The organism is Streptomyces sp. NPDC029292 (assembly GCF_055569295.1).
Map to the genome: position 1 here is coordinate 1,380 of NZ_JBVHXR010000003.1, position 115,343 is coordinate 116,722.

The window sequence follows — 115,343 nt, forward strand, 5'->3', positions numbered from 1 at the left end:
GTGGTGGGTTCCGCCGCGATGACCGGAGCGACTTCCGGCGTGACGACCGCCGAGGCGACGACCGTCCGGCTCCCCGTCGCGAGGGGGACCGTCCGACCTTCCGTCGCGACGACCGGCGCGATGACCGACGAGACGACAGCCGTGGCGGTGGCGGCTTCCGTGGCCGCGACGACCGTGGCAGCGGCGGCCCGCGTCGTGACGACCGGGGCGGTCGCCCCGGCGGCTTCCGTGGCCGTGACGACCGTAGGGGCGACGACCGCCGCGGCGGCGGCCGTTTCCGCGACGATCGGGACCGTGACAGGGACCGCGAGCCGATCAAGCGGCTGCCGATCCCGGATGACGTCACGGGTGAGGAGATCGACGCGGACGTACGGCAGGAGCTGCAGAGCCTGCCCAAGGGACTTGCCGAGGATGTCTCCAGGAACCTGGTGATGGTCGCCCGGCTCATCGACGAGGACCCCGAGGGCGCGTACGCGTACTCGAAGATCGCTCTGCGCCTGGCGTCCCGCGTCGCCGCCGTACGCGAGGCGGCCGGTTTCGCCGCGTACGCCAACCAGAAGTACAGCGAGGCGCTCGCCGAGTTCCGGGCCGCGCGTCGTATGACCGGCAGTGTGGAGCTGTGGCCCGTCATGGCGGACTGCGAGCGCGGTCTTGGCCGGCCCGAGAAGGCGCTGGACATGGCCGGTGCGCCCGAAGTGCACAAGCTGGACAAGGCCAGTCAGGTCGAGATGCGGCTCGTGGCCGCCGGCGCGCGGCGGGACATGGGGCAGCTCGAAGCCGCCATCGTGACCCTCCAGAGCCCCGAGCTCGCCTCGAACTCCGTGCAGCCCTGGACCGCGCGCCTGCGCTACGCGTACGCCGACGCGCTCCTGGCCGCCGGTCGTGAGGGCGAGGCGCGCGAGTGGTTCGCGAAGGCCGTCGAGTCCGACAAGGACGGCAGCACGGACGCCTCCGACCGGCTCGCCGAGCTGGACGGCGTCGAGTTCGTCGACGCGCTCGTCGAGGAGCAGGACGAGACGGCGACGCAGACGGCGGCGCAGGCCGAGTCCAAGGCCGAGACGGAGATCGAGACGGAGATCGAGTCCGAGTCCGACATTGAGGACGAGGACGAGGACGAGGCGGAGGACGAGGCGGAGGACGAGGCGGAGGACGAGGCGGAGGACGAGGCGGAGGACGAGGCGGAGGACGAGGCGGAGGACGAGGCGGAGGACGAGGCGGAGGACGAGGTCGAGGTCGATGACGAGGCTCCGCAGGCCGCGCAGACCCCGGTCGAAGGCGACGACGAGGACACTCCGCAGAGCTGACGTCAGGCATACGCGGTAACAAGGTGAGGGCGGGACTCCAGAACGGAGTCCCGCCCTCACCCGTTTCAGAGCGTCAGCGTCAGCCTCCGAGCGAGAGTGCCCGCAGCACCAGCCCCGACGCCGGCTTCGGGCCGAACGACGTCGACTTGCGGGGCATCGTGACGCCCTGGCGGGCAAGGTCGCGTACGACCTCCTCGCGGACCGGATGCATCAGGACGGCCGTACCGCCGTCGCGCTCCGCCTTCTCGACCGTGGCGGTCGTGTCGTGGATGTACGCGATGTGCGCGGGCGAGTCCTCCGGGATGCCCCAGACGTGGTCGAGGAGCGTGGCGTGCAGGACCGCCGCGTCCAGGGTGCGCCAGGCTTCGGGGCGGTCGGCCGGGATCGTACGGGCGAGCAGGTCCGGGTCCGGGCGGTCGACCAGGTGGAACGTGCCGTCGCCCGCGAGGAGGAAGGCGTTGCCGTCGGCGGCCGCGTCCGCGAGGGCCTCCAGGGCCTCGGGGAGGGACACGGCCAGGTGGCGTACGCGGAAGGATTCCCCGAGGGCGGCCAGCGCGTCGGCGACCGGCAGACGGTGCAGCAGGCGGTGGATCGCCCGGACGCGCAGGGGGTAGCGCGCGGTGTCCACCAGGAGGACCAGGCCGTAGTCCCAGGGGCTGGGCGAGGGGTGCTCGGCGCGCAGCCGCAGATACGTCGCCCAGCGGTGGTGGCCGTCGGCGATGAGTGCCTGGTGGTGGCAGAGATCTGACCGGATCTCGGCCAGTTCGGCCGGGTGGGTGACCGACCACAGACGGTGACTGAAGCCGTCCTCCGTGGTGGTCGAGAACAGCGGCGGGCGCTGGGCGGTGCGCTCGATGACGGCGGCCGTGCCGACCCGGGAACCGTTGCCGCGGTAGGTGAGCAGCAGTGGCTCGAGGTTGGCGGAGGTGGCGCGCATCAGGGCCGCGCGGTCCGCGATGACGTGCGGCATCACGTCCTCGTGCGGGAGGACGACACCGTCCGACGGCTCCGACAGGCGCAGGGCGCCGATGATGCCGCGTTGCAGGATGTTGCCGTCACGCTGCTCGTAGACGTACAGGCCCGGCTCCGGGTCGGTCGTCAGGACGCCTTCCGACAGCCAGCGGCGCAGGGTGGCCGCCGCCTGCTGGTTGCGGGCGGTAGGGGTGCCGTCCTGCGGGAGGATCAGCCGGACGATGTTGTGCGGGTCGGCGGATTCGAGCTCGAGCAGACCGTCGGGTCGTACGACGACGTCGTACGGCGGTGATGTCACGGCGGAGAGACTGCCGACCCGGTCGGGGTCGTAGCGCAGGCCCCGGAACGGGGTGAGTTCGAGCCCGTCGCACTTGGGTGTTTCCTCCGCGGGACCTGCATAGTTCATTGAGGCATCGTAAGTGTGTCAGTGGCATGCGCGATGATCGGGGGAAAGGGATCGAACGAGGAGCGATGTGTAATGAGCCAGACCGTCAGGACGCGGCCCGAGGGCAGTGGGCAGGCCCTGAGTGAGGCCTACGACACGGCGCTGCTCGATCTGGACGGGGTGGTGTACGCGGGAGGGAACGCGATCGCGTACGCCGTGGAGTCCCTCGGCACGGCCCGCTCGGGCGGGATGCATCTCGCGTATGTCACGAACAACGCGCTGCGCACGCCGGACGCGGTGGCCGGGCATCTGACGGAGCTGGGGATACCGACGGGGGCATCGGACGTCATCACCTCGGCGCAGGCCGCGGCCCGGCTCATCAGTGAGCAGGTGCCCGCCGGTGCGCGTGTGCTGGTCATCGGTGGCGAGGGGCTGCGGGTCGCGCTGCGTGAGCGCGGGCTTGAGCCGGTCGAGTCGGCCGACGACGATCCTGCGGCGGTCGTGCAGGGGTTCGGCGGTCCCGATCTGACCTGGTCGCGCTTCGCGGAGGCGTGCTACGCCATCGCGCGCGGGGTGCCGTGGTTCGCGTCCAACACCGACCTCACGATCCCGAGCGCGCGCGGGATCGCTCCGGGCAACGGCGCGGCGGTGGAGGTCGTACGGATCGCCACGGGCGCCGAGCCGCAGGTGGCGGGCAAGCCGTTGCCCCCGATGCACCGCGAGACGATCCTGCGGACCGGGGCCGAGCGGCCGCTGGTCGTCGGGGACCGGCTGGACACGGACATCGAGGGCGCGTTCAACGGCGAGGTGGACTCGCTGCTCGTGCTGACCGGCGTCACGGACGGCGCGCAGCTCCTGGCCGCCCCACCGCAGCACCGGCCGACGTACGTCGACGCGGATCTGCGCGGACTGCTCACCGGTCAGCCGGAGGTCGTCGAGGCGGGCGAAGGGTTCCGCTGCGGCGGCTGGACGGCGACGGCCGGGAGCGAGCGGCTGGAGCTGGAGGGCGACGGCGAGGCCCTCGACGGCCTGCGGGCGCTCTGCGCGGCGGCGTGGACGGCGGCCGGGGAGGGGACCTGCGAGCTGGACGGAGGGAAGGCGCTGGCGCGGCTGGGGCTTTGAGAGCCAGTGCATCCGCGCATCTGCGCGGCACGCCGTCCTCGCGCTCACCGCGTCCGCGGACGCCTGGCGCGGCGTCGAGGCGGTGAGCGCGGGGCCGAGGCGGTGAGTGCGGGGCCGAGGGGGTGAGGTGTCGGCGCCCAGGACCATGCGCACTCGCGCACCCGGGACCCGGGCCGCTCAGCACGCCCTCGGGACCCGGGCGGCTCGGTGGCGGTGACAAGGGCTCCTGGCGGCTCGTCAGCGGCAACACGGACACCTGGTTGGCCCGTCGGCGGTGGCACGGGATCGAGGTGCGTTGCGAGGGTAGGCTAACCTAACTGCGTGTTGGTCGACAGTCCTCCTGAACAGCGCGCGGAGACCGCCCCCGCGCCTCCAACCCGTCGGGCGATACGTGCCTTTGGGCTCCTCGCTTCCGTGGGCATCCTGGCGCTCGTCGCCCTCGCGAGCGTCGCGATCGGTGCGAAAGCGCTGCCGCTGGACCAGGTCTGGCACGGCCTGTTCCACGACTCGGGGACATACGCCGATGTCGTGGTCGCCGACCGGGTCTCCCGTACCGTCCTCGGACTGCTCGTCGGCGCCGCGCTCGGGCTGTCCGGTGCCGTTCTTCAGGCGCTCACCCGCAATCCGCTGGCCGACCCCGGACTGCTCGGCATCAATGCGGGCGCGTCCGCCGCGGTCGTCACCGCCATCACGTACTTCGGTGTCACGAGTCTGAGCGGCTACGTCTGGTTCGCCTTCTTCGGCGCGGCCGCGGTCGGGGCGCTGGTCTGGTTCCTGGGCGGCAGCCGCGGCGCGACCCCGGTGCGGCTCGCTCTCGCGGGCACCGCGATCAGCGCCGCGCTCTACGGCTATCTGCAGGCCGTGATGATCACGGACGATGCCGCGCTCGGCAAGATGCGCTTCTGGACGGTCGGTTCGCTCGCCTCGGCCACTGACACGACCATCAAGCAGGTGCTGCCGTTCCTCGCGGTCGGCATGATCGTCGCGCTGGCTCTGGCCCGGCCGCTGAACGCCGTGGCCATGGGCGACGACACCGCCCGCGCACTCGGCGCCAATCTGAACCGCACCCGTGCGCTGTCCATGGCCGCGGCGACCGTGCTGTGCGGCGCCGCGACCGCCGCCTGCGGGCCGATCGTGTTCGTCGGGTTGATGGTTCCGCACGTCGTCCGTTCCTTCACCGGGCCCGATCTGCGCTGGATCCTGCCGTACGCCACCGTGCTCTCGCCCGTGCTGCTCCTTGGCGCCGATGTCGTCGGACGGATGGTGGCGCGGCCGGCGGAGCTTCAGGTCGGCATCGTCACCGCGGTTCTCGGCGGCCCGGTCTTCATCTTTCTCGTACGACGGCGGAGGACGGCGCAGCTGTGACGACCACACGTAAGCCGACGCTCTCGACCCGGTCGATCCGTACGCGCGGCGGGCTGTCGGTCCCGCTCGACATCCGGGCGTTCACTGTCGTCGTCCTGCTGCTGGTGGCCGCGCTCGCCGCGAGCGTCGTGCTCATCGGCACCGGCGACTTTCCGATTCCGGCCACCGACGTCCTCAAGACGCTGGTGGGCAACGGGGACGCGGGCCAGGAGTTCATCGTCAACGAACTGCGGCTGCCGCGCGTTCTCGTCGGCCTGCTGGTGGGGGCCTCGCTGGGGCTCGGCGGGGCACTCTTCCAGTCCATCTCCCGCAATCCGCTGGGCAGTCCGGACGTGCTCGGTCTCGGGCAGGGCTCGACGGCCGGCGCGCTCATCATGATCGTGCTGTTCTCGGGGAGCGCGACCCAGGTCGTCCTCGGGGCGCTCGTCGGCGGACTGGTGACCGGTCTCGCCATCTATCTGCTCGCCTGGAAGCGAGGAGTGCACGGTTATCGACTGGTCCTGGTCGGTATCGGTGTCTCCGCGATGGTCACGGCGGTCAACGGCTATCTGCTCACCAAGGCAGACATCGTCGACGCGGCCCGCGCGATCGTCTGGATGACCGGCTCGCTCAACGGCCGTGACTGGGCCCAGGTCTGGCCGCTGCTCATCATGTGCGCCGTCCTCGTACCGCTCGTCCTCGGCCATGCGCGGGGGCTGCGCATGATGGAGATGGGTGATGACGTCTCGTACGCGCTCGGAGTGCGGGTCGAGCGGACGCGGCTGCTGCTGATGCTGTCCGCCGTGCTGCTCACCGCGGGGGCCACCGCCGCCGCGGGCCCGGTCGGCTTCGTGGCGCTCACCGCGCCGCAGCTCGCGCGGCGGCTGACGCGTTCGCCGGGACCGAACCTGGTGCCCTCGATGTGCATGGGCGCGACCCTGCTGATCGTCGCCGACTGGGCCTCGCAGCGGGCCTTCGGTGCCGACCAGCTGCCCGTCGGCGTCGTGACCGGAGTCCTCGGTGGCGTCTATCTGCTGTGGCTCCTTGTCACCGAGCGGAAGGCGGGCCGGATATGAGCGCCCCCGTGCAGCGGGATGTGAGCACCCCCGTGAACGAGAACACCCAAAGGAGCACTGTGAACCGCCTGTCCGCCGACAACGTCACCCTCGGCTACGACCAGCGCGTCATCGCGGAGAAGTTGTCGGTGGAGATCCCCGACAACTCCTTCACCGTGATCGTCGGCCCGAACGCGTGCGGCAAGTCGACACTGCTGCGCGCCCTTTCACGGATGCTCAAGCCCTCGGAGGGCCGGGTGCTGCTCGACGGCCAGGTCATCCAGTCGATGCCCGCGAAGAAGGTGGCCCGCACGCTGGGGCTGCTGCCGCAGTCGTCCATCGCGCCCGACGGGATCACGGTCGGCGACCTGGTCGGCCGGGGCCGCTATCCGCACCAGGGGCTGCTGCGGCAGTGGTCGACGGAGGACGAGCGGGTCGTGCAGGAGTCGATGGCCTCGACGGGCGTCGCTGAATTGGCTGATCGCTATGTCGACGAACTCTCCGGCGGCCAGCGCCAGCGTGTCTGGATCGCCATGGCGCTCGCCCAGCAGACACCGCTGCTGCTGCTCGACGAGCCGACCACCTACCTCGACATCCAGCACCAGATCGACGTGCTCGACCTGTGCGCCGAACTCCACGAGGAGCAGGGCCGCACCCTGGTCGCCGTGTTGCACGACCTCAACCACGCGGCCCGGTACGCCACTCACCTCATCGCCCTGCGCGACGGCGAGGTCATCGCCGAGGGCGCGCCGAACGACATCGTCACGGCCGAGCTGGTGCAGGACGTCTTCGGGCTGCGCTGCCAGGTCATCGACGACCCGGAGACGGGGACGCCGCTGGTGGTGCCGGCGGCACGCAAGGCGCGTGTGGTGGCAGCGGCGACTACAGAAGGGTCCTGAGCCGGAACAGGTCGCGCAGGCCCGCCTCCAGCTTCACTCTGCCCGAGCCCCAGGCCTTCGCGAAGTTCAGGTCGCCGTTCACCATCGCGACCAGGTCGTCGCCCTTCATGGTGAGCCTGATCTGCGCCTTCGCGTGAGGGGGGTCCCCCCGGACGGAGTCCGGGGGAGGGCCCTGGAGGGTGTCGAGCACCTCGATTCGGCCGTCTTTGAGACGGCCGACGAAGGTGATGTCGAGGTCGGTGATACGGCAGCTCAGCGAGCGGTCGAGCGCCGCCGCGCTGCGTACGTCGCCCTCTGCGCCCGCCATGTTGTCCGAGAGTTTGTCGAGTGCGGTGCGGCACTCCTCAATCGTCGCCATCGTGATCGACGGTACCGCAGCGCTTCGCGGTAGCGTCGGGGCATGAGCGACGCATGGCCGGAGACCGAGGTCCGGCAGGATGTGAGGGCACCGGAGCCCGGGACGGCCGCCGGGCCGGAGGCCGGGCTGGGTGCCGGGCCTGCGGTGGGGCTGGGTGAGAGGCCTGCGGTCGGAGCCGGGCCGGAGGCCGAGGCGGGTGCCTGGCTTGCGGTCGGACCCGCGCCGGACGGCGCGCCGGACGCCGCGCCCGCGGTCGGCCCCGAGAACCCGGACGCCGGGCTTGCGGTCGAACCCCCGTACGACCCCCCGTACGACCCAGCCGCCCCGGCCCCGCTGAACGTCCCCCGCACCCCCACCGGCAACGCCGACGTCGAGGCCCAGCTCGACCGGCTGGCCGATGCCGACCACCTCGCCACGGACGGACACGTCGAGGTGTACGAGGATGTACACGGGGGGCTGCGCGACGCGCTCACCGCGCTCGACGTCCGCCCGGGACCTCCGGCGCCCCCATCGACGTACAACAGCAGGAGCTGAACCAAACGTGGCAGGAGTGGCACGCCGCCGTCTCGACGCCGAGCTGGTCCGCCGGAAGCTGGCGCGCTCGCGCGAGCATGCCAGCCAGTTGATCGCCGCGGGGCGGGTCAGCGTCGGCAAGACCCTCGCGACCAAGCCCGCCACCCAGGTGGAGACCGCGGCCGCGATCGTGGTCACCCAGGACGACAGCGACCCCGACTACGTCTCGCGTGGCGGACACAAGCTCGCGGGCGCCCTGGCAGCCTTCGTGCCGCAGGGGCTGAAGGTCGAGGGTCGGCGTGCGCTGGACGCCGGAGCGTCCACGGGTGGCTTCACCGACGTACTGCTGCGCGCGGGCGTCGCCCATGTCGTCGCCGTCGACGTCGGCTACGGTCAACTCGCCTGGTCTCTGCAGAGCGATGAACGCGTCACCGTCAAGGACCGTACGAACGTACGCGAGTTGACGTTGGAGGCGATCGATGGGGAGCCCGTGGATCTTGTCGTCGGGGATCTGTCCTTCATCCCGCTCGGACTGGTGCTGCCCGCCCTGGTGCGGTGCGCGGCGCCGGATGCCGACCTGGTGATGATGGTCAAGCCGCAGTTCGAGGTGGGTAAGGAACGACTGGGGAGCGGCGGTGTCGTCCGCAGCCCCGAGCTGCGCGCCGAGGCCGTGCGCGGAGTGGCCGAGCGGGCCCGGGGGCTGGGGCTCGGAGTGAAGGGTGTGACCGCCAGCCCGCTGCCCGGACCCTCGGGCAATGTCGAGTACTTTCTGTGGCTGCGTGCCGGGGCGCCCGAACTCGACCCGGCCGACGTTGACCGTGCTGTGGCGGAGGGGCCGCGTTGACAGAGACCCGAGCTCGTACTGTTTTCCTGCTGGCCCACACCGGGCGGCCGGCAGCCATTCGCAGCGCCGAGCTGGTCGTCCAGGGGCTGCTGCGCTCCGGGATCGGCGTACGGGTGCTGGAGGCGGAGGCCGCCGACCTGCCCCTGCCGCCGACGGTGGAGCTCGTGAAGGAGGCCACCCCGCAGTGCCTCGACGGGTGCGAGCTGCTGATCGTGCTCGGCGGTGACGGAACGCTGCTGCGCGGCGCCGAGTTCGCCCGTGCCTCCGGCGTCCCGATGCTCGGCGTCAACCTCGGCCGCGTCGGCTTCCTCGCCGAGGCCGAGCGCGACGACCTCGACAAGGTGGTCGACCGGGTGGTGACCAAGGCGTACGAGGTCGAGGAGCGCATGACCGTCGACGTCGTCGTGCACCGCAACGGCGACATCGTGCACACCGACTGGGCCCTGAACGAGGCGGCCGTGCAGAAGGTGTCGGCCGAGAAGCTCCTCGAGGTCGTCCTGGAGATCGACGGGCGGCCGGTGACCGGGTTCGGCTGCGACGGCATCGTCTGCGCGACCCCGACCGGCTCCACGGCGTACGCCTTCTCCGCGGGCGGGCCCGTGGTGTGGCCGGAGGTGGAGGCGCTGCTCATGGTGCCGATCAGCGCACACGCGCTGTTCGCCAAGCCGCTGGTGACCTCGCCGGACTCCGTGCTCGCCGTGGAGGTGCTGCCGCACATTCCGCCGGGCGTGCTGTGGTGCGACGGGCGGCGCACGGTCGAACTTCCGCCGGGGGCCCGGGTCGAGGTGCGGCGCGGCGCCGTGCCGGTGCGGCTCGCGCGCCTGCACCACGCGTCGTTCACCGACCGGCTGGTGGCGAAGTTCGCGCTGCCGGTGTCGGGGTGGCGGGGGGCGCCGCACTAGGCGCCGGCCGTTGGAGGCCCGGCCTGCTCCCGGCCGGGCCAGGCCAGGCGCGCTCGTGCCCGCGCGGCAGGCCCGGGCCAGGAACCTGTCCAAGACACAGCCCAGAACCTGCTCAGGATGCAGCAGCGCCGTCGCGTGGACGGCGGCGGCAGGGGCCCGCCCGGCCACGCCCACGGCGTACCGGGCGGGGCCTGGTGCCGATCGCGCGGACGGTCCGTCGGTGCTCGTCGGTGCTCGTCGGCGCCCGTCGTCACGAGCTCCGAGGTCGCCGCGCTCACCGCCGTGGAAAAGGTGATGGATTCCCCGCCATGAAGGGGCGCCGCAGGATTTGGGCCGGAAATCTCCGCTTTCCGGCCCACCCCCTCGGGTGACACCGCCCCTCTTCGGGCCCTCGCCACCTGCGCCTTCGCACAAGCAGGGCAGGGCCCGTCGCACATCGGGTCCCTGACCTCGTAAGGTCTTGTCCGTGTTGGAGGAGATGCGGATACGGTCGCTCGGAGTCATCGACGACGCGGTCGTCGAGTTGTCGCCCGGCTTCACCGCCGTGACGGGTGAGACCGGTGCGGGCAAGACGATGGTGGTCACCAGCCTCGGGCTGCTGCTGGGTGGGCGCGCGGACCCGGCCCTGGTACGGATCGGCGCCAAGAGCGCGGTCGTGGAGGGGCGGATCGCCGTACCCCCGGGCGGGACCGCGGTCGTACGGGCCGAGGAGGCGGGAGCCGAACTCGACGACGGGGCGTTGTTGATCAGCCGGACCGTTTCGGCCGAGGGGCGCTCGCGGGCGCACCTGGGCGGGCGCTCGGTGCCCGTGGGCGTGCTGGCCGAGCTCGCCGACGAGCTGGTCGCCGTGCACGGCCAGACCGACCAGCAGGGGCTGCTCAAGCTGTCCCGGCAGCGGCAGGCGCTCGACCGGTACGCGGGGGACGCCGTCGCCGCCCCGCTCGCCAAGTACGCGGGGGCCTACCGTCGGCTGCGGGCCATCTCGGCCGAGCTGGACGAGATCACCACGCGCGCGCGTGAGCGGGCCCAGGAAGCCGACATGCTGCGCTTCGGGCTCGACGAGATCGCGGCGGTCGAGCCGCGGGCCGGCGAGGACGTGGAGCTGGCCGCAGAGGCGGAGCGCCTCGGCCACGCGGAGGCGCTCGCGTCGGCCGCCACCGCCGCGCACGCGGCGCTCGCGGGCAATCCCGAGGACCCCGAAGGCATCGACGCGGCGACGCTCGTCGCGGGGGCCCATCGGGCTCTGGAGGCCGTACGCGCGCACGACTCCTCGCTCGCCACGTTGTCCGGGCGGATCGGGGAGATCAACATTCTGCTGCGCGATGTGGCGGGGGAGCTGGCCGGGTACGCCGACGACCTCGACGCGGATCCCTTGCGGCTCTCGGCGGTCGAGGAGCGCCGGGCCGCGCTCACCCAGCTGACCCGCAAGTACGGCGCGGACATCGACGCCGTGCTGGCGTGGGCCGAGCAGGGCGCCGCGCGGCTCCTCGAACTCGACGGCGACGACGAGCGGATCGACGAGCTGACGGGCGAGCGGGACGCGCTGCGGACCGAACTGGGCGGGCTCGCTCAGGCGTTGACGGAGGCCCGTACGGAGGCCGCCGAGCGGTTCGCCGCCGCCGTGACCGCCGAGCTGGCCTCGCTCGCCATGCCGCACGCGCGCGTGTCGTTCGAGATCCGGCAGACCGACGACCCGGAGGGCGTGGAACTCGGCGGGCGTACGGTCGCCTACGGCCCCGCGGGCGTCGACGAGGTCGAGCTGCTGCTCGCCCCGCACCCTGGTGCCCCGCCGCGGCCCATCGCCAAGGGAGCGTCGGGCGGTGAGCTCTCGCGGGTGATGCTCGCGGTGGAGGTTGTCTTCGCCGGTACGGATCCGGTGCCGACGTATTTGTTCGACGAGGTCGACGCGGGCGTCGGTGGCAAGGCCGCGGTCGAGATCGGGCGGCGGCTCGCCCGGCTCGCCAAGACCGCGCAGGTCGTGGTCGTCACGCATCTGCCCCAGGTGGCCGCGTTCGCCGACCGGCAGCTGCTGGTCGAGAAGACCAACGACGGGTCGGTGACTCGGTCCGGGGTCAAGGTGTTGGAGGGCGAGGAGCGGATTCGCGAGCTGTCCCGGATGCTGGCGGGGCAGGAGGACTCGGAGACGGCTCGGGCCCACGCGGAGGAGTTGTTGGCGACGGCTCGGTCTGACGGATAGCCGCCGCCGGCGGGGCGGCGGCTTCCGCTCCGCGCCGCTCCGCTCCGCGCCGCTCCGCGACGTGGCCTTGTCCGCTCTGCGGTGCGAGCTTTTGCCCGCTCCATGGTGCGAGCCTTTGCCCGCTCCGCGGTCCTGCTCTCCGCCGCTCCGCGGCGGTTTCCCACCCGCCTGCCCCTATTGGCTGCTCCGCAGCCCCCGCAACCGGCCCACTCCGTGGGCCCATAAGGTGGCGGCCATGTTCACACGTACGGCCAGGTCCACCGCTTTCACGCTCGCCGCAGGCGCCACGCGCGCGGGAATCGCCGCCTTGCGCTCCAACGCGCCGGGCGGCCCCGCCCGTTGGGAGCGCAAGAACTACGCCGGACGGACCGTCGAGCTGTACGCGGGCCCCGCCGCTGCCCTTGGCGCGGCGCTCGGGGCCACGGCGACCCACCGGGCCGCCGGGTTCGCCGTACTCGCCGCCGGTGCGTGTGGTGCGCACGACGATGTCGCCGGAGTGGGCGACCCCCGTCGTGGGATCCGGGCGCACCTGGGTGCCCTGCGGGACGGTGAAGTGACCAGTGGGACGGTCAAGTTGTTCGGGATCTCGGCCGCGGGGCTGGTGGCGGGGGCGATGCTCAAGGAGCGGGCCTTCGACAAGCTGCTCGCGGGTGTCGTGATCGCCGGGACCGCACACTTCGTCAACCTCGTGGATGTGCGTCCCGGGAGGGCCGCGGGTGCCGTGCTCGCCCTGGGGGCGCCCGGGTTGCTGCGGGACGGGGCCGCGGGGCGGCTGTCCGCCGCGGCGATGGGAGCCGCCGCGGCTGTTCTCCCCGACGACGTCGGCGAGCGCGCGATGATCGGCGACACCGGTGCTCACGCGCTCGGCGCCGCCCTGGGCACCGCCATCGCCGCGGGCAACGGCCGTGCGGGGCTCGTCGCCCACGCCGCGGCGCTGGTGGCCGCGACGGTGTACGGGGAGGAGGTCAGCGACGCGGCGCGATCCCTGGGGTGGGCGACGGGGTGAACGAGGCGGACGCTCCCGGCGCGCGCCAGAGCCGGCGGGCGCGCGCCGCCCGGCGATCCGGAGATGGAGCGCACGCGTCACTCGGCGATCCGGAGGCGGAGCGCACGCGTCACTCGGCGATCCGGAGGCGGAGCGCACGCGTCACTCGGCGATCCGGAGGCGGAGCGCACGCGCCACTCGGCGATCCGAATCCGTCGAGTAGGCCCCCGGCGTTCCGGAGACTGTGCAGGAGGCGCGCCCGGTGTCCGGAGGCGGCGGGCACGCGCCCCCGACGTTCCGAATTCTTGTCGAGTACGCCCCGCGCGCCGGAGGGTGCGGGCACGCGCCCCGGCGTCCGGACAGTAAGCGCGCGCCCCCGGCGTTTCCGAGTTCGTCGAGTACGCCCCCGGCATTCCAGAGACAACAAGCACGCGCCCTCAGTGCTCCGGAAAGAGCTCCGGAAAGGGCAAGCGCACCCCCGGACAGCCCACCCCGACAAGCCCGCCCAAAAACACCGCACTTCTCACTCACATGAGTGACTGAACCCGCCGAGTTGGCCGTCGCACCGCAACCCCGGTCCGGCGGCGGTGCCGGAACACCCGTGCGGCCTGGCATCCTTGGCGTAGTACGCGGAGCACGATGTGCGGTACACCCCCCTCTCCACGATCCTTCTGTACGTTTTTCGTGACCGTCCGACGCCGAACCAGGAGCCCCGGCCACGTGAGCCACGTGAGCAGCCACTCACCGCAGGGCCAGTCGCCGCTGCGCACCGTGCAGGTGCTCGGCGGCGGGAGTGCGGGCAGCAGTGCGCATGTGCGGTCGCTGGCCTCGGGGCTCGTCGCCCGGGGCGTGCGGGTCACCGTGTGCGCCCCCGTCGAGGCCGATCACGCGTACGGGTTCACCGGCGTGGGCGCCCAGCACGTCCCCGTGCCACGGAGCAGCGACCCGGCGTCCGTGGCCGCGCTGCGGACGGCCTGCGCGGACGCCGACCTGGTGCACGCGCACGGGCTGCACGCCGCGCTGAGGGCCGCGCTCGCGCTCAGCGGGCGGCGCGTCCCGCTCGTCGTCACCTGGCATACGCGCTCGCACGCCGAGGGGGCACGGGCCCATCTGCTGCGCCTCCTCGAGCGGAGGGTCGCCAAAGCGGCGGCCGTGGTCCTGGGGACCTCGTCCGACCTCGTGGACCGGGCGCGCAGCAGGGGAGCACGTGACGCGCGGCTCGCCGCGGTCGCCTTCCCCGCGCCGCGCAAGACCGTAGAGTCCGGGGACCCGGACCGGTTGCGGCACAAGGCGCGGGCCGAACTCGGCGCCACCGACCGGCCGTTGCTCATGGCCGTCGGCTCCCTCGACCGGCACCGCGGCTACGACACCCTGCTGGACGCCACGCGCGCGTGGCGCCACCTCGTCCCCGTGCCGCTGCTCGTGATCGCGGGGGAGGGGCCGCTGCGGACGGTTCTGCAGCGCCGTATCGAGGACGAAGGGCTGCCGGTCCGTCTGATCGGGCGGCGCGACGACATCACGGAGCTCCTCGCCGCCGCCGATCTCGCGCTGCTTCCCAGCAGTTGGGAATCCCGCTCCGTCCTCGCGCAAGAAGCCCTCCACGCGCGCGTGCCGCTCATCGCGACCGCCGTCGGCGGCATCCCCGAACTGGTCGGCGACGCGGCCGAACTCGTCCCCTACGGCGACCCGGAGGCGCTCGCCGCCGTCGTCGTACGCCTCCTCGACGACCCCGCGCGCCGGGAACTCCTCCAGGAGAGGGGCGCCCGACAGGCCGCCACCTGGCCGACGGAGGACGACACCGTCGCGCAAGTGCTCAGCGTCTACGACGAGTTGACCCAGCCCAGACCTCTTCCCTGATGCCGTGAAGCACACGCCTCCAAGGCGCGTGCCTCTAAGGCCCACGCCATTAAGGCGGCGTGCCTCAAGGCACATGCCTGCGTGCCCGCAGTGCCAGGCTCAACGCCAGTACCGTCTGTGGGTCGTCCAGGTCGGTGCCCAGCAACTCACCGATCCGTGCGAGGCGGTTGTAGAGCGTCTGCCGGTTGAGATGCAGCTCGCGGGCCGTCTCCGCCTTGCGGCCCGCGTGCGCCAAGTACGTCTCCAGGGTGGGCAGGAGCGGCGGCTTGGAGCGGCTGTCGTGGTCGCGGAGGGGGCCGATCGCGCGGTCCACGAAGGCCGCCAGGTCCGGATGGTCGCGCAGCCGCCACAGCAGGAGGTCGATGTCGAGGCGTCGGGCGTCGTACCACGGGCGGTCCGACAGGCCCTGGGCCGCCGTCGCCGTCTCCGCCGCGTGCCGCAGGCCCGCCGAGGCCGCCGCCCAGCCGCCCGCGACCCCGACCACCACCACCGGCGGCTGCGCGCCGGGGCGTTGCATGCCCGCGCGCTCCACGCCCGCCCGCAGCGCCGCCGCGACCCGGTCCGCCACGGCCGAGCGCTCGGACTCCGAGCGCAGGCCCAGGAGCAGCGGGACACGGCCCTCGACGGGACGTACACCCAGCAGCACCGGCACCCCCACCGAGGCCAGTTCCTCGGCGACCGCGCGTGCCAGGACGGCCCAGCCGCCGCCGGGGGACAGTCCGTCGGCGAGCCGCATCACCACCGGCAGGAGCGGGCTGTTGCCGGGCTTGAAGCCGAGCACGCGGGCCTGCGCCGGAGCGTCCTGGGCCTCGATACGGCCCTCGGCGAGGTCGGTGAGGAAGTCGCCGCGCCCGCGCGCCGCCAGTTCCTCCTCCTGGCGGGCCTGCATCAGAACCACGGCCAGGATGCCCGCGGCCCGCTCCGCCGCGATCCGGTGCACCGGGGCGACCGGGGCGCTGACGGGCAGCAGGACCAGCCGGGCCCGTACCGAGCCGGTGCCGGGGCCGCCACCGGGCACCTCCACGAGCGTCGTCCCGGCGGGCGGCTTCTCCTTGTGCTGGCCGCGCAGCCCCTCCCAGACCTGGAGCGGATCGGCGCCCGCGGCCCCGGCCCCGGCGGCGTACAGGAGCTGTCCGTCCGCCGTCTCCAGGAAGACGGGATTGCCGCTGAAGTCCGCGAGGATGCCGAGGACCTGAGGCACACCGCCCCCGCCGAGGAGGGCCTCGGTACAGCGCCGGTGCACCTCCTCGGCCTGCTGGAGCAGCGCGTAGTGGCCGTTGACGATCTCGGTGTGGATCTCCTCCGTGACGGCCACGAAGGGCACCTCGCGGTGCAGCTGGACCAGCGGGAGACCGGCGGACCGAGCCGTCTCCACGAGGGCCGCCGGCAGCCGGGTGAAGCGCGGCCCGAGCTCCACCACCAGTGCCGCGATGCCGCGCTCGGCCAGGGTGCGGACGAAGGCACGCTGTTCGGCCGGGCGGGTGCCGAGGCCGTATCCCGTGGTCAGGAGCAGTTCGCCGCCCTTGAGGAGCGAGGCGATGTTCGGGACCTCGCCCGCGTGCACCCAGCGCACGGTGCGCTGCAGCCGGTCGGCCCCCGCGAGGATCTCCGGCAGCCCGCTGCGCAGTCCGGGCAGCTCCAGTGCTCGCTGCACGGTGATTCCGGCGCCCTGGGTGTCGTAACGGCTGTCCATGCACCGGACGCTACCTGCGGAGACGTTCCGAGGGCATCTCCGACCAGTTACGGAAGGCGGCGCGGGCGGCGCTCAGCCGGGCACCGGCCCTCAGCCAGGCACCGGACCGTCCTCGACCAGGCACCGGACCGTCCTCGACCAGGTACCGGACCGTCCTCGACCAGGTACCGGACCGTCCTCGGCCAGGCACCGGACCGCCCTCGGCCAGGCACCGGACCGCCCTCAGCCGGGCACCGACCTCCAGCCAGGCACCGGCATGATGTTGTGGTTGAAGCGGAAGACGTTGTCGGGGTCGTACTCCGCCTTCACCGCCGCCAGGCGCCGGGTGTTCTCGGCGCCGAGGCCGGCCACGACCCGGTCCGCGCCCTCGTTCCCGATGAAGTTGAGGTAGACGGCGCCGGTGCTCCACGGCTGGACGCCCGTGCGGACGTCCTTGACCCACTGGACGCACCGCTCGTCGTCGGCCGGGTCCTCCCAGATGCAAAAGGGGTGCACGGCCCAGGGCGCGTTCCGGTAGGGCACCGGGAAGCGGGCCGGGCCCGAGGCGATGGCGCCACCCTGCGGGAACAGGGCGTGCCGCGTGCCCGTGCCCGTGCCCACGGGCAGGGCGTTTCCGAGGGCGCAGAAGACGTCCGCGAGCTCGTCGGGCAGGCCCGTCAGATACTCCGCCGACCAGTAGTTCCGCATGCCGGGCGGGTCGTCGAGCATGCACTGGAAGTCGGCGTAGGGGAGGGCGGTGACGAACTCGGCCTCGTGGGGCAGCGCCAGCAGCGGCTGGGCGAGTGTGCGCAGGTCCTCCTCGCCGCCCGCGTACGCCAGGAGCGCGCCCGCCAGCAGCTTGCCCACCAGGTGCTTGGGGATGAACTCCTCGGGAGGACCGGTCAGGTAGATGACACCGCCGCTGAACTCCGGCGGACCGGTCGCGATGATCTCGCGGAAGACGCGGACCACGTCCGGGCCGGCGTCGGGCTGGTACATGAGCAGGGCGATCGAGAACTCGGGAAGCTCGTGCAGCTTCAGCGTCAGCGCGGTGGCGACACCGAAGTTCCCGCCGCCGCCGTGCAGCGCCCAGAACAGCTCCGGGTTCTCCTCGCCGGTGGCCCGGACGGTCGTGCCGTCGGCCGTCACGAGTTCCACACCGAGCAGGTTGTCGACGGCGAGGCCGCACGACCGGTCCAGCCAGCCGTTGCCGCCGCCCAGCACGAAGCCGCCGACACCGGTCGTCGAGACCCGCCCTCCGGTGGTCGCCAGGTTGTAGGGCTGGGTGGCGCGGTCGAGGTGGCTCATGGTCGCCCCGCCCCCGATCCGTACCGAATGGGATCCGGGACGGACCGTCACGTCGTGCATCCGACGCAGATCGACGACCAGGCCGCCGTAGTTGAGCGACATGCCCGCCACGCTGTGGCCACCGCCACGGACCGCGATCGGCAGGTCCAACTCCCGCCCGAAGCACACGGATCGGACGACATCGGCCTCGTTCGCGCATTGCGCGATCACGGCCGGACGCCGGTCGATCATCGCGTTGAAGATCGTCCGGGCGTCGTCGTACCCCGGGTCCTCCGGGGCGAACACATCACCGGCCAGATCCGCGCGGAGCGCGGCCAGAGCCGCGTGCGCCTTCGAGGAAGGAGCCACGGCAGCCGCCCCCTTCCAGCAGGGGACAGGACTACTCCTCAGCGTAGGCGCGCGCGGCTGCTCGGGCTCGGTCAGCCGCCGTAGGCGCCCGAAGCCGTCAGACGCAGGGCCGTGTCGATGAGCGGAACGTGACTGAACGCCTGCGGGAAGTTCCCGACCTGACGCTGCAGCCGCGGGTCCCACTCCTCTGCGAGCAGACCCAGGTCGTTGCGCAGGGCCAGCAGCTTCTCGAAGAGCTTGCGGGCCTCGTCCACCCGGCCGATCATCGCGAGGTCGTCCGCCATCCAGAACGAGCAGGCGAGGAAGGCGCCTTCGTCGCCCTCCAGGCCGTCCACGCCCGCGTCCTCGCCGGTGGTCGGGTAGCGCAGGATGAAGCCGTCGGAGGTGGACAGTTCGCGCTGGATGGCCTCGATCGTGCCGATCACGCGCTTGTCGTCCGGGGGCAGGAAGCCCATCTGCGGGATCAGCAGCAGCGAGGCGTCCAGCTCCTTGGAGCCGTACGACTGCGTGAAGGTGTTCCGCTCCTTGTCGTAGCCCTTCTCGCACACGTCCCGGTGGATGTCGTCGCGCAGCTCGCGCCACTTCTCCAGCGGACCGTCCGCGTCACCGGACTCGATGAGCTTGATGGTGCGGTCGACGGCGACCCAGGCCATCACCTTGGAGTGCACGAAGTGGCGGCGCGGGCCGCGGACTTCCCAGATGCCCTCGTCCGGCTGGTCCCAGTGGTCCTCCAGGTAGCGGATCAGCTTCAACTGGAGGAGCGAGGCGTAGTCGTTGCGGGACAGGCCCGTCATGTGGGCCAGGTGCAGGGCCTCGGTGACCTCGCCGTACACATCCAGCTGGAGCTGGTGCGCGGCGCCGTTCCCGACCCGTACGGGGGTCGAATTCTCGTACCCGGGAAGCCAGTCGAGCTCCGCCTCGCCCAACTCCCGTTCGCCCGCGATGCCGTACATGATCTGCAGGTTCTCCGGGTCGCCCGCGACCGCGCGCAGCAGCCACTCGCGCCAGGCGCGCGCCTCCTCGCGGTAGCCGGTGCGCAGCAGCGAGGAGAGGGTGATCGCGGCGTCGCGCAGCCAGGTGTAGCGGTAGTCCCAGTTGCGTACGCCGCCGATCTCCTCCGGGAGCGAGGTCGTGGGTGCGGCGACGATGCCGCCCGTGGGCGCGTACGTCAGGGCCTTCAGCGTGATCAGCGAGCGGACGACGGCCTCGCGGTAGGGGCCGTGGTACGTACACTGCTCGACCCACTCGCGCCAGAAGTCCTCGGTCGCCTCAAGCGACTGCTCCGGCTCGGGCAGCGCGGGCGGCTCCTTGTGCGAGGGCTCCCACGAGATCGTGAACGCGATGCGGTCACCCGGTGCCACCGTGAAGTCGGCGTACGTGGTGAGCGCCTTGCCGTACGTCTCGCAGGCGGTGTCGAACCACACCGAGTCGGGACCGGCGACGGCCACCGTCCGCCCCTCGTGCTTGTGCACCCAGGGCACCACCCGGCCGTAACTGAAACGCATCCGCAGCGCGGAGCGCATCGGCACCCGGCCCGTGACGCCCTCCACGATCCGGATCAGCTGCGGCGCGCCGTCGCGCGGGGGCATGAAATCGGTCACGCGGACCGTGCCGCGCGGGGTGTCCCACTCGGATTCGAGGATCAGCGAGTCGCCGCGGTATCTGCGGCGCGCGGCCGTCGGCGGCTGGGCGTCGGACGCGTGCGCCGGGCCGAGCCGCCAGAAGCCGTGCTCCTCGGTGCCCAGCAGGCCGGCGAAGATGGCATGCGAGTCGAAGCGGGGCAGGCACAGCCAGTCGACTGTGCCGTCCCTGCAGACCAGCGCCGCCGTCTGCATGTCTCCGATGAGTGCGTAGTCCTCGATGCGCCCGGCCACGTGCATCTCCAGTCGAACGGCCACGTCGCCCCCGAGGGGCGGTCGCTCTGCGGTCAAGGGATCGTTGGTAGTGCGTCGCTGCGAAACGTCAATTGTCGGTGCGATGGTCGGTGCCATTGTCGTCTCGAAACGAACTGACGAGCTCGCATTGTTCCGGGATACGGGCGGGGATGGTGCCGTGTTGCCGGTCGGGCTCGGCAGCGAGTGTCCGAGCAGGATACGACGCACCTGGAAGATCCGCGTGCCGCTCCCGGTATCCCGGCTGAGCCGATCGAGTGAGGCCGTGCGGTGTCCGTGGCGACGTGTGCGCGGAGCGTGGCCGGAAGCGGCCTCGTCCTGTCGCTGATACCCTGGTAGCCCGTGGACCGGTGGGCAAGAAACCCCCGAACCGCAGCGACGGCGCCTCCGGAAATCTCCGGACACCACGCCGGTACGCACCCCAGACCGCGACCACGGGAGCCCCCTCTTGGCCATGCCGCCCGCTGCTTTTCGAAACAGCACAGCCACGACGACCAAGCACATCTTCGTCACCGGGGGTGTCGCCTCCTCCCTCGGCAAGGGCCTGACCGCCTCCAGCCTGGGCGCGCTGCTCAAGGCGCGGGGTCTGCGGGTCACCATGCAGAAGCTCGACCCGTACCTGAACGTCGACCCGGGCACCATGAACCCGTTCCAGCACGGTGAGGTGTTCGTCACCAACGACGGCGCCGAGACAGACCTGGACATCGGTCACTACGAGCGCTTCCTCGACGTGGACCTGGACGGCTCGGCCAACGTGACCACCGGCCAGGTGTACTCGACGGTCATCGCCAAGGAGCGGCGCGGCGAGTACCTGGGCGACACGGTTCAGGTCATTCCGCACATCACCAATGAGATCAAGCACCGCATCCGCCGCATGGCCACCGACGACGTCGACGTCGTCATCACCGAGGTCGGCGGCACGGTCGGCGACATCGAGTCCCTGCCGTTCCTGGAGACGGTCCGCCAGGTCCGTCACGAGGTCGGCCGCGACAACGTGTTCGTCGTGCACATCTCGCTCCTCCCGTACATCGGCCCGTCCGGGGAGCTGAAGACGAAGCCGACCCAGCACTCGGTTGCGGCGCTGAGGAACATCGGTATCCAGCCGGACGCGATCGTGCTGCGTGCCGACCGCGAGGTGCCCACCGCGATCAAGCGCAAGATCTCGCTGATGTGTGACGTCGACGAGGCGGCCGTGGTCGCGTGCATGGACGCCAAGTCGATCTACGACATCCCCAAGGTCCTGCACACCGAGGGCCTGGACGCGTACGTCGTCCGCAAGCTGGACCTGCCCTTCCGCGACGTGGACTGGACGGCCTGGGACGACCTGCTCGACCGCGTCCACAACCCGCTCCACGAGATCAACCTGGCGCTCGTCGGCAAGTACATCGACCTGCCCGACGCCTACCTCTCGGTCACCGAGGCGCTGCGCGCCGGCGGCTTCGCCAACAAGGCCCGCGTGAAGATCAAGTGGGTCACCTCGGACGACTGCAAGACCTCGGCAGGCGCCGCCAAGCAGCTCGGCGACGTCGACGCGATCTGCATCCCCGGCGGCTTCGGTGACCGCGGTGTGTCCGGCAAGGTCGGCGCCATCCAGTACGCCCGCGAGAACAAGATCCCGCTGCTCGGCCTGTGCCTGGGCCTGCAGTGCATCGTGATCGAGGCCGCGCGCAACCTGGCCGACATCCCGGACGCCAACTCCACCGAGTTCGACTCCGCCACCGGCCACCCGGTCATCTCCACCATGGCCGAGCAGCTCGACATCGTGGCGGGCGAGGGCGACATGGGCGGCACGATGCGGCTGGGCATGTATCCGGCCAAGCTCGCCGAGGGCTCCATCGTGCGCGAGGTGTACGACGGCAAGGAGTACGTCGAGGAGCGCCACCGTCACCGCTACGAGGTGAACAACGCCTACCGCGCCGAGCTGGAGAAGAAGGCCGGTCTGCAGTTCTCCGGCACCTCCCCGGACGGCAAGCTGGTGGAGTACGTCGAGTACCCGCGCGAGGTGCACCCCTACCTGGTCGCGACCCAGGCGCACCCGGAGCTGCGCTCCCGCCCGACCCGCCCGCACCCGCTCTTCGCCGGCCTGGTCAAGGCCGCCGTGGAGCGCAAGACGGGCAAGTAACACAAGGGTTGTACGGTGGCCGGGGTGCGTGCCTTGCGGGGTGCGCACCCCGGTTTCCGTTACCGGTACCGGCTTCTTTTGCACGTGTGGGAGGACAGGCATGACGATCAAGGACACCGCCGAGGAGTGGGAGGTCCGGGCGAGCGAGACCCCGTTCGTCGGGAACAAGACCTCCGTCCGCACCGACGACGTGGTCATGCCCGACGGATCGGTCGCCCGCCGCGACTACCAGGTCCACCCCGGCTCCGTGGCCGTCCTCGCCCTCGACGACCAGGGCCGTGTCCTGGTGCTGCGCCAGTACCGCCACCCCGTGCGCCACAAGCTCTGGGAGATCCCGGCCGGACTGCTCGACATCCCCGGCGAGAACCCGCTGCACGCGGCCCAGCGCGAGCTCTACGAAGAGGCGCACATCAAGGCCGAGAACTGGCGCGTGCTGACCGACGTCTACACCACGCCCGGCGGCTGCTCCGAGGCCGTCCGCATCTTCCTCGCCCGCGATCTCTCCGAGGCCGAGGGGGAGCGCTTCGAGGTCGAGGACGAAGAGGCCGACATGGAGCTGGCCCGGGTCTCCGTCGACGAGCTCGTGCGTGGCGTGCTCGCCGGTGACCTGCACAACAACTGCCTGGTCGTCGGCGTCCTTTCGCTGGTCGCCGCGCAGAACGGCGACGGACTCGACGCGCTGCGCCCGGCGGAGGCGCCCTGGCCGGCGCGGCCCTTCGAGGTCTGACACACCCTCCGGCTCCCCGCTGACACCCTTCCGACGCCATCAGTCCTACGATCGCTTGATCCGATCGGGGGACGTGTCCGCCGCGCTCCGCACGGATCGTCGCAGAGCGTGAACTAGGCTCGGAAAACGCCCCGTCCGGAGTCCCGGCGGGCTGGCGCGCGCAGTGGGACGGGAGTGTGGCCCGTGACGGATCAGGCGGTGGACAACGGCGGCACCAAGGTGTCGTCCAGGGGGCAGCGCCCGGCTGCCGGGTCCGCTCCCACGGGGAGTCAGTTCCTCGGCCGCACAAGAGAGTTGAAGGAACTCCGGGCCGACATCGAGCGCGCGGGCCTGGACACCCTCTCCGGTCGCAAGGCACCCCGCGCGCGCGTGCTGCTCATCGCGGGCAAGCCCGGCTCGGGCCGCACCGCGCTCGCCGAGGAACTCGTACGGCAGGTCGCCGAGAGTTACCCCGACGGCGTGCTGCGCGCCCGGCTCGCCGAGCCCGACGGCACCCCGGTGCCCACCGAGCGCGCCGCGCGGGAGCTGCTCACCGCCCTGGAGCTGCCCACGCCGCCCGGGGCGGGCGCCGACGACCTCGGCGAGGCCCTGCGCGAGGCCCTCGCCACTCGCCGCGTACTGCTCCTGCTCGACGACGCGGCCGACGCCGGGCAGGTCGACGCCCTGCTGCCCGACACCCCGGAATGCCTGGTCGTCGCCGTCTCCGGGGGACCACTGACCGGCATCGCGAACGTCCGCCCCTGCACCCTGGGTGGTCTGGACACCAAATCCGCCCTGGAACTCCTCGACCGCTTCACCGGCTCGGTGCGCATCACCGTCGACCCGCTCGCCGCCGAGGGCCTGGTGGAGCTGTGCGCGGGCCAGCCCGCCGCCCTGGTGCTCGCCGGGGGCTGGCTCGCGGCCCGCCCCCAGTCGGCGGTCGCCGACCTCGCCAAGAAGCTGCGCACCGAGAGTGACGAGGGCTCGCCGCTCGCCCGGGTCTTCCGGGTCTCGTACGCCTCGCTGCCGGTCACTGCCGCGCGGATACTGCGACTGCTCTCGCTGGCCCCGGCCGGTCTCGTCGACCCGCACACCGCGTCCGCGCTGGCCGGCTGCTCGGTGGGCACCGCCCGCGCCGCGCTCGACGACTTCGCCGGGCTCGGCCTCGTCCGGCTCGTCGAGTCGCCGCTGCCGCAGTACGAGGTGCCCGGCTGCCTGCTGCCGCTGCTCCGCGCGCTCACCGAGACCCACGACCGCCCGGCCGAGCTGCAGCTGGCCCGCGCCCGGATGCTGGAGCGGACCGTACGGCTGCTGGCGTCGTGCCGCGCCATCACCGAGACCGACAGCTCGCCCGCCCGCGAGAAGCTCGCCGGAATGCCCCGCGCCCTGCGCTTCCCGACCCCCCGGGCCGCAGCCGACTGGCTGCGCATCCGGCAGCCCGCCCTGCTGGCCGCCGCCCGCCTCGCGGTCGCCGACGGGGAGCTGGACACGCTGGCCCGCCGCCTCATGGCCGCGCTGGTGCGGGCCATGGTCGCGCACGTCGGTACGCAGGCCGCGGCGCCCGAGCTGTATGGCATCCACCAGCTCGTCCTGGACGTCGCCGAGCGCCGCAGCCTGCCCCGCGAGAAGGCCGCGGCCCTGCTGAACCTCGCCGACCTGGACGCCCAGACCGGCCGGACGGCCGAGGCGCTCGCCCGCTACCGGGCCGCACTGGACGCCGGACGCGCAGCAAATGACCCGTATGCGACCGGGCGCGCGATGGAATCCGTAGGCGGCGCCCACCAGGAGCTCGGGGACTACGACCGGGCCGCCGACTGGTACGGCAGGGCGCTCGCCCAGCGCCTCGCGCGCGACGAGCGCGTGGACGCCGCCCGGCTGTACGGCCGTATCGCCACCGCACACACCTACGCGGGCCGCTACGGCGAGGCGCTGCGCAACTGGCGCGCCGCCGTCACCGGACACCGCAGGAACGGAGATGTGGCCGCCCAGGCAAGGGCGTTGAGCGAGCTGGGGCGCGTCCAGGAGTACGCGGGACGGCCCGAGGAGTCACTGCGCACCTGCCAGGAGGCGGTCGAGTGGGCGCGCCGCGCCGAGGACGTGCGCCTGCAGGCCGCGCTGCAGCTCCGACTGGCCGACACTCTGGACCGGCTCGGCGACCCGGCGGCCGCCCGGCTGCACCGCGGTGCAGCCGGGCGCATGCTGGGTAACGAGCTCCCGGAGAGCGCGATGGCCATGGAACAAGGCACTAACGCCTACGAAATCCGCAGTACATCCGCAGAAGATTGATGCATTGAAAGGCTAGACAGAGAGAATCCCTTCATTAGACTGGCTCCGCCGCGTTCTTTCGTGGTGTCTCCCGGTGTGCTCCCGTACGTCGGGTATGACATGCATTGCCTGGCTTGCATCGCCTCGGCATGCATAGCCCCAGAACCCTCTGAGTCAAGGACCGTGATCGACGTGAAGGTCGGCATCCCCCGCGAGGTCAAGAACAACGAGTTCCGGGTGGCCATCACCCCCGCCGGCGTGCACGAGCTGGTGCGCAACGGCCACCAGGTCTTCATCGAGCAGAACGCCGGCGTCGGCTCCTCGATCACGGACGACGAGTTCGTCTCCGCCGGTGCGCAGATCCTCGGCACCGCCGACGAGGTCTGGGCCACCGCCGACCTGCTGCTCAAGGTCAAGGAGCCCATCGCGGAGGAGTATCACCGCCTCCGCAAGGACCAGACCCTCTTCACCTACCTGCACCTGGCCGCATCCAAGGAGTGCACGGACGCCCTCCTGGAGTCCGGCACCACGGCGATCGCGTACGAAACGGTCGAGCTCCCCAGCCGCGCGTTGCCGCTGCTCGCCCCGATGTCCGAGGTCGCGGGCCGCCTCGCCCCGCAGGTCGGCGCCTACCAGCTGATGCGCGCCAACGGCGGCCGTGGCGTCCTGCCCGGCGGTGTCCCCGGTGTGCTGCCCGCCAAGGCCGTCGTCATCGGCGGCGGCGTCTCCGGCTGGAACGCCGCGCAGATCGCCATCGGCATGGGCTTCCAGGTGACCCTGCTCGACCGTGACATCAACAAGTTGAAGGAGGCGGACAAGATCTTCGGCACGAAGATCCAGACCGTCGTCTCCAACGCCTTCGAGCTCGAGAAGGCCTGCCTCGAGGCCGACCTCGTCATCGGTGCCGTCCTCATCCCGGGCGCCAAGGCGCCGAAGCTGGTCACCAACGAGCTTGTTTCGCGGATGAAGCCGGGAAGTGTCCTTGTCGACATCGCGATCGACCAGGGCGGCTGCTTCGAGGACTCGCGTCCCACCACCCACGCCGAGCCGACCTTCCCGGTCCACAACTCGGTCTTCTACTGCGTCGCCAACATGCCCGGCGCGGTGCCCAACACCTCGACGTACGCGCTGACCAACGCCACACTGCCGTACATCGTCGAGCTCGCGAACCGGGGCTGGGTCGAGGCCCTTCGCCGTGACCCCGCGCTGGCCAAGGGCCTCAACACCCATGACGGCAAGGTCGTTTACCGCGAGGTCGCCGAGGCGCACGGTCTCGAGCACCTCGAGCTGGAGACCCTGCTCGGCTGAGCCCCGGCGCGGCCCCGCGCCGCGCTCCGAGTCGACTTTTCAGCTGACTCCGGGATGACAAAAGGCGATACGTCAACATAGATCGTCAACACCGCGCACCCGGCCGGACCTTGCCCGACAAGGTCCGGCCGGATGTGTGTCGGGTCACTTTGCGGCACTCGTTCAACTCGCCACGAAGGTAACTCTTTAACCGATTCGCACACCCGTGAAACCTGCTGTGCGACGGCCTTACGCCCTTGACAGAGGGGTGTTCGGTTGCCGACACATCGGGTCGGGTCCGGCGGATTGTGTTGCTGCGGACCGGTGACACGCCATAGAGTCGCCAACCGTCGGCATGGTGCCACGCTGACCTATCTAGAAGTTTCCTGGTCACCAAGGAGGTAAGACGACTTGTGAATGAGTCGACATTTTCTCCCGGGGGTGGTCAACCAGGAATGCCGGCGCGGGGCCAGAGCCCCACGGGGCTCGAGGCTGTCGGCTCCGTCGCTGTCCGAACCTTCGCAGCCCAAAAGAGTCCCCGGATGACTCAGACAGCACACCCGAGCATGGATGGCCATCACGTGAACGCCATGGCCGGCAACGGAAGTGGCGAGAACCGCACCCACTTCGCCGACTACGACGAACTGCCCGAGGGGCACTTCTACGACCCCGACGCCGAGTACGAGCCCGATCCCGAGTACGCGGCCACGCTCGCGCCGGACGCGGCCCGTCAGCGCCGTGAGCGCGTCGGCCCGACCGGGCGCCCGCTGCCGTACTTCCCGATCCCGGGCCCGCTGACCGACCACGGCCCCGCGAAGATCATCGCGATGTGCAACCAGAAGGGCGGCGTCGGCAAGACGACGTCGACCATCAACCTGGGTGCCGCGCTCGCGGAGTACGGACGCCGGGTCCTGCTCGTCGACTTCGACCCGCAGGGCGCGCTCTCGGTGGGCCTCGGCGTCAACCCGATGGAGCTCGACCTCACCGTCTACAACCTGCTCATGGAGCGGGGCATGGCGGCCGACGAGGTGCTCCTGAAGACGGCGGTCCCGAACATGGACCTGCTGCCCAGCAACATCGACCTGTCCGCCGCCGAAGTGCAGTTGGTGAGCGAGGTCGCCCGTGAGTCCACGCTGCAGCGCGCCCTGAAGCCGCTGATGGCCGACTACGACTACATCGTGATCGACTGTCAGCCCTCGCTCGGCCTGCTCACCGTCAACGCCCTGACGGCGGCTCACAAGGTGATCGTGCCCCTGGAGTGCGAGTTCTTCGCCCTCCGCGGTGTCGCGCTGCTCACCGAGACCATCGAGAAGGTCCAGGAGCGGCTCAACCCCGAGCTGGAGCTCGACGGCATCCTCGCCACGATGTACGACTCCCGCACGGTGCACAGCCGTGAGGTGCTCGCGCGCGTGGTCGAGGCGTTCGACGATCACGTCTACCACACGGTGATCGGCCGGACCGTCCGCTTCCCGGAGACCACCGTCGCCGGTGAGCCGATCACCACGTACGCCTCCAACTCCGTCGGTGCCGCCGCTTATCGCCAGCTCGCCAGGGAGGTGCTCGCCCGGTGTCACGCCGAGTGAGTCTGCCGGGGGCCGACGAACTGTTCCGTACCACCGGGGGAATGGCGCTCCAGGCGTCCACACCCTCGCGCCGGACCAACGGCGAGGCCCGGGTCCCGGCTCCCGCGGGCGAGAGTGACGCGGCCGCCGCCGGGGAGGACGCGCCGCAGTCGGTGCCCGTCCAGGGCGGCGACGGCGAGGGCGACGAACATGTCGCGGCCGACGCCGAGTCCGACGCGGGGGAGTCCCGCAGCCGGGGTGCGGCTCCGGAGCGCTCCGGGCGGCGTCAGACGGCGCAGGAAGGTTCTGCCGCCGGGCAGCAGTCCCGCAAGCGCCAGCGCGCCGCCAACCGGCGGCCCAGCGGGCGGGAGCGGCACGACGAGAAGATCACGGTGTACGTGTCGGCCGAGGAGCTCATGGATCTCGAGCACGCCCGGCTGGTGCTCCGGGGTGAGCACGGGCTGGCCGTCGACCGCGGGCGGATCGTCCGCGAGGCGGTCGCCGTCGTGCTCGCGGATCTTGAATCCCGGGGGGACGCGAGCATTCTCGTGCGACGGCTTCGCGGGCGGTAGGCGGTAGCCTGCGAGCGCCATGCCCTCGTACGACGCCTCAACCCCCTCCTCCGGCCCCGCCGGCCGTCGGCGTGTCCTGGGGCGGGGCCCCGGGGCGGCACCGGTCCCCGTCGAGGAGCCGGTCGCGCCTCAGGTCGTGCCTCCGGTGGAGACGGTGCCCGATCCGCCTGCCGGCGACGTCGGTGGAGCCACCGAGGAACGGCCCGCTGCGGAAGTCGGAGCGACCGAGGAACCGACCGCTGCGGAAGCCGGAGTCACCGAGGAACCGACCGCTCCGGAAGTCGGAGCCACCGGGGAATTGACCGCTGCGGAGCCCGAAGGAGCCACGCAGGAACCGCCCGCTGCCGAGCCCGAAGAAGCCAGTGACGGTGTCTTCAAGGTGCGGCTCTCGAACTTCGAGGGGCCCTTCGATCTGCTGCTTCAGCTGATCTCCAAACACAAGCTCGACGTCACCGAAGTCGCCCTCTCCAAGGTCACCGACGAGTTCATGGCGCACATCAGGGCGATGGGGCCGGACTGGGACCTGGACCAGACGACCGAATTCCTGGTCGTCGCGGCCACGCTGCTCGATCTCAAGGCCGCGCGGCTGCTGCCCACCGCCGAGGTCGAGGACGAAGCCGATCTGGCGCTGCTGGAGGCGCGGGACCTGCTGTTCGCGCGGCTGCTGCAGTACCGCGCGTACAAACAGATCGCGGACATCTTCAACGCCCGCCTCGAGGAGGAGGCCCGCCGCTGCCCCCGTACCGTCGGGCTCGAAGCCCATCACGCCGAGCTGCTTCCCGAGGTGGTCATCAGCATCGGGGCGGAGGGATTCGCGAAGCTCGCCGTGAAGGCGATGCAGCCCAAGCCCAAGCCGCAGGTGTACGTCGATCACATCCATGCCCCGCTGGTCAGTGTGCAGGAGCAGGCCGGGATCGTGGTGGCGCGGCTGCGGGAGCTGGGGGAGGCCAGTTTCCGCGACCTCGTCGAGGACACCGACGACACGCTGACCGTCGTGGCCCGCTTCCTCGCGCTGCTGGAGCTGTACCGTGAGAAGGCCGTGGCGCTCGACCAGGAGGACGCCCTCGGGGAGCTGGTCGTGCGCTGGACCGGCGGGGACAGTGACGAGCAGCCGAGGGTGACGGACGAGTTCGACCGGCCGCCCGAGGAAGCCAAGGACGACGCCAAGGAAGACGCCAAGAAGGAGAAGGCGTGAGCGAGGAGACCACCGAGATCCCGGCAGGGCTGCGCACCGTCGCCGACCTCGATCTCAAGCCCGCCCTGGAGGCCGTCCTCATGGTCGTGGACGAGCCCGCGACCGAGGAGCACCTCGCGAAGATCCTGGAGCGGCCGAAGCGGCAGATCGCGGACGCGCTGCGCGAGCTGGCCGACGAGTACACCGTCCAGGGCCGCGGCTTCGAGCTGCGGCTCATCGCGGGCGGCTGGCGTTTCTACACCCGGCCCGAGTACGCGACGGCCGTCGAGCGCTTCGTTCTGGACGGGCAGCAGGCCCGGCTCACCCAGGCGGCTCTGGAGACGCTCGCGGTCGTCGCGTACCGCCAGCCGGTCAGCCGTTCGAGGGTCTCGGCGGTCCGCGGAGTGAACTGTGACGGTGTGATGCGCACCCTGTTGCAGCGCGGTCTGGTCGAGGAGGCGGGCACGGAACCCGAAACAGGTGCGATCCTGTACACGACGACGAACTACTTCCTGGAGCGAATGGGCCTGCGCGGTCTGGACGAGCTCCCGGAGCTCGCGCCCTTCCTCCCCGAGGCGGACGCGATCGAGGCCGAGACGCTGGAAGGGGTCCCGTCGTTCGATCCGGATGCACCGGATGCAGATGCAGACGACACGACGACGACGGAACTTTGATGCGAAGCAGTGGCAGTGGCAGTGGCAGGAACAGCGGGCGCGGCAACCCCCGGGGGACCGGTGGGGGCGGCAGCGCTCGGGGGACCGGTGGGCGCGGCTCCCAGCCGAGGAGCGGGGCAGGGCGCGACGACAAGCCGAAGCGCGAGAGCAAGCCCCGTCCCGAGGAGCGCCGCTACGACGTGGGCCCCGGCGCCTCCAAGGACGGCCCGAAGTCCGGGCGCGGCGCGTCCGCGCGCGGCGGCGCCAAGGGTGGCCCCAAGCAGGGCCAGCAGCGCGGCGGCCGTACGGAGCCGGCGCGCTCCCGCGAGTACGAGACGCGGGCCGAGGAGCGAAACCGGGACCGGTACGCGGGCAAGAAGGACATCAAGCTGCCCAAGACCTTCCCGGGCGCCGAGCAGGAGGGTGAGCGCCTGCAGAAGGTGCTCGCGCGCGCGGGCTACGGTTCGCGGCGCTCCTGCGAGGAGCTGGTCGAACAGGCCCGGGTCGAGGTCAACGGCGAGATCGTCCTGGAGCAGGGTCTGCGCGTCGACCCGGAGAAGGACGAGATCAAGGTCGACGGGCTGACCGTGGCCACGCAGTCGTACCAGTTCTTCTCGCTGAACAAGCCCGCCGGTGTCGTCTCCACCATGGAGGACAACGAGGGCCGTCAGTGCCTCGGCGACTACGTGACGAACCGCGAGACGCGGCTCTTCCACGTGGGCCGGCTCGACACCGAGACCGAGGGCGTCATCCTGCTCACCAACCACGGCGAGCTGGCGCACCGCCTGACCCACCCGAAGTACGGCGTGAAGAAGGTTTACCTCGCGCACATCGTGGGCCCGATCCCGCGCGACCTGGGCAAGCAGCTCAAGGACGGCATCCAGCTGGAGGACGGGTACGCGAAGGCGGACCACTTCCGGGTCGTCGAGCAGACCGGCAAGAACTACCTGGTCGAGGTGACCCTCCACGAGGGCCGCAAGCACATCGTGCGCCGCATGCTCGCGGAGGCCGGATTCCCGGTCGACAAGCTGGTGCGCGTGGCCTTCGGCCCGATCACCCTGGGCGACCAGAAGTCGGGCTGGCTGCGGCGTCTGTCGAACACCGAGGTCGGCATGCTCATGGCCGAGGTCGGCCTCTAGGCCTCGCGGCCCCGCGCGTACGACGGCCGGTCCCGGAACTTCTCCGGGGCCGGCCGATTCGTTTTCGCCGCTCCGCCGGTCTGTACCGGTGAGCGAAGGGAGCGGCGATGGCTGCGACGACGGACCGCGACGAGTTCGTACGGCTGACCGATCCGTACCGGCGGGAGCTGCTCGCGCACTGCTACCGCATGCTCGGGTCGGTCGACGACGCCGAGGACCTCGTCCAGGAGACGTATCTGCGGGCCTGGCGGTCCTACGACGGATACGAGGGCCGGGCGTCCTTGCGCACCTGGCTGCACCGGATCGCCACGAATACGTGTCTGACGGCTTTGGAGGGCCGGGTGCGCCGTCCGCTGCCCTCCGGGCTCGGCGGGCCGGGAGACGCGCCTGAGGAGCCTCTGAGGGCCCCCGCCACGGATGTCCCGTGGCTCCAGCCGCTGCCCGACGCGCTCGTCGACCCGGCGACCGTCGTGGCGGCGCGGGGAAGCCTGCGGCTCGCGCTCGTCGCCGCGCTGCAGAACCTGCCGGCGCGGCAGCGGGCCGTGCTCATCCTCCGGGACGTGCTGGCCTGGCGGGCGTCCGAGGTCGCCGCGGTGCTCGACACCTCGACGGCGGCGGTCAAGAGCAGCCTCCAACGCGCGCGTGCCCGGCTCGACGAGGTGGCGCCCGACGAGGACCTGGTGACCGAGCCCGAGGACCCCGGGGACCGCGAGCTGATCGACCGCTACATGTCGGCCTTCGAAAACGCCGACATGGAGGCCCTGCTCGGGCTCCTCCAGGACGGCGTCGAGCTGGAAATGCCGCCCCACTTGGAGTGGTTCAGCGGCACGAAGGACGTGCTGCGCTTCCTGGGAGCGCGTGTCGGCGAACGGGGACGTGTGCGGATGGTGCCCACGCGGGCCAACGGGCAGCGCGCGGTGGGGGCGTACGAGCGGGGCGCGGACGGCGCGTACCGGGCGCACTCCTTGCAGGTGCTCGACGTGCGCGCGGCACGCGCCCCGCAGGTGTTCGACGCACGCGCCCTGCACGTGCCCGGCGTACGTGCCCCGCACGTGCCCGGCGTACGCGAGGTGCGCATCGCGCGCATCACCGCCTTCCTCGATCCGGACCTCTTCGCGCGCTTCGGGATGCCGAAGGTGCTGCCGCAGGTGCCGTCGTGAACTCCGGGGAGCTGCTGGAACGCTCGCTCGCGTATGCCCTGGGAAGCGTCGCCGCCGTGGTGCCCGGGAGCCTCCGGCGGGCCACGCCGTGCCCCGGGTGGGACCTGGGGGAGCTGCTCCGGCACCTCGACGACTCGGTGGACGCGCTCTACGAAGGCGTCGCCGGGGGGCGCGTGGGGCTGTGTCCCGCGCCGGGCGCGGCCGATCCCGTGTGCGCCTTCCGGGAGCGGGCGTGCGCTCTGCTGGGGGCGTGGGCGGTGGTGTCGGGGGAGGTGCCGTCCGCCGAGCGCGCCGTGGGCGTGGGTGATCGGTCACTGGAGCTGGGGCTCCTGGCCGCCGTCGGCGCCGTCGAGATCGCCGTGCACGGGTGGGACGTGGCACAGGCCTGCGGGCAGTCGCGGCCGATTCCGTCGGCGCTCGCCGCGGAGCTGCTCCCGGTGGCGCGGTGCGTCGTCGCGGACGCGGACCGGGGCGTGCGCTTCGCCGCGCCGGTCGGCGTGCCGTCGTCGTGGCCCCGGCCCGACGACCGGCTGCTGGCCTTCCTCGGCCGGCGCCCGAGCCCGCCGCGATTCCTTTCCGGGACGGGGCCGGTCTGCCTCTCGTGAGTGATCTCGTGACCTCACGAAAGGAAACGTCATGGCTGACACCCTGCGGGCCCCGGTCCGTGAACCAGCCGCCGGAGCCGCGCCGCCACGCCGCGCGTGGACCGTCGTCCTGGCCGGACTCGGGGCGCTGCTCTGCTCCCTCGACGTGGTCGTCGTCGCCACCGCGCTGCCCGCCCTGCGGGCCGACTTCGGGGCGAGCCTGTCCGACCTGGAGTGGACGATCAACGCGTACAACCTGGTCTTCGCCTGCCTCACCCTGACCGGCGCCGCGCTCGGCGACCGCTTCGGGCGACGGCGCATGTACGTCGTCGGGCTGGCCGTCTTCACGCTGGCCTCGGCCCTGGCGGCCCTCGCGGGCGGCCCCGGGCAGCTCATCGCCGCGCGCGTGGTCCAGGGCGCCGGAGCGGCCGTCCTGCTCCCGCTCACCCTGACCCTGATCAGCGACGCGTTCCCGGCCGAGAAGCGCGGCGTCGCGATCGGCGTGTGGGGCGGGGTGACCGGGCTCGGCGTGGCCGCCGGACCGGTGCTCGGCGGCGCCGTCACCGAGGGCCTGTCCTGGCAGTGGATCTTCTGGCTGAACGTGCCGACGGGGCTCGCGATGCTTCCCCTGGCTGCCCTCAAGCTCCGCGAGAGTTACGGTCCCCGCCCCCAACTCGACGTCGCGGGGCTGCTGCTCGCGGCCGTGGGCCTGACCGGTCTCGCCTGGGCGCCGGTGCGGGCGCCGGAGGCGGGCTGGGGGAGCGCCGAAGTGCTGGGCGCGCTGGCCGCCGGAGTCGTCTTCGTGACGGCCTTCCTCGGCTGGGAGCGGTCGCGGGCGCGCTACCCGATGCTGCCGCTCGCGCACTTCAGGCGGCGCGGCTTCTCCACCGCCAACGGCGCCGTCTTCCTGATGTTCATGTCGCTGCTCGGTTCCCTGTTCATGATCACGCAGCTCTTCCAACTCGGCCTGGGCAACTCCCCGTTGCAGGCCGGCGTCCGGATCCTGGTGTGGACCGGTATGCCGCTGCTGGTCGCGCCGCTCGCGGGCGCGCTCGCCGACCGGTTCGGGAACCGGCCCTTCATGCTGGGCGGTCTCGTCCTCCAGGCGGTGGGAATCGGACTGCTCGCCCGGCAGGTCCAGCCCGGTGTCGGCTACGGCAGCCTGGTCGTGCCGCTGATCATCGCCGGGATCGGCATCTCCATGGTCTTCCCCACCGTCGCGAACGCCGTGACCTCGTCGGTGCCGCCCGGTGACGCGGGCGTCGCGGCCGGCGTCAACAACGCGCTGCGCGAGCTGGGCGGGGTCTTCGGAGTCGCCGTCGCCGCGGCCGTGTTCACGCGGTACGGGGGCTACGGCTCGCCGAAGGCCTTCGTCGACGGCTGCGGACCCGCGCTGTGGGTCTCGGCGGGGGTCTCGGCGGCGGGGGCGGTGGTGGCGGCGCTCGCACCGTCGCGCGCCCAGCTCTGAAGGGCGGCGATTTTCCCGCACCCGGGCATAAATACCGGAACTTTCCCGCGCCCAGGGCTTGTTGGCGCCCACTCACCGCTTTATAGTCGTAATGACTATAGTCAGTATGACTATAAATAGGGGGTGGGTGGGCGTGCACGCACGCGAAGGCCGCGCGCCCGGCGGCCAGGTACCCGAGGGCTACGACAAGTACGCGTTCGAACCCTTCGCCGTCACCGTCGACCTGGCCGTCCTGACGGTCCGCGCGGGCGTGCTCCAGGTGCTGCTCGTCGAGCGGGGGCAGGAGCCGTACGTGGGCCGCTGGGCGCTGCCCGGCGGCTTCGTGCTGCCGGACGAGTCCGCGGAGACGGCGGCCCGCCGCGAACTCGCCGAGGAGACCGGCCTGTCGGACGTCTCCGGACTCCACCTGGAACAGCTGCGGACCTACAGCGAACCCGGCCGCGACCCCAGGATGCGGGTCGTCTCCGTCGCGTTCGCCGCGCTGCTCCCGGATCCTCCCGAGCCGCGCGGCGGCGGCGACGCGGCGCAGGCCCAGTGGCTGCGGTACAACGCACTCGGTCCGCTCGCCTTCGACCACGACCGGATCCTCGCCGATGCCCACGAACGCGTCGGCGCCAAGCTCGAGTACACCTGTCTCGCCACTTCCTTCTGCCCGCCCGAGTTCACCCTCGGAGAGCTGCAGCAGGTCTACGAGACTGTGTGGGGCACCGCCCTCGACCGGCCGAACTTCCGGCGCAAGGTCCTCGCCACGCCGGGCTTCGTCGAGCAGGTCCCGGGCGCCGCGCGTCTCACCGGGGGCCGCGGCAAACCGGCGGCGCTCTACCGCGCGGGCGACGCCAAATCCCTGCACCCACCCCTGCTGCGTCCCACCTCGGAAGGACGGCCCACATGACCACCACGACGCTCGCCAAGCGCGCCGCCACCGGATCGCTGCTCGGTCTCGCCCTCGGCGACGCGCTCGGATCCCCGACCGAGTTCAACTCCGTGCCGGCGATCCTCGACAAGTGCGGGCCGTGGCGCCGGATGGAGCTGCCCAGGCCCGCGAAGGTCACGGACGACACGCAGATGACGCTGGCGCTGGCGCGGGGGCTGCGCACGGCCATGGACCGCGGCCTGCTCGGCCCGCTGCGGATGGAGCGGCCGGTTCGCGAGGAGTTCGTGAACTGGTACCAGTCGCCCGACAACAACCGCGCACCCGGTCGCACCTGCCTCGTCGCCTGCAACCTGCTGAAGAAAGAGGGCCGCCCCTGGCAGGAGGCCAGCCAGATCGGCTCCAAGGGGTGCGGCGCCAACATGCGCGTGGCGCCCGTCGGGCTCGTACGAGGGCTGAGTGACGAACAGCGCGCGGGTGCCGCGCAGTTGCAGGCCGCGCTCACCCACGGCCATCCCACCGCGCTCGCCGCCTCGGACCTCACCGCACACGCGATCTGGCTCCTCACCCAAGGGGTCGAGCCGATGGGACTCGTCGGCCGGCTGCGCTCGTACGCGTACGAGAACCGCCACCGTTACCACTCCCGCTGGCTCGGCGACCTGTGGACCCGCGGCCAGGACCCCACGCCGGAGCACTTCATCGGGCGCGGCTGGGACGAGTGCCTGGAGATCCTGGACCACCTGCGGCACGCCGTGCGCACCGTCTCGCCCGAGACCGACCCCTGTCTGGCCACCGGCGGGGGCTGGGTCGCCGAAGAGGCGCTCGCCACCGGCCTGCTGTGCTTCCTGCTGTTCGTCGACGAGCCCCTCGCCGCCCTGCGCCGGGCCGCCTGCACCTCCGGCGACTCCGACTCGATCGCCTGCCTGACGGGCGCCTTCGCGGGCGCCTACCACGGTTCGGACGCCTGGCCGACGTCGTGGGCCGACCGGATCGAGTACCAGGGCGACCTGATGTCGCTGGGGGCGCTCTGGGACGCGTGAGGGAGATCTGGGACGCTGCAGGGATGACCGACGTCCTCGACCTCGACCTCAAAGCCGTGGTGGCCGAACAGCCCGACCCGGTGCTGTTCGCCACCGTCTCCGGGGCGCACTTGTACGGCTTCCCCTCCCGTGACTCGGACGTCGACCTGCGTGGTGTCCACCTGCTGCCGGCGGCCGAACTGGTCGGGCTGCGCGAGCCGGAGGAGACCCGGTCGCGCATGTGGGTCCGTGACGGCGTCGAGATGGACCTGGTCACCCACGACCTGCGCAAGTTCGTACGGCTGATGCTGCGGCGCAACGGCTATGTGCTGGAGCAGCTGCTCTCGCCGCTCGTCGTGCACACCACCGACGCGCACCGCGAACTGGCCGCCCTCGCCCCCGGCGTCCTCACCCGCCATCACGCCCATCACTACCGGCCCGCCGCGGAGCGGCTGATGTCAACGCCGCGACGACGCAGTGGCGGCTGTTCGAGAAGACGGACGAACTCAAACCGCTGCTTTACACGTTCCGCGTGCTGCTCACCGGCATCCACCTGATGCGCAGCGGCGAAGTACAGGCCGATCTGCCCACGCTCGTCGGGCAGGTCGGGGCTCCCGCGTATCTGCCGGACCTGATCGCCGCGAAGGCGGAGCGGGAGCACGGGGCGGCGGACGTCGCCCACGCGCGCGTGGAGGACGACGTGGAGCGGCTGCACATCCTGCTGGAGGAGGCGCAGGCCGTCTCAGCACTGCCGGACGCTCCGTCCGTGTACGACGCCCTGCACGCGTTCGTCGTGCGGGTCCGCCTCGACGGCTGAGGCGCGGCGCACGCGGATCACGAAGTCCTCCACCCGGGCCAGGTCCGGCTCGGGCGGGAGGGGGCTCCCCGCCGCCGCCTCGTCCGCCTCGGTCGCCAGGCGGGACATCCAGGCCTCGAACCGCGGCCAGGGGACCTCGCCGCGCTTGACCGCCAGCAGTGGCTCGCGCTGGTCGCCGACGTCGATGGTCAGGGAGCCGGTGCGCAGCAGGTCGCGGGAGCTCATCAGGAGGCGCAGGAGGTGCATGGCGTGTTTCCAGCGCGGGGCGCCATGTGCGCGGACGTCCGCTTCCAGCTTCTTGCGCTGGCCCAGGGCATAGCGGGCGAAGGTCTCGTGGGCCCGGCGGGAGAGGAACGCCGCGCGGAGAGCCAGGAGTTCGCGGCCCGTGTCGTCGACGGACTCGACGAGGGGGGAGTGCAGGCACTCCAGGATGTTCGGGTTGGCGCGCAGCGCGAGGGTGCAGAAACGCTCCAGCTCCCAGCTGAACTGTTCCTCCGCCGGACCCTCGACATGCGTCGGCGGCTTCTCGAAGCGCCAGAAGAGCGGGGTCGGGGCCAGGAACACGCCCCGGCGGTCGGTGTCGCTGGCGTCCGTGGCCAGGCCGAAGGCGCGCGAACCCATCACGCAGGAGTAGATCATGTGGTCGCGCACCATCGTGTGGTCCCGCACCAGGGCCTCGGAATGCATGTCCCGGAGCGTACGTGGCCTCTCACGCCAGGCGGATCGAATTTCCCTCCACCGTGATCTGCTTCGCGGGCAGCGGACGCGTGGCCGGGCCGTGGACCACCGCGGCGTTCTCGATCTTGTACTTGCTGCCGTGGCAGGGGCAGTTGATGGTGCCGTCCGAGACGGTGCTCACCGTGCAGCCCTGATGGGTGCAGATGGCCGAGAAGGCCTTGAACTCGTCCTTCTTGGGCTGGGTGACCACGACCTTCTGGTCCTTGAAGATCGTGCCTCCGCCGACCGGGATGTCGGTCGTCTTGGCGAGCGCGTCACCGGCTGCCTGGGCGCTGCTGTTGCTGTCGCCGTACTTGCTGCACCCCGCGAGCAGGGTGGCGGCCGCGCCCGTTGCGAGGACCGTGCGTCGCGCCGGGGGGTTCGTCATGTCGTCACTCCGAACGTGCGGAAGAACCAGAGAGCCGACGTCAGCCAGATGGCCGTGAGGACGCTGAAGACGAGTCCCCCGACGATCGGCAGCAGCCAGCCGGGCAGTCGCTCCGAGCGGAGCAGGAGCATTTTGGCACTAAATGCCCCAAAGAAGAAGCAACCCAGAAGCGAGTGCCACAGCACCCGCGGCTCGTACGTCTGATAGCCCAGCGCGTACAGACAGTGCACGGCCACCGGCACCGCCACCAGGAACGCGACCCGCCCCGACCAGCGGTGCAGTACCGGCGCCCAGCTCGGCCCCGGCAGCTTCCCGTAGACCATGAACGCCGAAACGAGCTGGACGAGCGCGAAGGCGAATGCCGTTGTCGCCAGCCACGACTTCACCGCGCCCGTGCTGCTGAACCCGGCGAGGTTGAAGGCGGTGCCCGCCGGGTCGTGCACCTTGCCGTACACGCCGAGGCCGACCGCGACCGCCGCGGCGACCAGGGCCGGGACGAGATAGCGGGCGGGCTGCGGGCGGCGGTGCGCGGGCTGGGGAGAGGGGAAGCCCTGGGTGGCGGCGTTCGGGTCCACGGTCATGATCGGCTCCCTACGGAGGAGGGCGTCGGAGGAGCAGGCTGGAGGGGAAAGCCGGAGGAGAAGGCCGGGAAGAGCGGGTCAGGGGGTCACGGGTCGCGCGGTGAGCGTCTGGCCGTCGATCGTCACGGCGCCGGTCTCCGGGTCGATCCGGGGCGCCGCCGAGCGCTTGCCGTCGCGGTCGAGGATGCCGACCTGCTTGCCGCCGGGCAGCACGATCCAGCCGCCGTCCAGCTTCGCGCCGCGCACGGTGGCGGTCGCCCGGTACAGCCCGGACGGCTTGACCGCCTTGTCCGCGGTGAATCCGTAGCGCCGGCCGCCCAGGTCGACGGTGCCGCGGATCTGCTTGCCCTCCTTGAGCGTGCCGTTCAGCTCGGCGCCCTGCTTGCCGGTGAGCTTCATGGTGCCGTCGTCCTTGACGTCGCCCTTCAGCCACGACTCCTTGTCGTGCCCGTCGCAGAAGTACGCGATCGCCTTGCCGTCGCGCAGCGAGACCGCGACCGCCGAGGAGTCGTCGTCGGTACGGCCCGCGTAGTCGGCGTTCGCGGGCGCGCTCTTCGAAGGAGACGGGGTCGGTGACGGCGTCATCCGCGTGGGCGTCGGGCTCGACGACGCCTTCGGGCTGGGCGATTCCTCCTGGTACGACGACGCGCTCTTCGTCCCCGTCGTCGCGTTGAGCGACAGCATGAACAGGCCGAGCAGCAGGCCCGCGAGAAGAGTGAGAAGGGGTCCTGGACGCTTCATGCGGGCCTCCCCCGAGGCGAGTCTCCTGCCATGAGAGCGGACCCGTGCCCCCGCGTCCAGAGGCGCACGGGTGTGTTCTGACTACAAGTGGCGGAATAGGGCGATTCGAGTGACATTGGCAGAATCTGAGGCCGGGCGGTGACCTACCCCCGGCCGCACTCTCGAAAGGCGTGACCATGGCGGGTAATGATCTCGGCAGCCTGCTCGGCGGTCTCCTCGGCGGAGGCGGCCAGGGCGGCGCCTCCGGCGCGGGCAACATCCTGGGCGCCCTGCTGGGGGCCATCGGCGGTGGCGGCGGCCAGGGCGGCAACAGCCAGCTCGGTGGACTGCTGGACATGCTCACCAAGTCCGGCCTCGTGGAGCAGAAAGACTCCTGGGTCGGCACCGGCGAGAACCAGCAGGTCACCGGCGCGCAGATCCAGCAGGCGCTGCCGGACGAGACCCTCAAACAGGTCGCCGAACAGGCCGGAGTCACCGCGGACCAGGCGGCGACCCAGATCGCCCAGGCCCTGCCGCAGGCGGTCGACAAGCTGACCCCGAACGGAGAGGTTCCTTCCGGTTCGCTGGAGGACCTCATCAAGGCGCAGCAGGTCTGAGCCCAGCCCGGTGCGCGGCGACCGTCTCGTCAGGCGGGCGCCGCGCACCCGCGCGTTGCGCGCTGACTACGCTGGTGTGACAAGACATGTACGCAGATCAGCAAGGAGCAACACCGTGGCGGTACGAGCGGTCCGGGGCGCCGTCCAACTGGAACGGGACGAGGCCGGGCACATGGACGAGCAGGTCAGCGAGCTGCTCACCGCCGTCCTGGAGCGGAACGAGCTCACCACGGAGGACCTGATCAGCATCTGGTTCACGGCCACCCCCGATCTGCACTGCGACTTCCCGGCCGCCGCGGCGCGCAAGCTGGGCATCGTCGACGTGCCGCTGATCTGCGCGCAGGAGCTGGACATCGAGGGCGCGATGCCCCGAGTCGTACGGGTCCTCGCGCACATCGAGTCCGACAAGCCGCGCGCCGGCATCGTGCACGTCTACCTGGGTGCCGCGGGCGCGCTCCGCAAGGACATCGCCCAGTGAGAACCGCACTCGTCATCGGAACCGGGCTGATCGGTACGTCCGCGGCCCTGGCGCTCGCGGCACGCGGCGTCGTCGTCCACCTCGTCGACCACGACCCGGAGCAGGCCCGTACGGCGGCCGCGCTCGGCGCCGGCACGGACGAGACGCCCGACGGTCCGGTGGACCTCGCGATCGTGGCAGCGCCGCCCGCACATGTGGCCGCGACCCTCGCGGACGCCATGCGCCGCGGCGTCGCGCGCGGCTACCTCGACGTGGCCAGCGTCAAGGGAGGCCCGCGCCGCGAACTGGAGGCGCTCGGCCTCGACCTCTCCTCGTACATCGGCTCGCACCCCATGTCGGGCCGCGAGAAGTCGGGTCCGCTGGCCGCCACCGGTGACCTCTTCGAGGGGCGCCCCTGGGTCCTGACGCCCACCCGCGACACGGACACCGAGGTCCTGAACCTCGCCCTGGAGCTGGTGTCGCACTGCCGTGCCGTCCCCGTCGTCATGGACGCGGACGCCCACGACCGTGCCGTCGCGCTCGTCTCGCACATGCCGCACCTGGTGTCCAGCATGGTCGCCGCGCGCCTGCAGCACGCGGAGGAGGCGGCGGTACGGCTCTGTGGCCAGGGCATCCGTGACGTGACCCGCATCGCGGCCTCCGACCCCCGGATGTGGATCGACATCCTCTCCGCGAACCCGGGCCCGGTCGCCGACCTCCTCGCGGACGTCTCCGCAGACCTCGACGAGACGGTCCAGGCCCTGCGCGCCCTCCAGTCCTCCGACGAGGCCAAGCGCCGCGAGGGCGTCACCGGCATCGAGGACGTCCTGCGCCGCGGCAACGCCGGGCAGGTCCGCGTTCCCGGCAAGCACGGCTCCGCTCCGCGCACCTACGACGTGGTGGCCGTCCTCATCGACGACCAGCCGGGCCAGCTGGCCCGCATCTTCGCCGACGCGGGGGTGGCCGGGGTCAACATCGAGGACGTACGCATCGAGCACGCGACCGGGCAGCAGGCCGGTCTGGTCCAGCTGATGGTGGAGCCGAAGGCGGCACCGGTGCTGAGCACGGCGCTGCGGGAGCGGGGCTGGGCGCTGCGGCAGTAGCGCCCTTGCCCAGGGCCCGGGAAGGGCCAGTAATACGGGGTCCGCGGAGCCAGTAACCTTGTGCGGGGCGCGATCGTGTCCCGTACAAACCTCCGCTCCGCACCAGGAAGGTGTCCCCACCGTGGAAAACGGCGCTGCCCGGACCGCCCCGGCTGTGATTGTCGCCATCGACGGCCCCTCCGGCACGGGCAAGTCGAGCACCTCGAAGGCCGTGGCCGCGCAGCTCGGGCTGAGCTACCTGGACACCGGGGCCCAGTACCGGGCGATCACGTGGTGGATGGTGAGCAACGGGATCGACATCACGGACCCGAGCGCGATCGCCGCGGTCGCGGGGAAGCCGGAGATCGTCTCCGGGACCGACCCGTCCGTGCCGACGATCACCGTCGACGGGACCGATGTCGCGGGTCCGATCCGCACTCAGGAGGTCACCTCCAAGGTGAGCGCGGTCAGCGCGGTGCCGGAGGTGCGCGCCCGGATCACCGAGCTGCAGCGCTCGATAGCGGCTTCCGCCGGGACCGGGATCGTCGTCGAGGGGCGTGACATCGGCACCACCGTGCTGCCCGACGCCGACCTGAAGATCTTCCTCACCGCGTCCCCGGAGGCGCGTGCCGCCCGCCGCAGCGGTGAGCTGAAGGGTGCCGATGTGCACACCACCCGCGAGGCTCTGCTGAAGCGGGACGCGGCCGACTCCAGCCGCAAGACCTCGCCGCTCGCCAAGGCGGACGACGCGGTCGAGGTGGACACCTCCGACCTCACGCTGCAGCAGGTCATCGAGTGCGTCGTCACCCTCGTCGAGGAGAAGCGGGCCGCCAAGTGACCGCACCTTCGGAGCGGGGCGCCGAGGTCGGGCGCCGTATCGGCGTCGGCCTGATGTACGGGCTGTGGAAGCCGCGCGTCCTCGGCGCCTGGAAGGTCCCCGCGACCGGCCCGGCGATCCTGGCCGTGAACCACTCGCACAACATCGACGGCCCGATGGTCATGGGCGTGGCGCCCCGGCCCACGCACTTCCTGATCAAGAAGGAAGCGTTCATCGGCCCGCTCGACCCCTTCCTGCTCGGCATCGGCCAGCTGAAGGTGGACCGCGAGACCACCGACCGCACGGCGATCACCGACGCGCTGGGCGTCCTCGACAACGGCGGCGTCCTGGGGATCTTCCCCGAGGGCACCCGGGGCGAGGGCGACTTCGCCTCGCTGCGGGCCGGGCTCGCGTACTTCGCGGTACGCAGCGGGGCGCCGATCGTCCCGGTGGCGGTCATGGGAAGTTCTGAGAAGAACAGCCGGTTGATAAAGGGGCTGCCCCCGCTGCGCAGCCGGGTCGACGTCGTCTTCGGTGACCCCTTCGAGGCGGGCGACGGCAGCGGACGGCGTACCCGCAAGGCGCTGGACGAGGCGACCGCCCGCATCCAGAAACAGCTGAGCGCCCACCTGGACCACGCCAGGCGTCTGACCGGACGCCCGGAAAACGCCGGGCGCCCCACCGGGCACTAGGCGACACTTGAGTAGTGGATCACCCGATATGCGGGCGGTCCACCGATCACCACGAATGAACGACGAGGTACGGACTTCATGAACGACCACATCCAGCCCGAGGGCTCGGCAGAGCACGAGCACGGGGCGCTTGGCGATGCCGAGTACGCGGAGTTCATGGAGCTCGCCGCGGAAGAGGGCTTCGACATCGAGGACGTCGAGGGCGCGATCGAGGCGGCGGGCCACGGTCCGCTGCCCGTCCTCGCCGTCGTCGGCCGCCCGAACGTCGGCAAGTCGACCCTGGTGAACCGCATCATCGGCCGTCGCGAGGCGGTCGTCGAGGACAAGCCGGGCGTCACCCGCGACCGCGTCACCTACGAGGCCGAGTGGGCGGGCCGCCGCTTCAAGCTCGTCGACACCGGCGGCTGGGAGCAGGACGTCCTCGGCATCGACGCGTCCGTCGCCGCGCAGGCCGAGTACGCGATCGAGGCGGCCGACGCGGTCGTCTTCGTCGTCGACGCCAAGGTCGGCGCCACCGACACCGACGAGGCGGTCGTACGCCTGCTGCGCAAGGCCGGCAAGCCCGTCGTCCTGTGCGCCAACAAGGTCGACGGCCCGAGCGGTGAGGCCGACGCCTCGTACCTCTGGTCCCTCGGTCTCGGCGAGCCGCACCCCGTCTCCGCGCTGCACGGCCGCGGCACCGGCGACATGCTGGACGCCGTCCTGGAGGCGCTGCCCGAGGCCCCGGCGCAGACCTTCGGCACCGCGGTCGGCGGCCCCCGCCGCATCGCCCTCATCGGCCGCCCGAACGTCGGCAAGTCGTCCCTGCTGAACAAGGTGGCCAACGAGGACCGCGTGGTCGTCAACGAGATCGCGGGCACCACCCGTGACCCGGTCGACGAGCTGATCGAACTCGGCGGCGTCACCTGGAAGTTCGTCGACACGGCGGGCATCCGCAAGCGCGTCCACCTCCAGCAGGGCGCCGACTACTACGCCTCGCTGCGCACGGCCGCCGCCGTCGAGAAGGCCGAGGTCGCGGTCATCCTGATCGACGCGTCCGAGACCATCTCCGTGCAGGACCAGCGCATCGTGACGATGGCCGTCGAGGCGGGCCGCGCGATCGTCCTCGCCTTCAACAAGTGGGACACCCTCGACGAGGAGCGCCGCTACTACCTGGAGCGGGAGATCGAGACCGAGCTCCTCCAGGTGGCCTGGGCGCCGCGGGTGAACGTGTCGGCACGCACCGGCCGTCACATGGAGAAGCTCGTCCCGGCGATCGAGACGGCCCTGGACGGCTGGGAGACCCGCGTCCCGACCGGCCGGCTGAACGCCTTCCTCGGCGAGCTCGTCGCCGCCCACCCGCACCCGATCCGCGGCGGCAAGCAGCCCCGCATCCTGTTCGGTACGCAGGCGGGCACCAAGCCCCCGCGGTTCGTGCTCTTCGCTTCCGGCTTCATCGAGCACGGCTACCGGCGCTTCATCGAGCGCCGGCTGCGGGAGGAGTTCGGCTTCGAGGGGACGCCGATCCATATCTCGGTGCGGGTGCGCGAGAAGCGCGGCGCCAAGAAGAAGTAGCGACAGCGGGAAGACAGCGGGAGAGGGACGGCTCCTCAAGGAGCCGTCCCTCTCCCGCTGTTCCGTTCAGAGCCCCCTGCGCGGCGCGGGCGGCAGCGCGGCCGGGATGTGGTGCATTCCCGTGCTGTGCTGCCGCCCGTTCGTCTGCCAGACGGCGGTCGTCGTCGTGGTGTGACCGTGCAGCGCGGCACTCTGGCGCGCGGAGTGCGCACCGGCGCTGTAGGAGCTGTACGAGTTGTGCGAGCCGTACGAGTGCGAACTGTGCGGGAGGCTTCCGAAAGCCGTGAAGCCCATGTTCTCTTCGCCGTGGCGGTCTCCGGGCAGGGCCCTGAAAGACCTCACCCACTCGGCGGAGAGCGCGTCGTAGATCGGCGTGGCCGATGGACCGCCCGGAGGGTCCTCAGCAGATCGCGCGGACGGGATCGGCTGGAAGGGCTGGCGGCGGGGGACGTCGTAGGTGTGCACGTATGTGCCAACGACCCCGCCGCTCAACGGATGCGGCCACCGTGTCGCTTTCGCAGGTCAACGGGAGCGTACGGCGCCCCGAAGGGGGCGCGGGGCTGTGCCGTCATGCGCCTCCGCCGTGTGGGCGTGCAGCCACGTATGCCCCGCGGCCGACGACCGTGTGGGCGTGCAGCCACGTATGCCCCGCAGTCAGCGACCGCGCGGGCGCGACAAGCCGCGTACGCCCCGCGGCCAACGACGCGCCCGCGGTTTCCCTCGCCGCGCCCGGCGGAGCGCTCAGGTGCCCGCGAGCGGCATGGCCGAAGCGACGAGCTTGCCGTTGGCCGCCGCCTTGTCCAGCGCGTCGCGCAGCAGGTCCTCGCGGGGCTGGCGGCCGATCGAGCCGACCGGGGCGGCGAACAGCAGTACCTGCTGGTGCTTGTTGGCGGCCGCCCGCCAGCTGTCGGCGACCTGGAGCGCCTGGTGCGCCTGCCACCAGGCGACGGGCGAGCCGCCGCCGGTGCCCGGCTGCAGCACGGCGTGCAGCTGGCCCATGGCGAGCAGCACGGACCAGCCGTGCAGCACGGGCGGCACCGAGTTCAGCTCGGTCAACGGCATGAAGCCCTGCTCGATGAGGAGGGGCAGGAAGTCGTCGCCGATGTCGGTCGAGCCGGGGCGCACGATGGGCCCGGTCGGCTCGACCACGAGCGCCGGGTGCAACTCGCCGCTGATCAGGACGAGTCCGCTGGTCACACCGAGCACGGCCTGCTCGGGGGCGGCCCCGGCGGGTGCTCCGTCGGGGTGGATCGAGCGGACGGCGCCCTGCAGTTGCTCCTCGGTGACCTGGACGACCTGTGAGGGCAGACAGGTGGCATGGGCGAAGGCGAGGACAGCGGTCTCGTCGCCGATGAACAGGACGGTGCTGGTGCGCTCCTGTTCCGAGTCGCCCGGGGTGCGGCAGGACGTGCAGTCGTAACTGCCGGGGGCGTTCTCTCCGGCGAGCAGCCGGTCGGCTTCTTCGTCGCCGATCTCGGCGCGTACGTCGTCGCTGACGTCGAGCATGCGCGGCACGGTGGCTCCTCGGGATGCGGTGCGTGGCGGTGCCGGGTGGCTCCCGGCCCATGAACCCGGGGGGTCCCCGGCTCATGAAGATGACAACGGGCGATCTGTGGCCGGAGTCACGCCCGAGAACGAACGGAATCGAACCATCCGGCGCGCAGGGTGAGGCAGCCGGCGGAATCTGTTACTCCGAGTCAACTTCTCGGATTTCCAAGGAAGTTGACTCGGTGAAGTGGGTCACAGATCACCAGGGCGACAGGTCGACAAATCCGGAAATCACCCAATGAAGTGGGTGGCCGAAAGTCGACGATACTCGCGGTAACGGCTAACTGGCCTCGAATGATAAGGAGTTGGTTGATATCGGGGCGACAAGCTCCCTAGATTCCTCGACCGTGTGCAACGAGCACCGCTCGGGTACGTCCGCCGGCCGAACCAAGCCAGCTCGCAGCACAGCCTCCGGCGGACGGGGCGGAGCGCGACGACCGCGTCCTACGCGCCGGGAGTCGTGCCCGGCCTTGGGGGACCCCGGGTGATTCGAGAGGGAACTACATGTCCGCATGTGCCGAGAACACTCACGAGAATGGTCATAAGGCGCGTACGACGCGTACGACCGCGGTCCTCGCCGGGGCGGCACTGCTCGCCCCGTTCGGACTACTCGCCGCGACCGGCGACGCCGCCGCGGCCGACAGTGGAGTGTGGGACCGCATCGCGAAGTGCGAGAGCGGCGGGAACTGGCACATCAACACCGGCAACGGCTACTACGGAGGACTCCAGTTCTCCGCCGGCACCTGGCGCGCGTACGGCGGCACGGCCTACGCGTCGACCGCCGACAAGGCATCCAAGGCCGCGCAGATCGCCGTCGCCACCAAGGTCCAGAACGCACAGGGATGGGGCGCGTGGCCCACCTGTTCGGCGCGGGCCGGAGCGTATGGAAGCGCGCCCGCATCCTCGGGCGCCGGGTCGGCCGGAGGGTCGGCCACCACGAAGTCGACATCCAAGTCGGCCCCGTCGAAGTCGAAGCCGTCGAAGACGCCGGCACATCCGTCGGGCCACACGAACCGCGACGCGTCGCGCGGCGACTACACCGTCCGCAGCGGCGACACGCTGAGCGGCATCGCCGCGCGCAACGGGACCACCTGGCGGAAGATCTACGCCGCCAACAAGGCCGTCATCGGCGGTGATCCCGACCTGATCGTGCCCGGCCAGCGGCTCGACCTCTGAGTCCCGCTCCCCCCGTCCCGGGCACGGGGCCCCGCCCGGTCCTCCGACCGGGTGGGGCTCCTGCGGGGGCTGGCGCGGCTCGACGCGCCCGGACGGCCCGCTGCATAGCGTGGGTCGATGCACCCTACGTCTCACCGGCGCATCCGGTACGCGGCCGCCCTCGTCGTCGTCCTGGTCCTGTTCAGTCCGCCCTGGGCGCAAGCCGCGCAACCGCCCCCGCTTCCCGGGTCCCAGGCGGTACGGGTGTCGTACGACTGTGCGAAGGACCAGTGGCCCTGGGGCTGCATCGCCGAGTGCGAGAGCGGCGGTCGGTGGGACGCGAACACCGGGAACGACTTCTACGGAGGGTTGCAGTTCTGGCAGCCCACCTGGGAGGCGTTCGGCGGGCTCGCGTACGCCCCGCGCGCCGATCTGGCCACGCGCAAGGAGCAGATCAAGGTCGCCGAGGAGGTGGTGGCCGCCCAGGGGTGGGGAGCCTGGCCGGTCTGTTCCAAGAGGTACAAACTCCAGGGCCGTATGCATGTGGTGAAGGCCGGTGACACCCTCTCGTCGATCGCCCGCAAGTACCAGGTCAAGGGCGGCTGGAAGGCGCTGTACAAGGCCAACGAGCAGATGGTCGGGTCCCATCCGAACCGGCTGAGCATCGGCACGCTGCTCGTCATCCCGAAGGGTTCGGGCGGCGTCCGGGTCTCGGCCCCTGCCCAGTTCGGGCCGCCGCTGTTCCCCCGGTCCACCCTGCCCACCCTGTCCATGCTGTCCCCGCTCTCCGACCCGCCGCTTCGGCCGCCTCCCCGCTGAACGCGACCGCGCCACGGCGCAGTTCATGGATGTACGTCGTCCGGCCCGCCCGCTCGCGCAGGCCGGGCGGCAGCCGCTGCTCCGCGACCACCACGCACGCGTCGAGGCCGCTCAGCAGCTCGTACGTCCGTGCCGCGACCGTCGGTGACATGCCCTGCGCGGGTTCGTCGACGAGCACCACGCGCGCGCGTGACAGCAGGGCGCGGGAGAGGGCGAGCATGCGCTGTTCGCCGCCGGAGAGGGTGCCGGCGTGGCGGGGGAGGAGGGGCTGGAGCTGGGGGTAGGCGTCGAGGGCGGGTGCGAAGTCATGTTTGGGGGCGGCCAGTGCGAGGTTCTCTCGGACCGTGAGCGAGCCGAAGACCGCCCGGCGCTCCGGGACGAGACACAGTCCGCGCCGGGCGCGTTCGTATGCCGGCACGCGGGTCACGTCGGTGCCGTCCCAGACGACGGCACCGCCGGACAGCGGCACGGTTCCCGCGAGGGCGCGCAGTGCGGTCGTACGGCCGGAGCCGTTGCGGCCCAGCAGCACGGTGAGTCCGGGGCCCGGGGCGACGACGGTGACGCCGTGCAGGGCCTCCAGGGGGCCGTAGCGCACGCGCGCGTGGCGCAGGGCGATGCTCATCCGCCTGTCCTCGTCTCGAGTACGCGGTCGGCCGGGCCGGAGGTGACGATCCGCCCCGCCGCCATCACATGGACCGTGTGCGCCAGGTCGGCGACCAGATCGAGGTCATGCTCGACGACGAGCAGGGCCATGCCGTCCGCGGTGAGGGCCCGCAACACGCGGGTCAGCGCGGTCACTTCGGCGGCGTCGAGTCCGGCCGCCGGTTCGTCCAGCAGCAGCACGCGCGGACTCCCGGCGAGCGCCCGCGCCAGCTCGACGCGTCTGAGCGTCCCCGTCGGCAGCCCCGCCGCGGGCAGCGCCCGCACCGGCCCGTCGAGCCCGAGCAGCCGCAACGCCCGCTCCGCGGCCTCCGGATCGGCTATCCGTCCCTGCTCGGCGCCCACCCGAACATTTTCGGCCACGGTCAACGAGGGGAAAACCGCCAGCTGCTGAGAGGTCCGCGCGATCCCCAGCCGGGTACGCGCGTGCGCGGCCAGCCGGGTGACGTCCCGCTCCCCGAGCAGCACCTGCCCGCCCGAGGGGCGCAGCGTCCCGGCGAGACAGTGGAAAAGGGTGCTCTTTCCGGCGCCGTTGGGGCCCACGACCGCGGTGACACGTCCTGGGCAGATGTCGAGGTCGGCTCCGTCGAGGGCCGTGAAGCCCCCGTAGACGACACGGAGTCGACGGGCGCTCAAGGTCGGGGAGGTGGCGGGGGCCGGACACGGGTACGAACGACGGGGCTTGACTCGGCGCGGGGCGGTGGAGGCGGGGACGGGGGCAGGGGCGGGCTGCGTCGTGCCGTCCAGCAGCTCGGTGTCGTCCGGTCGCCTCGGGGGGTTGCCTGGGTCTTGGGCGGATGTGTCGTGGTGCGGGTGTGGGGTGTTGTCCGGTCGGCCTTGGGGCTTGCCCGGGTCTTGGGCGGATATGCCTGTGTGTGGAGGGTCGGCCGCTCCGCTCGGGAGTTCACCCGGGGCTCGGGCGGGCGCGGCGCCGCGCGGTTGCGCGGTGTCGTCCGTTCGACGCGGCGCCTCGCCGGGCTCCTGGGCAGAAACATCGCTCCGCGCTCGTGCCGCGCCTCCCGGCCGCTCGGCGCCCTTCGCACTCCCGGCGCCGGGCCATCCGCCAATGCCGGGCGACGCGGCGGAGGGACCCAGCGCCGCGCCGCTCGGCCGGTTGGGCTCGGTTGGGTCGTGTCGGGCGGTTTGCGGTTCGGGCGTGCGCGGATGTTGGTTCTCGGTGGGCTTGGGTCCCGTGTTGCTTGGCCGGTTGGGCTCGGCCGGGGCGCGTCGGCCGGTTTGCGGTTCGGGTGTGCGTGTATGTCGGTGCGCGGTGGGCTCGGGTCCTGTGGCGCTTGGCCGGTTGGGCTCGGGCGGGTTGTGCCGACTGGTTTGCGGTTGGGGTGTGCCTGGATGGGGGTGGTCGGTGGGCTCGGGTTCCGTGTAGCTCGGCTGGACTGACCCGGCTGGGCGTCCGCGGAGCCCGAGTGCCCCCGGACGCCGCCGCCCCGGCGTGCCCCACCCAGCGCTCGCCGCCGCCGTGGGCCCCGCCAGGACAACCCCCTTGGTTCTCCCCGGCTCCGTCGGTCGCAATTGCCGTCGCACGCGGGTCCCCAGGGGTGTCAGGGTCGCCCGGCGGCGCAGGCGCAGTCGGGAGGCTGCGGTACGCAGTGCTTCGTACGGGCCCCCGGGGAAACGTCCGACGAGCACCGCCAGGACCCCGATCAGGGCCGCTGCCACTCCGCCGCGCGCGCCCGCGTCGAGACCCACGAGCAGGGCCGCGGCGGCCAGGGCGCCGAGCACGCTGTCGGCGCCGAGGACGACGACCGCCGCGAACCACAGGAGCCCGCGGACGGGGTCGTAGGCCGTCGCGTCGAAGGCGCGCAGGCCCATGCCGAGCATGCCGCCGCCCAGCGCGGCCAGGGCGGCGCCCGCCACGAAGGCGGTCAGTTTGAGGGCCGGGACGCGGACGCCTGCCGCCGACGCGCCCGACTCGTGGTCGCGCATGGCGGCCAGGGCGCGGCCCGTACGGCCTTGGCGCAAGGCTGCGGCGGCCAGCAACGCGGCGGCGAGCAGCACGAGTTCGAGTACGTAGTACGCGCGGTCGCCCTCGAAGCCCGCCGGGCGGCCGAGCGACAGTCCCGAGGTCGCGTACGGCTGGGCGAAGACGAAGCGGCTGACCCCCACGCCCACCGCGAACGTGGCCAGGGCCAGCGCCAGCCCGTGGCGGCTGATCGCCGGCCAGCCCGTCAGCAGACCCAGCGGGGCGACGAGGACGACGGCGACGGCCAGGGCCGTCAGTTCGGGGAACGCGGGCAGACCCGGGAAGCGGCCCGCCGCCAACAGGGCGGTGAAGAGGGCGCCCAGACCCGCGTACGCCGCCTGACCGAGCGAGATCTGGCCGCCGCGGCCCGTCACGACGACCAGCGAAAGCAGCACCACGCCCAGCGCCGGGACCTGCACCGACGTATGCAGGTCCGAGCCCGCGAAGCCCAAGGGCAACAGGAACAGGACGACGGCCACGATCCACGCCCCCGGTGGCGTCGCCACCCGGGCCGTCGCCGTGCGCGGGAGCGCGTCGCGGGTGCCGATGCCGGGGAGCACGAGGGCCGCGATCAGCAGCGCGACCACGAACAGGTTGGCGCCCACGGCCTGAAGCAGCGGTTCCGCCCAGCCCGAGGGATGCAGACGGGTCAGCTGGCTCTGGGCGACCCCGAGGCCCAGCGCCACCACGACGGCCACCGGGAGACTGCGCATCCGGGCGGCCACCGCGACCGCCATCACCTCCATGACGAGCAGCGGCATGCCGTACGGGTCGAGGCGCACGTACGGAGCGAGGAGCACCCCCGTCAGGCCCGCCGTGAACGAGCCGAAGGCCCAGCCCGCCGCGGCCACCCGGTCCGCGTCGATGCCGCCGAGTACCGCGAGCGAGCGGTCGTCGACGACGGCGCGCAGCTCGGTGCCGAAGCGGGTCCAGCACCGGGGGGTCCGGGGGTGTCCCCCGGAAGAACGAAGTATGGCCCCCACGCACACGGTCAGCGCGACCGCCACCGCCAACTGCCCCCACGGATCGGCCGACACCAGTGTCGGAGCGTCGGCCCGCGCCCCCGTGCCCCACACCAGGGCGGCTCCGCCGACCAGCAGGACGAAGACGCCGATGGACGCGACGAGGGTCTGCGCCGGGTCGCCGCCGAGGACGGACAGGGGGCGGAAGACGAAGCGTTCCAGGGCCATGCCGATGGCCGGGGCCACGAGAAGGAGGGTCACCGAGGCGCCCAGCGCGAGCGGCCAGCCCCACTCGACCGTGAACTGGCGCAGCAGATACGCGCACACCATCGCGATCGCGCCGTGCGCGAAGTTGAGCACGCCGGTCGCCCGGTGGGTGACGATCAGCCCGATCCCGGTGAGCGCGGCAGCACTGCCGACCGAGAGACCGGCGAGGGTGAGGTCGTACGTCAGCGACGCCATCAGTCACCCGGATCGGCGGCGGACGGCTCATCGGCGGCGAACGGCTCACAGATCGGGCACGGCCCCAACTCCCCGCTCGCCAGCACCCGCGAGTCCACCGGCACGGCCTCCGCCTTCCCGGCGACCAGCGGGCAGTCCGCGCGGTGCCACAGCGTGCCGCCCGGCACCATCAGCAGCTCACCACTGGTGGCGACGGGCGTGGCCGCGGTCTGACCGGACTCGTCCGCGTCGGCGGGCTCGGCCGCCACGAGCAGCCCGTACAGCTCCTCGACGCGCGCCGCCGCCAGCGCGTTCCTGCCGTGCGTGAGCAGCACCGCGCCCGCGATGATCAGCGCGGCCCCGGGGACCGTGCACGACGCGAGGTACGGCAACTGCCGCTCCGCGTACCGCTCGCCCGAGATCCCGTACCAGCCGATGACGCACAACACCGCTCCGGCGGCGAGCGCGGCCCACCCGGCCCACAGGACGGGGTGCACAGTCCGCAGTCGAGCTGTCCGCATCCGGGCTCCCATGTCATGTGTCTGTCCATGTCAGCCAATGGCTTGCACTATGCCTTCTGGAAGCTGACCCTGAAAGCACCGGGCGCAGATGGCCCGGACGGACACCCGGTGGTGAGCCAGATGGTTCTCGGGAGCGACGTCAGGCGGGGGAACGGCCGGGGGGTGGCAGCGGCGGTCGTACTCATCTTCGCCGCGGCCCTCACCGCGTGCGGGGACGACAGCGGCGGCAAGTCCACGGCGGTCCCCACCCCCTCGGTCGAGAAGTCGACCAGTACCCAGCCCAGCGCCACGGCCCCGTCCGATCCGACGGCGGCCGCGAAGGAGATCCAACAGAACTGGGAGAAGTTCTTCGACCCGGCCGTCTCCCAGAAGGACAAGCAGGCCGTTCTGGAGAACGGCGACCAGATGACCAAGGTCCTGCAGGGCTTCAACGGCGACAAGCGGGGCCAGCAGGTGCAGGCGAAGGTCGAGAAGGTCGAGTTCACCTCGCCGACCGACGCGAACGTGACGTACTCGCTGACCCTGAAGGGCGCGACCGCCCTGCCGGGCGCCTCCGGGACGGCCGTCGAGCAGGACGGCACCTGGAAGGTCTCCGTCAAGACGCTCTGCGCGCTGGTCCAGTTGAGCGGCAATGAGTCGCCGGGCCCCGGCTGCTGAGTCGGCTGCCCTGGGCCTGCTGCTCCTGCTGTTCCTGCTGAGCACGGCCTGCGGCAGCCGCCTCCCGGAGAGCGACTTCGAGAACCGCTCGACACCCACCCGGCAAGGCACCGCCCCGATCAGCGTCGGCATCATCACCAGCGCCACCAGCCCGGTCGGCGGGTCCGCCTTCACCGGACCACGCGACGGGGCGAAGGCCTACTTCGACCGTCTCAACGCGCGCGGCGGCATCGGCGGCCGCGCGGTCGAGGTGCACCTGTGCGACGACGGCGGCAGCGGCGTCGGCAACAACGAGTGCGTGCACCAGCTCGTGGACGAGGACAAGGTCGTCGCCCTCGTCGCCACCACCGCCCTCGACTACGCGGGCGCCTCCCGGGTGTCCCACGCGCGCGTGCCCGACATCGGCGGCCAGCCCATCGGACCGGCGTACGACACGTATCCGCACCTCTACGGGATCTACGGCAGCCTCTCGCCGCGCAACGGCACGACCGGCTGGGGCGGGAAGCTGTACGGCGGCACCGAGGTGTACCGCTACTTCAAGCGCGAACAGGGCGCCCGGACGGCCGCCGTGATCTCCTACAACCAGTCCGCCTCGGCCGCGTACGCCCGGCTCGTCGCCCAGGGGCTGAAGGCCGAGGGCTACAAGGTCGTCACCGAACAGGTCGACTTCGCCCTGCCCAACTTCCGTGCCGCGGCCGCCGACTTGAAGGATCAGGGCGCCGATCTCGTCTTCGACGCCCTCGATACGCACGGCAACGCCCAGCTGTGCAAGGCCATGGACGACGTCGGGGCCAAGGTCATCGCCAAGGTCACCAACGTGCAGAACTGGACGTCCACCGTCCCCGAGGACTACGCGGACTCTCCGCGCTGCCGCAACGCTCTGTGGGTCACCGGGGCCAGCCGCAACTACGAGGACACCGGGCAGCCTGCCGTACGGGAGTTCCGTGACGCGACCCGGTCGCTCACGACGCACTCCCAGTGGCAGTTGGAGGGCTGGGCTGCCGCCATGTGGTTCACGGACGCGGCCGAGTCCTGTGCGGTGACGGGCGTCACGCGTGCGTGTGTCGACGGGGTCATGGATCGGGGGGAGCGGTACACCGCCGGTGGTCTGCTGGTCCCGGTCGCGTACGAGCGCCTTGCCGAGCCGCCGAAGACCCGTAGGACGTGTCTCTCGGTGGCCCGTTGGGAGGACGGCCGGGGCTGGGTCTCCCAAGGGGACATGAACAGCACCTGCTTTGAGGTGCCGCAGCTGTCTTATCGGCCTTGAGGGGCGGCCGACGGGTGTTTCGCCCCCGCCGCCCCTACCCTTCCCGTACCGGGGGGCTGCCGCCCCCAGGCCCCCGCTTCGGCCTGAACGGTCTCGTCCTCAACCGCCGGACGGGCTGAAAGATTTCAGCCCGTCCGGCGGTTGAGGAGCCCGCACATCACCGCAACGAACCGAACAACCCCCTGATGTCCCCGGTCAGCAGCTCTGGCTGTTCGAGGGCGGCGAAGTGGCCGCCGCGGTCGAACTCGGTCCAGCGGACGATCGTGTTGGTGGGCTCGGCCCAGCGCCGGATCGCGACGTCCTCGGCGAAGTTCGCGACGGCGGTGGGCACGTCGGAGCGGGTGGTGGGGAACCAGTCGCCGGAGTGGCTGTTCTCGTAGTACATGCGGGCCGCCGAACCGGCCGTGCCCGTCAGCCAGTACAGCATCACGTTCGTGAGCAGCGTGTCCCGGTCGACGGCGTCCTCGGGCAGCTCGGCCGAGGAGTGCGTCCACTCCTTGAACTTCTCGGAGATCCAGGCGAGTTGGCCGACGGGGGAGTCGGTCAGGCCGTAGGCGAGGGTCTGCGGGCGGGTTGACTGGATGGCGTTGTAGCCGAAGCCGTCCGTCGTGAACGTCGCGATGCCGGCGAGGCGTTGCTGCTCCTGGTCCGTCAGCTCGGCCCGCACCTCGTCCGGCACGGGACCGAGCGGGATGAAGCCCACCGAGGCCGCGTTCACATGGACGCCGATCACCGACTCGGGTGCGATCCGGCCCAGTTCGGGCGAGATCAGCGCGCCGAGGTCGCCGCCGTGGGCGCCGTACCGCTCGTAACCGAGCCGTCGCATCAGCTCGGCCCACGCCCGTGCCGTACGGCTGACGTTCCAGCCGCGCTCCCGGGTGGGGCCGGAGAAGCCGAAGCCCGGGATGGACGGGATGACGAGGTGGAAGGCGTCGGCCGGGTCGCCGCCGTGGGCGCGCGGGTCGCTGAGCGGGCCGATCAGGCTGAGGAACTCCACGATCGAGCCGGGCCAGCCGTGTGTCAGCAGAAGCGGCACGGCGTCCGGCTCGGGCGAGCGGACGTGCAGGAAGTGCACCTGGGCGCCGTCGATCTCCGTGACGTACTGGGGGATCTCGTTCAGCGCCGCCTCGTGCTTGCGCCAGTCGTAGGCGCCCCGCCAGTACGCCGTCAGCTCACGGACGTACGGCAGGGACGCCCCGTACTCCCAGCCGGCGTCCGGCAGTTCGTCGGGCCAGCGGGTCAGGTCCAGGCGGGTGTGCAGGTCGGCCAGCTGGGCCTGGGGAATCTCGATCCGGAAGGGGCGCACGGTGTTGTCTGCCATGTCCTGAACGCTACGGACCCTTGCGGACAGCTACTGTCCGCAACGCCTGGCAGACTCGGAACCATGTTGGAGACATCGGCACGACTGCTGCGCCTGCTCTCGCTGCTGCAGGCCCACCGCGAATGGTCCGGGGCAGACCTGGCGGACCGCCTCGGCGTCACCCCCAGGACCGTCCGCCGCGATGTGGACCGGCTGCGCGAGCTGGGCTATCCGGTCAACGCCAGCCCCGGCACGGGCGGCGGCTACCAGCTCGGCGCGGGGGCCGAACTGCCGCCGCTGCTCCTGGACGACGACGAGGCGGTCGCCGTGGCGGTCGGGCTGCGTACGGCCGCCGGGCAGGGCATCGAGGGCATCGGCGAGACCTCCGTACGCGCCCTCGCCAAGCTGGAACAGGTGCTGCCGCACCGGCTGCGCCGCCGCGTCGGCGCCCTGAACGCGTTCACCGTGCCGATGCTGCGCGGTCCGCAGCCCTCCGCCGTCGACCCCGCCGTCCTCACCGAGCTCGCGGGCGCCTGCCGTGACTCCGAGCGGCTGCGCTTCGAGTACCGCGACCACGGCGGCTCCCCGACCCGCCGCAGCGTCGAACCACACCGCCTGGTGTGCACCGAGCGCCGCTGGTACCTGGTCGCCTGGGACCTCGACCGTGACGACTGGCGTACGTTCCGGGTGGACCGCATCACGCCCGAACCGCCGCACGGACCGCGCTTCCCGCCCCGTACGCCACCGGCCGAGGACCTGGCGGCGTACGTCTCCAAGGGCATCTCCACGCGCGCGTACGCCTCGCACGCCGCGATCAGGCTGCTCGTGCCCATAGAGCAGGCGGCCGAGCGGATCTCGCCCTCCGCCGGGACCCTGGAGGCCTCCGGGGAGGACAGCTGCATCCTGCGCACCGGAGCCGCGAACCTCGACGTGATGGTCATTCACGTGATGCTGATGGGCTTCGAGTTCGAGATCCTCGAACCCGCCGAGTTCACCGAGGCGATCAGGACGGCCCGGGACCGGCTGTCCCGGGCTCTGGAGCGGGCTTCGTCGGGATCGCCGCATACGAGGGATGGTGCAGGTCGAACGCCGGGGACTCGGAGCGGATCCGGGGCAGCGTGACGAAGTTGTGCCGGGGCGGCGGGCACGAGGTCGCCCACTCCAGGGAGCGCCCGAATCCCCACGGGTCGTCGACCTCGACCTTCTTGCCGTACTTCGCGGTCTTCCAGACGTTGTAGAGGAACGGCAGGGTCGAGAGGCCCAGCAGGAAGGCGCCGATGGTCGAGATGGTGTTGAGCGCCGTGAAGCCGTCGGCGGCCAGATAGTCCGCGTAGCGGCGCGGCATGCCCTCGGCGCCCAGCCAGTGCTGCACCAGGAAGGTGGTGTGGAAGCCGACGAAGAGCGCCCAGAAGTGGATCTTGCCGAGCCGTTCGTCGAGCATCTTGCCGGTGAACTTGGGCCACCAGAAGTAGAAGCCGCCGAAGGTCGCGAAGGCGACCGTGCCGAAGACGACGTAGTGGAAGTGGGCGACCACGAAGTACGAGTCGGTGACATGGAAGTCGAGCGGCGGCGACGCGAGGATCACCCCGGTCAGACCGCCGAACAGGAACGACACCAGGAAGCCGACGGCCCACAGCATGGGTGTCTCGAAGGAGAGGGATCCCTTGAGCATCGTGCCGGACCAGTTGAAGAACTTCACACCCGTGGGCACGGCGATCAGGAACGACATGAACGAGAAGTACGGCAGCAGCACCGCGCCCGTCGCGAACATGTGGTGTGCCCACACGACCACCGACAGACCGGTGATGGCCATCGTCGCGGCGACCAGCGTCAGATAGCCGAAGATCGGCTTCCGGCTGAAGACCGGCAGGATCTCCGTGATGATCCCGAAGAACGGCAGCGCGATGATGTAGACCTCGGGATGCCCGAAGAACCAGAAGAGGTGCTGCCACAACAGCGCGCCGCCGTTGGCCGCGTCGAACACCACCGAGCCGAACCGCCGGTCCGCCTCCAGGACCAGCAGCGCCGCCGCGAGCACCGGGAACGCGAAGAGGATGAGGATCGAGGTGAAGAGGGTGTTCCAGGTGAAGATCGGCAGCCGGAACATCGTCATGCCGGGGGCCCGCATCCCGACGATGGTCGTAATGAAGTTCACCGCGCCGAGGATCGTGCCGAAGCCGGCCAGCGCGAGGCCCATGATCCACATGTCGGCGCCGATGCCCGGCGAGCGCTCCAGGCTGTTGAGCGGGGCGTAGGCGAACCAGCCGAAGGCGGCGGGGCCGTCGGGCACCAGGAGCGAGCCCAGCACGATCAGGCCGCCGAAGAGGAAGAACCAGTACGACAGCATGTTCAGCCGCGGGAACGCGACGTCGGGGGAGCCGATCTGCAGCGGCATGATCTCGTTGGCGAACCCGGCGAAGGTGGGGGTCGCGAACAGCAGCAGCATGATCGTGCCGTGCATGGTGAACAGCTGGTTGAACTGGTTGTTGTCCATGATCTGCAGGCCGGGCCGGGCGAGTTCGGCGCGCATCAGCAGCGCCATCAGGCCGCCGATCAGGAAGAAGGCGAACGACGTGATCAGATAGAGGTGGCCGATCTTCTTGTGATCCGTGGTGGTCAGCCAGTCGACGACCAGGCGCCCCGGCTGCCTGGTCCGTACGGGTCGCGCCGTCGCCTGCGCGGTGTCCGTCCCCATCGCTCGCCCCTTCGCCATCGCGTTCTGGGCCTGCTGAAGCTCACGCCATGATGCTCGCGCCGCCCGTGCTCCGACAGAGGGCGTGCGGGGGTTCTGTGGCGGAACCGTGCATTTCCCATGCGGCGTCAGCTTCTGCGACACGCCCCGGAATCGGAATGGAAAGGCGTCGCCGCACGGCCGGATCCGCACATTTCATTGGGCTATTCGGGATGGCGTCACGGTAGTCCCGAATTACGTTCGAAGGGGTGCGGAACACGTAGGGAACCCCTCGTACGTGTGACGGAGTTCGGCCGAAACGCGTGTCGTGATCCTGTGACAGAAGCGTGACCGGAGAGGGATAGGTGACGCTTGGTGGCGGGTTCGGGCTTCCCCGGCCGGAGCATGCCGCCTAACGTGGCGGTCATGGCACCCATTCCCTCCCCTCCCGCAGAGCCCCAGGACAGTCCGGAGAGTTATGTCGGGCTGGAGGCGAGCAGCGCCGAGCGCCGCGCCCGGGAGCGCGGCTGGTCCTCGGTGCGGTCGCTGCCGCCCGGCGCGATCATCACCATGGAGTACCGCTTCGGTCGGCTGAACTTCGAGGTCACCGACGGCAGGGTGACCCGCTGCTGGAAGGGCTGACGGCACCGTGGATGTGCGAAGGCCCCCGGCTCGTGACGAGCCGGGGGCCTTCGCGGTGCGGGGAGGCTGTGCGTACCGGCCCCGCTGTCCTGTTGTCCTCAGCCGCCCGCCATGGGGCGGGCCGAGGCGGTCGTGGTCCCGCGCGGCACACGGTCCGAGTGCGGCGGACGGCGGCTGCCGACCGGCGTGACCGGGGTGCGCTCCGAGCGGGCCGTGTGCGGCCCGGGGGCCAGGTGGACGGAAGCCCGGGGCGCGCGGGCGGCGCCGACCGTCTCGCGGACCGGCACCTCGCCGTCCGCTCCGGTGGGCTGGGTGACCATGACGGGCGCGCCGACCGGCGCGGACGCCGGGGCAGGCAGGGCACGGCCGCGACGGGCGCGCCAGGAGTCGCGCAGCGAGAAGATCCCGGCCTCGGCGCGGGCGATCAGCGGCTCGACCCAGGGCAGCGCCAGCAGGATCAGCAGACCGGCGGCCCAGCCCAGGAGCACATCGCTCAGCCAGTGCGTACCGAGATACACGGTGGTGAGGCCGACGCCGAGCGAGGTCACGGCGGACAGCGCGGACAGCCAGCGGCGGGCTCTCGGGGTCGAGGCCAGATAGGCCAGGATTCCCCAGGTCACGACGGCGTTCGCGGTGTGGCCCGACGGAAATATATCGCCGCCGAGACCCATCTCGTTCGAGCCGATCGTGATGGCGTAGTGCGGGCCGAGACGGCCCATGCCGAGCTTGGCGGCGCCGACCGTGATGTTGAGCAGCAGCAGCGAGGCACCCAGCGTGAGCAAGGGGCGCAGGGTGTGCTGTCGCCAGGCGCGCCAGCCCAGCCAGGAGGCGACCATCACGGCGGTGGGGCCGCGCTGGCCGAGCACCACGTAGTAGTCGAGGAACGCGTGGATCTCCGGCCACTGCTGGTAGGGCCGGAAGAACATGACCTGCCAGTCGAACCGGACCAGCCACGATGTGATCGCCACGGCCCACACGATGGCCAGGTAGAAGGCCAGGGTGGCTCCGAAGAGCACAACCCTGTGCCGGCTCATGACCGGCACATCAATGTGGGCCGGTCGTTCCGGCTCACGGTCCAGCCGGGCGAAGACCCGGTCCAGACGGGTGAGGTTTCGTTCGGTACGCACTCAATGGACGTTACAGCGAGTGAGCTGTGTTCCAGGTCGAATCACTCGCTTTGTGATGACGATGTGATGTGGGATTCCTCTCAGAACCATGTCTATTTCCAACGAATCCCCAATCGCCGACCTTCGGACCCTTCAATTCCATTGATCTCACACAGCTTAATTTTATAGCGCTTATATATTCGTTCACCGAATCCTGGGGTGGAATTCTCCGGCCGCTCACCGGGCGTCAGGAAGTCGATCATGGAGGCCCGGAGCCGTTCAGCCAGAAGGCCCCGTAGACCGCCGAGGCCACCGCCACGCCGCCGAGAACCAGTGCTGACCTGGACGTACGCAGCCGGGCCAGGGCCAGTGCGAGGGGCAGCAGCAGGGGGAAGGCGGGCAGCAGGAGGCGCGGTTTCGAGCCGAAGTAGCTCGACGCGCACAGGGCGAGCGCGGTGACGATCCCCGCGTACACCAGGAGCGGCAGCGGCTGACCCTGCCGTACGCACGTCACGTACAGCCAGACCACCAGCGCGACCCCGACGATCAGCCCGACGCCCGCCAGGGCCGACGGGAACGACGTGAACTTGTCGCCGACGAAGCGGGCGAAGGCGTACCCGCCGTCGAAACCGTTGCGCCAGCCCGCCTGGACGTCGAGATAGCCGAGCGGGCCCTTGCCGGTGCGGTGGCCGACCCACAGGACGTACCCGGCGGCGCCGAGGGGCGCGAGAAGCATGCCGAGGGCGCGCCGCCAGGTCGGTGCGCCGTCCGGTCGGGGCGTGCTTCGGTCCCGTACGGAATCTCCTACGAACGAGGTGATCGCCGCCACCCATACGGCCGCGACCACCGCGGCGCCCACCGGGCGGGTCAGCCCGGCCAGCGCGGCGAGCAGGCCCGCCGTCAGCCAGCGTCCGGTCAGCACCGCGTAGAGCGACCAAGCGGCGAGCGCCGTGAAGAGGGACTCGCTGTACGCCATCGACTGCACGATGCCGACGGGCAGCACCGCCCACACCAGCGCGGCGCAGACGCCCGCCCGCCCGTCTCCCGCCACCGCCCTTCCCAGGCCGCGCTTCGCGCCGTCCTCTTTTTGCCCGTACACATGGTCCGCGACCGCGAAGATCCCCCAGGCCGCGGCCGGCGAGGCGAGCGTGCCGACCAGCAGTCCCGAGTCCGCGTACGACAGCGGGGTGATCGCCGAGACGAGCCGCTCCAGCCAGGGCAGCAGCGGGAAGAACGCGAGATTGGAGTGCACGTCGCCGTTCGGAAGGCGGACCTCGTAGCCGTAGCCGAGGTCGGCGACGCGGGTGTACCAGAGCGAGTCCCAGCGGGCCGTCAGCAGCTTGTACGCGCTCTTGCCGTTCGCCGCGCTCCACACCGCGAGGACGATCAGGCCCAGGGCGCGCACGGCCGCGTACCCCAGCAAGGCGGGCGCGGCCCTGCGCAGGGCGCCCTTGCGGGGAGGCGTCGCGACAGGCGTCTCAAGATCGGTCACGGGCTCGATTATCGAGGGCACCCGGAACCGGCCGACGCTCCCGGGCGTGGTGCACCAGGGGGGAGCGTGGCGCACGCCACACGCTCGGCGAGGAGAACGTGAGAGGTGTGCCACGCGTCATCGGCGGGAACTCGCGTACGCTGACGGCTCACTCGCCTTTGTTGCGTGGGCCGGGATTCCGCTCCCCCAGGCCGCAACCCCAGGGAGTCCCCACCCTGCGGTTTCGCCGAACGCGAGGGAACATCTGGGAGGTACGTACATGTCCGGGACGACCACGGCCGCTGCGCGATGCCGTCGGGACGCCGGGGCCGGTGCCAACCGCTGGGTCGTCCTCGTCGTCCTCTGCGTCAGCCTCTTGCTGGTCGCCCTCGACGCCACCGTGCTGCATGTCGCGGTGCCCGCCGTCACCGAGGACCTCAAGCCCGGCGCGATAGAGCTGCTCTGGATCGTCGACATCTACCCGCTCGTCTGTGCCTCGCTGCTCATCCTCTTCGGCACGCTCGGTGACCGCGTCGGCCGCCGACGGATTCTTCTCCTCGGATACGCGCTCTTCGGCGTCGCCTCCGCGATCGCGGCCCTCGCCGACAGCGCACAGGTCCTGATCGGGGCACGTGCCCTGCTCGGCGTCGGCGGCGCGATGATCATGCCCGCGACGCTGTCGATCCTGCGGCAGGTCTTTCCCGACCGGCGGGAGCGGGCGCTCGCGATCGGTATCTGGAGTGCGGTCGCCGCGGTCGGCGCCGCCGTCGGGCCGCTGCTCGGTGGCTTCCTGCTGGAGCACTTCTGGTGGGGGTCCGTCTTCCTCATCAACATTCCGCTGATGCTCGTCAGCCTGCCGATCGGGCGGCTGCTGCTGCCCGAGTCGAGGGGCGACCGCAACGGTCCTTGGGATGTGGTGGGGGCTTTGATGGCCGCCGCGGGGCTCTTCGGGCTCGTCCTCGGCGTGAAGCGGCTCGGTGGCGGTGAGGCGCCGTTCAGCCCGTTCACGCTGGTGCCGCTGCTCGTGGGCGGTGTGCTGATGGCCGGGTTCGTGCGGCGGCAGCGGCGGCGTGCGCATCCGCTGGTCGATCTGCGGATGTTCTCGCGGCCCGCGTTCAGTACGTCGGTGGGGTGCATCGTCCTCGCGATGCTCGCGCTGGTCGGGCTCGAGCTGATCGCCGCGCAGTACTTGCAGCTCGTGCTCGGGCTGTCGCCGCTGGAGACCGGGCTGCGGCTGCTGCCGCTCACCGTGGCGGCGATGGCCTCCGGGCTCGCCGGGGCGAAGATGCTGCGGCGGTTCGGGCCGCGCGCGATGGTCTGCTTCGGGTTCTGCCTCACCGCGGCCGCGGTGATCACGCTCACCGCGATGGGCGCGGACGACAACACCGGGCTGCTGCTCTTCGGGTTCGTGCTGCTCGGGTTCGGGCTGGAGACGACGCTGTTCGGTGCGTACGAGTCCATGCTGAGCGAGGCGCCGCCCGCGCAGGCGGGTGGCGCCGCCGCGATCGGCGAGACCTCGTACCAGCTGGGCGCCGGGATCGGCATCGCGCTCCTGGGGAGCGTGATGAACGCGGCGTACGCGCCCGGGCTGTCGTCGGTTCCGGGTGTCCCGGCGGCCGACTCCGCGGCGGCGGGGCACTCGCTGGGTGAGGCGTACGACGTCGCCGCGCGGCTTGGCGGGTCTCGGGGAGATGCCCTGCGGCATGCGGCTCGGGATTCCTTCGTGCACGGGCTGCATGTGACCTTGCTGGTCAGTGCGGGGCTGTTGCTGCTCGGGGCCGTGATGGCGCTGCGGTTGCCGCGGGTCATGGAGTGCGGGGCGCCCGCGGCGGGCCCGGCGATTCCCGCGCCTCGGGAAGTCGCCGAGTCCCGCGTGTCCGCATAGTTCTCCCGCCCGTGCGCGCCCGTTTCTGTCCCGGTTACAAGTGCTGGTCTCCCGTGGGGCGGTACGCCGTCGGCGGCTGTCGGTTCATGGTGAGGGAAGCGGCCTGGACTTGCGGGACACTGCGTCGTAACGTCGGCCCGAAGCCGTAACTAACACTGCTAGTTTTAGCGTGCCGGAGGTCTTGCCATGTCCGCGTCCTCGAAGCTCCCGCCCTTCGACCCCGCTGATCCGCTCGGCATCGACGACCTCCTGGACCCTGAGGATCTGGCCATCCGTGACACCGTGCGGGCGTGGGCCGCGGACCGTGTGCTGCCCTACGTCGCCGAGTGGTACGAGAAGGGGGAGCTGCCCGGGATCCGGGAGCTGGCACGGGAGCTGGGCGGGATCGGGGCGCTTGGGATGTCGCTGAAGGGGTACGGGTGCGCGGGGGCGTCCGCCGTGCAGTACGGGCTTGCCTGTCTGGAGCTCGAAGCCGCCGACTCCGGGATTCGGTCGCTGGTGTCCGTGCAGGGGTCGCTCGCCATGTACGCCATCCACCGGTTCGGGTCCGAGGAGCAGAAGCAGCGGTGGCTGCCCTCCATGGCCTCCGGCGACGTCATCGGATGCTTCGGGCTGACCGAGCCCGACCACGGTTCCGACCCCGGCTCCATGCGGACGTACGCCAAGCGCGAGGGCGGGGACTGGCTCCTCAACGGGCGGAAGATGTGGATCACCAACGGGTCCGTCGCCGGGGTCGCCGTGGTGTGGGCGCAGACCGACGACGGGATCCGCGGGTTCGTCGTGCCCACCGACGCCCCCGGGTTCTCCGCTCCCGAGATCAAGCACAAGTGGTCCCTGCGGGCCAGCGTCACCAGCGAGCTGATCCTCGATGACGTACGGCTGCCCGCCGACGCCGTGCTGCCGGACGTGACCGGGCTGAAGGGACCGCTCAGCTGTCTCTCGCACGCGCGGTACGGGATCGTGTGGGGCGCGATGGGGGCGGCGCGGGCCAGTTTCGAAGCCGCCGTCGAATACGCCAAGACGCGCGAGCAGTTCGGACGGCCCATCGGCGGCTTCCAGCTGACCCAGGCCAAGCTCGCCGACATGGCGGTCGAGCTGCACAAGGGAATTCTGCTTGCCCATCACCTGGGGCGGCGCATGGACGCGGGACGGCTCCGTCCCGAGCAGGTCAGCTTCGGCAAGCTCAACAACGTACGAGAGGCGATCGAGATCTGCCGGACCGCTCGTACCATCCTCGGCGCCAACGGGATTTCCCTCGAATACCCCGTGATGCGGCACGCCACGAACCTCGAGTCGGTGCTCACCTACGAAGGCACCGTCGAGATGCATCAACTCGTGCTGGGCAAGGCGCTCACCGGACTCGATGCCTTCCGGTAGAGACCGTGAAGACCCCGGCGGGCAGGGCCGGTGAGCGGCCCTGCCTCAGCTCTGGTTGAAGAAGCCGTCCGTTCGACGACCCGAGGCCTCGCCGCTGACGATCTCCGTGTTGGCAGGGGTCAGCAGGAAGACCCGGGTGGCGACCCGCTCGATCGTGCCGCGCAGGCCGAAGGTCAGGCCGGCCGCGAAGTCCACCACGCGCTTGGCGTCGGCGGGCTCCATGGACGTGAGGTTGATGATGACCGGGACACCGTCCCGGAAAAGTTCGCCGATGCCGCGTGCGTCCCGGAAGCTGTCCGGGGTGACCGTGCCGATCCGGCGGCCCTTCTCCTCCGCCGTCTCGGACGCGACCTTCACGCGTGGGTCGGTGACCCAGGCATCGCCGGATTCCTGTCCCTCGGCGTAGTTGTCGTCGTCGTAGTAACGCTCGTCATCGTTGTCGTCGACGAGGCCAAGCCAGGCACTCGCCTTGCGCACCGATCCCATGGACGCCTCCTCTCACAGCGGTCTTTCTTGCTTTCCGCATCCCCATGGTCGTCCATGATGCGGATGTCGCGCCAAGTGGATAGACGCCGCGCGGGGGTTTCGTGACGGTACTGGTGCACAGCGAATACGTCGAGAGCCCCCGTCCCCCAAGGGTCTTGCTGTGTACGGCTGCTGACTGAGAGTGAAATATGATTTCTCACGGCGTTCGGGTGACGGGCGGGGCGTACGGGTGAACGAAGTGGTCGATACGATGCCGCAGCTCAACGTCTTACGAGCCACGGGGGAGTGTCGTGTTCGGAATGGTGAGGCCCTGCAGCCATCGGCTCGGTGAGGGGCTCAAGACGCAGTGGATGGCGCATTTGTGCGGGCTGTGCCTCGCGCTGCGCGGGGACCACGGTCAGTTCGCGCGGGTCGTCACCAATTATGACGGGCTGCTGATATCGGTTTTGACGGAGGCTCAGGCCGAGCGGACGACGGGATGGCGGCGGACCGCCGGGCCCTGTCCGTTGCGTGGCATGCGGACCGCGTCCGTCGCGCAGGGCGAGGGCGCGCGGCTCGCCGCGGCCGTCTCGCTGGTGCTCGCCTCGGCCAAAGTGCGCGACCACGTGGCGGACAGGGACGGGTTGTTGGCGCGCAAGCCCGTGGCACTCGCCGCGCGCCGGGTCGCCGCGAGCTGGGGCAAGGCCGGCGCGCGTACGGGATCCGACGTGGGCTTCGACACCGCCGTGCTGGTCGACGCGGTGGACCGGCAGGTCGGGATCGAGGCGCTCGCCGGGCTCGGGACGCCGCTGCTGACGGTCACCGAGCCGACCGAGACCGCGACCGCCGCGGCCTTCGCGCACACCGCCGTCCTCGCCGGGCGGCCGGGCAACGCCGAGCCGCTCGCCGAGGCCGGGCGGCTCTTCGGGCGGCTCGCGCATCTCCTGGACGCCGTGGAGGACAGGGAAACTGACGCCGCGTCGGGTGCGTGGAATCCGCTGACGGCCACCGCTACGCCGCTGGGCGAGGCGCGGCGGCTCGCCGACGACGCCTTGCACGGGATACGGCTCGCGCTGCGCGAGGTGGAGTTCACCGACTCCAAGCTGGCGCATGTGCTGCTCGCCCATGAGCTGGGGCGGTCGGTGGACCGGGCGTTCGGGACGGCGGGGTGCGGTCACTCTCCCGAGGGCTCCCTCGGGCCGGCTCAGCAGGGTGGGACTGCTCAGCAGGGTGGGCCGTACAGTCCGCAGAGCCCCCACGGCCCCCACGCCCCCCACGGCCCTTACGATCCGCAGAATCCGTACGTCGGCGGCGGCAACCCCTTCGGCGGCGGGCCCTCCTCCCAGCCGCCGGGCCCCGGCAAGCGCGGTTTCTGGGCGGGCTGCGCGGCCGCGATCGGGCTGTGCTGCACCTGCAAGGTGTGCTGCGCCGACGAGTTCGAGGGGCCGTGGTCGCGCAAGAAGCGCGAAGGGTGCCTCAGTGACTGCGACTGCAACTGTGACTGCTGCGAGGCCTGCGAATGCTGTGAGTGCTGCTCCTGCTGCGACTGCGGACTGTGACGCCGTATACGGCCGCGCAGGGGACTGCGCGGCCGGTCGGGTTTGACCTGCGGGTCGCAGAGGCTCGCGTTTCCGGAGGGTAAAACAAAAACATGATCGGGTGACCGCTGTGCCGTGAGGGTCGTTGGTTGGGCGCAGAACCATTTCTACCCTGCCAACAACTCGTCCTCCCCATAAGGCACTTCAGTGGACGTCACACCGAAAGCGACGACCGGGCCTGTGCTCGGCGCCCGCGGCGGGACGGGCCGTCCGGCTCCCCGCACCATCCGCACCAGGCTCCTCAGGATCCTGACCCTCGCCCTCGCCGTCCTGCTCGCGCTGCTCGGAGCCGCGGCGGCCGAGCAGATCGCGACCTACCGCAACGCGGCCGCCACCGCCGACAACGCACGCCTGGAGATCAGTCTCCAGGGCGTCGTCCACGAGCTGCAGAAGGAACGCGGGCTCACCACCGGATACGTGGGCGGCGTATGGCAGTTCAAGTCCAAACTGTCCGCGCAGCGCAAGGCGACCGACACGGCGCGGGGGGAGCTCGACCGGGCGCTCAGCGGCCGTCGCGACGCGGCGGCCGGGTCGGTCCGTGAGTCCCTCGGCCGGCTGAAGGGCCTCGCCGGGATCCGCAAGGACGCCGACGACGGCACCGGCGTGGTCAAGGACACCTTCGACTACTTCACCACCACGATCACCGTCCTCGACCGGCTCGGTCTCGGCCTCGACGACGTCCACGACGGAAAGCTGCGCGACGCCTACCAGGCGCTCCAAGTCCTCGGCAACGCCAAGGAGTTCACCGGCGAGGAGCGCGCCATCGTGCTCGGCTCGGTGCGCGCCGGGCGTTTCGGCGGCGACGACTACAGCCGGTTCATGGAGATCCGCGCCGGACGGCTCGCCGCGCTCGACGCGTTCCCGCGCGCGGCCACCGACACACAGGGGCGGCGCCTGGACGCGGCGCTCACCACGCCCGACGCCGAGCGCGCGCTGTCGTACGAGAGCGTCGCGGTGCACGGCGGCGGGCAGCTCAGCTCGAGCCGGATTCCGCCGATGGCCTGGTGGGACAGCATGACCTCGACCATCAACGGGCTGCGGGACGTGCAGATTTCACTCGGCGCGGATGTCGAGAACCGGGCCGCCGAGCTGGAGAGCGGCGCCCAGCGCGACCTGCTGCTGTTCGTACTGCTCGCGCTCGGCACGATCGCCGCACTCGGCGCGCTCGCGCTGGACTGCGTACGGTCCGTGTCCACGCCGCTCACCGATCTCGCCCAGCAGGCCCGCGACGTCGCCGGCCGGCGGCTGCCGCAGGCCGTGGCCCGAGTGCAGGCCGCCTCCTCGGGCGAGAACCCCGAGCCGCCCGCGCCGCTCGCCGTGCCCGACAAGGCCGGGGCCGAGGTCCGCGAGGTCGCCGAGGCCTTCGACCGGGTGCAGCGCGCCGCCTTCGACCTCGCCACCGAGCAGGCCGTGCTGCGCCGCAACGCCACCGACTCGCTGGTCAGCCTCGGCCGCCGCAACCAGAACCTGGTACGCCGTCAGATCAGCTTCATCAACAAGCTGGAGCACGAGGACGCCGACCCGGCCACCCTCGCCAACCTCTTCGAACTCGACCACCTCGCCACCCGTATGCGCCGCAACGCCGAAAGCCTGCTCGTACTCGCCGGTGAGTCCAGCCCCCGGCCCTGGGCGACTCCGCTGTCCGTCACGGACGTGCTGCGGGCCGCGCTCTCCGAGGTCGAGGAGTACCGGCGGGTCACCCTGCGCCGGATCGAATCCGCGTCCGTCAACGGGTCCGTCGTCGTCGAAATCGCCCATCTGCTCGCCGAGTTGATCGAGAACGCGCTGAGCTTCTCGCCGCCGGACTCCGATGTGGAGATCGAGGGGCGGCGCACCAGCGCCGGATATCTGGTCGCGATCGTCGATCACGGGCTGGGCATGGACACGCAGGCGATCGCCGAGGCGAACGTACGGCTCTCCGGCACCGCCAGCTTCATGGCCGAACCCACCCGGTTCCTGGGCCACTTCGTGGTCGGCGCGCTGGCTCGCAAGTGCGGGATCGAGGTGCGGCTGGGGGAGGCGCCGGCCGCCGGCGTCGTCGCCCGGGTGCTCATTCCGACCACGCTGCTCACGGAGGAGGCGCCGCCGGTGACCGCGGGATCCAAGGACAAGGCGGCGCTGCCGGGACCGCGGACCGAGGCCTCCCCGGTCGCGGGCGCCGGACAGCTTGTGCCGGTCCCGGCGGGCCACGCCGGAGCGGGCGCCACGGGCTACGTCACGGCGGGTGGCGCCCTGGGCGGCGCAGCCGCGGCGGGCGGGGGCGCGGCGAATGGGGGGAGTACGCCGCGCGGTGACGCGACGCGCGGGGGTGCGGCCCCTGGGGGCGCGACGAGTGGTGGCGCGGTCGCCGGCCATGACGGTCCGGCGTCGCGTAATGCGGATGAGCCCGGCCGGCGGAGCGAGTCCTCGCGCGGCGGTGCCTCCGCGGCCCGTACCCGCAACGGGCTTGTCAAACGGCCGCGCCGCAGCGCGATTTCGGCGGCCGTCAGCGAGACGGACCGCCCGACCCGCCCGGCCCCCTCCGAACCGACCCCCGACCGCAGCCCCGAGGAGATCTCCGGGATGCTCTCCACTCTGCGCAGTGCCCACATGCGGGGCGGGATCAGCGTGGAGAAGGAGAAGGAGCGGGACGCGGCGAGCCGCGCGGGTGAGGCCACCGGCGGCGTGGCGAAGGCCGCCGACTGGAGCCGTACCGACGGTGGCGCGAAGGTCCGCGAGGGGCGCGGTACCAGCAGCGCGGCCGAGGCTGTGGAGGAAACCGCCGCCTGCGCAAGCCGCCGCGACAGCGCGGCCCAAGTCGCCGAAGAGACCGGCATCGACGGAACCGCAGTTGACGCAAACGCCACTGACGCAAACGCCACTGACGCAAACGCAGTTGACGCAACCGCCCTCGACGAGACCGCCGGCGGCAACTCGCACCAGAAGGGCCGTCACCAGTGACCACCGTCGACACGCACAACGACTCGCGGACCTTCAACTGGCTGCTCGCCAACTTCGTCCGGAACACCGACGGGGTGCGCGATGCCGTCGCGGTCTCGTCGGACGGGCTGCTGATCGCGGTGTCGGACGGGCTCGGGCGGACCGAGGCCGACCATCTCGCGGCGATCGTGTCCGGGCTGAGCAGCCTGGCGCGCAGCGCGTCCAAGCGGTACAGCTTCGACGGGGTGAAGCTGATCATGATCGAGATGGGGCGCGGGTTCCTGCTCGTCTCGGCGATCCGGGACGGCAGCTGTCTGGGCGTCCTCGCCGACAGCAGCGGTGAACTCGGCCTGGTCGGCTACGAGATGGCGGTGCTCTCGGAACGGGCGGGTGATCTGCTCACCCCGACGCTCATCGCCGATCTGCGCCAGGTGTTGCCACGGTGAGCGGCGAACGTCCCGTGGAAGGCCCGGAGGACGCGACGTTCGTGCGGCCCTTCATCATCACCGGGGGCCGGTCCGAGCCCGCCCAGGCGGATCTGCGCCTGGAGACGCTGGTCGTCACCGTCGGCGTATCCGACGAACCGCTCGCGTTCGAGCGGCAGCAGATCGTGGCGCTGTGCGAACAGCCCATGACCGTCGCCGAGATCGCCGACGCCGTCGGAGTGCCGCTCGGCGTCGCCAAGGTGCTGATCTCCGACCTCGTCGTCTCCGGACGGCTGGCCTGTCAACAACCCGCGGAGCTGCCGCTCCACACGCTCGAGAGGATCAGGGACCATGTCCGCGCGCTCTGACAAGATCGTGCCGCTGGCCGTGAAGATCGTGGTCAGCGGCGGACTCGGGGTCGGCAAGACGACCTTCATCGGCGCCATCTCGGAGATCGAACCTCTCGACACGGAGGCGGCGATCACCCAGGTGTCGGTCGGCGTCGACTCGCTCGACGGGGTCGAGTCCAAGACCACCACGACCGTCGCGCTCGACTTCGGGCGGATCACGCTCGATCCGTCGATCGCGCTGTATCTGTTCGGTACGCCCGGACAGGACCGGTTCTCGTTCCTCTGGGACGACCTGGTGGAGGGCGCCCTGGGCACGGTCGTCCTCGTCGACACCCGCCGTATCGAGGACTGCTTCCCGGCGCTCGACTACTTCGAGGCGCACCGAGCGCCGTTCGTGCTGGCGGTCAACCGCTTCGACGGGGCACGGCGGTTCGTGCTCGACGAGGTGCGGGAGGCTCTTGAACTCGCGGATGACGTACCGCTGTTGGAGTGCGACGCCCGCGACCGGGCCTCCGTACGCGATGTCCTGGCCGCGCTGATGGACCGGGTCATCGGGGCGCGTACGAGTCCACGACGGCGTACGGCCGCGCTCGCACGCTAGGTACACCTCTCCGGGTTCCGTCCCGCCACCCGTGCGGGACGGAACCCGGGTTCTCGAAGCCTCAGTCCTTGATCTCCGGCGGTGAGATCTGCGACTTCTCGATACCCGAGCCGGTCGTACCCCATTTCTTGAGGATCTTCTGGTACGTCCCGTCGGCGATGAGCTTGTTCACCGCGGCCTGGAAGGCGGGCGCCAGCTTGGTGCCCTTCTTGAAGGCGAAGCCGACGTCGAGGCGGTGGTACTCGTTGAGGAACTTCACGCCCTCCTGGTGGGCGACCGCGTAGCGCAGTCCGTTGATCGTGCTCATCACGATGTCGCTGCGGCCCTGCTGCAACGAGGACCAGATCGCGCCCTGTTCGCTGTACGTCTGCACCTTGTACGCCGTCTTGCCCGCGGCCGTGCAGACTTTCTTGTTCTCCTCCAGCGTCGCCTCGAAGGTCGTCCCCGCTCCGGTCGCCACGTTCAGCCCGCACAGCTGCTTCAGGTCGGTGACGGCCTTGAGCTTGCTGTCCTTGCGGGTGGCGAAGCCCTGGCCGTCGTTGATGTAGGTGACGAAGTCGATGGTCTTGCGGCGCTCGTCGGTCACACCGAAGTTGGAGGCCCCGAAGTCGTACTTGCCGCTGTCGAGGGCCGGCAGGATCGCCTCGAAGCTCGCCGACTCGTGCTTCAGCTCGATGCCGAGCGTTTTGGCGACCGCGTCCGCGAAGTCGACGTCCTGACCGGCCAGGGTCTTGCCGTCCGCCAGGTAGGAGACGCCGGGCGGCTGACCCGAGACGCTGATCGCGGCGGTGAGGCCGGTGACTCCCGAAGGCAGCAGCTTCGCGGCCGCCTCGTCCTTCTTGACGGACGAGACCACGTCGGTCGTCGGGATCCCGTCCTTGTCGACCGCGGCTTGGGCGTCGGTTCCGCCGGAGCCCGTGCCTCCCGAGTCACCGGAGCCGCAGGCCGTGAGCAGCAACGCCGCGGAGGTAACCAGGGCAAAGGGGATGAAGTGACGGCGGCGGAGCCGCGAGGACGTACTCATGGCGTACGGATCTCCTGAGCAGACGGAAGGCAGGAAGGCAGGAAGGCAGGAAGAGGTGAGCTGAGTGCGCGAGGGGAGGGGAAGCGCGGATACGCGTGTGAAGGCGTGGGCAACGGCGCTCAGGCGCCGGATAAACGCAGAAGGCGCCCGTAGGACAGGGCGCCGGAGGTCAGCTCAACAGGATGCGGACCACACGCGACCGAAGTCGATGTGGGAGCGCGTGACCAGCCACTGCTGCGAATGCATGAGCACAAGTGGAACAGGCATCCGTTTCCGCGTCAACTGACTTGAGACGTACGGCTCACAGTATGGACAGCCTTGACAGTGAGGGGAAACGGCACCGTAGTCTCGACGGACGGCCCTGCTGAGGGGCTCGGCCGTACGGCGCCCTCGCGGCGCCCCGTGTGAAGGCACCCGTGTGTTCGACTCGACGCATCACGGAGCCTTCGCATGTCCTCCGACACCCTTACCAAGGTCGCCGCCACCGCACCGGAAGACGCGGCACCTTTGCGCATCGTCCCGCAGCGCCGTCCCGGCCAGTGGACCGCCGCCGTCGTCGTGCTGGTCCTGCTCGGGCTCGCCCTCAACTCCGTCGTGCGCAATGACGCGTTCCAGTGGGACGTCGTCGGCGACTACTTCACCTCGGCCTCCGTACTGCGCGGCCTCTGGCTCACCCTCTGGCTGACCGCGCTCGTGATGGTGCTCGGCTTCGCGCTGGGTACGCTGCTCGCCGCGTTCCGGCTGTCCACCAACCCCGTTCTGCGAGCGGTGAGTTGGGGGTATGTCTGGCTCTTCCGGTCGATGCCGATCCTGGTGCAGCTGCTGTTCTGGTTCAACATCGGCCTGCTGTACCCGCAGATCCTCGGCGTGAAGACGGTGAACCTGCTCGGCCCGGTCACGGTCGCCGTCGTCGGCCTGACCCTGCACGAGGCCGCGTACGCCGCCGAGGTGGTGCGCGGTGGCATCCTCTCCGTCGACCGCGGCCAGATCGAGGCCGCGCAGGCGCTGGGCCTGAGCCAGTGGCGACGCTGGTGGAGGATCGTGCTGCCGCAGGCGATGCGCTCCATCGTGCCGCCGGCCGGGAACATGCTGATCGGAACCCTCAAGGGCACCTCCATCGTCAGCGTCATCGCCGTACAGGACCTGCTCTACTCGGTGCAGCTCGTCTACCACCGCACCTACCAGGTCATGCCGCTCCTGATGGTGGCCACGCTCTGGTACGTCATCGTCACCTCGGTGCTCAGCGTCGGCCAGTACTACGTCGAGAAGCACTACGCGCGTGGTTCGGAGCGCACCCGATGAGCACGGGGCGCCCCTCGTTGGTGATAGTGGGGGCCGGGCCGCGGGGGACCGGCCTCCTGGAGCGGATCGGCGCCAACGCGCCCGAGCTGTACGGCGATGCGGGCCTCGACATCCATCTGGTCGACCCGTATCCGCCGGGCGGCGGGCGCATCTGGCGCGAGGAGCAGTCGCCGCTGCTGTGGATGAACTCGCAGGCCCAGGACGTCACGATGTTCACCGACGAGACGGTGGACATGGCCGGACCGGTGCTCGACGGACCCACCCTGCACGAGTGGGCGGGCCTCGACGGACGGACCTTCGCCGACCGGCAGCGCCAGGGCGCGTACATGCGCTGGGTGTACGAACGAGCCGTGGCCGCCCTGCCGCCGGGTGTCCGGGTCCATCACCACCCGCGCCGCGCCCTGCGCGTGAACGGCCCCCGCGAGGGCCGTCAGCAGGTGTGGCTGGAGGGCAGGACCCGCCCGCTCCTCGCCGACCTCGTCGTCCTCACGATCGGCCACCTCGACGCCGAACTCGATCCCGAGCAGCGGGAGTTGGCGGCGTACGCCCGCGAGCACGGGCTGCTCCATCTGCCGCCGGACTTCACCGCCGACAGCGACCTGTCCGCGCTGAAACCGGGCGAGACCGTCCTCGTCCGCGGCTTCGGGCTTGCCTTCGTGGACCTGATGGTGCTGCTCACGGAGGGGCGCGGCGGGCGCTACGACGGACAGACGTACCACCCGTCCGGGCATGAGCCGGTCCTGCACGTCGGCTCGCGGCGCGGTGCCCCCTACCACTCCAAGATCGGCTACGACTGGGAGGGCGAACGGCCGCCGCTGCCACGGTTCTTCGGACCCGCCGAGGTCGACGCACTCCTCGCACGCCCCGGAGACCTCGACTTCCGGCGGGACGTGTGGCCGCTGGTCGAGAAGGAGCTGGGGTTCGCGCACTACCACCGGCTGTTCGCCGCGCACCCCGAGCGCACCCGGATCGCCTGGACGGACTTCGAGGAGAAGTACGCGGCCGGTGCCGGAGCCGAGCTCCGGGCGCTGGTGGCGTCCGCCGTGCCCGACCTCGCCGACCGGCTCGACCTCGCCGCCCTCGACCGCCCGCTGGACGGGGTGCGCCACACCTCGTACACCGAACTCCAGGACGGACTGCGCGCCTACATCGAGGGAGATCTGAGCAGACGTCACGATCCTGCCCACAGTGCCGACTTGGCCGTCTTCCTCGGGCTGTTGTCCGTCTACGGGCAGCTGGTCCGGCTCGGTGACATCGGCTCCTGGTGGCACGGCTTCTTCAGCTATCTCGCGTCGGGGCCGCCCGGCCCCCGGCTGCGGCAGATGCTCGCCCTGTCGCGGGCCGGGATCCTGAAGTTCGTGGGCGCCGACATGACCGTCACCGCCGAGGACGGGGTCTTCCGGGCGGGCAGTGCCACCGTGCCCGGCGTGACGATCGAGGCCCGCGCGCTGGTCGAGGCGCGGCTGCCGCACCCCACGGTCGAGCGCACCCGGGACTCGCTGCTGCGGGAGCTGTACGACGACGGGGCCGCCGCGACGCCCGAGGGGCTGCTCGCCGTGGACCCCGCCGACGGCCGCGTCCTGGACCGCTCCGGCATCCCGCACCCCCGGCGTTTCGCGCTCGGTCCGCACACCGACGCCCGGGGCTCGGGCGCGTTCACCCGGCCTCGTACCGGGGGCCCGGCCTTCCGGCAGAACGACGCGACGGCGCGTGCCGCGCTGGCGTTCCTGCGCGACCTGTCCTGTCGCGCCGCGGCCTGACCGCGCCCCGCCCAGATCACCCGCATCCCTAAGGAATCTCCCGATGAGCGCGTCACTCTCGAAGGACGGCAAGGACTTCAAGGACGGCAAGGACGGCAAGGGCGGCAAGGTCGACTCGGTCTTCAAGGCCGACAAGGACGATCCGGTCGCCGCGACCGTCATGGTCGACATCAAGTCCGTGCACAAGAGCTTCGGTTCGCTGGAGGTGCTCAAGGGCATCGACCTGGAAGTACGCGCCGGCGAGGTGACCGTCGTCCTGGGGCCCTCGGGATCCGGCAAGTCCACCCTGCTACGCACCATCAACCACCTGGAGAAGGTGGACCAGGGCCGGATCCGCGTCGACGGCGGATTCGTCGGCTACCGGCGCTCCGGGGACAAGCTGTACGAGCTGAGCGAGCGCGAGATCCTCAAGCAGCGCACCCGGATCGGCTTCGTCTTCCAGAACTTCAACCTCTTCCCGCACCTCACGGTGCTGGACAACATCGTGGAGGCCCCGGTCTCCGCGCTGAAGCGCCCACGCAAGGACGCCGTCGAGGCGGCGCGGAGACTGCTCGACCGGGTCGGACTCGCCGACAAGGCCGACGCCTACCCGAAGCAGCTCTCCGGCGGTCAGCAGCAGCGCGTCGCCATCGCCCGCGCGCTCGCCCTGGAGCCGAAGCTGCTGCTCTTCGACGAGCCGACCTCCGCGCTCGACCCCGAGCTGGTCGGTGAAGTCCTGGACGTCATCAAGGACTTGGCCCACCAGGGCACCACGATGATCGTCGTCACGCACGAGATCGGGTTCGCCCGCGAGGTCGCCGACACCGTGGTCTTCATGGACGACGGCCGCATCGTCGAGCGGGGCACCCCCCAAGACGTACTCGACCAGCCGCGGCACGAACGCACGCGGGCGTTCCTCTCCAAGGTTCTCTGACTCCCCGGGTCCGCCGGTCCGGCCCGTCGTGGTTTCCCGCCACCGCGGCGGAGCGAAACCACCCCTCACAGAAAGGTTCTGGCAATGACCGCACCGCACGGCCGGGCGCTCCTGCACCTGGCCGCCGCCCTCGATCAACAGGCGGCCTACGACGCCGCCTCCTACGTCGAGCTCGCTCAGCTCGCGGAGCGTGGCCGGCTCGACTTCGTGACGCTGGGCGACACCTTCACCCGCCCCGGACTCGACGCGCTCGCCGTCCTCTCGCGGGTCGCGCCCGTCACCGGCCGGATCGGCCTGGTGCCGACCGTGACCACCACGCACACCGAGCCCTTCCACGTGCAGGCGGCCGTGGCGACCCTCGACTGGGTCAGCCGGGGCCGCGCGGGCTGGCACATCGACGTGTCGACGACCGAGGGCGAGGCACGGCTGTTCGGCCGGCGCCACGCCGCACCCGCCGACGCGCTGTGGCAGGAGGCCGGCGAAGTCGCGGACGTGGCCGCCCGGTTGTGGGACAGCTGGGAGGACGACGCCGAGATACGCGACGAGGCCACCGGCCGTTTCATCGACCGGGACAAGCTGCACTACGTCGGCTTCGAGGGCGCCACCTTCTCCGTGAAGGGCCCCTCGATCGTGCCGCGGCCCCCGCAGGGCCACCCCGTACGGGTCGTCGACGCGACCGAAGGACACGCCCGGCAGACCGCGGCCCGGTACGCCGATGTGGTGCTCGTCCGGGTCGTCGGGCCCGCGCAGGCCCGTGCCGTGCGGGCAGAACTTCGGGACGCTGCGGCGCGGTTCGGGCGCGACCCCGACGCTCTGCGCGTGCTCGCCGGGCTGAGCGTCGACCTCGGCGACGGCGAGCACGCGGCCGAGCCGGGCCACGGCGGCGGCGGACCCCGGCAGACCGCGCAGGGCCCGCTGTACCGCGGCGGTCCCGTCGACCTTGCCGAGCTGATCACCGCCTGGCACCAGGCCGACGCCGCCGACGGCTTCCATCTCACGCCCGTCGAGCCGCGCCGTGACCTGGAGCGGCTCGTCAACGGAACGGTCGCGCTGCTCCAGCACCGCGGCCTGTTCCGCACCTTCTATCCGGGCAGCACGCTCAGGGAGCACCTGGGCCTGGCCAGGCCCGCCAACCAGTACGCCGTGGCAGGGGGAACGTCATGACCGTACGCAAACAGATCCACCTGGCCGCCCGCCCCCACTCTCGACTTCGCCCGAGCGGGGGGACCCCCATCCCGGGCGTCAACCGCACCACCGTCTGGACCGACCCGCGGTCGAAGTCCCAGATCGCCTTCGCCTCCTTCGAGCACCTCGCGCGCACCGCCGAACGCGGTCTGTTCGACTTCTTCTTCCTCGCCGAAGGGCTGCGGCTGCGCGAGCACAAGGGACGTATCCACGATCTCGACGTCGTGGGGCGGCCCGAGTCGCTCACCGTCCTCAATGCGCTCGCCGCCGTCACCGAGCGGCTCGGGCTCGCCGCCACGGTCAACGCGACATTCAACGAGCCGTACGAACTCGCCCGCAGGCTCGCCTCGTTGGACCACCTCAGCGGGGGCCGGGCCGCCTGGAACGTGGTGACCTCCTCCGACGCCTTCACCGGTGAGAACTTCCGCCGCGGCGGCTTCCTGGACCGGGCCGGCCTCCCCCACTCTCAACTTCGCTCGAGCGGGGGGACCCCCATCACCCGCGCCGCCGAATTCGTCGCGACGGCACGGGAGTTGTGGGACTCCTGGACAGCGGACGGCCTGCCGCGCCCGTTCGCGCACCGGGGCCGGCACTTCGACATCGCGGGCGAGTTCACCGTGCCGCGCTCGCCGCAGGGACACCCGGTCGTCATCCAGGCCGGGGACTCACCCGAGCGCCGGGAGTTCGCCGCGTCCGCCGCCGACGTCGTCTCCACGCGGCACGGCACGCTGGAGGCGGGCCGGGAGTTCTATGCCGATGTGAAGGGGCGGCTGGCGAAGTACGGGCGCGCGCCCGAGGACGTGAAGATCATGCCGGGGGTCACCTTCGTGCTCGGCGACACGGCCGCCGAGGCGCAGGAGCGGGCCGCCGAGATCCGCCGGCAGCAGATCTCGCCGCAGAACGCGATCTTCGCCCTGGAGCAGATCTGGGGCGTCGACCTCTCCTCGTACGACCCCGACGGCCCCCTTCCCGACATCGATCCGGACCCGGAGTCGACCCTCGTGCAGGGGCGGGTGAGGATCGCCGACCCCCTCGCCCTCGCCGAGAAGTGGCGGGCGCTGTCGCGCGAGAAGGGGCTGTCCATCCGGCAGACCGTGATCGAGGCGACCGAGCGGCAGTCCTTCATCGGCACCCCGGAGGCGATCGCCGCCGAGCTGGACGAGTTCGTCCGCACGGACGCCGCCGACGGCTTCATCCTCGTACCGCATCTGACACCCGGCGGCCTCGACGAGTTCGTCGACCGGGTGGTGCCGCTGCTCCAGGAGCGCGGCGCGTACCGCACGGAATACACGGGCACGACGCTGCGCTCGCACCTCGGTCTGACCGAGCCCGTATGGAAAGGTTGATCACATGACGACGGACGCATCCGAGGACTGGAACCACTGGCACGAGCACCGCATCGAGACGGTGTCCACGCCCTACGGGCCGCTGGCGCTCACGGGCACGTACTGGATCGAGGATTATCCGGAGGGGCGACTTCCGGACATCCCCGGGCGGTGGGCGGCAGAGGAGGACGCGGTCGTCCTGACGGCGACGGCCGAGGACGGTCTCACCCTCGACGGGGAGCCCTTCACCGGCGAGGTCAGGCTCGGTGCCGACCTCGGGCCGGCGGCCGGGGCCCGGGTCGCGCGGGGGGAGCGGCGATTCGTCGTCCTCGTGCGCGAAGGGATCTGGGGCGTACGCGACTTCGACCCCGCCGCACCCGCGCGGGAGGCCTTCAAGGGCATCGAGGCGACCTCGTACGATGCGCGCTGGGCGGTGCCGGGCCACTTCACGCCGTACGGCGAGGACCGCACCGTACGCGTCGAGAACGCGGACGGGATCGCCCGGGGCCTCGGGCTCGGCGGTGTCCTCGCCTTCACCCTGGACGGAGAGGACCTCACGCTCCAGGTGTCGGTCGAGAGCGACGGCTCCTTGTGGGCCGTGTTCGCCGACGCCACCAGCGGGGACAGCAGTTACCGCTTCCGGTTCCTGCGCCCCGCGGCACCCGACGCCGAAGGGCGTACGGAGGTCGACTTCAACCGGGCCGTGCTCCCGCCGTGCGCATTCGCGGACCACTTCATCTGCCCCTTCCCGCCGCCCGGGAATACGCTGGGCGCGGCCGTCGCCGCGGGGGAGCGCCACCTGCGCTGAAGCTCCCTGGGACTCCGAAGCGTTCGGGGGGACGGGAGATCAACCTCCGTGGGGCGTACGCAAGTTGAACGCTGTACGGCCGAAAGGCGCCCTTGCGCCGGTCGGCCGTGCGGCCGAATACTCCCCCACAGCGCTTGTCAGGGGCACGGCTTGTCCGGAATCCGGATGGGCGCCCTGGCTGCGCCTCACGGGCCCCGACCCCACGCGGGCCCCCGACATCCCTTCGGAGGGACGAAACGTGAGGATCAAGCGCACCACCCCCCGCAGTGGCATAACGAGACGGACCCGGCTGATCGCCGTGACCACCGGACTCGTGGCCGCCGCAGCGATCGCGATCCCCAACGCGAGCGCAGCCGACGTACATACCTTCAGCACCACCCAGCTGAGCTCAGTGAACAAGTCGGTACTCAAGTCGGACATCGCGGGCACGGCCTGGGCGGTCGACGCCAAGACGAACCGCGTCGTCGTCACGGTCGACGACACGGTCTCGAAGGCCGAGATCGCGCAGATCAAGAAGGACGCGGGCAGCGACGCGGCCGCCCTCACCATCAAGCACACCTCGGGCAAGTTCAAGAAGCTGATCACCGGCGGCGACGCCATCTACGGCGGCGCCTACCGCTGTTCGCTCGGCTTCAACGTGCACAGCGGGAGCACCTACTACTTCCTGACCGCCGGCCACTGCGGTGAGGTCGCCTCCACCTGGTACTCCAACTCCGGTCACACCACGACGCTGGGCACGAACGTCAGCTACAGCTTCCCGACCAACGACTTCGCGCTGGTGAGGTACACCAACACCTCGATCGCCCACCCGAGCGCGGTCGGCAGCCAGACCATCTCCAGCGCCGCCACGCCCAGCGTGGGCACGACCGTCTACCGTCGTGGCTCGACCACCGGCACGCACAGCGGCCGGGTCACCGCCCTGAACGCCACGGTCAACTACGGCGGCGGCGACGTGGTCTACCAGATGATCCAGACCACCGTCTGCGCCGAGGGTGGCGACAGCGGCGGTCCCCTGTACGCCGGCACCGTCGCGTACGGTCTGACCTCCGGCGGCAGCGGCGACTGCACCTCCGGTGGTACGACCTTCTTCCAGCCGGTCACCGAGGCCCTGAGCTACTACGGCGTGAGCGTCGGCTGATCGAGCCCGACCCCGCGGTACCCCGCACTGCCAGACCTGCAGCCAGCAGCAGGCGAGCCCCCGTACGCAACTGCCGTGCGGGGGCTCGCCCTTGTTCAGGTGACGGAGTTACCGTCGAAGTACACGCTGTACACGCCTGGTGCGCCCACTTCGGACCCTGGGGGCCGTGATGGTCGGTGAGCTGGTGGCGGCGGGAGTCTCCGTCGCGTCCGTGGGGCTGGTCTATGTGATGGCCGGGGCCCGCGTCGTCAAACAGTACGAACGGGGCGTGGTGCTGCGGCTCGGCAGGCTGCGCTCGGAGGTGCGCGGCCCCGGGTTCACGATGGTCGTGCCCTTCGTGGACCGGATCCGTAAGGTCAACATGCAGATCGTGACGATGCCGGTGCCCGCGCAGGAGGGCATCACGCGGGACAACGTCACGGTGCGGGTCGACGCGGTCGTCTACTTCAAGGTGGTGGACGCGGCCGACGCGGTCATCCAGGTCGAGGACTACCGTTTCGCGGTCTCGCAGATGGCGCAGACGTCGCTCCGCTCGATCATCGGCAAGAGCGACCTCGACGATCTCCTCTCCAACCGCGAGAAGCTCAACCAGGGCCTGGAGCTGATGATCGACAGCCCGGCCATGGGCTGGGGTGTGCAGATCGACCGCGTCGAGATCAAGGACGTATCGCTGCCGGAGACGATGAAGCGGTCGATGGCGCGGCAGGCCGAGGCCGACCGCGAGCGGCGCGCGCGGGTCATCAACGCGGACGCGGAGCTGCAGGCCTCCAAGAAGCTCGCGGAGGCCGCCGGAGTGATGTCCGAGCAGCCCGCGGCACTCCAACTGCGGCTGCTGCAGACGGTGGTGGCGGTCGCGGCCGAGAAGAACTCCACGCTCGTGCTGCCCTTCCCGGTGGAGCTGCTGCGGTTCCTGGAGCGGGCGCAGGCCCAGCAGGGGCCCGGACAGCCGGTGCCGCCCGTGGTTCAGCAACCGGTGCCGCCCGCGGTTCAGCAACCGGCGCCGCCCGCGGTTCAGCAACCGGTGCAGGAGCAACCGCCACCCCTGGAGGCCTCCTTGGAACCGGACGCCGAGGGATCGAAAACCGGACAGGACTAGACCTCACAGGCTGCACACCGGTCATTCGCAGCCAGTGTTTGCACTGCGAACCCACGTGGTGCGACCACGCACAGTCAAGGCACAGGGGGTGCACACCCGTTGGCGCAGGCGCGTCCTGAAGTCGACCTTGTGTGCCCCCTGTCGGCCTCGGAATAGTGGGCGGCGAACAACTGACATGGACGCGGCTTTTTGTGCTGCGCCGGGTCCATGTCCGTACGCCTTCCGGTCCCGGAGACCCCCACAGCCTCCCCGACCGACCCCCCACAGGAGGACGTGAGTTGAAGCACCGACGCATAACCAAGCGGCGTGCCGCCGTGGCGGGTGCGGGCATCGCCGCACTCGTCGCAGCGGGAGTCACCTTCCAGAGTGCGAACGCGAGCGAGGCGCCGAAGACCCCCGCCCCGCACACCCTCTCGATCGCGGCGGCCGGAAAGCTCGCCTCGACCCTCGGCGAGGACCTCGGCGCCGGCGCGGCGGGAACGTATTACGACGCGAAGTCCGGGCACCTCGTCGTCAACGTGCTCGACGAGACCGCGGCCCACACCGTCGCGGCGGCCGGCGCCAAGGCCAGAATCGTCGAGAACTCCCTCGCCGAGCTGAAGAGCACCCGTACGACGCTCAAGAAGGACGCGACCATCCCCGGCACCTCGTGGGCGACCGACCCGGAGACCAACAAGGTCGTCGTCACCGCGGACCGCACGGTCAAGGGCGCCGCTCTCGCGAAGCTGACCAAGGTCGTCGACGGCCTCGGCGCCACGGCCGAACTCCAGCGCACGAAGGGGGAGTTCAAGCCCTTCATCGCGGGCGGCGACGCCATCAGCGGCTCCGGCGGGCGCTGCTCGCTCGGCTTCAACGTGGTCAAGGACGGGCAGCCGTACTTCATCACCGCCGGGCACTGCACCGAGGCGATCTCCACCTGGTCGGACTCCAGCGGCAACGAGATCGGCACGAACGAGCAGTCCAGCTTCCCGGACAATGACTTCGGCCTGGTCAAGTACACCGCGAGCGTCGACCACCCGAGCGAGGTCGACCTCTACAACGGCTCCTCGCAGCCCATCACCAAGGCGGCCGAGGCGACCGTCGGCGAGAAGGTGACCCGCAGCGGTTCGACGACCCAGGTGCACGACGGCACGGTCACCGGCCTGGACGCCACCGTGAACTACGGCAACGGCGACATCGTCAACGGACTCATCCAGACCGACGTCTGCGCCGAGCCCGGTGACAGCGGCGGCTCGCTCTTCGACGGCGACGCCGCGATCGGCCTCACCTCCGGCGGCAGCGGCGACTGCACCTCGGGCGGTGAGACCTTCTTCCAGCCGGTCACCGAGGCGCTGTCGGCCTTCGGCGCCCAGATCGGCTGACGCCGGGCGGAGGTCTGTCGGACAGAAGCAGGGTGGCGGGGGGGGGGGGGGGGGGGGGGGGGGGGGGGGGGGAGAAGGGGGGGGGGGGGGGGGGGCGGGGGGAGACCCCCCCCCCCCCCCGCCATCGCGCTTCCCGCCACCGCCCACGCCGAGAGCGCCAGCAGCGAGAGCCCGTCGAAGTCCTGGGCGGAGGCCGGGGCCACGTCGACGGTCCGCACCGTGCGCCGCTCGGCCGCCTCGGTCGCGGTGGTGAGCTTCTCCAGGGTGGTGGCCGGCACGGTGCCGCCGCCGGTGGCGACCAGGAGCCGGTCCGTGGTGCCCGCCGGGTCGATCACCTGGGCGCCGTCGATGTCCCGGTTCAGGATCTTCTCGCGTGCCGTGGCCTCGTCGGTGACCGCGTCCTTCACCTCGGCGAGGAACGACGTGCGCGGGGCGTCGGCGTCGGCTGTCTGCGTCATGCCCCACGGTCCGGGCCGTCCGGCGTTTGCGCAGGTGAGACAGGCTCCAACGTGTGTCGCACAAGAGTTCGAAAATTGGTCTATGGTGGGGGTGAGGTGGTTGGGAACTAATGTTCGAGAGCTCGGGTAGGGCTCACGGGTACGGGAGGTGCGTGTGCCGGGGTTCACGCATCTGCACACCGTTTCCGGGTTCTCCCTGCGGTACGGGGCTTCGCACCCGGAGCGGCTGGCCGAGCGCGCCTCGGAGCGGGGCATGGACGCCCTCGCCCTCACCGACCGGGACACCCTCGCGGGCACGGTCCGGTTCGCCAAGGCGTGCGCGAAGGCGGGCATCCGTCCGCTGTTCGGCGCCGAGCTGGCGGTGGGGGAGCCCGAGCGCGGGGAGAAGCGGCGCGCCCCGGTTCGTGGCGGTGCCTTCATTGATGAGTCGACACCTCGCGCGACCTTCCTCGCCCGAGACGGCGCGACCGGCTGGGCCGACCTCTGCAGAATCGTTACGGCCGCGCATGCCCGCGAGAGCGAGGGGCCACCGCTGCTGCCGTGGCCGGACAACCATGCCGAGGGCCTGACCGTGCTGCTCGGCCCCGCCTCCGACGTCGGCCGCGCGCTCGCCGCCGGGCGTCCCGACCGGGCCGCGAAGCTGCTCGTGCCCTGGCGGGAGATCTACGGCGACGCCCTGCGCCTCGAAGCCGTGTGGCACGGCCGCAAAGGCACCGGGCCGGGATCCTTGAGGCTGGCCGCCCGCACCGTCGGCTTCGCCGCCGAACAGCGGGTGCGCCCGGTGCTCAGCAACACCGTCCGGTACGCCGACCCCGGTATGGGCCCGGTCGCCGACGTCCTGGACGCCGCCCGCCGACTCGTCCCCGTCGATCCCCGACGCGAGCTGGACTCCGGCGAGGCCTGGCTCAAGGGCGAGGCCGCCATGCTGGGCGCCGCCGAACGGATCGTCGAGGCCGCGGGCTACCGCCGCGACACCGCCTGCCGCCTGCTCGAACAGACGCAGGTCACGGCCGCCGAATGCCTCGTCGACCCCGAGGACGACCTCGGCATCGGGACCGTCCACTTCCCCGAACCGCACCTCGTCGGCGCGGGCCGCCGTACCGCCCAGCGCGTCCTGGCCTCCCGGGCGGCGGCGGGGATGGTGCTGCGCGGCTATGACCGCAAGAGGGCTTACTGGGAGCGGATGCACCGCGAGCTGGACATCATCGCCCACCACCACTTCGCCTCCTACTTCCTGACGGTCGCTCAAGTCGTGGACGACGTACGGGAGATGGGCATCCGGGTCGCCGCGCGTGGCTCCGGTGCCGGGTCCCTCGTCAACCACCTCCTGGGCATCGCACACGCCGACCCCGTCGAGCACGGGCTGCTGATGGAACGCTTCCTGTCCAAGCGCCGCTCGGTCCTGCCCGACATCGACATCGACGTGGAGTCCGCGCGCCGCCTGGAGGTCTACCGCGCGATCATCGGCCGGTTCGGCACCGAGCGGGTCGCCACCGTCGCGATGCCCGAGACCTACCGGGTCCGGCACGCCGTCCGCGATGTGGGCGCCGCCCTCTCCATGGACCCCGCCGACATCGACCGGATCGCCAAGTCCTTCCCGCACATCCGCGCCCGCGACGCCCGCGCGGCCATGGACGAGCTGCCCGAACTGCGGGAACTGGCAGGGGAGAAGGAGCGGTACGGCAGGCTCTGGGAACTGGTCGAGGCCCTCGACGCCCTCCCGCGCGGAGTCGCCATGCACCCGTGCGGGGTGCTGCTCTCCGACGCCTCCCTGCTCGCCCGTACGCCGGTCATGCCGACCAGCGGCGAGGGCTTCCCCATGTCGCAGTTCGACAAGGAGGACGTCGAGGACCTCGGGCTGCTCAAGCTCGACGTACTGGGCGTGCGGATGCAGTCCGCGATGGCGCACGCGGTGGCCGAGGTGGAGCGGGCCACGGGGGATCGGCTGGACATCGACGCGGTACCGCCGGGCGACCCGGCGACGTACCGGCTCATCCAGTCCACCGAGACGCTGGGCTGCTTCCAGATCGAGTCGCCGGGACAGCGGGACCTGGTCGGCAGGCTCCAGCCCGCGACCTTCCACGACCTCGTCGTCGACATCTCCCTCTTCCGCCCCGGGCCGGTCGCCGCCGACATGGTGCGGCCGTTCATCGAGGCGCGGCACGGGCGGGCACCGGTCCGCTATCCGCACCCGGACCTGGAAGGACCGCTGAAGGAGACGTACGGGGTCGTCGTCTTCCACGAGCAGATCATCGACATCGTCGACATCATGACCGGCTGCGGGCGCGGCGAGGCGGACCGGGTGCGGCGCGGGCTCTCCGACCCCGAGTCGCAGGGGCGGATCCGGTTCTGGTTCGCACAGAACGCGGCGGCCAAGGGGTACGACGCCGAGACCATCGCGCGCACCTGGGAGATCGTCGAGGCCTTCGGGTCGTACGGCTTCTGCAAGGCGCACGCGGTCGCCTTCGCCGTACCGACGTACCAGTCGGCGTGGCTGAAGGCCCATCACCCGGCCGCGTTCTACGCGGGGTTGCTCACACACGATCCCGGGATGTACCCGAAGCGGCTGCTGCTCGCGGACGCGCGGCGGAGAGGCGTGCCGATCCTGCCGCTGGATGTGAACCGGTCGGCGGTCGCCCACCGTATCGAACTGGTGTCTGAATCGAATGGGTCCGATGGGTTCGATGGGTCCAGGGAAGTGTGGGGCGTGCGGCTGGCGCTCTCCGACGTGCACGGCATCCGCGAGGCCGAGGCCGCGCGGATCGCGGACGGGCAGCCGTACGCCTCACTGCTCGACTTCTGGGAGCGTGCCCGGCCGAGCCGTCCGCTGGCCGGGCGGCTCGCGCAGGTGGGCGCGTTGGACGCGTTCGGCGCCAACCGCCGTGATCTGCAACTGCACTTGACCGAGCTGCACCGGGGCGCGCGCGGCGGGCGCGGGGATCAACTCCCGCTGTCCGGCGGGCGGAAGACCGCCTCGGCCGGGCTGCCCGACCTCTCCTCGGCGGAAAGGCTCAGCGCCGAACTGGGCGTGCTCTCCATGGACGCCTCGCGCAATCTCATGGACGACCACCGGGAGTTCCTCGACGAACTGGGGGTGGCGTCGGCACGCCGGCTGCGCGAGGCGCGGCACGGTGAGACGGTCCTGGTCGCGGGTGCCAAGGCGGCCACCCAGACCCCGCCGATCCGCTCCGGCAAGCGCGTCATCTTCACCACCCTGGACGACGGCACGGGCCTGGTCGACCTCGCCTTCTTCGACGACTCCCACGACGCGTGCGCCCACACCGTCTTCCACTCCTGGCTGCTGCTGGTGCGCGGCGTGGTGCAGCGTCGCGGCCCGCGCAGCCTCAGCGTGGTGGGCGCGGCGGCCTGGAACCTCGCCGAGCTGGTCGAGCTGCGTGCCGAGGGCGGCCTCGACGTGGTGGCGGAGCGGCTGGCGGAGCCCGTACCGGAGAAGCCGGAGAAGCCGGAGAAGCCGGACGGGGCGAATGGGCCGGAGAAGGCCGGGAAGGCCGCGAGGGCCGCGAAGTCCGGTGACGGCGATCCGGCGGAGGGCCGGACGATCCGTATGTCCACGGGGTACGAGATGCACCCCTGGGCCGACCTGCGTCCCGCGGGCGAAGGGCCCGCGGGTGGAAAGAAGTTGTGGCACCAGAGTCCGGGGAGTGCGGGATGACCATCCTCTGCGTACGTTTCCAGCTGCCTCCGATGTACGAGGCCGCCCTGCCCCAACTCCTCGGCCTGCTCGAGGAGTTCACCCCCGTCATCGAGGCCCTGCCGCCCGACGGCGCGCTGCTGGATCTGCGGGGCGCCGAGCGGTACTTCGGGCGGGGCGCCGTGGAGTTCGCCTCGCTGATCCGGGTGCGGGCGCTCGCCCTGTACGGGATCGACTGCGTGATCGGCGCCGGGCCCGGGCCGATGCTCGCGCGGATGGCCCTGCGCGACGCCGTGCCCGGGGTCACCCGCGTGGTGCCCGAAGAGCCGGACGTCATCGCGGAGTTCCTCGCCGACCGGCCCGTCGCCGCGCTGCCCGGAGTCGGCGGCGCCACCGCCCGCATCCTGTGTGAGTACGGCCTCGACACCATCGGCAAGGTCGCCGCCGCACCCCTGTCCACCCTGCAACGCCTCACCAGCGCCCGCGCCGGCCGCGAACTGCGCGAGAAGGCGTCCGGCATCGACCGCAGTCGGGTCGTACCGACCGCCACCTCGCGCTCCCTGGCCACCGAACGCCCCTTCGCGCGCGATGAGTTGGACCCGGCCCGGCACCGCCGCGCCCTGCTCTCCGCCGTCGAGGAACTGGGCACCCGGCTGCGCTCCCTGGAAAAGGTCTGCCGCACCCTGACCCTCACGGTCCGCTACGCCGACCTCCCCCACTCTCGAACAGGCTCGAGCGGGGGGACCCCCATCACGACCACTCGCAGCCGTACGCTCAAGGAGCCGACCGCCCACTCGTCGACGCTCACGGACACGGCGTACCGCATGTACGAGGCACTCGGCCTCCAGCGCGCCCGGGTCCGTGCGATCGCCCTGCGCGCCGAGGGTTTGACCCCCGCCGAACAGGCCTCCTACCAGCTCACCTTCGACCCGGTGGACGAGAAGGTCCGCCGCATCGAGGAGGTCGCGGACAGAGCGCGGGCGAAGTTCGGACCGCATGTGATCGGGCCGGGGACGCTGGCCGCGTGACGTTCATGACCAGGTCAGTTGGCCCACGGCGCGGTGATGACCGAGCCGTCGGCCAGCTCCGCCTGGAGGCCGATGGAGGTGGTGACCCAGGTGACCGTGGTCCGATCGGTCGGGTTCTCGGCGGCGAACGTCGCTCCGGGGTTGATGATCAGCGTGTCGCCCGCGGTGACCCGTTCGGTGCGGCCGTCGAGCGTGATCAGCAGTTCGCCGTCGAGCAGATGGAGGATCTCCTCGCGGTTGACGGTGTGGGCAGGGGCCTTGGTACCCGCCGGGATCTCACCCCGCCAGGCGCACAGCTCCTTGCTGCCGGTGCGGGGAGTGGCGTACGAGACGAAACGGGCGCCGTGGATCTCGTGGGTCACGGATTCGGACGCGCGGATGACGGGCATGGGTGCCTCCGGTGACTGATGGTCAAGTAGCTTGACTGTATGGACCTATGGTCAAGCTGCTTGACCAATCCGTCAAGGGTGTTTCAATGCCTCCGTGCAGAACTCCGAGGCCATGACCCTGACCGCCGCCCTGCTCGCCGCCGCGGGTGACCTGACCCAACGCATCAACGCCGGTGTCGTCGCCCGCGGGTTCGAGGGGCGGCCCGCGTACGGCTTCGCGTTCGCCCGGCTCGCACCGGACGGCGCGACGGTCACCGACCTCGCCGCCCATCTGGGGTTCACCAAGCAGGCGGCCAGTCAGCTCGTCGACGAACTGGTCCGCAAGGGGTACGCCGAGCGCCGCCCGCACCCCGACGACGCGCGCGCCCGGCTCGTTGTGCTGACCGAACGCGGCTGGGCCTGTACGCGGGCCGCGGAGGAGGCGGCCGCCGAGGCCGTGCAGGCGTGGGTCGAACTGCTGGGGGAGGGTGAAGTGCGCGTGTTGCGTGATCGTTTGATGCGCATTGCGCCCTACGGTCCCATCAGGCCCGCCTGGTGATGATTCATCAGTACGTGTCAGCGCCATCGACTACCACTGGAAGTTTTTACTGACACGTAACTTCACACTTGCACTACTCGTCCGTAACTTGACGAGTGAACAGCATCCTCGTGATCCGGATCACAGGGCGTACGCCGTCGCAACTCCCTTGAGCCGCAAGGAGATCACACGATGCTGCCCTGGAAGCGCCTGCTCAGACCCCTGACCGCGCTGCTGCTGACCGCCGCGGTCGCCGTCGTCCCCGCTGCCACCGCCCGAGCTGATTCCGCCCCCAGCAGTGGCTGGAACAACTACTCCTGCAAGCCGTCCGCCGCCCATCCCCGCCCCGTCGTCCTCGTCCACGGCACCTTCGGGAACTCCGTCGACAACTGGCTGGCCCTCGCGCCCTACCTGGTGAACCGCGGTTACTGCGTCTACTCCCTCGACTACGGGCAACTGCCCGGTGTCCCGCTCTTCAACGGCCTCGGCCCCATCGACAAGTCGGCCGAGCAGCTCCAGGTCTTCGTCGACAAGGTGCTCGCGTCGACCGACGCCGCCAAGGCGGACCTCGTCGGCCACTCGCAGGGCGGCATGATGCCCCGCTACTACCTCAAGTTCCTCGGCGGAGCCGCCAAGGTGAACGCCCTCGTCGGCCTCGCGCCCGACAACCACGGCACCACCCTCAGCGGCCTTGCCAACCTGCTGCCGTACTTCCCCGGCGCCGAGGACCTGCTGTCCGCGGCGACCCCGGGCCTCGCCGACCAGGTCGCCGGATCCGCGTTCCTGGCCAAGCTCAACGCGGGCGGTGACACCGTCGCGGGCGTCCACTACACGGTCATCGCCACCAAGTACGACGAGGTGGTCACGCCGTACAGCTCGCAGTTCCTCACCGGATCCGACGTCCACAACGTCCTTCTCCAGAACCTGTGTTCGGTCGACCTCTCCGAGCACGTGGCGATCGGCATCCTCGACCGCATCGCCTACCACGAGGTGGCGAACGCCCTCGACCCGGCGCACGCCACCACGACCACCTGTGCTTCCGTGTTCAGCTGAACGCGCGGCCGGGGTCCGACCGGCCTGAGCCGCCGGTCGGACCCCGGAGTCAGGTGCGTCAGCGGCTGTGCCGGCCGCCGTTCACCGCGCGGCGGCGGACCGAGGCGAACAGGGCCGCCGCGCCGAGGGCCAGGGCGGCCGCGCCGCCGACCGCGAGGTACGGGGTGCTGTCGTCGCCACCGGTCTCGGCGAGGTTCTCCGAGGAGCCGGCGGCCTCCGGCTGGTTGGCGGGGCTCTCGGTGGCGTCGGAACCGGTGGCCGCGGTGGGTTCCGCCGACGTGCCGGCGTCGTTGTCACCGTGGCCGTGGTGCTCGACGGTCGACTTGTCGGCACCGTCCGCTATCTGCTCCTCGGAGGGCGCGGAGGCGCTCGGAGCCGGGGAGGAACTGCTCGTCGTACCGCTGCTGCTACTGCCGCTGTCGCCGCTGCTTCCGCTTCCGCCGTACGCGACGTCCGAGCAGGAGTAGAAGGCCTCCGGGCTGTCCGACCGCTGCCAGATCGCGTACAGCAGCTGCTTGCCGGAGCGCTGCGGGAGGGTCCCGGAGAACGTGTAGAAGCCGCCCGACGCGGTCGGGTCGGTGACCGTGGCGACCGGGTTCTGGAGGTCCAGGTCGTCCCAGGCCAGCGGCTGGGACGGGTCGTAACCTGCCTTGGTGATGTAGACCTTGAAGGTGCCCTTGTGCGGGGCGGTCACGCGGTACTTGAAGGTGTACGAGCCGCTGCTCACGCTCGTGGCCGGCCAGTCGTCGCGGGCCAGGTCCAGGCCCTTGAACTCGTCGTTGTTCGCGCTGCACAGCTTGCCGTCCGGGATCAGCGTCTGGTGCTGTCCGTTCGCGTCCCCGATGCGCACGCCGTTCCAGTCGTAGAGCGCCTGCGTGCCGCCGGCCGCGACGACCGCCTTGCAGGCGGCCGACTTGGGGCTCTCGGGACCCTCCGCATAGCACTGCGAGACCCGGCTGACCGGATCCCCCATCGAACCGTGCGCCGAGGCGGGCGCGGCGGCGAGCCCGGTCAGGGCGAGCGGGGCGACACCGAGGGCCGCGATCGCGGCGGCCTTGCGGCGAGCGGGAAGGGCGGTCAGGGCGGTCATGGGGGAACTCCTCGAAACGGTCCTGGAGGCGTGCGGCGAACCCGTGGGGGCGATCAGCAAGCTAGCCCCAAGAAACCGTGAAATCGCCTGCTGGAGGCGGGTGATGGAGATCTTTATGGCCGCGTTAAGGGAGTGCTCAGGCTGCGATCAGGTAGGTAGCGTTGCGGCCATGACAGACACATCTGAGGAGTTCGGGACGCGGTCGGCCGTCGCTTCCGACGTGTCCGCGGTGAAGGCCGTGATCGACGCGGCGTTCCACCCGTACATCGAGCGCATCGGGCTGGTGCCGGTGCCCATGGAGGCGGACCACGCGGCGAACGTGGCGGCGGGGCGGGTGTTCGTCACGGGGGAGCCGGTGACCGGGCTCGTGGTGGTCGAGGAGCACGAGGACCATCTGTACCTCGACACCATCGCCGTCCACCCCGACGCCCATGGCAAGGGCATCGGGCGGCGGCTGCTGACGTTCGTGGACGCGCACGCGCGGGCGCTCGGACTGCCCGAGGTCAGGCTCCTGACGAACGCGATGATGTGGGAGAACCAGAAGCTCTACCCGAAGTACGGGTACGAGGTCGTGGAGCGTCGTGTGGAAGGCCCCTACGACCGCATCCACTACCGCAAGCGACTTGCCTGACGGTTCTCGTACCCGGGGGATTTCAGGGGCGCGCGGCCGGGGCGGCTCACCCGTCCGGCCACCAGGTGCGGTGGATGTCCTTTCGGACCTCCGGGCGCTCGGCCGGACGCTCGTCGGCCTCCTCCCGTACGCGGCGGGAGTCCGACTTCCTCAGGGGCTTCTGCACGGTCACACGGCGCATGGCTGCCTCCTTGTGTCTACCGGAATCCGCGGTTGTACGGAGGTAGACCCTTTCGTGGAGAGTTCCTCATCGGTTGGGATCTGTCTGTGGCGGCTGTCACGATTCGACTGTCAGTTGTCACGAATGACTGTCAGTGGTGGGTGTCACCCTGGGGCACATGACGAGTAACAGCGGTATGAAGTCGGATGACAGCGGAATGAATCCGGGCGCGGACGTCGACTGGGACGCCGAGGCCGCCGGCTTCGACGACGAGCCGGACCACGGCCTGCGCGACCCCGCCGTCAGGGCGGCCTGGGCGGCCCGGCTGCGGACATGGCTGCCGGAGCGGGCGTCCGACGTCCTCGACCTGGGCTGCGGCACCGGCAGCCTGTCACTCCTCGCGTCCGAGCGGGGGCACCGGGTCACCGGGGTCGACCTCTCGCCGCCCATGATCGACCTCGCCCGCGCCAAGCTGGCAGGCCGTGACGCGGTGTTCCTCCTCGGTGACGCGGCGGCACCGCCCGTCGGCGAGCAGCGGTTCGACGTGCTGCTCTGCCGCCATGTGCTGTGGGCGCTGCCCGACCCCGAGCGCGTCCTGCGGCACTGGCGCGGGCTGCTCCGTCCCGGCGGACGGCTCGTCCTCGTGGAGGGCGTGTGGGGGACGGTGAGCCCGGTCGGTCTGTCCGCCGACCGGCTGACCGCCCTCCTGAAGCCCTTCGCCGCCGACATCCACGTGGAACCGCTGTCCGGCGACGCCCGGCTGTGGGGCAGAGAGGTCGAGGACGAGCGGTACGCGGTGGTGGCCGCCGTACAGGACGACGGCCTCTAGGCCAGCAGGTTCTCGAAGTCGCCCTCGCGGGCCCGGCGTTCGAGTTCGTCCAGGGCGTTCTCGGCGGCGGTCGCGGCCGCCGGGTCGGTGGCCGACAGGCCGCTCGCCGCGAACTCGTCCTCGTCCAGGCGCAGTACGGTTCGGCCGTCGGCCGAGCGCCACAGGTCCAGGTCGAGATCCTCGACGATCAGTTCACCGCCGGAGACGGTGGCCGGGCGGGTGATGTCGCAGTACCAGCCCTTCAGTGCGCCCTCGGCGTCGCGGACCTCCTTCACCGCGTACCAGCGGTCCCGCCAGTAGTACTCGGTGAAGATGTCTCCCGGCTCGAAGCGTACGAAGCCGAAATCGCGGACGCTGTCGCCCGCCCACGGCGCGCGTACGGTGACCCGGGTGCCGTCGTCGTCGAGCAGCTCGGCGGGGTAACGGATCTTCGTACGACCGTACTTGACGAGGACGACCTGGACGACATCCAAGGAGCGGGAAGCGTCAGTCGAGTTCACGGAGATACTTCACCTCTGTCGCACAGATCTCGTAGCCGAACCACTTGTTGATCGCCAGCATCGGGCCGTTGCCGCTGTCGTTGCCGGTGAACGCCTCCGTGAAGCCGGCGGCGCGGGCACGGTGCAGGGAGTCGTTCTTGGCCAGCTTGGCGAGGCCGCGGCCCCGGAAGGCGCGGGCGGTGCCGGTCATCACGGTGCCGTAGCGGGTGCCGCCGTCGGTGCGGGCGGCGCTGAACGCGGCGGGGCGGCCGTCGACGACCGCGACCGAGGTCAGCTCACGGCTGAGGAGGGGGTGGTTCCAGGTCTCCTCCAGCCACGCCTCGTAGTCCGTGAACTCGCGGTCGACGTCGCTCGGTTCGTCCAGCAGCGTCTCCGCGTCCAAGTCGAACAGCGGGCGCGGATCGTCGGCGAAGTCCGCGGCGGTGCGCAGTTCGACGCCCGCGGGCGGCTCCGCGAGCGGGGGCAGCGCGCCGTTCGCCAGGTCGAGGCGGAGGAAGTGCGCGGTGCGGGCGGCGCGGTAGCCGTGCTTCTCCGCGAAGGCGCGGTTCGCGGGCGCGTCCAGCACCCAGGTGTGCAGCCTGGTCGCGCCCAGGGCGCCGAGGCGCTCCTCGGCGGTGCGCACCAGTAGCGTGCCCGCGCCGCGGCCCGTCCGCTCCGGGTGCACATAGACGTTGATGTACGCCTGGCCGGGGTCCGGGCTGTCGTAGATGACGCCCACCTGCGCCGTACCGATGAACTCGCCGTCCTCCTCCGCCAGCAACGGCTGGTAGTGGGAGGCGGGGTGGGCGTGCTCCACGTCGTAGGCGATGGACTCGGGGGTGTAGAGCATGAACGGTAGGGCCACGTGCCGGATACGCGTGAAGGCCTCGGTGTCTGCCGGACTCCCGCGACGCAGTTCGCGAACGATCACTGTCATGGAGCCGCACGCTACGCGGGGGGTGTGCGCGGGTGCCTCTCATTTTCCGGTGGGTGCGGGACAATCGCCCCGTGACGCTGAAGATCCACATCGATGAGGGGGCGGCGCCGTACGAGCAGGTGCGCGCCCAGATTTCCGAGCAGGCCCGGTCCGGGGCGCTGCCGGTCGGCTACAAGCTCCCCACGGTGCGGGGGCTGGCCGAGTCGCTCGGCCTCGCGCCCAATACGGTCGCCAAGGCGTACCGGGCGCTGGAGGCGGACGGGGTGATCGAGACGCGGGGGCGCAACGGAACGTTTGTGGCTGCCGCCGGCTCGGCCGCCGAGCGCGAGGCCGCCGCGGCCGCGCAGGCCTACGCCGAGCGCGTACACCGCCTCGCGCTGACCGAGGCCGCCGCGCTGGACGCCGTACGGGATGCCCTGCGGGCGGCTTACGGGGGCTAGGCCCTGTCGTCACATTCCCGTCTGCCCCGCGACACCATGTGACGACAGGACCTAGGGGTTTCCCGTTCTCCCGGGAGGGTGGAGTGGGCTCGGCACCGCCCGACCGCGCCGTCGCGGCGGGATGTTCAACCTCCGGGCAACCGGTCGGGAACGCGTGTGACGGTCAGGCCCGCTGCCGACGCCGCGTGGGCGAACAGCGCCGCGTCCCGGACCGCCGCCGCATTCACGTCGTTGTTGAAGTACGCGTACACCTCGTGGTCGTGGGGCCAGGCGTCCGTGATGCGTCGGAGCCAGGTCGTCAGGGACTGGCGGCCGTAGCGCGGCCAGTCGTGGGCGCGGCCCTCGTGGAAGCGGACGTAACCCCAGTCGGCGGTCCGCCACAGCGGGGTCACCGGCCGGGCCCGTACGTCGGCCCAGCAGAGCGCGGCGCCCCGTGACTCCAGCACCTTGCGCACTTCCGGCGTCCACCAGGAGTCGTGGCGCGGTTCGACCGCGATCCGCACGTCGGCCGGGAAGCAGGCGAGGCAGTCGTCGAGGAGGCCGGGGTCGGCGCGCAGCGTGGGCGGGAGCTGGAGCAGCACCGGTCCGAGCCGGTCGCCGAGTCCCGCGGCGTGGCTGATCAGCCGGTGCACCGGTTCCTGTGGGTCGCGCAGCCGCTTGATGTGGGTCAGGTAGCGGCTCGCCTTGACGGCGACGACGAAGTCCGGCGGAGTGCGCTCCCGCCAGTCCTCGAAGGTCTCCCGCGACGGCAGCCGGTAGAAGGCGTTGTTGATCTCGACCGTCGCGAAGCGTGCCGCGTAGTCCTCCAGCCAGAGCCGCAGGGGCAGCCCGTCCGGGTAGAGGACGCCGCGCCAGTCCTTGTACTGCCACCCCGACGTGCCGACGAACAGGGTCATATGTCCATCAAAGCACCGGGTGGGGCGCCCGGGGCTACAGGTACAGCCCCGCGTCCGCGCCCTCGCGCTGGTCCGGTACCGACGTCGGAGTCGTCCCCCGGCGGAGTGCGTACAGCTCGGCCAGGGTCGCGCCCTCGCGGGAGACGCCCTCCTCCGTGCCGAGCCAGCTGACCGCCTCGCGGCGGGTCAGCGGGCCGACCTCGATGCGGGCCAGACAGCGGCCGGGGCGGACCACCGCGGGGTGGAGGCGCTCCAGGTCTTCGTTGGTGGTGACGCCCACGAGGACGTTGCGGCCCTGGCCGAGCAGGCCGTCCGTGAGATTGAGCAGACGTGAGAGGGCCTGGCCCGCGGTGTGCTTGGCCTCGCCGCGGATCAGTTCGTCGCAGTCCTCCAGCAGGAGCAGCCGCCAGCGGCCCTTGCCGGTGCTGTCCTCCTCGCCGATCGCGATGTCCATCAGGTAGCCGACGTCCGAGAAGAGGCGCTCCGGGTCGAGGACGCAGTCCACCTGGCACCAGTCCCGCCACGAGCGGGCCAGGGTGCGCAGGGCCGACGTCTTGCCCGTGCCCGGCGGGCCGTGCAGCAGGAGCAGCCGGCCCGCGATGTCCTCCGGTGTCGTCTTCATCAGATGGTCCATCGCGTCCGCGACCGGTGCGGTGTAGTTCGGCCGGACCTCCTCCCACGTACCCGCCGAGATCTGGCGGGTGGTGCGGTGCGGGCCGCGGCGCGGGGACACGTACCAGAACCCCATCGTCACGTTCTCCGGCTGCGGTTCGGGCTCGTCGGCCGCGCCGTCCGTGGCCTGGTCGAGGATCTTCTCGGCCAGCTCGGCACTGGTGGCGGTGACCGTCACGTCGGCGCCGCGGTTCCAGCGGGACACCAGCAGCGTCCAGCCGTCGCCCTCGGCGAGCGTCGCGCTGCGGTCGTCGTCGCGGGCGGAGCGCAGCACGCGGGCGCCCGGCGGAAGCAGCGTCGCCCCGGACCGTACGCGGTCGATGTTCGCCGCGTGCGAGTGAGGCTGCTCGCCCGTCGCGAAGCGGCCGAGGAACAGCGCGTCGACGACGTCCGACGGAGAGTCGCTGTCGTCGACGTTGAGCCGGATCGGCAGAGCGTCGTGTGGGTTCGCAGACATGCCGCCATGATCTGTCACGCGGGCGCCCCGTGCACCCGGTTTCCGCAGTGCGTCCTGTGTGTCGGCTGTCGTCCACCGCTTCCGGTGTATCCCCTCCGTCCTGTTACAGGGCTGTGGTGCTACGGGCTCTGTCCTCTGGCCGATCCCCGCCGTTACTGTTGCCCATGATGGGACGTCATGGGTGGAATTCGGGGGCACGGCGGTGGCGGCTCACCGCGCTGCTCGGCGTGGGCGTGGCTGCTCTGGCCCTGGTGGTGACCTTGCTCAACACCCTGCCCGGAGACGCCGGAAGCACCGCGGGTACGACCCGCGACGGGGACAAGGTGCACGGCACACCGGTCACCCCGCCCGACACCCCGCAGCCGGAGGTGGGCTGGGGCTTCACCCACACCCAGTTCAGCGCCGACGAGGGCCCCGACGCCGCCACCGCACGCGTCCAGGGGCTGCTGGAGAAGCAGTCGCTGCCACAGAACCAGCACATCATGGGCTGGGGCGCGGGCAACCCCGAACCGTCCAAGGGGCGTTACGACTTCTCCGAGATGGACCGCCGTATCGACTTCATCCGCAAGTCCGGCGGCACCCCGATCGTCACCCTGTGCTGCTCCCCGGACTGGATGAAGGGCGGCAAGTCCGGCGCGGACAACACCGACTGGAGCCAGGCCGCGCTGGAGACCGCCCCGGACCGCGCCCACTACAAGGACTTCGCCGCGCTCGCCGCGACCGTCGCCAAGCGCTATCCGGACGTACGGCACTTCATCGTCTGGAACGAGTTCAAGGGCTTCTGGAACGACTCCAAGGCCCGCTGGGACTACGAGGGCTACACCGAGCTCTACAACCTGGTCTACAAGGCGCTGAAGAAGGTCGACAAGGACATCATGGTGGGCGGGCCCTACCTCGTCATGGACAGCTTCGACCCACGCCAGACGGACAACGCGTCCACGACCGTGAAGGGCACCTGGGGCGCCATGGACCAGCGGGTCCTGGACGCCTTCGACTACTGGAACAAGAACAAGGTGGGCGCCGACTTCGTCGTCGTGGACGGTTCCAGTTACACCAACGACGACGACATGCTGCCCAACGAGTTCGCGGCCACCGACAAGCTCACGGCCGTCAGCCAGTGGGTGCGTCGCCAGACGCACGACCTGCCGCTGTGGTGGGCCGAGTACTACGTCGAACCGGCCGACGGCAACGACGACCGCAAGGGCTGGTCCGAGTCCCACCGCGTCGCCGTCCAGGCCGCCGGCCTGATCGCGATGGCCCGCGGCGGCGCCACCTCCGGCTTCTACTGGAATCCGGAGGAGGAGAAGGGCTCCGACTGCGCGGGCTGCCTGTGGACGCCGACCGACAGCGCCGACGGGGGCGCGAAAATGCCCATGCTCGATCTCGTCTCCCGGTTCAGCGCGGCGTTCCCGCCCGGCACCACGTACGCGACGGTGTCCGTCGCCCAGGACGACGTGCCCAACGTCCGCGTCCTCGCCACCGACAAGGCCGTCCTCGTGGTGAACACCCTGGACCGCTCCATCAGCGCCAAGGTGGACGGCAAGCGGTTCGAGATGGCGGCGTACGAGGTGAAGTGGCTTACCAGGTAAGCCACTTCACCTCGTACGCGTCCTACTTCACGGTCACCTACTTCATGGTCAGGAACCGCTGCACCAGCGAAGCCAGCAGCACCGCCAGCAGCGGCAGTGAGAACCAGAAGCTGCTCTGCAGCCACCGCAGTTGCCGCACACTCGGCCGCACCGCGACCCGTACGGCCTCCCGCACCGTCAGCAGCACGATGAGTGCGATCGCCGCGAGACCACCGACGACCGACCACGGCGTCCACGTCACCTGCGGCCCGATCGGCCCCGGATCGGCCTTCGGGACCTTGCCCTCGGGCTGTTTGCGCAGCGCGTACATCGTCACGTCGTCGTTGACGAGGGCCTTCTTCAGGTCCTGCCGGTCGTCGAGGTTGCGGATCAGCCGCGACTCCCAGGTCGCCGAATAGCCCACGTCCAGCTGGAGGTAGACGACCTGGCTGCGGTTGATCATCAGGTACGAGTTCGGGCCCGCGTCCTTGAGCGCCTTGACGAGCCCGGACACCAGGACCGGGTCGGCGGGCGCCAGCGTGGGCACGTACTGCACCTTCTCCATGTCCTTGGCGCCCCACGGCATCGCGGGCGTCACGTTGTCGAGCGTGTCGTTGCTCAGCCACAGCAGCCGTACGGTCGGATCGTCGTGCTCGTACACGTAGTTCATGGCCGTGACCTCGCCCGGCCTGATCCGCTCGAAGGGCTCGTTGCCCCAGCGGGCCACCAGGAAGCCGCCCATGAGCAGCAGGCCCGCCATGAGGGCCGCGAGCGGGGCGAGGCTCACCCGGTCCTTCTCCCGCTCCTTCGCGGTGACGCCGGTGCGCGGGAAGAGGGCGAGTCCGGCGAGCAGGGCCGCGCCCGGAAGGGCGAACATGAAGACGCGCAGGGCCATTTCGCCGCCGTACGACTGCATGCCGAAGCCCAGGAACGGCACGAAGGTGAGGACGAGCAGCGAGCGCTCTCGGTACTTGTGGTCGCGCCGTCGCCACCAGCCCCAGCAGGCGAAGGCCATCACGCCGCCGGCGAGCAGCACGCGTGTGTAGAGGACGAGTTTGTGGGTCGAACTCCCGCCCTGGATACGGCCGGAGACCGAGGTCGACACATTGCTGCCGACGCCGCCGACCCCGCCGAAGAGGTCGTTGAAGTGCCCCGACCAGTACGGCTCGGCCATGAAGCCGATCCAGACGGAGACCAGGACGGCGAACAGGATGGGCAGACCGCGCAGTTCCGAACGGCCGATGAGGACCAGGACCGCGAGGACGCCGAGCATCACGAACGGCGTGAGCTGGTGCGCCGGGACGGTCGCCGCGAACAGCCCTGTCAGGACCATCAGCAGCACGGCCCGCTGACGCCGGTCGGTCGGCTCGACCTCCGCCTCACCCGGGCGCGCCTTCGCCCACAGCACGCGCGGCGCCCGGAACCAGACGAGCAGGATCGCCACGAAGACGAGGTAGAGCAGATACGTGAAGCCCTGCGGGGAGAAGTAGTCCTGGCCGACCCAGCCGCTCAGCGTGAAGATCCAGATGCCGGTCCACTTGGCCCGCCAGCTCGCCCGCATCGAGCGCACCAGCAGGAACATCGGTGCCAGATAGAGGAGTTGGATGGCCAGCGGCCACCAGCGGATGACCTCGGTGAGGTCGGTGACCCCGCAGGCCTTCGCGATGAACGCGGCGGCCGCGAAGAAGCCCGGCCAGCTCCAGCGCGCGTCCAGGTCGGGCACGGCGGACCCGGTCCGGTCGATGTAGTCCAGGAATCCGAGGTGCTGCCAGGCCGTCGCGAACCGCGGTTCGGTCTCGATCACCGCGGGGAGCGCGTGCAGCGAGACCACGGTGGCGAGCAGGGTGACGAGCAGGAGTCCCTTGTGTTCGCGGGCCGTCCAGAGGAGCGAGGCGAAGACCGCGATCAGCAGGGCGGCGCCGACGAGGGTGGGCAGCGGCAGGACCGAGATCAGTCCCAGGCCGCCCATGCGGTCGAGGGAGCCGTCGTTGAGGCCGAGTGCGGGGACCCAGTACAGGAGTAGTGCGGAGAAGAGCAGGCAGCCGAGGATCAGGCCGGGTTTGGACGGGTGCCGTAGGCGTTCCCCGAGGGGTGTGTCGATGGTCGGCTGCGGGGCGTCCGTGGCTGGTCGCGCCCCCGCGCCGGAGCCGCTTGATGTCACGCCCCGCACCCCTGACGGGGCGCTGTCCGGACCGTCCGGTGCGAAGGGGGCGTCGATCTCCGGGGCCTCGGACGGACCCAGTGACGCCTCCGAACCCGGCTCCCGGGCCTCGACGGGCAGCCCCACCGGGGGCAGCTGCGGCCTCAGCGCCCACGTCGGACGGTGGTCCGGCCGCGCCTTGGGCGTGCCGGTGGGCGGGGTCCCCGGTCCCGGCCGTACGTCCGGCCTGCGCTCCTGATGGTCGAAGTCGACGTGGACGCCGAGAGCGAGGGTGTCCGAGTCGAGGGCCCAGGCGGGCCCGCGCCGCGGCTCGCGGACCTTCGACGCGGGGACCTCGCGCGCCCCCAGGTCGGCGAGGTCCCCGTCCGGTGCCGCGTCCGCGGGCATCTCCGCGGGCGGCGCGGTCCGCACGATCTTGTACAGCTTGGGCGCGGCGATCGTGACGATCACCGCGAGGCTGGAGATCTCGGCGACGCCCGCGCCGGTCAGGCCCATGCGGGGGAGCAGGATCACCGTCAGGCCGAGGACGAGGAGGCACAGCAGGCCTTGCAGATAGGCGAGTCCGGAGGTGCGGCTCTGGGCGCGCAGGACCGCGAAGTACGTCTCCATGACGACCCGCAGCAGCGCGCCGACGGCGAACCAGCGCAGCAGCGGCGTCGCCGCGTGCGCGTACCCGTCACCGAAGACATGCAGGATGAACGGCGCGCCGAGGAACAGCAGCCCGCCCACCGGCAGCATGATCCGCGCCATGCGCTTGAGCGCGGCGCGCGTGTTGGCGGCCAGGCGTGCCGGGTCGTGCGAGCCCTCGACGGTCAGTGAGGCGCCCATGTTGATGGCGAGCAGGTTGACCGTGCCGCCGATGGTGGTGGTGATGTAGAAGTACGCGTTGTCGGAGGAGCTGACCTGCGAGGCGACGATCACCGGGACGAGGTAGACCACGGCGAGCGAGAACAGTGAGCCGGTGTAGTCGCCCGCGAGGAAGCGTCCGACCTCCTTGAGCGTGGGCGGGTGCGCGCGGTTCTCGGTCGCCTTCACATGCCGTGGGACCAGACGCCGGAAGACCAGCAGCCCGAGCGGCACCACCGACATCGCGATCGCGGCGACCCAGGAGACGAAGACGCCCGTCGTCGGGATCGCGGCGGCGAGACCGATGAGCAGCACCAGCTTCACCGCGGAGAACACGGTGTTGCCCACCGGCACCCACAGCGCGCTGCGCAGCCCGGTCAGTACGCCGTCCTGCAGCGTCAGCAGCGACCAGGCGACGACCGCCAGGATGAAGCCGAGGCCGTTGAGCGGTCCGTGCAGGAAGCGGTACGAGGGCCCCCACAGGTTCAGGGTGAGCAGAAAGGCCACGGCGGCCAGCGCCACGACCACCGAACTGCCCGCGTACGTACGGAAGATGAGGCGTCCGGTGGCGCGCCCCGCGACGGGGATGAAGCGGGCCAGGGCGCCCGTCAGCGTCACCGCGGTGAGGCCCGCGAGGAGCTTCATCGCGGCGATGGCGGCGGAGCCCTGGCCGACCGCCGACTCGGAGTAGTAGCGGGCGGCGACCAGCCAGTAGCCGAGCCCGAGCACCGCGGAGATCCCGGTGTTGAGCATCAGGGCGTAGGCGTTGCGGAACAGCTGGTTGCCCCCTCCGGCACCCTTGCGGCCCCTGCCGGGCAGGCGAAGGCGGCGTCCCGACTGCTGCTCGGGCGCCTCGGTCGTGGGCGATGAAGCCTGGGCTGTGGTCGTCGTGTCAGACACGGGAACGGATGGCCTTCCGGCGGACCTGTCGTGCTCTTCGGACCACGGCGTACCCCTTGGTGAGGGCGCGGTCCCTGGCGAAGTTGCGGGCGATCGCGCGGCCTTCGACCAGCCGCTCGAACTCCTCGATACCGGTGCTGCGGCGCACGGTCACGCGTTGCAGGGCGTACGGGCCCTGGCGGCGGCGCGCCAGGCCGTTGCCGACGGCGAGCGACTGGGCGAACCCCGCCTCGCGCACCGCACGGCGCACCCGGCGGCTGGAATAGCCGTACGGGTACGCGAACGAGGCGGGGCGGGTGCCCAGTTCGTCGGCGACGATCTCCTTGCAGCGCAGCAGCTCGAACCAGAGCGCGTCGTCGGACAGCTGGTCCAGCTGCGGGTGCGTATGACTGTGCCCGCCGATCTCCACCTGCTCCTCGGCGAGCCTGCGCACCTGATCCCAGTCGAGCATGGCGTCGAGGCCGCCCCCGGTGTCGTACGCGCCCCTGATCCACCCCGTCGAGACGAACAGCGTGGAGGCGAAGCCGTGCTTGGCGAGCACGGGCAGGCCGTGCCGGTGCACGCCCTCGTAGCCGTCGTCGAAGGTGATGAGGACGGGCCGCTCGGGCAGCGGGCCGCCTGAGCGCCAACCCGCCGCCAACTGCGCCGTGTTGACCGGCGTGAACCCCAGGTCACCGAGCAGCGCCAGCTGCTCCGCGAACGCCTCGGGCGCCACGGACAGTTCGCGGGTCGCGTCGTTGGGCGCGGTCGCGATCGAGTGGTACATGAGAATCGGCACGGGTTCGCTCATGCTGCCGCCCCCTCGTCGCCCGGGACCCCCTCGATCTCCACGACGGAGACCACCGAAAACACGGCGCCGCCCCTGCGTGCCCGGACGCTCCCGAGTACGTACCCGCCCGCCGCCGTCAGAACCCCGGCGACGATGGCGCCCGCGCGGCCCGCGCCGCCCGGCCGGGCCAGCGCCGCGTCCCGCAGTCCGCGCAGCACTCCGGCGGGCAGGACACGGGTCGCGTACCGGCGCTCCGACTCAAGTCCCTTGTCCGAGCCGACACTTCGGGCCACCAGGGCCTTGGACAGCCCTTCCGCGTACGCGCGCGTGCGGAAGTACCCGAAGTGCTCGCGCGCCTCGGGGACCCGGTGGTGGATGACCGCCCTGTCGTCGATCAGCAGGATCGCGTCCGGTCGGGCGCGGGTGAGGCGGATGCACAGCTCCGTCTCCTCACAGCCCAGCGGGCGTTTGTCGCCGTCGCGGCCGATGCCGGTCGCGAAGCCGCCCGCCGCGTCGAACGCCGTACGACGGAAGGAAGCGTTTCCGCCGAGGACGTTGCGGACCTGGACCCGGCCCGGCGGCAGCCCCTTGTACGTGCAGCCCACCACCCAGTCGAACTCCTCGGGGAACCAGGCCGGGCGGTGGCCCGACGCCCAGATCGGCATCGTACGGCCGCCGACGGCCATGACCCGCGGGTCCGCGTACCCCGCGGCGAAGTGCCGCAGCCAGTCACGCTCGGCCACGGCGTCGTCGTCGAGGAACGCGATGATCTCGCCCCGCGAGGCGGCGATCCCGGTGTTGCGGCCCGCGGACAGACCGCGGGGGCCCGCGTTGGCGAGCACCCGCACCGCGCCGGACTCCTTGTACTCCCTGGTCAGCCGCTCCAGAAGCGTGGCGTTGTGGTCCACGACCAGGAGCGTCTCCAGGGCGGGCAGGGACTGCGCCCGCACGGAGGAGACCGCCGCGAGGATGTCCTCCCAGCGGTCCTCGGTGTAGACGCAGACCACCACGGAGAAGGCCAGTCTGCTCAAGACACCTCTCCCTGACCCGAGTTGAGCTGGGCGGCGTGCGGCCTGCGGCGCAGCGCGCGCCGGTTCGAACGCTCACCCAGGATCACCCTGAGCACCCGGAACCCGTCCCGCACGGCGCGCAGATTGCTCGTGCCGTGGATGCGGAGGTATTCGTGACTGGGTATCTCCTGCACCTTGAGGCCTGCCTTGACCACCCGGATGTTCATCAGGGTCTCGACCTCGAAGCCCGTGCAGTCGAGCTCGATCTTGTCGAGGCAGTGCCGCCAGAACGCGTTGTATCCGTAGCAGAGGTCGGTGTAGCGGGCGCCGAACTTGGCGTTGACGACCGCGCACAGCACCCGGTTGCCGAGCTTGCGGATCGGCGTCATGTCGGACGTGCCGCCGCCGTTGGCGAAGCGGGAGCCCTTGGCGAAGTCCGCCCCGGACACCAGCGCGGAGACGTACGACACGATCTCGTTGCCGTCGGCCGAGCCGTCCGCGTCGACCATCACGATGATGTCGCCGGTGCACGCCTCGAATCCGGTGATCAGGGCATCCCCCTTGCCCTTTCCGTGCTGCTCGACGACCTTGACGTCCGGCCACAGCTCACGGGCCACTTCGACGGTGTTGTCGGTGGAATTGCCGTCGACGAGAACCACTTCGTGAATCCACTCGGGAAGGGTCTTGAAGACGTACGGGAGATTCTCCGCCTCATTCATGGCGGGAATCACGACGCTCACCGGAGGCGCAATGGCCAGGTGAGAGGAGATCGGCCGGTATTTGCTCGGCATTAACGGATCTTGGCCCGAAACTGCTGGGCGCAGGACTGAGCTCATGAGTCTGGTCCCTCTCGTCCGGAGGACCGCCCGCCCCTGGGCGGTCCGGGTCTGTGACCGGTTCGAAAGGGGGGTTCTCACTTACGGCATGACGGAATTGATCTCCGTGCATGCCGGGTGAGCTGGCAAAGCTGGCCGGCTTTCGGAAAACGGAAGCCGGTCGCGCGGCACGACTCGGCACAAGTGTGGTCACCGAGCACGGCACCCCCCTACCGCGCCCCGCGCCGGACCGTCATCGCGATCTTGAGCCCTCCCCTAGATCGCATGTGCGTGATGGACCGATGCGGGTGAGATGTACGACGGTATTGACGATTGCGTCCGTATGGCAAGACCTGGAACGAGGCCTCACGTTTTTGTTGGTTTGGCCGTTACCTAATACCTCGAACGGATTTTCCCCATCCGTTTGAGGACCCTGTCGGCCGGCTCGAACAGCGTCGGAACGGGTTTCCCAGCTCGGGCGAGCCGTTCAGGTCCGCCTTCGCGCCGTGCGGCCGTGCAGCCGCCGTACCAGCACCAGCAGGAGAAGGAGGACGCTGAGCGCGGTCACGGCCACGACCCCGCCGCGGACGGACCACCGGTGCACGGCCAGCATGCCCTGGGCCACCAGCATATTGACGACGACCGCGCCCGCGACCGACGTCAGGACACGGCCGAACGGTTCCAGCCCGCGCAGTGCGGCCGCGACGGCCACCGACGGCGCCGCGAGCAGGAAGAACAACGTGAACGGGCCGCGCAGCGGTGAGTCCGCGTCGGCGAGCGCAAGGACCGCACCGACGCCCCCGACCACGGTCGCGGCACCCGCGAGCAGCGGCAACAGGTCCCTCCCCGGACCTTGCCGTGACCGCTCCGCGCTGTCTGATGAAGGTGTCTTGATGCGTATGGTCTGCATGGGCGACTTTGCCCCCCGAAGCGCCGGATGCCGGGCTTCAATGTCGCGCAGCGGTCGGGCGGCCGTCAAGATGCGGAAGTCGCTCATGACGGTTCTTGGGGAGCTTTAAACAGGTGTTCCCCGGAGGCGCCGGCTGCCTCCGGGGAACTGCCGTTCGGATCAGGCTGGTTGAGGCGCTACGAGACGATCTTGAGCAGCTTGTTCGGCGAACCGGTACCCGGGCTGGTGACCACGCCGGAGGTGGCACCGTTCACCAGGGCCGTGGCGACCTGGGCCGGGGTGGCCGAGGTGTGGCCCGCGAGGTAGACGGCGGCCGCGCCCGCGACGTGCGGGGTGGCCATCGAGGTACCGGAGAGCGTCGCGGTGGCGGTGTCGCTGGTGTTGTAGCCCGCCACGATCGAGACGCCCGGGGCGAAGATGTCAAGGACCGAACCGTAGTTGGACCAGCTCGCCTTGGCGTCCGTGGAGCCGGTGGCGCCGACGGTGATCGCCGTGGAGACCCGGGCGGGGGAGTACGAGGAGGCGTTGGCGCCGCTGTTGCCCGCCGCGATCGCGTAGGTCACGCCACTGGCGATGGAGTTCGCCACGGCCGTGTCCAGCGAGGTGGAGGCGGAGCCGCCGAGCGACATGTTGGCGACCGACGGAGTGGTGTGGTTCGCGGTCACCCAGTCGATGCCCGCGATGACGCCGGCGGTGGTGCCGGAGCCGCTGTTGTCGAGCACGCGGACGGCCACGATGTTCGCCTTCTTGGCGACCCCGTAGGTCGTGCCCGCGATGGTCGTGGCCACATGGGTGCCGTGGCCGTTGCCGTCCGAGGCGGTGGTGTCGCCGTCCACGGCGTCATAGCCGTACGAGGCCCGGCCGCTGATCTGGGTGTGCGTGATGCGGACGCCGGTGTCGATGACGTACGCCGTCACGCCGCTGCCCGCCGTGTCCGGATAGGTGTACGTGCCGGACAGCGGCAGCGCCGCCTGGTCGATGCGGTCCAGTCCCCAGGGGGCGCTGGACTGTGTGGTGTCGGTCAGGTGCACCGTCTGGTTCTGTTCGACGGCGGCCACCGCCGGGTCGGCGGCGAGTCTCTTGGCCTCGGTCGCCGAGAGGTTGGCCGTGTAGCCGTTCAGCGCGGCGCCGAACGTCTTCTTCACCGTGCCGCCGTACTCGTTGATCAGGCCCTTGCCCGCGCTCGACGCGGCCTTGAAGCCGGCGCCCTTCTTGAGCGTGACGATGTAGCTGCCCTTGATCGCTGTGGGGGAGCCGGCGGCGAGCACCTTGCCCTGGGCCGGGGCGGCCTGGGCGGGAAGTGTGGTGAATCCGGCCAGCAGGGCGGCGGTTGCCACGGAGGTGATCGCGGCGATACGGATCTTCTTGCTACGCAGCTGTGCCATTACGAGGGAGTCCTCCTCAAGGCGGCGCGCGCAGGTGTGGGGCGCGCGCTGTGGGGGTGCGCGAGTGGTCGTGCGCACGGCCCGGAGCGTTGCGTTCCACCCAGGGCCGAGTAAAGAGTCGGTCATCTACGGGTGTTGCTCAAGGGAGTTGACGCCTTGTCACATTCCTGTCATGGACACGTAATCGAACGCATGGTGAACGCACAGGGGGGACTCCGGTAAGGGATGAAAAGTCTTGGCATGGACACTTCCTGTCAACACGCGTAGCTGCTACGACAGTTGTGGCAGAGATCCTGCTAAAGGGAGGTTCCATGAGACGTTCCCGAATTACGGCATACGTGACCTCACTCCTCCTCGCCGTCGGCCTCGCCCTCACCGGGGCAGCGACGGCGCAGGCGTCCCCCACCGCCGTGGCCGGCGGTTATGTGGCCCTCGGTGACTCGTACTCGTCCGGTGTCGGTGCCGGCAGCTACATCAGCTCCAGCGGCGACTGCAAGCGCAGCACGAAGGCGTACCCCTACCTCTGGTCGGCCGCCCATTCACCCGCGTCGTTCGACTTCACCGCCTGCTCGGGCGCTCTTACGGGTGATGTCACGGCGAATCAGCTGAGCCCGCTCAGCTCCTCCACCGGCCTTGTCTCCATCAGCATCGGCGGCAATGACGCGGGCTTCTCCGACGTCATGACGACGTGTGTGCTCCAGTCCGAGAGCTCCTGCCTCGCGCGGATCGCCACGGCGAAGGCATACGTCGACTCGACACTCCCCGGCAAGCTCGACACCGTCTACTCGGCGATCAGCGCGAAGGCCCCCGCCGCCCATGTGGTGGTTCTCGGCTACCCCCGCTTCTACCAGCTCAACGGCAGCTGTGTGGCGGGCCTTTCGGAGACCGAACGGTCCGCGATCAACGGCGCCGCCGACTATCTGGACAGCGCGATCGCCAAGCGCGCCGCCGACCACGGCTTCACCTTCGGCGACGTCAGGACCACCTTCACCAGTCACGAGATCTGCTCCGGCGACTCCTGGCTGCACAGCCTCAACTGGCTGAACATCGGCGAGTCGTACCACCCGACCGCGGCCGGTCACTCCGGCGGCTATCTGCCGGTCTTCAACGGCGTGGCCTGATCACCCTCCTACGGTGAGGCGGAAGCGGAGGCCCCGTCCGTCGGGGTCTCCGTCACGCAAGTAAGGGAGAACGGGACGGAGTTGGAGGTCGTGTGGACGGGGCTGCGGACCTCCACGCTGATCTCGTTCTGAAAGGTCCCGCTCGTGTCGTACGTCGTCGCGACGACCGTCTTCTGCTGGGTCCTGCCGCCGCCAGCGGGGAACGAGAGGGTCTTCCAGGCCGGGTCGGTGACATCGCCGTTCTTCGTCACCCAGCGGTACTCGACCTCCGCCGGTACCAGGCCCACCGTGAACGTCGCCGTGAACGAGGGCGCCTGGGCGCCGGGCGGCGGACAGGCGCCTGAGTAGTCGGTGCGCTGCCCCGTGACCGTCACGCTCACGGACTGGGCGGGCGGGGTGGTGGTCGTATGGCCGCCGCCGGGTGTGCCGGTGGACGGATTTCCGCCGATCGCGCCGCTGTTGTTGCTGCTGCTTTCGGAGCCACCGCCGTTCGAACTCCCGCCGCCTGAACTGCTGTTGGGCCCACTGCTGCTGGCGCTCCCTTGGCCCTTGTCTCCGCTGTCGCGGTTCAGCAGGGCGTAGGTCAGTCCGCCGAGGGCGAGGGCGAGCGCGACCAGGCCCGCGATCAGGACGACGGCGGCGCGGCGATTGCGGGCGGGCTCCGTCGAAGTGGCGGTCGTGACCGGAGTCCGGGCTGGGGGGACAGGCGGTCCCGGTGGTCCCGGCGGAGGCTGGCCGAACGCGGCGAGCGTCTCCGCATCGGGGGTCGGGGGCAGCGGCCCCGGCGTCGAGGTGGGGAGGGTGCCGCCCGCGGCGACGAGCCGCAGATCGCGCTCCGCCTGCTCGGCGCTCATCCGCTCGGCCGGATCCTTGACCAGCAGCCCCTCGATGACGGGAGTGAGCGGGCCCGCATGGTGCGGCAGCCGCAACGGCTCGTCGACGATGGCCCGCAGTGTGCTCAGCGGAGTGTTCTGACGGAACGGCGAGTTGCCCTCGACCGCCGCGTACAGGAGCACCCCGAGCGACCACAGGTCCGATTCGGGGCCGGGTGTGCGGCCCAACGCCCGCTCCGGGGCGAGGAATTCGGGCGAGCCGATGACCTCGCCGGTCATGGTCAGCGCGGAACTGCCCTCGACCATCGCGATGCCGAAGTCCGTGAGAACGATCCGTCCGTCGTTCGCCATCAGGACGTTGCCCGGCTTCACATCGCGGTGCAGGACCCCCGCCTCGTGTGCGGCCCGCAGCGCGGCGAGCACCTCGACGCCGATGTGCGCGGCGCGCTGCGGCGGGAGCGGGCCCTCGGCGTCCAGGAGATCGGAGAGGGCGAGGCCACGGATCAGCTCCATCACGATCCAGGGGCGGCCGTCCTCGGCGGCCACGTCGTACACCGTCACCACATTGCGGTTCGAGATACGGGCGGCCGCCCAGGCCTCGCGCTCCAGGCGGGCGTACATCCGCTCGACCTCCTGCACCAGGAGCCCGGCGGGTGCGCGCACCTCCTTCACGGCGACCTCGCGCTGCAGCACTTCGTCGCGGGCGCGCCACACCGTCCCCATGCCGCCCTCGCCCAAGGGCGACAGAAGGCGGTAGCGCCCCGCGATCACACGTTCACTGCCCGGATCTTCGGACACGTGCGTCCCCCATTCGCATCCGCGCGTTTTCTCCACAAAAGTAGCTCAGCCGAGTGCGGATGCCGCCCCCCTGAACACCAATCCCGCCCCAAGGGCTACGACGACGAACGCGGATCCCAGGGGTACGGTCCGGCGCACGAGGGCCGCGGTTCGTCCCCCGGCCCACCGTGGGCGCCTGGCCAGGGCCCGGGTCATCCCGCCGCCCAGCTTGACGACGGCGAACCCCGCCGCCGTGAGCGTCAGGGCGAGCCCGGCGCCGTACGCGAGGACGAGGAGAAATCCGAACCACGCCTGTCCCAGCGCCGCGGCGCCCACCAGGACGACCACGGCGGAGGGACTCGGCACGAGTCCTCCGGCGAAGCCGAGCAGGATCGTGCCGCGGAGGGTGGGGGCGGTGGAGTGGGTGTGGGTGAAGCCGCCGTGGGTGTGCTCGACGGTGGGGGAGTGGGGGGAGTGGGGGTGCCCGTGCCCGTGCCCGTGCCCGTGGTCATGGGGGTGGGGTGTGTGGTGAGCGCTTGTTGATGCGGACGCGGACGCGGACCCGGACGCGTGGGCGTGGGCGTGGGCGAGCACCAGCGGGCGTTCGCGCTGCTCGGCGTGCTGGTGCTGGTGCTGGTGCTGGTGCGGGTGGTCGGCGTGTTCGTGGCTGTGCGCGTGCTCGTGGTCGGTGTGCGTGTGCTCGTGTTCATGTCCGTGGGCATGCTCGTGATCACGGGCACGCCCGTGCTCATGGGCGTGCCCGTGTCCATGTCCCCGGTTCCGCCAGGCCCGTCGCACGAGCGTCGCCCCCGCCATCGTCACCAGGACCCCGCTCGCCACGCCCAGCCAGGCGATCACCGAGGGCGCCGCGGCCGAACCGGCCGTTATCAGCAGGCCGAGGGCGACGACGCCCAGGGTGTGGGTGACCGTCACCGAGGCGGCGAGCGGCAGGACGTCGCGCAGACCGGCCCGGCCGCCGCGGGCCGCGGCCGTCGCGGCCATCAGGGTCTTGCCGTGGCCCGGCGCGAGCGCGTGCATCGCGCCGAGGCCCACCGAGATGAGCAGGGCGAGGGCGGCGAAGCCGAGTGTCAGGTCGTGGCGGGCCACCAGCCCGTCGAGCGCCTGTGTCCAGCGGTCGGCGCCGCGCGGCAGAACCGAGACGGCGGGCGCGGCACGGCCGTCCTCGACGAGCGCGGGACCACCGGCCCGCACCCGCAGGGACGCGGACGCGGTGTCGGCCGGTGACGACAGGAGTTCCTTCGGGTACTGGGTCAGCCGCCGCGACAACGATTCCTTCGGTACGTCCGACGAAGTGAGCGTCATCCGGTCGCCGCGCGCGGTGATCTCGCGCCAGCCGGGCCCACGGTCGGCCCCGGCACTGTGGAAGCCCACCGAGACGGTGTCCCCTTTGGGGAGCGCCGCCCTCAACGCGCACTCCACGCGCAGGGTGTTGAGCCCCGCCTGTCCGGGCCGCACGCGCGCGTGGCTCTCGCCGACGGTGAGCGGGACCTCGCGCCCGCCGACGGTGACCTCGCTGCCCTGCGCCGCCGACTGGCACCGCGCGCGGGCCCAGTTAGTCATCCCGAGCTTCCTGATCTGCGGCTGGGCCTGCGTGGCCGGGATCTCCGCCAGGTCCTCGACGTGGTCGACGCGCAGGTGTCCGGGGGCGGCGACGAGTCCGTCGTACCGGTTGACGGTGAAGTTCCCGAGCGGATGCGCGCTCGCATGCCCCGAGGGGACGAGGACGAGCGCGCAGGCGGCCGTGAGGACGGCCGCGCAGGAGCCGAGCGCGCGGCGCAACGTACGGGTCACTTGGCGGCCTCCAATGCCGTGCGGGCCGCGCGGGCGCCCAGCGGTGAGAAGCCCGGGTTCAGGTCGAGAGCTGACTTCAGCGAGGCGCGGGCCTCCTTCTCGTGACCGGTGGCGCGCTCGATCATGCCGCGGTGGTAGAGGAAGGACGCGTTGCGGTAGCCGGTGGCCGTGGCTTCGCGGGCGTACGGCAGGGCTTCCTTGTCGCGGCCGCTCCTGAGCAGGGCCCAGGCGAGGGCGTCCGCGGTGTGCACGGTGTGGCGGCGGGCCCATTCGGCGCGGGCCGCCTTGAGCGCGGCCTCGCGGTCGCCGTGGTCGGCGGCGGCCAGCGCGGTGTCGAGATCGGCGTTGACGCCGTTGGCGCGGGCCAGCGAGACCCAGGCGTTCACCAGGGAGTACTGGTCGCGGGCCTTCTGGGCATCGCCCGCGTTGCCGCGTGCCTCGTACAACTCACCCAGCTCGACCAGGGGCTGGGGCAGCGGATAGCGCTCCACGACCTGCTCCATACCGCGGATCGCCGCCGCCCGGTCGCCCTGCGCGGCCTGGGCTCGGGCACGTCCTTCGAGCGCGGGCAGATAGGTGTCGTCGGCGCCGAGCGCCCGCGCGTAGTACGTGAGGGCGCTGTCGTACTCGCCCTGATTCCAGGCGAGTTGGCCGAGCGCGGTCGCCACGTACGCGACGTCGCCCCTGCTCGTCGCCGTGCTGAGCGCCTGCCGAAGGACCCGGCGGGCGGTCTTCACATCGCCGCGCAGCTCGTGCACGTAGGCGTACCGCGTGAAGACGGGCACGCCCGGACGGCGCGAGTCGGCCACGTCGGCGGCCTTCGACGCGTCGTCGTAGCGCCCGAGTTCGACCAGCGCGTCGATACGGGAGGAGAGGGCGCGCTCGCTGTACGGGTTCTGCTTCAGCACCCTGTCCGCGTACGTCAGAGCGCCGGTGAAGTCGTGCCGCGCCGCGGCGAGGGCGGCGCGCCCCGCCAGCGCGGATTCATTGCCGGGCCGCAGCTCCAGGGACCGGTCGAGCGCGCGCTGCGCCTGCGGGTACCGGGAGGGATCGCCCTTCGTGCGGGCCTGCTCCACGTACGCGAGGCCGAGCGTCGCCCAGCCGCCGAAGTCCTTCGGCTGAGCGCGGAGATGAGCCTGCAGAGCAGTGATGCTCGCGTCGAGATCCCCGCCGGCGAGCAACTGCGGCGACACACCGGTGGGCGCGGACGCGACGGTCGACGTTCCGCCGTCCCGGGCGGCCCCGAGGACCACGGCTCCCGCGGTGAGGGCCACGGCCAACAAGGCCGCACAACCGGCTAGTTGGGCTGCCCGCCAGCGACGCTGGGACGCGGAGAGCCGCCGGACGGCGGCTGCGCGCTCGTCGTCGGCCACGTCCGTGGCCCCCACTGGGCTCGCCTGGGGAGGAGTGGTCTCCTCGGCGTCTGTCGGCGCGCTCTCGTTCTTACGCGGGGACATGCCCTCTCCTCAAAGTCCTTGAAAGGAACGGTCGTTGTGGGGGTGGGGCGGCGCGGCCCGCGCAGTGGGGGATGAGTACGTGCGGGCCGCGCCAGTCGGTGAGCCGGGTCAGTAGGCCCGGTTCTGCATCCGCCGGCGCCACCACAGCAGGCCGGTGGCGATCAGCAGGAACCCGGCCGCGCCCGCCGCAGCGGAGGCCGCTATCAGCGTCGTGTCGGTGCCGCTGCCGGAGGACCCCGCGGGCTTCAGTGCGTCACCCAGTTGGTTGCGCACGTCGCTCCCACTGGTCGTGCCCTTCGCCAGCGGTCCCCGCGAACCCGAGGTCGGCTCGGCCACGTACGGGAAGGAGTGCTCGAACTTCTTGTCGTTCTTGTCGACCGCGTCGCCCAAGTCGTTCTTGGAGCCGACCAGTTCACCCTCGACCACCTGGAGCGAGGCGTCGATCACGTCGTCGGTGAGCCGACGCCCGTTCGGGAAGCCCGCGTTGTCGCCGTCGAGCACACCGAGCCGCTTGGGATGCGCGGTGGGCTTGATGGAGGTGTTGAGCCGCAGCTCCTCCGCCGGGCGGACGTTGGGCGGCTGGTTGAGGCCCTTCACGCCCTTCAGGAACACGTCGACCAGGTCGTTCCTGGGCTCCGCGGGCGCCTTGATCTTGTAGATCGCCTCGATGAGCTTGGGCAGTTCGGGGTTGGTCACGTTCTTCAGGAACTGGGCGTCGTTCCACGGCGCGGACGCGTTGAACTTGTCCTTGTCCTTCTGCGGGTTGACGACCTCGTTGACCAGCGGACTGCCGAGCCGGGAGACCTGCGTCCAGTCACCGTGCGCGTCCTTGCGCTGCGTGGTGGACCAGATGCCGACGATCGGCTGTCCGGCCGATTCGCGGATCATGTCGTTCGGCACCTGTAGGGCTATGGAGTTGACGTTGTAGCCCTTGAGCGTGTCCCGCCCGACCTCGGACAGGTTGCCGCCGTACAGCAGGTCGAAGACGCGCAGATCCAGGAAGAACGGGTCGTCCGCCTGACCGGCGAACGTCGTGGAGTTGCCCGCGAGCTTGTACACGGCCTGGTTGCGCAGCTTGGTGTAGTCCGGCATCGACGCGTTGCCGACGTTCGACGGCGCCACGGGGATGTCGTCCGCGACCTTGGTCTTCGAGACGAGCTGCTGGTTGTGCAGCCGCAGCAGATCGATGTCGTACGTCTGCGTGATGTTCAGGTCGGGGTCGTCGAGGCTGGTGACCGGACCCGTGTTGTAGAGGAAGGTGTTGCCGTTCTTGCGGTGCGTCTTGAAGGTGTAGCGGTAGACCAACTCGCCCTGCGCGTCACCGTTGTTGTCGATGTGAATGTCGTACTGGGCGTCGTCGGCGAACGTGTAGAAGTTCGGTCCTCCGGCGGGATCCTCGAAGGGGATCCAGTTCGCCACGATGGTTGTCGTATCGGGCTTGTCGGGGCTCACGAACGCGTACACGTCCGTGTTGTCGTACTGGGGCTGCCCCGAGATCAGCGGGGCTTCCCGGTGGCTGGAGGCGGAGGCCGCCCCCGGTTCCAGCGCGGTCACGCCGGCGGCTGCGAGCCCCCCGG

The 115,343-nt window shown here is 71.1% G+C and carries 98 protein-coding genes and 2 pseudogenes (1 of these 100 only partly in view); 63 read left to right on the top strand and 37 right to left on the bottom strand.

The window, feature by feature from the left end; all coding sequences use genetic code 11:
• Positions 1-314: 314 nt before the first annotated feature.
• Positions 315-1,304, top strand: coding sequence for a tetratricopeptide repeat protein (locus tag ACZ4WS_RS08250; protein WP_467979232.1), 990 nt, complete (start codon positions 315-317; stop codon positions 1,302-1,304).
• Positions 1,305-1,383: 79 nt separating this feature from the next.
• Here the strand turns inward: ACZ4WS_RS08250 and ACZ4WS_RS08255 are convergent, their stop codons facing one another.
• On the bottom strand, positions 1,384-2,682 hold the full coding sequence (locus ACZ4WS_RS08255; RefSeq protein ID WP_467978372.1) for a DUF1015 domain-containing protein: 1,299 nt from the start codon (positions 2,680-2,682) through the stop codon (positions 1,384-1,386).
• Between the two features lie 72 nt (positions 2,683-2,754).
• Here ACZ4WS_RS08255 and ACZ4WS_RS08260 point away from each other — a divergent pair, with 72 nt between their 5' ends.
• The 4 genes from ACZ4WS_RS08260 (at position 2,755) to ACZ4WS_RS08275 (ending at position 7,081) form a co-directional block, all read left to right on the top strand.
• On the top strand, positions 2,755-3,783 hold the full coding sequence (locus tag ACZ4WS_RS08260) for an HAD hydrolase-like protein (RefSeq protein WP_467978374.1): 1,029 nt from the start codon (positions 2,755-2,757) through the stop codon (positions 3,781-3,783).
• A gap of 321 nt (positions 3,784-4,104) precedes the next feature.
• Positions 4,105-5,148 carry a FecCD family ABC transporter permease gene (locus ACZ4WS_RS08265; protein ID WP_467978376.1) on the top strand — a complete coding sequence of 348 codons (1,044 nt, stop codon included), beginning with the start codon at positions 4,105-4,107 and terminating at the stop codon, positions 5,146-5,148.
• Positions 5,145-6,203: a FecCD family ABC transporter permease gene (locus ACZ4WS_RS08270; protein WP_467978378.1), complete on the top strand. Its 1,059-nt coding sequence runs from the start codon at positions 5,145-5,147 to the stop codon at positions 6,201-6,203. The genes ACZ4WS_RS08265 and ACZ4WS_RS08270 overlap by 4 nt, the downstream gene beginning before the upstream one ends.
• Positions 6,200-7,081 (top strand): ABC transporter ATP-binding protein, encoded by an 882-nt coding sequence (locus ACZ4WS_RS08275; protein ID WP_467978380.1) that lies wholly within the window; start codon positions 6,200-6,202, stop codon positions 7,079-7,081. Before ACZ4WS_RS08270 ends, ACZ4WS_RS08275 begins: the two co-directional genes overlap by 4 nt.
• Here ACZ4WS_RS08275 and ACZ4WS_RS08280 read toward each other — a convergent pair.
• Positions 7,065-7,439 (bottom strand): sterol-binding protein, encoded by a 375-nt coding sequence (locus tag ACZ4WS_RS08280; RefSeq protein WP_467978382.1) that lies wholly within the window; start codon positions 7,437-7,439, stop codon positions 7,065-7,067. The two genes, ACZ4WS_RS08275 and ACZ4WS_RS08280, sit on opposite strands and share 17 nt — an antisense overlap.
• A gap of 150 nt (positions 7,440-7,589) precedes the next feature.
• Between ACZ4WS_RS08280 and ACZ4WS_RS08285 the strand changes: the two genes are divergently transcribed.
• From ACZ4WS_RS08285 to ACZ4WS_RS08310, 6 genes are all read left to right on the top strand, one after another.
• Positions 7,590-7,973: a hypothetical protein gene (locus ACZ4WS_RS08285; protein WP_467979234.1), complete on the top strand. Its 384-nt coding sequence runs from the start codon at positions 7,590-7,592 to the stop codon at positions 7,971-7,973.
• Positions 7,974-7,980: 7 nt separating this feature from the next.
• Complete coding sequence (locus ACZ4WS_RS08290; protein ID WP_467978384.1) at positions 7,981-8,796, top strand: TlyA family RNA methyltransferase; 816 nt, start codon at positions 7,981-7,983, stop codon at positions 8,794-8,796.
• Positions 8,793-9,698 carry an NAD kinase gene (locus ACZ4WS_RS08295; protein ID WP_467978385.1) on the top strand — a complete coding sequence of 302 codons (906 nt, stop codon included), beginning with the start codon at positions 8,793-8,795 and terminating at the stop codon, positions 9,696-9,698. Before ACZ4WS_RS08290 ends, ACZ4WS_RS08295 begins: the two co-directional genes overlap by 4 nt.
• Before the next feature lie 478 nt (positions 9,699-10,176).
• Complete coding sequence (recN, locus tag ACZ4WS_RS08300; protein ID WP_467979236.1) at positions 10,177-11,895, top strand: DNA repair protein RecN; 1,719 nt, start codon at positions 10,177-10,179, stop codon at positions 11,893-11,895.
• A 235-nt stretch (positions 11,896-12,130) separates the two neighbouring features.
• Positions 12,131-12,901 carry a hypothetical protein gene (locus ACZ4WS_RS08305; RefSeq protein WP_467978387.1) on the top strand — a complete coding sequence of 257 codons (771 nt, stop codon included), beginning with the start codon at positions 12,131-12,133 and terminating at the stop codon, positions 12,899-12,901.
• A 699-nt stretch (positions 12,902-13,600) separates the two neighbouring features.
• Entirely contained in the window at positions 13,601-14,737 is a 1,137-nt protein-coding gene (locus ACZ4WS_RS08310; RefSeq protein WP_467978389.1) for a glycosyltransferase family 4 protein, read from the top strand.
• A gap of 64 nt (positions 14,738-14,801) precedes the next feature.
• On the opposite strand, the gene ACZ4WS_RS08315 is transcribed toward ACZ4WS_RS08310, so the two are convergent.
• The 3 genes from ACZ4WS_RS08315 to ACZ4WS_RS08325 all read right to left on the bottom strand — a co-directional run bounded on the left by ACZ4WS_RS08315 (position 14,802) and on the right by ACZ4WS_RS08325 (position 19,939).
• Positions 14,802-16,430: a PucR family transcriptional regulator gene (locus ACZ4WS_RS08315; RefSeq protein WP_467978390.1), complete on the bottom strand. Its 1,629-nt coding sequence runs from the start codon at positions 16,428-16,430 to the stop codon at positions 14,802-14,804.
• A gap of 222 nt (positions 16,431-16,652) precedes the next feature.
• On the bottom strand, positions 16,653-18,065 hold the full coding sequence (locus tag ACZ4WS_RS08320; protein ID WP_467978392.1) for an FAD-binding oxidoreductase: 1,413 nt from the start codon (positions 18,063-18,065) through the stop codon (positions 16,653-16,655).
• A gap of 71 nt (positions 18,066-18,136) precedes the next feature.
• Positions 18,137-19,939 (bottom strand): glycoside hydrolase family 15 protein, encoded by a 1,803-nt coding sequence (locus ACZ4WS_RS08325; RefSeq protein WP_467979238.1) that lies wholly within the window; start codon positions 19,937-19,939, stop codon positions 18,137-18,139.
• 472 nt (positions 19,940-20,411) lie between these two features.
• Between ACZ4WS_RS08325 and ACZ4WS_RS08330 the strand changes: the two genes are divergently transcribed.
• The 15 genes and pseudogenes from ACZ4WS_RS08330 (at position 20,412) to ACZ4WS_RS08400 (ending at position 37,356) form a co-directional block, all read left to right on the top strand.
• Positions 20,412-22,079 carry a CTP synthase gene (locus tag ACZ4WS_RS08330; RefSeq protein WP_467979240.1) on the top strand — a complete coding sequence of 556 codons (1,668 nt, stop codon included), beginning with the start codon at positions 20,412-20,414 and terminating at the stop codon, positions 22,077-22,079.
• A gap of 100 nt (positions 22,080-22,179) precedes the next feature.
• The gene (locus tag ACZ4WS_RS08335; RefSeq protein ID WP_467978393.1) at positions 22,180-22,806 is read left to right on the top strand and encodes an NUDIX domain-containing protein; all 627 of its coding nucleotides are present in this window, start codon (positions 22,180-22,182) and stop codon (positions 22,804-22,806) included.
• Between the two features lie 183 nt (positions 22,807-22,989).
• Positions 22,990-25,071 (top strand): tetratricopeptide repeat protein, encoded by a 2,082-nt coding sequence (locus ACZ4WS_RS08340; RefSeq protein WP_467978395.1) that lies wholly within the window; start codon positions 22,990-22,992, stop codon positions 25,069-25,071.
• Between the two features lie 162 nt (positions 25,072-25,233).
• Positions 25,234-26,358 (top strand): alanine dehydrogenase, encoded by a 1,125-nt coding sequence (gene ald, locus ACZ4WS_RS08345; protein ID WP_467978397.1) that lies wholly within the window; start codon positions 25,234-25,236, stop codon positions 26,356-26,358.
• A gap of 434 nt (positions 26,359-26,792) precedes the next feature.
• Positions 26,793-27,920, top strand: a complete 1,128-nt coding sequence (locus ACZ4WS_RS08350) for a ParA family protein (RefSeq protein ID WP_467978398.1) — start codon at positions 26,793-26,795, stop codon at positions 27,918-27,920.
• A complete protein-coding gene (locus ACZ4WS_RS08355) occupies positions 27,905-28,471 on the top strand; it encodes a hypothetical protein (protein WP_467978401.1) in 567 nt (188 codons plus the stop codon). Before ACZ4WS_RS08350 ends, ACZ4WS_RS08355 begins: the two co-directional genes overlap by 16 nt.
• Positions 28,472-28,490: 19 nt before the next feature.
• Positions 28,491-29,666 carry a segregation and condensation protein A gene (locus tag ACZ4WS_RS08360; RefSeq protein WP_467978403.1) on the top strand — a complete coding sequence of 392 codons (1,176 nt, stop codon included), beginning with the start codon at positions 28,491-28,493 and terminating at the stop codon, positions 29,664-29,666.
• Positions 29,663-30,319, top strand: coding sequence for an SMC-Scp complex subunit ScpB (gene scpB / locus ACZ4WS_RS08365; protein ID WP_467978405.1), 657 nt, complete (start codon positions 29,663-29,665; stop codon positions 30,317-30,319). The genes ACZ4WS_RS08360 and scpB overlap by 4 nt, the downstream gene beginning before the upstream one ends.
• Positions 30,319-31,437, top strand: coding sequence for a pseudouridine synthase (locus ACZ4WS_RS08370; protein WP_467978406.1), 1,119 nt, complete (start codon positions 30,319-30,321; stop codon positions 31,435-31,437). The genes scpB and ACZ4WS_RS08370 overlap by 1 nt, the downstream gene beginning before the upstream one ends.
• Positions 31,438-31,544: 107 nt before the next feature.
• A complete protein-coding gene (locus ACZ4WS_RS08375) occupies positions 31,545-32,597 on the top strand; it encodes a sigma-70 family RNA polymerase sigma factor (RefSeq protein WP_467978408.1) in 1,053 nt (350 codons plus the stop codon).
• On the top strand, positions 32,594-33,202 hold the full coding sequence (locus ACZ4WS_RS08380; protein WP_467978410.1) for a TIGR03086 family metal-binding protein: 609 nt from the start codon (positions 32,594-32,596) through the stop codon (positions 33,200-33,202). Before ACZ4WS_RS08375 ends, ACZ4WS_RS08380 begins: the two co-directional genes overlap by 4 nt.
• A gap of 31 nt (positions 33,203-33,233) precedes the next feature.
• Positions 33,234-34,649 carry an MFS transporter gene (locus ACZ4WS_RS08385; protein WP_467978411.1) on the top strand — a complete coding sequence of 472 codons (1,416 nt, stop codon included), beginning with the start codon at positions 33,234-33,236 and terminating at the stop codon, positions 34,647-34,649.
• 133 nt (positions 34,650-34,782) lie between these two features.
• Positions 34,783-35,541, top strand: a complete 759-nt coding sequence (locus ACZ4WS_RS08390) for an NUDIX hydrolase (protein WP_467978413.1) — start codon at positions 34,783-34,785, stop codon at positions 35,539-35,541.
• Positions 35,538-36,560, top strand: a complete 1,023-nt coding sequence (locus ACZ4WS_RS08395) for an ADP-ribosylglycohydrolase family protein (RefSeq protein WP_467978415.1) — start codon at positions 35,538-35,540, stop codon at positions 36,558-36,560. Before ACZ4WS_RS08390 ends, ACZ4WS_RS08395 begins: the two co-directional genes overlap by 4 nt.
• 23 nt (positions 36,561-36,583) lie before the next feature.
• Positions 36,584-37,356: pseudogene (locus tag ACZ4WS_RS08400) on the top strand (nucleotidyltransferase domain-containing protein).
• Here ACZ4WS_RS08400 and ACZ4WS_RS08405 read toward each other — a convergent pair.
• The 4 genes from ACZ4WS_RS08405 to ACZ4WS_RS08420 form a co-directional block, all read right to left on the bottom strand.
• Positions 37,282-38,043, bottom strand: coding sequence for a nucleotidyltransferase domain-containing protein (locus ACZ4WS_RS08405; protein WP_467978417.1), 762 nt, complete (start codon positions 38,041-38,043; stop codon positions 37,282-37,284). The pseudogene ACZ4WS_RS08400 and the gene ACZ4WS_RS08405 overlap by 75 nt on opposite strands.
• Before the next feature lie 22 nt (positions 38,044-38,065).
• Positions 38,066-38,461: a Rieske (2Fe-2S) protein gene (locus ACZ4WS_RS08410; RefSeq protein WP_467978419.1), complete on the bottom strand. Its 396-nt coding sequence runs from the start codon at positions 38,459-38,461 to the stop codon at positions 38,066-38,068.
• The gene (locus ACZ4WS_RS08415) at positions 38,458-39,042 is read right to left on the bottom strand and encodes a DUF6529 family protein (protein WP_467978420.1); all 585 of its coding nucleotides are present in this window, start codon (positions 39,040-39,042) and stop codon (positions 38,458-38,460) included. Before ACZ4WS_RS08415 ends, ACZ4WS_RS08410 begins: the two co-directional genes overlap by 4 nt.
• A 78-nt stretch (positions 39,043-39,120) precedes the next feature.
• Complete coding sequence (locus ACZ4WS_RS08420; RefSeq protein ID WP_467978421.1) at positions 39,121-39,783, bottom strand: hypothetical protein; 663 nt, start codon at positions 39,781-39,783, stop codon at positions 39,121-39,123.
• A gap of 125 nt (positions 39,784-39,908) precedes the next feature.
• Between ACZ4WS_RS08420 and ACZ4WS_RS08425 the strand changes: the two genes are divergently transcribed.
• The 6 genes from ACZ4WS_RS08425 (at position 39,909) to der (ending at position 44,981) form a co-directional block, all read left to right on the top strand.
• Positions 39,909-40,379, top strand: a complete 471-nt coding sequence (locus tag ACZ4WS_RS08425) for a YidB family protein (RefSeq protein WP_467979241.1) — start codon at positions 39,909-39,911, stop codon at positions 40,377-40,379.
• Positions 40,380-40,494: 115 nt separating this feature from the next.
• Positions 40,495-40,857 carry a chorismate mutase gene (aroH, locus tag ACZ4WS_RS08430; protein ID WP_467978422.1) on the top strand — a complete coding sequence of 121 codons (363 nt, stop codon included), beginning with the start codon at positions 40,495-40,497 and terminating at the stop codon, positions 40,855-40,857.
• Entirely contained in the window at positions 40,854-41,939 is a 1,086-nt protein-coding gene (locus tag ACZ4WS_RS08435) for a prephenate dehydrogenase (protein WP_467978423.1), read from the top strand. The genes aroH and ACZ4WS_RS08435 overlap by 4 nt, the downstream gene beginning before the upstream one ends.
• A 121-nt stretch (positions 41,940-42,060) precedes the next feature.
• A complete protein-coding gene (gene cmk, locus ACZ4WS_RS08440; protein WP_467978424.1) occupies positions 42,061-42,756 on the top strand; it encodes a (d)CMP kinase in 696 nt (231 codons plus the stop codon).
• Positions 42,714-43,427 carry a lysophospholipid acyltransferase family protein gene (locus ACZ4WS_RS08445; RefSeq protein ID WP_467978425.1) on the top strand — a complete coding sequence of 238 codons (714 nt, stop codon included), beginning with the start codon at positions 42,714-42,716 and terminating at the stop codon, positions 43,425-43,427. The genes cmk and ACZ4WS_RS08445 overlap by 43 nt, the downstream gene beginning before the upstream one ends.
• A gap of 78 nt (positions 43,428-43,505) precedes the next feature.
• Positions 43,506-44,981, top strand: coding sequence for a ribosome biogenesis GTPase Der (gene der / locus ACZ4WS_RS08450; protein WP_467978427.1), 1,476 nt, complete (start codon positions 43,506-43,508; stop codon positions 44,979-44,981).
• Positions 44,982-45,047: 66 nt separating this feature from the next.
• Here the strand turns inward: der and ACZ4WS_RS08455 are convergent, their stop codons facing one another.
• Together ACZ4WS_RS08455 and ACZ4WS_RS08460 are read right to left on the bottom strand one after the other, a co-directional pair.
• The gene (locus ACZ4WS_RS08455) at positions 45,048-45,446 is read right to left on the bottom strand and encodes a hypothetical protein (RefSeq protein WP_467978429.1); all 399 of its coding nucleotides are present in this window, start codon (positions 45,444-45,446) and stop codon (positions 45,048-45,050) included.
• A 276-nt stretch (positions 45,447-45,722) separates the two neighbouring features.
• Positions 45,723-46,496 (bottom strand): hypothetical protein, encoded by a 774-nt coding sequence (locus ACZ4WS_RS08460; protein WP_467978430.1) that lies wholly within the window; start codon positions 46,494-46,496, stop codon positions 45,723-45,725.
• 537 nt (positions 46,497-47,033) lie between these two features.
• Here ACZ4WS_RS08460 and ACZ4WS_RS08465 point away from each other — a divergent pair.
• Positions 47,034-47,705 carry a transglycosylase family protein gene (locus tag ACZ4WS_RS08465; protein WP_467978432.1) on the top strand — a complete coding sequence of 224 codons (672 nt, stop codon included), beginning with the start codon at positions 47,034-47,036 and terminating at the stop codon, positions 47,703-47,705.
• 117 nt (positions 47,706-47,822) lie between these two features.
• Positions 47,823-48,134, top strand: a pseudogene (locus ACZ4WS_RS08470) (transglycosylase family protein); the annotation flags it as partial.
• A gap of 229 nt (positions 48,135-48,363) precedes the next feature.
• On the opposite strand, the gene ACZ4WS_RS08475 reads toward ACZ4WS_RS08470, so the two are convergent.
• Genes ACZ4WS_RS08475 through ACZ4WS_RS08485 form a run of 3 tightly spaced genes read right to left on the bottom strand, consistent with a single transcriptional unit; the run spans position 48,364 to position 53,068 of the window.
• Positions 48,364-49,125, bottom strand: a complete 762-nt coding sequence (locus ACZ4WS_RS08475; RefSeq protein ID WP_467978433.1) for an ATP-binding cassette domain-containing protein — start codon at positions 49,123-49,125, stop codon at positions 48,364-48,366.
• Complete coding sequence (locus ACZ4WS_RS08480; RefSeq protein WP_467978435.1) at positions 49,122-52,568, bottom strand: ABC transporter permease subunit; 3,447 nt, start codon at positions 52,566-52,568, stop codon at positions 49,122-49,124. Before ACZ4WS_RS08480 ends, ACZ4WS_RS08475 begins: the two co-directional genes overlap by 4 nt.
• Complete coding sequence (locus ACZ4WS_RS08485; RefSeq protein ID WP_467978436.1) at positions 52,568-53,068, bottom strand: hypothetical protein; 501 nt, start codon at positions 53,066-53,068, stop codon at positions 52,568-52,570. Before ACZ4WS_RS08485 ends, ACZ4WS_RS08480 begins: the two co-directional genes overlap by 1 nt.
• 120 nt (positions 53,069-53,188) lie before the next feature.
• Here ACZ4WS_RS08485 and ACZ4WS_RS08490 point away from each other — a divergent pair, with 120 nt between their 5' ends.
• Both ACZ4WS_RS08490 and ACZ4WS_RS08495 read left to right on the top strand, forming a co-directional pair.
• Positions 53,189-53,725 carry an MTB12 C-terminal domain-containing protein gene (locus ACZ4WS_RS08490; protein ID WP_467979242.1) on the top strand — a complete coding sequence of 179 codons (537 nt, stop codon included), beginning with the start codon at positions 53,189-53,191 and terminating at the stop codon, positions 53,723-53,725.
• Positions 53,700-54,992: an ABC transporter substrate-binding protein gene (locus ACZ4WS_RS08495; protein ID WP_467978438.1), complete on the top strand. Its 1,293-nt coding sequence runs from the start codon at positions 53,700-53,702 to the stop codon at positions 54,990-54,992. Before ACZ4WS_RS08490 ends, ACZ4WS_RS08495 begins: the two co-directional genes overlap by 26 nt.
• A 157-nt stretch (positions 54,993-55,149) precedes the next feature.
• Here ACZ4WS_RS08495 and ACZ4WS_RS08500 read toward each other — a convergent pair whose 3' ends face one another.
• Positions 55,150-56,313, bottom strand: coding sequence for an epoxide hydrolase family protein (locus ACZ4WS_RS08500; RefSeq protein ID WP_467978439.1), 1,164 nt, complete (start codon positions 56,311-56,313; stop codon positions 55,150-55,152).
• 63 nt (positions 56,314-56,376) lie between these two features.
• Between ACZ4WS_RS08500 and ACZ4WS_RS08505 the strand changes: the two genes are divergently transcribed.
• Positions 56,377-57,414 carry a helix-turn-helix transcriptional regulator gene (locus ACZ4WS_RS08505; protein ID WP_467978441.1) on the top strand — a complete coding sequence of 346 codons (1,038 nt, stop codon included), beginning with the start codon at positions 56,377-56,379 and terminating at the stop codon, positions 57,412-57,414.
• On the opposite strand, the gene ctaD is transcribed toward ACZ4WS_RS08505, so the two are convergent.
• Positions 57,296-58,987 (bottom strand): aa3-type cytochrome oxidase subunit I, encoded by a 1,692-nt coding sequence (ctaD, locus tag ACZ4WS_RS08510; RefSeq protein WP_467978443.1) that lies wholly within the window; start codon positions 58,985-58,987, stop codon positions 57,296-57,298. The genes ACZ4WS_RS08505 and ctaD overlap by 119 nt on opposite strands.
• Before the next feature lie 402 nt (positions 58,988-59,389).
• Between ctaD and ACZ4WS_RS08515 the strand changes: the two genes are divergently transcribed.
• Positions 59,390-59,605, top strand: coding sequence for an I78 family peptidase inhibitor (locus ACZ4WS_RS08515; protein WP_467978445.1), 216 nt, complete (start codon positions 59,390-59,392; stop codon positions 59,603-59,605).
• Between the two features lie 98 nt (positions 59,606-59,703).
• Here ACZ4WS_RS08515 and ACZ4WS_RS08520 read toward each other — a convergent pair whose 3' ends face one another.
• Together ACZ4WS_RS08520 and ACZ4WS_RS08525 are read right to left on the bottom strand one after the other, a co-directional pair.
• Complete coding sequence (locus ACZ4WS_RS08520) at positions 59,704-60,732, bottom strand: phosphatase PAP2 family protein (RefSeq protein ID WP_467978447.1); 1,029 nt, start codon at positions 60,730-60,732, stop codon at positions 59,704-59,706.
• 238 nt (positions 60,733-60,970) lie between these two features.
• Positions 60,971-62,203, bottom strand: coding sequence for a mannosyltransferase family protein (locus ACZ4WS_RS08525; protein WP_467978448.1), 1,233 nt, complete (start codon positions 62,201-62,203; stop codon positions 60,971-60,973).
• A 259-nt stretch (positions 62,204-62,462) separates the two neighbouring features.
• On the opposite strand from ACZ4WS_RS08525, the gene ACZ4WS_RS08530 reads away from it, so the two are divergent.
• Positions 62,463-64,067: an MFS transporter gene (locus ACZ4WS_RS08530; protein WP_467978450.1), complete on the top strand. Its 1,605-nt coding sequence runs from the start codon at positions 62,463-62,465 to the stop codon at positions 64,065-64,067.
• A gap of 186 nt (positions 64,068-64,253) precedes the next feature.
• Positions 64,254-65,444, top strand: coding sequence for an acyl-CoA dehydrogenase family protein (locus ACZ4WS_RS08535; RefSeq protein WP_467978452.1), 1,191 nt, complete (start codon positions 64,254-64,256; stop codon positions 65,442-65,444).
• A gap of 45 nt (positions 65,445-65,489) precedes the next feature.
• Here the strand turns inward: ACZ4WS_RS08535 and ACZ4WS_RS08540 are convergent, their stop codons facing one another.
• A complete protein-coding gene (locus tag ACZ4WS_RS08540; RefSeq protein ID WP_467978453.1) occupies positions 65,490-65,930 on the bottom strand; it encodes a cell division protein SepF in 441 nt (146 codons plus the stop codon).
• A gap of 290 nt (positions 65,931-66,220) precedes the next feature.
• On the opposite strand from ACZ4WS_RS08540, the gene ACZ4WS_RS08545 reads away from it, so the two are divergent.
• From ACZ4WS_RS08545 to ACZ4WS_RS08565, 5 genes are all read left to right on the top strand, one after another.
• On the top strand, positions 66,221-67,468 hold the full coding sequence (locus ACZ4WS_RS08545; protein ID WP_467978455.1) for a DUF5685 family protein: 1,248 nt from the start codon (positions 66,221-66,223) through the stop codon (positions 67,466-67,468).
• A gap of 186 nt (positions 67,469-67,654) precedes the next feature.
• Positions 67,655-70,447, top strand: coding sequence for a sensor histidine kinase (locus tag ACZ4WS_RS08550; RefSeq protein WP_467978457.1), 2,793 nt, complete (start codon positions 67,655-67,657; stop codon positions 70,445-70,447).
• A complete protein-coding gene (locus tag ACZ4WS_RS08555; protein ID WP_467978459.1) occupies positions 70,444-70,872 on the top strand; it encodes a roadblock/LC7 domain-containing protein in 429 nt (142 codons plus the stop codon). Before ACZ4WS_RS08550 ends, ACZ4WS_RS08555 begins: the two co-directional genes overlap by 4 nt.
• Complete coding sequence (locus tag ACZ4WS_RS08560) at positions 70,869-71,219, top strand: DUF742 domain-containing protein (protein WP_467978461.1); 351 nt, start codon at positions 70,869-70,871, stop codon at positions 71,217-71,219. Before ACZ4WS_RS08555 ends, ACZ4WS_RS08560 begins: the two co-directional genes overlap by 4 nt.
• Complete coding sequence (locus tag ACZ4WS_RS08565; RefSeq protein ID WP_467978462.1) at positions 71,203-71,802, top strand: GTP-binding protein; 600 nt, start codon at positions 71,203-71,205, stop codon at positions 71,800-71,802. Before ACZ4WS_RS08560 ends, ACZ4WS_RS08565 begins: the two co-directional genes overlap by 17 nt.
• Positions 71,803-71,863: 61 nt before the next feature.
• Here the strand turns inward: ACZ4WS_RS08565 and ACZ4WS_RS08570 are convergent, their stop codons facing one another.
• Complete coding sequence (locus ACZ4WS_RS08570; protein WP_467978464.1) at positions 71,864-72,826, bottom strand: ABC transporter substrate-binding protein; 963 nt, start codon at positions 72,824-72,826, stop codon at positions 71,864-71,866.
• A gap of 450 nt (positions 72,827-73,276) precedes the next feature.
• Here ACZ4WS_RS08570 and ACZ4WS_RS08575 point away from each other — a divergent pair, with 450 nt between their 5' ends.
• The 11 genes from ACZ4WS_RS08575 to ACZ4WS_RS08625 all read left to right on the top strand — a co-directional run bounded on the left by ACZ4WS_RS08575 (position 73,277) and on the right by ACZ4WS_RS08625 (position 88,852).
• Complete coding sequence (locus ACZ4WS_RS08575; protein ID WP_467978465.1) at positions 73,277-74,128, top strand: amino acid ABC transporter permease; 852 nt, start codon at positions 73,277-73,279, stop codon at positions 74,126-74,128.
• Positions 74,125-75,888, top strand: coding sequence for an FAD/NAD(P)-binding protein (locus tag ACZ4WS_RS08580; protein WP_467978466.1), 1,764 nt, complete (start codon positions 74,125-74,127; stop codon positions 75,886-75,888). The genes ACZ4WS_RS08575 and ACZ4WS_RS08580 overlap by 4 nt, the downstream gene beginning before the upstream one ends.
• Positions 75,889-76,048: 160 nt before the next feature.
• Positions 76,049-76,801: an amino acid ABC transporter ATP-binding protein gene (locus tag ACZ4WS_RS08585; RefSeq protein WP_467979244.1), complete on the top strand. Its 753-nt coding sequence runs from the start codon at positions 76,049-76,051 to the stop codon at positions 76,799-76,801.
• Between the two features lie 84 nt (positions 76,802-76,885).
• On the top strand, positions 76,886-77,965 hold the full coding sequence (locus tag ACZ4WS_RS08590; protein ID WP_467978468.1) for an LLM class flavin-dependent oxidoreductase: 1,080 nt from the start codon (positions 76,886-76,888) through the stop codon (positions 77,963-77,965).
• On the top strand, positions 77,962-79,332 hold the full coding sequence (locus ACZ4WS_RS08595) for an NtaA/DmoA family FMN-dependent monooxygenase (protein WP_467978469.1): 1,371 nt from the start codon (positions 77,962-77,964) through the stop codon (positions 79,330-79,332). The genes ACZ4WS_RS08590 and ACZ4WS_RS08595 overlap by 4 nt, the downstream gene beginning before the upstream one ends.
• 4 nt (positions 79,333-79,336) lie before the next feature.
• Positions 79,337-80,119, top strand: coding sequence for a DUF1684 domain-containing protein (locus tag ACZ4WS_RS08600; protein ID WP_467978470.1), 783 nt, complete (start codon positions 79,337-79,339; stop codon positions 80,117-80,119).
• A gap of 238 nt (positions 80,120-80,357) precedes the next feature.
• Positions 80,358-81,257, top strand: coding sequence for a S1 family peptidase (locus ACZ4WS_RS08605; protein WP_467978472.1), 900 nt, complete (start codon positions 80,358-80,360; stop codon positions 81,255-81,257).
• A gap of 169 nt (positions 81,258-81,426) precedes the next feature.
• Positions 81,427-82,353: a slipin family protein gene (locus ACZ4WS_RS08610; protein WP_467979246.1), complete on the top strand. Its 927-nt coding sequence runs from the start codon at positions 81,427-81,429 to the stop codon at positions 82,351-82,353.
• Positions 82,354-82,631: 278 nt separating this feature from the next.
• Positions 82,632-83,714, top strand: coding sequence for a S1 family peptidase (locus ACZ4WS_RS08615; protein WP_467978474.1), 1,083 nt, complete (start codon positions 82,632-82,634; stop codon positions 83,712-83,714).
• A 612-nt stretch (positions 83,715-84,326) separates the two neighbouring features.
• Positions 84,327-87,845, top strand: a complete 3,519-nt coding sequence (locus tag ACZ4WS_RS08620; protein ID WP_467978475.1) for a DNA polymerase III subunit alpha — start codon at positions 84,327-84,329, stop codon at positions 87,843-87,845.
• Positions 87,842-88,852 carry a DNA polymerase Y family protein gene (locus ACZ4WS_RS08625; protein WP_467978477.1) on the top strand — a complete coding sequence of 337 codons (1,011 nt, stop codon included), beginning with the start codon at positions 87,842-87,844 and terminating at the stop codon, positions 88,850-88,852. Before ACZ4WS_RS08620 ends, ACZ4WS_RS08625 begins: the two co-directional genes overlap by 4 nt.
• A 14-nt stretch (positions 88,853-88,866) precedes the next feature.
• Here ACZ4WS_RS08625 and ACZ4WS_RS08630 read toward each other — a convergent pair whose 3' ends face one another.
• On the bottom strand, positions 88,867-89,241 hold the full coding sequence (locus ACZ4WS_RS08630) for a cupin domain-containing protein (protein ID WP_467978479.1): 375 nt from the start codon (positions 89,239-89,241) through the stop codon (positions 88,867-88,869).
• A gap of 94 nt (positions 89,242-89,335) precedes the next feature.
• Between ACZ4WS_RS08630 and ACZ4WS_RS08635 the strand changes: the two genes are divergently transcribed.
• Together ACZ4WS_RS08635 and ACZ4WS_RS08640 are read left to right on the top strand one after the other, a co-directional pair.
• The gene (locus tag ACZ4WS_RS08635; RefSeq protein WP_467978481.1) at positions 89,336-89,779 is read left to right on the top strand and encodes a MarR family winged helix-turn-helix transcriptional regulator; all 444 of its coding nucleotides are present in this window, start codon (positions 89,336-89,338) and stop codon (positions 89,777-89,779) included.
• A gap of 171 nt (positions 89,780-89,950) precedes the next feature.
• Positions 89,951-90,811 (top strand): esterase/lipase family protein, encoded by an 861-nt coding sequence (locus ACZ4WS_RS08640; protein ID WP_467978483.1) that lies wholly within the window; start codon positions 89,951-89,953, stop codon positions 90,809-90,811.
• 58 nt (positions 90,812-90,869) lie between these two features.
• Here ACZ4WS_RS08640 and ACZ4WS_RS08645 read toward each other — a convergent pair whose 3' ends face one another.
• Entirely contained in the window at positions 90,870-91,901 is a 1,032-nt protein-coding gene (locus ACZ4WS_RS08645) for a lytic polysaccharide monooxygenase auxiliary activity family 9 protein (protein ID WP_467978484.1), read from the bottom strand.
• Between the two features lie 169 nt (positions 91,902-92,070).
• On the opposite strand from ACZ4WS_RS08645, the gene ACZ4WS_RS08650 reads away from it, so the two are divergent.
• Entirely contained in the window at positions 92,071-92,532 is a 462-nt protein-coding gene (locus tag ACZ4WS_RS08650; RefSeq protein ID WP_467978486.1) for a GNAT family N-acetyltransferase, read from the top strand.
• A 46-nt stretch (positions 92,533-92,578) separates the two neighbouring features.
• Here ACZ4WS_RS08650 and ACZ4WS_RS08655 read toward each other — a convergent pair whose 3' ends face one another.
• Positions 92,579-92,713: a hypothetical protein gene (locus ACZ4WS_RS08655; protein WP_467978488.1), complete on the bottom strand. Its 135-nt coding sequence runs from the start codon at positions 92,711-92,713 to the stop codon at positions 92,579-92,581.
• A 157-nt stretch (positions 92,714-92,870) separates the two neighbouring features.
• Here ACZ4WS_RS08655 and ACZ4WS_RS08660 point away from each other — a divergent pair, with 157 nt between their 5' ends.
• A complete protein-coding gene (locus ACZ4WS_RS08660; protein ID WP_467978490.1) occupies positions 92,871-93,521 on the top strand; it encodes a class I SAM-dependent methyltransferase in 651 nt (216 codons plus the stop codon).
• Here the strand turns inward: ACZ4WS_RS08660 and ACZ4WS_RS08665 are convergent.
• Both ACZ4WS_RS08665 and ACZ4WS_RS08670 read right to left on the bottom strand, forming a co-directional pair.
• Positions 93,518-94,027 (bottom strand): ribonuclease FAU-1 family protein, encoded by a 510-nt coding sequence (locus ACZ4WS_RS08665; RefSeq protein WP_467979248.1) that lies wholly within the window; start codon positions 94,025-94,027, stop codon positions 93,518-93,520. The two genes, ACZ4WS_RS08660 and ACZ4WS_RS08665, sit on opposite strands and share 4 nt — an antisense overlap.
• Positions 94,008-94,937: a GNAT family N-acetyltransferase gene (locus tag ACZ4WS_RS08670; RefSeq protein WP_467978491.1), complete on the bottom strand. Its 930-nt coding sequence runs from the start codon at positions 94,935-94,937 to the stop codon at positions 94,008-94,010. Before ACZ4WS_RS08670 ends, ACZ4WS_RS08665 begins: the two co-directional genes overlap by 20 nt.
• 71 nt (positions 94,938-95,008) lie before the next feature.
• Here ACZ4WS_RS08670 and ACZ4WS_RS08675 point away from each other — a divergent pair, with 71 nt between their 5' ends.
• A complete protein-coding gene (locus ACZ4WS_RS08675) occupies positions 95,009-95,377 on the top strand; it encodes a GntR family transcriptional regulator (RefSeq protein WP_467978493.1) in 369 nt (122 codons plus the stop codon).
• A gap of 125 nt (positions 95,378-95,502) precedes the next feature.
• Here the strand turns inward: ACZ4WS_RS08675 and ACZ4WS_RS08680 are convergent, their stop codons facing one another.
• Both ACZ4WS_RS08680 and ACZ4WS_RS08685 read right to left on the bottom strand, forming a co-directional pair.
• A complete protein-coding gene (locus tag ACZ4WS_RS08680) occupies positions 95,503-96,273 on the bottom strand; it encodes a DUF72 domain-containing protein (protein WP_467978494.1) in 771 nt (256 codons plus the stop codon).
• Between the two features lie 34 nt (positions 96,274-96,307).
• On the bottom strand, positions 96,308-97,402 hold the full coding sequence (locus ACZ4WS_RS08685) for a DUF5925 domain-containing protein (protein ID WP_467978496.1): 1,095 nt from the start codon (positions 97,400-97,402) through the stop codon (positions 96,308-96,310).
• Between the two features lie 167 nt (positions 97,403-97,569).
• On the opposite strand from ACZ4WS_RS08685, the gene ACZ4WS_RS08690 reads away from it, so the two are divergent.
• Positions 97,570-98,991, top strand: a complete 1,422-nt coding sequence (locus tag ACZ4WS_RS08690; protein ID WP_467979250.1) for a GH39 family glycosyl hydrolase — start codon at positions 97,570-97,572, stop codon at positions 98,989-98,991.
• Between the two features lie 37 nt (positions 98,992-99,028).
• On the opposite strand, the gene ACZ4WS_RS08695 is transcribed toward ACZ4WS_RS08690, so the two are convergent.
• The 6 genes from ACZ4WS_RS08695 to ACZ4WS_RS08720 form a co-directional block, all read right to left on the bottom strand.
• Entirely contained in the window at positions 99,029-102,877 is a 3,849-nt protein-coding gene (locus ACZ4WS_RS08695; protein ID WP_467978498.1) for a lipopolysaccharide biosynthesis protein, read from the bottom strand.
• The gene (locus ACZ4WS_RS08700; RefSeq protein ID WP_467978499.1) at positions 102,870-103,667 is read right to left on the bottom strand and encodes a polysaccharide deacetylase family protein; all 798 of its coding nucleotides are present in this window, start codon (positions 103,665-103,667) and stop codon (positions 102,870-102,872) included. Before ACZ4WS_RS08700 ends, ACZ4WS_RS08695 begins: the two co-directional genes overlap by 8 nt.
• Positions 103,664-104,677: a glycosyltransferase family 2 protein gene (locus ACZ4WS_RS08705; RefSeq protein ID WP_467978501.1), complete on the bottom strand. Its 1,014-nt coding sequence runs from the start codon at positions 104,675-104,677 to the stop codon at positions 103,664-103,666. The genes ACZ4WS_RS08700 and ACZ4WS_RS08705 overlap by 4 nt, the downstream gene beginning before the upstream one ends.
• Positions 104,674-105,492 (bottom strand): glycosyltransferase family 2 protein, encoded by an 819-nt coding sequence (locus ACZ4WS_RS08710; protein WP_467978503.1) that lies wholly within the window; start codon positions 105,490-105,492, stop codon positions 104,674-104,676. Before ACZ4WS_RS08710 ends, ACZ4WS_RS08705 begins: the two co-directional genes overlap by 4 nt.
• 466 nt (positions 105,493-105,958) lie before the next feature.
• Positions 105,959-106,306, bottom strand: a complete 348-nt coding sequence (locus tag ACZ4WS_RS08715; RefSeq protein WP_467978505.1) for a hypothetical protein — start codon at positions 106,304-106,306, stop codon at positions 105,959-105,961.
• Between the two features lie 251 nt (positions 106,307-106,557).
• Positions 106,558-107,766 (bottom strand): S8 family peptidase, encoded by a 1,209-nt coding sequence (locus ACZ4WS_RS08720; protein ID WP_467978507.1) that lies wholly within the window; start codon positions 107,764-107,766, stop codon positions 106,558-106,560.
• A gap of 311 nt (positions 107,767-108,077) precedes the next feature.
• Between ACZ4WS_RS08720 and ACZ4WS_RS08725 the strand changes: the two genes are divergently transcribed.
• Positions 108,078-108,887, top strand: a complete 810-nt coding sequence (locus ACZ4WS_RS08725) for an SGNH/GDSL hydrolase family protein (protein ID WP_467978508.1) — start codon at positions 108,078-108,080, stop codon at positions 108,885-108,887.
• Positions 108,888-108,895: 8 nt separating this feature from the next.
• Here ACZ4WS_RS08725 and ACZ4WS_RS08730 read toward each other — a convergent pair whose 3' ends face one another.
• From ACZ4WS_RS08730 to ACZ4WS_RS08745, 4 genes are all read right to left on the bottom strand, one after another.
• A complete protein-coding gene (locus ACZ4WS_RS08730; RefSeq protein WP_467978510.1) occupies positions 108,896-110,518 on the bottom strand; it encodes a serine/threonine-protein kinase in 1,623 nt (540 codons plus the stop codon).
• Between the two features lie 45 nt (positions 110,519-110,563).
• Complete coding sequence (locus tag ACZ4WS_RS08735) at positions 110,564-112,309, bottom strand: nickel transporter (RefSeq protein WP_467978512.1); 1,746 nt, start codon at positions 112,307-112,309, stop codon at positions 110,564-110,566.
• Positions 112,306-113,766 (bottom strand): tetratricopeptide repeat protein, encoded by a 1,461-nt coding sequence (locus tag ACZ4WS_RS08740; RefSeq protein WP_467978513.1) that lies wholly within the window; start codon positions 113,764-113,766, stop codon positions 112,306-112,308. Before ACZ4WS_RS08740 ends, ACZ4WS_RS08735 begins: the two co-directional genes overlap by 4 nt.
• Positions 113,767-113,874: 108 nt before the next feature.
• Positions 113,875-115,343, bottom strand: the 3' portion of a protein-coding gene (locus tag ACZ4WS_RS08745) for a DUF4331 domain-containing protein (protein WP_467978515.1). It continues 70 nt past the right edge of the window; only the last 1,469 of its 1,539 coding nucleotides appear in the window; the start codon falls outside the window, past its right edge — the gene reads right to left on this strand; it ends in the stop codon at positions 113,875-113,877.

Coding starts and splice junctions, on each gene's coding strand:
- ACZ4WS_RS08255 (WP_467978372.1), bottom strand. CDS start 2,682: ATGAACTATGCAGGTCCCGCGGAGGAAACACCCAAGTGCGACGGGCTC.
- ACZ4WS_RS08260 (WP_467978374.1), top strand. CDS start 2,755: ATGAGCCAGACCGTCAGGACGCGGCCCGAGGGCAGTGGGCAGGCCCTG.
- ACZ4WS_RS08275 (WP_467978380.1), top strand. CDS start 6,200: ATGAGCGCCCCCGTGCAGCGGGATGTGAGCACCCCCGTGAACGAGAAC.
- ACZ4WS_RS08280 (WP_467978382.1), bottom strand. CDS start 7,439: ATGGCGACGATTGAGGAGTGCCGCACCGCACTCGACAAACTCTCGGAC.
- recN (WP_467979236.1), top strand. CDS start 10,177: ATGCGGATACGGTCGCTCGGAGTCATCGACGACGCGGTCGTCGAGTTG.
- ACZ4WS_RS08305 (WP_467978387.1), top strand. CDS start 12,131: ATGTTCACACGTACGGCCAGGTCCACCGCTTTCACGCTCGCCGCAGGC.
- ACZ4WS_RS08315 (WP_467978390.1), bottom strand. CDS start 16,430: ATGGACAGCCGTTACGACACCCAGGGCGCCGGAATCACCGTGCAGCGA.
- ACZ4WS_RS08330 (WP_467979240.1), top strand. CDS start 20,412: ATGCCGCCCGCTGCTTTTCGAAACAGCACAGCCACGACGACCAAGCAC.
- ACZ4WS_RS08335 (WP_467978393.1), top strand. CDS start 22,180: ATGACGATCAAGGACACCGCCGAGGAGTGGGAGGTCCGGGCGAGCGAG.
- ACZ4WS_RS08350 (WP_467978398.1), top strand. CDS start 26,793: ATGCCGGCGCGGGGCCAGAGCCCCACGGGGCTCGAGGCTGTCGGCTCC.
- ACZ4WS_RS08360 (WP_467978403.1), top strand. CDS start 28,491: ATGCCCTCGTACGACGCCTCAACCCCCTCCTCCGGCCCCGCCGGCCGT.
- ACZ4WS_RS08370 (WP_467978406.1), top strand. CDS start 30,319: ATGCGAAGCAGTGGCAGTGGCAGTGGCAGGAACAGCGGGCGCGGCAAC.
- ACZ4WS_RS08375 (WP_467978408.1), top strand. CDS start 31,545: ATGGCTGCGACGACGGACCGCGACGAGTTCGTACGGCTGACCGATCCG.
- ACZ4WS_RS08385 (WP_467978411.1), top strand. CDS start 33,234: ATGGCTGACACCCTGCGGGCCCCGGTCCGTGAACCAGCCGCCGGAGCC.
- ACZ4WS_RS08395 (WP_467978415.1), top strand. CDS start 35,538: ATGACCACCACGACGCTCGCCAAGCGCGCCGCCACCGGATCGCTGCTC.
- ACZ4WS_RS08405 (WP_467978417.1), bottom strand. CDS start 38,043: ATGCATTCCGAGGCCCTGGTGCGGGACCACACGATGGTGCGCGACCAC.
- ACZ4WS_RS08410 (WP_467978419.1), bottom strand. CDS start 38,461: ATGACGAACCCCCCGGCGCGACGCACGGTCCTCGCAACGGGCGCGGCC.
- ACZ4WS_RS08415 (WP_467978420.1), bottom strand. CDS start 39,042: ATGACCGTGGACCCGAACGCCGCCACCCAGGGCTTCCCCTCTCCCCAG.
- ACZ4WS_RS08420 (WP_467978421.1), bottom strand. CDS start 39,783: ATGAAGCGTCCAGGACCCCTTCTCACTCTTCTCGCGGGCCTGCTGCTC.
- der (WP_467978427.1), top strand. CDS start 43,506: ATGAACGACCACATCCAGCCCGAGGGCTCGGCAGAGCACGAGCACGGG.
- ACZ4WS_RS08465 (WP_467978432.1), top strand. CDS start 47,034: ATGTCCGCATGTGCCGAGAACACTCACGAGAATGGTCATAAGGCGCGT.
- ACZ4WS_RS08475 (WP_467978433.1), bottom strand. CDS start 49,125: ATGAGCATCGCCCTGCGCCACGCGCGCGTGCGCTACGGCCCCCTGGAG.
- ACZ4WS_RS08480 (WP_467978435.1), bottom strand. CDS start 52,568: ATGGCGTCGCTGACGTACGACCTCACCCTCGCCGGTCTCTCGGTCGGC.
- ACZ4WS_RS08485 (WP_467978436.1), bottom strand. CDS start 53,068: ATGCGGACAGCTCGACTGCGGACTGTGCACCCCGTCCTGTGGGCCGGG.
- ACZ4WS_RS08490 (WP_467979242.1), top strand. CDS start 53,189: ATGGTTCTCGGGAGCGACGTCAGGCGGGGGAACGGCCGGGGGGTGGCA.
- ACZ4WS_RS08495 (WP_467978438.1), top strand. CDS start 53,700: ATGAGTCGCCGGGCCCCGGCTGCTGAGTCGGCTGCCCTGGGCCTGCTG.
- ACZ4WS_RS08500 (WP_467978439.1), bottom strand. CDS start 56,313: ATGGCAGACAACACCGTGCGCCCCTTCCGGATCGAGATTCCCCAGGCC.
- ACZ4WS_RS08505 (WP_467978441.1), top strand. CDS start 56,377: ATGTTGGAGACATCGGCACGACTGCTGCGCCTGCTCTCGCTGCTGCAG.
- ctaD (WP_467978443.1), bottom strand. CDS start 58,987: ATGGGGACGGACACCGCGCAGGCGACGGCGCGACCCGTACGGACCAGG.
- ACZ4WS_RS08515 (WP_467978445.1), top strand. CDS start 59,390: ATGGCACCCATTCCCTCCCCTCCCGCAGAGCCCCAGGACAGTCCGGAG.
- ACZ4WS_RS08530 (WP_467978450.1), top strand. CDS start 62,463: ATGTCCGGGACGACCACGGCCGCTGCGCGATGCCGTCGGGACGCCGGG.
- ACZ4WS_RS08535 (WP_467978452.1), top strand. CDS start 64,254: ATGTCCGCGTCCTCGAAGCTCCCGCCCTTCGACCCCGCTGATCCGCTC.
- ACZ4WS_RS08540 (WP_467978453.1), bottom strand. CDS start 65,930: ATGGGATCGGTGCGCAAGGCGAGTGCCTGGCTTGGCCTCGTCGACGAC.
- ACZ4WS_RS08565 (WP_467978462.1), top strand. CDS start 71,203: ATGTCCGCGCGCTCTGACAAGATCGTGCCGCTGGCCGTGAAGATCGTG.
- ACZ4WS_RS08570 (WP_467978464.1), bottom strand. CDS start 72,826: ATGAGTACGTCCTCGCGGCTCCGCCGCCGTCACTTCATCCCCTTTGCC.
- ACZ4WS_RS08575 (WP_467978465.1), top strand. CDS start 73,277: ATGTCCTCCGACACCCTTACCAAGGTCGCCGCCACCGCACCGGAAGAC.
- ACZ4WS_RS08580 (WP_467978466.1), top strand. CDS start 74,125: ATGAGCACGGGGCGCCCCTCGTTGGTGATAGTGGGGGCCGGGCCGCGG.
- ACZ4WS_RS08585 (WP_467979244.1), top strand. CDS start 76,049: ATGGTCGACATCAAGTCCGTGCACAAGAGCTTCGGTTCGCTGGAGGTG.
- ACZ4WS_RS08590 (WP_467978468.1), top strand. CDS start 76,886: ATGACCGCACCGCACGGCCGGGCGCTCCTGCACCTGGCCGCCGCCCTC.
- ACZ4WS_RS08595 (WP_467978469.1), top strand. CDS start 77,962: ATGACCGTACGCAAACAGATCCACCTGGCCGCCCGCCCCCACTCTCGA.
- ACZ4WS_RS08600 (WP_467978470.1), top strand. CDS start 79,337: ATGACGACGGACGCATCCGAGGACTGGAACCACTGGCACGAGCACCGC.
- ACZ4WS_RS08610 (WP_467979246.1), top strand. CDS start 81,427: ATGGTCGGTGAGCTGGTGGCGGCGGGAGTCTCCGTCGCGTCCGTGGGG.
- ACZ4WS_RS08625 (WP_467978477.1), top strand. CDS start 87,842: ATGACCATCCTCTGCGTACGTTTCCAGCTGCCTCCGATGTACGAGGCC.
- ACZ4WS_RS08630 (WP_467978479.1), bottom strand. CDS start 89,241: ATGCCCGTCATCCGCGCGTCCGAATCCGTGACCCACGAGATCCACGGC.
- ACZ4WS_RS08640 (WP_467978483.1), top strand. CDS start 89,951: ATGCTGCCCTGGAAGCGCCTGCTCAGACCCCTGACCGCGCTGCTGCTG.
- ACZ4WS_RS08645 (WP_467978484.1), bottom strand. CDS start 91,901: ATGACCGCCCTGACCGCCCTTCCCGCTCGCCGCAAGGCCGCCGCGATC.
- ACZ4WS_RS08650 (WP_467978486.1), top strand. CDS start 92,071: ATGACAGACACATCTGAGGAGTTCGGGACGCGGTCGGCCGTCGCTTCC.
- ACZ4WS_RS08655 (WP_467978488.1), bottom strand. CDS start 92,713: ATGCGCCGTGTGACCGTGCAGAAGCCCCTGAGGAAGTCGGACTCCCGC.
- ACZ4WS_RS08660 (WP_467978490.1), top strand. CDS start 92,871: ATGACGAGTAACAGCGGTATGAAGTCGGATGACAGCGGAATGAATCCG.
- ACZ4WS_RS08670 (WP_467978491.1), bottom strand. CDS start 94,937: ATGACAGTGATCGTTCGCGAACTGCGTCGCGGGAGTCCGGCAGACACC.
- ACZ4WS_RS08680 (WP_467978494.1), bottom strand. CDS start 96,273: ATGACCCTGTTCGTCGGCACGTCGGGGTGGCAGTACAAGGACTGGCGC.
- ACZ4WS_RS08685 (WP_467978496.1), bottom strand. CDS start 97,402: ATGTCTGCGAACCCACACGACGCTCTGCCGATCCGGCTCAACGTCGAC.
- ACZ4WS_RS08690 (WP_467979250.1), top strand. CDS start 97,570: ATGGGACGTCATGGGTGGAATTCGGGGGCACGGCGGTGGCGGCTCACC.
- ACZ4WS_RS08700 (WP_467978499.1), bottom strand. CDS start 103,667: ATGAGCGAACCCGTGCCGATTCTCATGTACCACTCGATCGCGACCGCG.
- ACZ4WS_RS08710 (WP_467978503.1), bottom strand. CDS start 105,492: ATGAGCTCAGTCCTGCGCCCAGCAGTTTCGGGCCAAGATCCGTTAATG.
- ACZ4WS_RS08720 (WP_467978507.1), bottom strand. CDS start 107,766: ATGGCACAGCTGCGTAGCAAGAAGATCCGTATCGCCGCGATCACCTCC.
- ACZ4WS_RS08725 (WP_467978508.1), top strand. CDS start 108,078: ATGAGACGTTCCCGAATTACGGCATACGTGACCTCACTCCTCCTCGCC.
- ACZ4WS_RS08740 (WP_467978513.1), bottom strand. CDS start 113,766: ATGTCCCCGCGTAAGAACGAGAGCGCGCCGACAGACGCCGAGGAGACC.